The sequence below is a fragment of the Stenotrophomonas sp. YAU14A_MKIMI4_1 genome (genome assembly GCF_003086855.1).
Taxonomy (GTDB): Bacteria; Pseudomonadota; Gammaproteobacteria; order Xanthomonadales; family Xanthomonadaceae; genus Stenotrophomonas.
The window spans coordinates 3,868,680-3,980,610 of record NZ_CP025998.1 but is presented as its reverse complement, the minus strand read 5'-3'; the positions used below and the strand labels follow the sequence as shown (position 1 = coordinate 3,980,610).

104 protein-coding genes, 1 tRNA gene and 2 riboswitches (2 of these 107 only partly in view) are annotated in these 111,931 nt (G+C 66.6%); of the genes, 68 read left to right on the top strand and 37 right to left on the bottom strand.

What is annotated here, in order from left to right; all coding sequences use genetic code 11:
* On the top strand, positions 1-475 hold the 3' portion of the coding sequence (locus C1931_RS17970) for a DNA alkylation repair protein (protein WP_108757302.1). 269 nt of this gene lie to the left of the window's left edge; the window shows 475 of its 744 coding nt (coding positions 270-744); its start codon lies off the left edge, out of view; the stop codon is at positions 473-475.
* A gap of 104 nt (positions 476-579) precedes the next feature.
* On the opposite strand, the gene C1931_RS17965 is transcribed toward C1931_RS17970, so the two are convergent.
* The gene (locus C1931_RS17965; protein WP_108756303.1) at positions 580-1,542 is read right to left on the bottom strand and encodes a transposase; all 963 of its coding nucleotides are present in this window, start codon (positions 1,540-1,542) and stop codon (positions 580-582) included.
* Positions 1,543-1,902: 360 nt separating this feature from the next.
* Between C1931_RS17965 and C1931_RS17960 the strand changes: the two genes are divergently transcribed.
* The 4 genes from C1931_RS17960 to C1931_RS17940 all read left to right on the top strand — a co-directional run bounded on the left by C1931_RS17960 (position 1,903) and on the right by C1931_RS17940 (position 4,955).
* Positions 1,903-2,163, top strand: a complete 261-nt coding sequence (locus tag C1931_RS17960) for a hypothetical protein (RefSeq protein ID WP_108754304.1) — start codon at positions 1,903-1,905, stop codon at positions 2,161-2,163.
* A gap of 259 nt (positions 2,164-2,422) precedes the next feature.
* Positions 2,423-3,496, top strand: a complete 1,074-nt coding sequence (locus C1931_RS17955) for a 3-deoxy-7-phosphoheptulonate synthase (protein WP_108757301.1) — start codon at positions 2,423-2,425, stop codon at positions 3,494-3,496.
* A gap of 486 nt (positions 3,497-3,982) precedes the next feature.
* Positions 3,983-4,390 carry a hypothetical protein gene (locus C1931_RS20360; RefSeq protein WP_159095517.1) on the top strand — a complete coding sequence of 136 codons (408 nt, stop codon included), beginning with the start codon at positions 3,983-3,985 and terminating at the stop codon, positions 4,388-4,390.
* Positions 4,391-4,418: 28 nt separating this feature from the next.
* Positions 4,419-4,955 (top strand): type II TA system antitoxin MqsA family protein, encoded by a 537-nt coding sequence (locus C1931_RS17940; RefSeq protein WP_159095516.1) that lies wholly within the window; start codon positions 4,419-4,421, stop codon positions 4,953-4,955.
* A 58-nt stretch (positions 4,956-5,013) separates the two neighbouring features.
* Here C1931_RS17940 and C1931_RS17935 read toward each other — a convergent pair whose 3' ends face one another.
* The 4 genes from C1931_RS17935 to C1931_RS17920 form a co-directional block, all read right to left on the bottom strand.
* Positions 5,014-8,073, bottom strand: a complete 3,060-nt coding sequence (locus C1931_RS17935; RefSeq protein WP_108757297.1) for an efflux RND transporter permease subunit — start codon at positions 8,071-8,073, stop codon at positions 5,014-5,016.
* Positions 8,070-11,216 carry a multidrug efflux RND transporter permease subunit gene (locus C1931_RS17930; RefSeq protein ID WP_108757296.1) on the bottom strand — a complete coding sequence of 1,049 codons (3,147 nt, stop codon included), beginning with the start codon at positions 11,214-11,216 and terminating at the stop codon, positions 8,070-8,072. Before C1931_RS17930 ends, C1931_RS17935 begins: the two co-directional genes overlap by 4 nt.
* Positions 11,213-12,400, bottom strand: a complete 1,188-nt coding sequence (locus tag C1931_RS17925; RefSeq protein ID WP_108757295.1) for an MdtA/MuxA family multidrug efflux RND transporter periplasmic adaptor subunit — start codon at positions 12,398-12,400, stop codon at positions 11,213-11,215. The genes C1931_RS17930 and C1931_RS17925 overlap by 4 nt, the downstream gene beginning before the upstream one ends.
* 333 nt (positions 12,401-12,733) lie before the next feature.
* Entirely contained in the window at positions 12,734-13,351 is a 618-nt protein-coding gene (locus tag C1931_RS17920; protein WP_108757294.1) for a trimeric intracellular cation channel family protein, read from the bottom strand.
* Between the two features lie 84 nt (positions 13,352-13,435).
* Positions 13,436-13,539: riboswitch (glycine riboswitch) on the bottom strand.
* A gap of 13 nt (positions 13,540-13,552) precedes the next feature.
* A riboswitch (glycine riboswitch) is annotated at positions 13,553-13,642 on the bottom strand.
* Positions 13,643-13,683: 41 nt separating this feature from the next.
* Between C1931_RS17920 and C1931_RS17915 the strand changes: the two genes are divergently transcribed.
* From C1931_RS17915 to C1931_RS17905, 3 genes are all read left to right on the top strand, one after another.
* Positions 13,684-13,950, top strand: a complete 267-nt coding sequence (locus C1931_RS17915) for a GIY-YIG nuclease family protein (protein ID WP_108757804.1) — start codon at positions 13,684-13,686, stop codon at positions 13,948-13,950.
* A 73-nt stretch (positions 13,951-14,023) separates the two neighbouring features.
* A complete protein-coding gene (locus C1931_RS17910; protein ID WP_108757293.1) occupies positions 14,024-14,434 on the top strand; it encodes a hypothetical protein in 411 nt (136 codons plus the stop codon).
* A gap of 71 nt (positions 14,435-14,505) precedes the next feature.
* Positions 14,506-14,937, top strand: coding sequence for a nuclear transport factor 2 family protein (locus C1931_RS17905; RefSeq protein ID WP_108757292.1), 432 nt, complete (start codon positions 14,506-14,508; stop codon positions 14,935-14,937).
* 101 nt (positions 14,938-15,038) lie between these two features.
* Here the strand turns inward: C1931_RS17905 and C1931_RS17900 are convergent, their stop codons facing one another.
* On the bottom strand, positions 15,039-16,316 hold the full coding sequence (locus C1931_RS17900) for an NAD(P)/FAD-dependent oxidoreductase (RefSeq protein WP_108754296.1): 1,278 nt from the start codon (positions 16,314-16,316) through the stop codon (positions 15,039-15,041).
* A 112-nt stretch (positions 16,317-16,428) separates the two neighbouring features.
* Here C1931_RS17900 and C1931_RS17895 point away from each other — a divergent pair, with 112 nt between their 5' ends.
* Together C1931_RS17895 and C1931_RS17890 are read left to right on the top strand one after the other, a co-directional pair.
* A complete protein-coding gene (locus C1931_RS17895) occupies positions 16,429-17,208 on the top strand; it encodes an NYN domain-containing protein (RefSeq protein WP_108757291.1) in 780 nt (259 codons plus the stop codon).
* Between the two features lie 80 nt (positions 17,209-17,288).
* Complete coding sequence (locus C1931_RS17890) at positions 17,289-17,909, top strand: glutathione S-transferase (RefSeq protein ID WP_108757290.1); 621 nt, start codon at positions 17,289-17,291, stop codon at positions 17,907-17,909.
* A gap of 109 nt (positions 17,910-18,018) precedes the next feature.
* On the opposite strand, the gene C1931_RS17885 is transcribed toward C1931_RS17890, so the two are convergent.
* Positions 18,019-20,196, bottom strand: coding sequence for a primosomal protein N' (locus C1931_RS17885; protein WP_108757289.1), 2,178 nt, complete (start codon positions 20,194-20,196; stop codon positions 18,019-18,021).
* Between the two features lie 413 nt (positions 20,197-20,609).
* Here C1931_RS17885 and C1931_RS17880 point away from each other — a divergent pair, with 413 nt between their 5' ends.
* From C1931_RS17880 to sppA, 4 genes are all read left to right on the top strand, one after another.
* Positions 20,610-21,611 carry a hypothetical protein gene (locus C1931_RS17880; protein WP_108757288.1) on the top strand — a complete coding sequence of 334 codons (1,002 nt, stop codon included), beginning with the start codon at positions 20,610-20,612 and terminating at the stop codon, positions 21,609-21,611.
* Complete coding sequence (locus C1931_RS17875; RefSeq protein WP_108757287.1) at positions 21,604-22,167, top strand: DUF3106 domain-containing protein; 564 nt, start codon at positions 21,604-21,606, stop codon at positions 22,165-22,167. Before C1931_RS17880 ends, C1931_RS17875 begins: the two co-directional genes overlap by 8 nt.
* A 252-nt stretch (positions 22,168-22,419) precedes the next feature.
* Complete coding sequence (locus tag C1931_RS17870; protein ID WP_108757286.1) at positions 22,420-23,784, top strand: MATE family efflux transporter; 1,365 nt, start codon at positions 22,420-22,422, stop codon at positions 23,782-23,784.
* 115 nt (positions 23,785-23,899) lie between these two features.
* Complete coding sequence (gene sppA, locus C1931_RS17865; protein ID WP_108757285.1) at positions 23,900-25,822, top strand: signal peptide peptidase SppA; 1,923 nt, start codon at positions 23,900-23,902, stop codon at positions 25,820-25,822.
* A 115-nt stretch (positions 25,823-25,937) separates the two neighbouring features.
* Here sppA and C1931_RS17860 read toward each other — a convergent pair whose 3' ends face one another.
* Complete coding sequence (locus C1931_RS17860; RefSeq protein WP_108750309.1) at positions 25,938-26,144, bottom strand: hypothetical protein; 207 nt, start codon at positions 26,142-26,144, stop codon at positions 25,938-25,940.
* A gap of 109 nt (positions 26,145-26,253) precedes the next feature.
* Here C1931_RS17860 and C1931_RS17855 point away from each other — a divergent pair, with 109 nt between their 5' ends.
* Positions 26,254-27,030, top strand: coding sequence for an SDR family oxidoreductase (locus C1931_RS17855; RefSeq protein ID WP_108757284.1), 777 nt, complete (start codon positions 26,254-26,256; stop codon positions 27,028-27,030).
* A gap of 79 nt (positions 27,031-27,109) precedes the next feature.
* On the opposite strand, the gene C1931_RS17850 is transcribed toward C1931_RS17855, so the two are convergent.
* The 9 genes from C1931_RS17850 to C1931_RS17810 all read right to left on the bottom strand — a co-directional run bounded on the left by C1931_RS17850 (position 27,110) and on the right by C1931_RS17810 (position 36,785).
* Positions 27,110-27,847 (bottom strand): hypothetical protein, encoded by a 738-nt coding sequence (locus C1931_RS17850; protein ID WP_108757283.1) that lies wholly within the window; start codon positions 27,845-27,847, stop codon positions 27,110-27,112.
* 151 nt (positions 27,848-27,998) lie between these two features.
* Positions 27,999-28,694, bottom strand: coding sequence for a hypothetical protein (locus C1931_RS17845; RefSeq protein ID WP_108757282.1), 696 nt, complete (start codon positions 28,692-28,694; stop codon positions 27,999-28,001).
* A 43-nt stretch (positions 28,695-28,737) separates the two neighbouring features.
* Positions 28,738-29,328, bottom strand: a complete 591-nt coding sequence (locus tag C1931_RS17840) for a Sua5/YciO/YrdC/YwlC family protein (protein ID WP_108754287.1) — start codon at positions 29,326-29,328, stop codon at positions 28,738-28,740.
* 150 nt (positions 29,329-29,478) lie between these two features.
* On the bottom strand, positions 29,479-31,941 hold the full coding sequence (locus C1931_RS17835; RefSeq protein ID WP_108757281.1) for a DNA topoisomerase I: 2,463 nt from the start codon (positions 31,939-31,941) through the stop codon (positions 29,479-29,481).
* A 215-nt stretch (positions 31,942-32,156) separates the two neighbouring features.
* Positions 32,157-33,086 carry an RDD family protein gene (locus tag C1931_RS17830; RefSeq protein ID WP_108757280.1) on the bottom strand — a complete coding sequence of 310 codons (930 nt, stop codon included), beginning with the start codon at positions 33,084-33,086 and terminating at the stop codon, positions 32,157-32,159.
* Between the two features lie 47 nt (positions 33,087-33,133).
* Positions 33,134-33,889 (bottom strand): GYF domain-containing protein, encoded by a 756-nt coding sequence (locus C1931_RS17825; RefSeq protein ID WP_108757279.1) that lies wholly within the window; start codon positions 33,887-33,889, stop codon positions 33,134-33,136.
* A gap of 40 nt (positions 33,890-33,929) precedes the next feature.
* Positions 33,930-34,403 (bottom strand): DUF494 family protein, encoded by a 474-nt coding sequence (locus C1931_RS17820; protein WP_108750316.1) that lies wholly within the window; start codon positions 34,401-34,403, stop codon positions 33,930-33,932.
* Positions 34,404-34,446: 43 nt separating this feature from the next.
* A complete protein-coding gene (gene dprA / locus C1931_RS17815) occupies positions 34,447-35,568 on the bottom strand; it encodes a DNA-processing protein DprA (RefSeq protein WP_234412843.1) in 1,122 nt (373 codons plus the stop codon).
* Between the two features lie 89 nt (positions 35,569-35,657).
* Positions 35,658-36,785: a LysM peptidoglycan-binding domain-containing protein gene (locus tag C1931_RS17810; RefSeq protein WP_108757277.1), complete on the bottom strand. Its 1,128-nt coding sequence runs from the start codon at positions 36,783-36,785 to the stop codon at positions 35,658-35,660.
* Between the two features lie 129 nt (positions 36,786-36,914).
* Here C1931_RS17810 and def point away from each other — a divergent pair, with 129 nt between their 5' ends.
* The 5 genes from def to C1931_RS17785 all read left to right on the top strand — a co-directional run bounded on the left by def (position 36,915) and on the right by C1931_RS17785 (position 42,950).
* Positions 36,915-37,427 carry a peptide deformylase gene (gene def, locus C1931_RS17805; RefSeq protein ID WP_108754282.1) on the top strand — a complete coding sequence of 171 codons (513 nt, stop codon included), beginning with the start codon at positions 36,915-36,917 and terminating at the stop codon, positions 37,425-37,427.
* 121 nt (positions 37,428-37,548) lie between these two features.
* Complete coding sequence (fmt, locus tag C1931_RS17800) at positions 37,549-38,472, top strand: methionyl-tRNA formyltransferase (RefSeq protein WP_108757276.1); 924 nt, start codon at positions 37,549-37,551, stop codon at positions 38,470-38,472.
* Between the two features lie 3 nt (positions 38,473-38,475).
* Positions 38,476-39,807, top strand: coding sequence for a 16S rRNA (cytosine(967)-C(5))-methyltransferase RsmB (rsmB, locus tag C1931_RS17795; RefSeq protein WP_108757275.1), 1,332 nt, complete (start codon positions 38,476-38,478; stop codon positions 39,805-39,807).
* Between the two features lie 22 nt (positions 39,808-39,829).
* Complete coding sequence (locus C1931_RS17790; RefSeq protein ID WP_108757274.1) at positions 39,830-41,542, top strand: glycosyltransferase family 39 protein; 1,713 nt, start codon at positions 39,830-39,832, stop codon at positions 41,540-41,542.
* A gap of 232 nt (positions 41,543-41,774) precedes the next feature.
* Entirely contained in the window at positions 41,775-42,950 is a 1,176-nt protein-coding gene (locus C1931_RS17785; RefSeq protein WP_108757803.1) for an O-antigen ligase family protein, read from the top strand.
* Positions 42,951-42,971: 21 nt separating this feature from the next.
* Here C1931_RS17785 and C1931_RS17780 read toward each other — a convergent pair whose 3' ends face one another.
* The gene (locus C1931_RS17780) at positions 42,972-43,778 is read right to left on the bottom strand and encodes a glycosyltransferase family 2 protein (protein ID WP_108757273.1); all 807 of its coding nucleotides are present in this window, start codon (positions 43,776-43,778) and stop codon (positions 42,972-42,974) included.
* On the opposite strand from C1931_RS17780, the gene C1931_RS17775 reads away from it, so the two are divergent.
* On the top strand, positions 43,777-44,835 hold the full coding sequence (locus C1931_RS17775) for a CDP-glycerol glycerophosphotransferase family protein (RefSeq protein WP_108757272.1): 1,059 nt from the start codon (positions 43,777-43,779) through the stop codon (positions 44,833-44,835). The two genes, C1931_RS17780 and C1931_RS17775, sit on opposite strands and share 2 nt — an antisense overlap.
* 258 nt (positions 44,836-45,093) lie before the next feature.
* Here C1931_RS17775 and C1931_RS17770 read toward each other — a convergent pair whose 3' ends face one another.
* The 4 genes from C1931_RS17770 to C1931_RS17755 all read right to left on the bottom strand — a co-directional run bounded on the left by C1931_RS17770 (position 45,094) and on the right by C1931_RS17755 (position 49,331).
* Entirely contained in the window at positions 45,094-46,635 is a 1,542-nt protein-coding gene (locus C1931_RS17770) for a PH domain-containing protein (protein WP_108757271.1), read from the bottom strand.
* A complete protein-coding gene (locus C1931_RS17765) occupies positions 46,632-47,138 on the bottom strand; it encodes a PH domain-containing protein (protein WP_108754275.1) in 507 nt (168 codons plus the stop codon). Before C1931_RS17765 ends, C1931_RS17770 begins: the two co-directional genes overlap by 4 nt.
* Before the next feature lie 76 nt (positions 47,139-47,214).
* Complete coding sequence (gene ribA, locus C1931_RS17760) at positions 47,215-48,348, bottom strand: GTP cyclohydrolase II RibA (protein ID WP_108757270.1); 1,134 nt, start codon at positions 48,346-48,348, stop codon at positions 47,215-47,217.
* Positions 48,349-48,410: 62 nt separating this feature from the next.
* Positions 48,411-49,331 carry a lauroyl acyltransferase gene (locus C1931_RS17755; protein WP_108757269.1) on the bottom strand — a complete coding sequence of 307 codons (921 nt, stop codon included), beginning with the start codon at positions 49,329-49,331 and terminating at the stop codon, positions 48,411-48,413.
* Between the two features lie 62 nt (positions 49,332-49,393).
* Here C1931_RS17755 and dtd point away from each other — a divergent pair, with 62 nt between their 5' ends.
* The 7 genes from dtd to C1931_RS20355 all read left to right on the top strand — a co-directional run bounded on the left by dtd (position 49,394) and on the right by C1931_RS20355 (position 56,557).
* Positions 49,394-49,834, top strand: a complete 441-nt coding sequence (gene dtd / locus C1931_RS17750) for a D-aminoacyl-tRNA deacylase (RefSeq protein ID WP_108757268.1) — start codon at positions 49,394-49,396, stop codon at positions 49,832-49,834.
* Positions 49,835-49,924: 90 nt separating this feature from the next.
* Positions 49,925-51,781, top strand: a complete 1,857-nt coding sequence (gene rpoD, locus C1931_RS17745) for an RNA polymerase sigma factor RpoD (RefSeq protein WP_108757267.1) — start codon at positions 49,925-49,927, stop codon at positions 51,779-51,781.
* A gap of 247 nt (positions 51,782-52,028) precedes the next feature.
* Positions 52,029-53,429, top strand: coding sequence for a type II toxin-antitoxin system HipA family toxin YjjJ (gene yjjJ, locus C1931_RS17740; RefSeq protein ID WP_108757266.1), 1,401 nt, complete (start codon positions 52,029-52,031; stop codon positions 53,427-53,429).
* 216 nt (positions 53,430-53,645) lie between these two features.
* Positions 53,646-53,957, top strand: a complete 312-nt coding sequence (locus tag C1931_RS17735) for a hypothetical protein (protein ID WP_108757265.1) — start codon at positions 53,646-53,648, stop codon at positions 53,955-53,957.
* 44 nt (positions 53,958-54,001) lie between these two features.
* A tRNA-Ile gene (locus C1931_RS17730) sits at positions 54,002-54,077 on the top strand.
* A gap of 588 nt (positions 54,078-54,665) precedes the next feature.
* Positions 54,666-55,526, top strand: a complete 861-nt coding sequence (locus C1931_RS17725; RefSeq protein ID WP_159095515.1) for a hypothetical protein — start codon at positions 54,666-54,668, stop codon at positions 55,524-55,526.
* A 566-nt stretch (positions 55,527-56,092) separates the two neighbouring features.
* On the top strand, positions 56,093-56,557 hold the full coding sequence (locus tag C1931_RS20355; protein WP_199913891.1) for a hypothetical protein: 465 nt from the start codon (positions 56,093-56,095) through the stop codon (positions 56,555-56,557).
* A gap of 1,812 nt (positions 56,558-58,369) precedes the next feature.
* Here C1931_RS20355 and C1931_RS17715 read toward each other — a convergent pair.
* Positions 58,370-59,518, bottom strand: a complete 1,149-nt coding sequence (locus tag C1931_RS17715) for a ThiF family adenylyltransferase (RefSeq protein WP_199913890.1) — start codon at positions 59,516-59,518, stop codon at positions 58,370-58,372.
* A 10-nt stretch (positions 59,519-59,528) separates the two neighbouring features.
* Complete coding sequence (locus C1931_RS17710; protein ID WP_108757261.1) at positions 59,529-60,227, bottom strand: multiubiquitin domain-containing protein; 699 nt, start codon at positions 60,225-60,227, stop codon at positions 59,529-59,531.
* A 128-nt stretch (positions 60,228-60,355) separates the two neighbouring features.
* On the opposite strand from C1931_RS17710, the gene C1931_RS17705 reads away from it, so the two are divergent.
* The 8 genes from C1931_RS17705 (at position 60,356) to C1931_RS17670 (ending at position 66,485) form a co-directional block, all read left to right on the top strand.
* A complete protein-coding gene (locus tag C1931_RS17705; RefSeq protein WP_199913889.1) occupies positions 60,356-60,571 on the top strand; it encodes a ribbon-helix-helix protein, CopG family in 216 nt (71 codons plus the stop codon).
* The gene (locus C1931_RS17700) at positions 60,568-61,206 is read left to right on the top strand and encodes a GNAT family N-acetyltransferase (RefSeq protein ID WP_159095513.1); all 639 of its coding nucleotides are present in this window, start codon (positions 60,568-60,570) and stop codon (positions 61,204-61,206) included. Before C1931_RS17705 ends, C1931_RS17700 begins: the two co-directional genes overlap by 4 nt.
* On the top strand, positions 61,203-61,682 hold the full coding sequence (locus C1931_RS17695; protein ID WP_108757259.1) for a helix-turn-helix transcriptional regulator: 480 nt from the start codon (positions 61,203-61,205) through the stop codon (positions 61,680-61,682). The genes C1931_RS17700 and C1931_RS17695 overlap by 4 nt, the downstream gene beginning before the upstream one ends.
* 93 nt (positions 61,683-61,775) lie before the next feature.
* A complete protein-coding gene (locus C1931_RS17690) occupies positions 61,776-62,711 on the top strand; it encodes a DUF955 domain-containing protein (protein ID WP_108757258.1) in 936 nt (311 codons plus the stop codon).
* 1,033 nt (positions 62,712-63,744) lie between these two features.
* Positions 63,745-64,362 (top strand): hypothetical protein, encoded by a 618-nt coding sequence (locus tag C1931_RS17685; RefSeq protein ID WP_159095512.1) that lies wholly within the window; start codon positions 63,745-63,747, stop codon positions 64,360-64,362.
* 93 nt (positions 64,363-64,455) lie between these two features.
* Positions 64,456-64,905 (top strand): GNAT family N-acetyltransferase, encoded by a 450-nt coding sequence (locus C1931_RS17680; protein WP_108757256.1) that lies wholly within the window; start codon positions 64,456-64,458, stop codon positions 64,903-64,905.
* Between the two features lie 72 nt (positions 64,906-64,977).
* A complete protein-coding gene (locus C1931_RS17675) occupies positions 64,978-65,397 on the top strand; it encodes an H-NS histone family protein (RefSeq protein WP_108757255.1) in 420 nt (139 codons plus the stop codon).
* 101 nt (positions 65,398-65,498) lie between these two features.
* Entirely contained in the window at positions 65,499-66,485 is a 987-nt protein-coding gene (locus C1931_RS17670) for a glycoside hydrolase family 43 protein (protein WP_108757254.1), read from the top strand.
* A gap of 21 nt (positions 66,486-66,506) precedes the next feature.
* Here the strand turns inward: C1931_RS17670 and C1931_RS17665 are convergent, their stop codons facing one another.
* Positions 66,507-67,148: a glutathione S-transferase family protein gene (locus C1931_RS17665; RefSeq protein WP_108757253.1), complete on the bottom strand. Its 642-nt coding sequence runs from the start codon at positions 67,146-67,148 to the stop codon at positions 66,507-66,509.
* Positions 67,149-67,400: 252 nt separating this feature from the next.
* On the opposite strand from C1931_RS17665, the gene C1931_RS17660 reads away from it, so the two are divergent.
* The gene (locus tag C1931_RS17660) at positions 67,401-68,321 is read left to right on the top strand and encodes an MBL fold metallo-hydrolase (RefSeq protein WP_108757252.1); all 921 of its coding nucleotides are present in this window, start codon (positions 67,401-67,403) and stop codon (positions 68,319-68,321) included.
* A 122-nt stretch (positions 68,322-68,443) separates the two neighbouring features.
* Positions 68,444-69,397, top strand: a complete 954-nt coding sequence (locus C1931_RS17655; RefSeq protein WP_108757251.1) for an alpha/beta hydrolase — start codon at positions 68,444-68,446, stop codon at positions 69,395-69,397.
* Positions 69,398-69,444: 47 nt separating this feature from the next.
* Here the strand turns inward: C1931_RS17655 and C1931_RS17650 are convergent, their stop codons facing one another.
* From C1931_RS17650 to C1931_RS17640, 3 genes are all read right to left on the bottom strand, one after another.
* The gene (locus C1931_RS17650; protein WP_108757250.1) at positions 69,445-70,326 is read right to left on the bottom strand and encodes an RNA polymerase sigma-70 factor; all 882 of its coding nucleotides are present in this window, start codon (positions 70,324-70,326) and stop codon (positions 69,445-69,447) included.
* 75 nt (positions 70,327-70,401) lie between these two features.
* Positions 70,402-70,824 (bottom strand): cupin domain-containing protein, encoded by a 423-nt coding sequence (locus C1931_RS17645; RefSeq protein WP_108757249.1) that lies wholly within the window; start codon positions 70,822-70,824, stop codon positions 70,402-70,404.
* Positions 70,825-70,877: 53 nt separating this feature from the next.
* On the bottom strand, positions 70,878-71,357 hold the full coding sequence (locus C1931_RS17640; RefSeq protein ID WP_108757248.1) for a carboxymuconolactone decarboxylase family protein: 480 nt from the start codon (positions 71,355-71,357) through the stop codon (positions 70,878-70,880).
* 145 nt (positions 71,358-71,502) lie between these two features.
* Here C1931_RS17640 and C1931_RS17635 point away from each other — a divergent pair, with 145 nt between their 5' ends.
* The 5 genes from C1931_RS17635 (at position 71,503) to C1931_RS17615 (ending at position 74,630) form a co-directional block, all read left to right on the top strand.
* Positions 71,503-71,751, top strand: a complete 249-nt coding sequence (locus C1931_RS17635; protein ID WP_108757247.1) for a sigma-70 region 4 domain-containing protein — start codon at positions 71,503-71,505, stop codon at positions 71,749-71,751.
* The gene (locus C1931_RS17630) at positions 71,748-72,782 is read left to right on the top strand and encodes a LysR family transcriptional regulator (protein WP_108757246.1); all 1,035 of its coding nucleotides are present in this window, start codon (positions 71,748-71,750) and stop codon (positions 72,780-72,782) included. The genes C1931_RS17635 and C1931_RS17630 overlap by 4 nt, the downstream gene beginning before the upstream one ends.
* Before the next feature lie 119 nt (positions 72,783-72,901).
* Complete coding sequence (locus tag C1931_RS17625; protein WP_108754256.1) at positions 72,902-73,669, top strand: SDR family oxidoreductase; 768 nt, start codon at positions 72,902-72,904, stop codon at positions 73,667-73,669.
* 37 nt (positions 73,670-73,706) lie between these two features.
* Positions 73,707-74,204: an Ohr family peroxiredoxin gene (locus tag C1931_RS17620; protein ID WP_108754255.1), complete on the top strand. Its 498-nt coding sequence runs from the start codon at positions 73,707-73,709 to the stop codon at positions 74,202-74,204.
* Positions 74,205-74,261: 57 nt separating this feature from the next.
* On the top strand, positions 74,262-74,630 hold the full coding sequence (locus C1931_RS17615; RefSeq protein WP_108757245.1) for a hypothetical protein: 369 nt from the start codon (positions 74,262-74,264) through the stop codon (positions 74,628-74,630).
* Here C1931_RS17615 and C1931_RS17610 read toward each other — a convergent pair.
* Positions 74,615-75,004 (bottom strand): hypothetical protein, encoded by a 390-nt coding sequence (locus C1931_RS17610; protein WP_159095511.1) that lies wholly within the window; start codon positions 75,002-75,004, stop codon positions 74,615-74,617. The genes C1931_RS17615 and C1931_RS17610 overlap by 16 nt on opposite strands.
* Positions 75,005-75,377: 373 nt before the next feature.
* Here C1931_RS17610 and C1931_RS17605 point away from each other — a divergent pair, with 373 nt between their 5' ends.
* The 3 genes from C1931_RS17605 (at position 75,378) to C1931_RS20630 (ending at position 79,652) form a co-directional block, all read left to right on the top strand.
* Positions 75,378-75,830 carry a PA2169 family four-helix-bundle protein gene (locus C1931_RS17605; RefSeq protein ID WP_108757243.1) on the top strand — a complete coding sequence of 151 codons (453 nt, stop codon included), beginning with the start codon at positions 75,378-75,380 and terminating at the stop codon, positions 75,828-75,830.
* Positions 75,831-76,004: 174 nt separating this feature from the next.
* On the top strand, positions 76,005-76,883 hold the full coding sequence (locus C1931_RS17600) for an NAD(P)-dependent oxidoreductase (RefSeq protein WP_108757801.1): 879 nt from the start codon (positions 76,005-76,007) through the stop codon (positions 76,881-76,883).
* 234 nt (positions 76,884-77,117) lie between these two features.
* Positions 77,118-79,652 (top strand): methyl-accepting chemotaxis protein, encoded by a 2,535-nt coding sequence (locus C1931_RS20630; RefSeq protein ID WP_108757242.1) that lies wholly within the window; start codon positions 77,118-77,120, stop codon positions 79,650-79,652.
* Positions 79,653-79,732: 80 nt separating this feature from the next.
* Here C1931_RS20630 and C1931_RS17590 read toward each other — a convergent pair whose 3' ends face one another.
* On the bottom strand, positions 79,733-80,119 hold the full coding sequence (locus C1931_RS17590; RefSeq protein WP_108750349.1) for a DUF2628 domain-containing protein: 387 nt from the start codon (positions 80,117-80,119) through the stop codon (positions 79,733-79,735).
* Between the two features lie 216 nt (positions 80,120-80,335).
* Between C1931_RS17590 and C1931_RS20450 the strand changes: the two genes are divergently transcribed.
* The 6 genes from C1931_RS20450 to hemC all read left to right on the top strand — a co-directional run bounded on the left by C1931_RS20450 (position 80,336) and on the right by hemC (position 87,161).
* Positions 80,336-80,506, top strand: a complete 171-nt coding sequence (locus C1931_RS20450; protein WP_199912374.1) for a hypothetical protein — start codon at positions 80,336-80,338, stop codon at positions 80,504-80,506.
* 366 nt (positions 80,507-80,872) lie between these two features.
* Positions 80,873-82,798: a glucans biosynthesis glucosyltransferase MdoH gene (gene mdoH, locus C1931_RS17580; RefSeq protein WP_108757241.1), complete on the top strand. Its 1,926-nt coding sequence runs from the start codon at positions 80,873-80,875 to the stop codon at positions 82,796-82,798.
* Between the two features lie 50 nt (positions 82,799-82,848).
* Positions 82,849-83,508 (top strand): alpha/beta hydrolase, encoded by a 660-nt coding sequence (locus C1931_RS17575; protein WP_108750351.1) that lies wholly within the window; start codon positions 82,849-82,851, stop codon positions 83,506-83,508.
* A 3-nt stretch (positions 83,509-83,511) separates the two neighbouring features.
* A complete protein-coding gene (locus C1931_RS17570; RefSeq protein WP_199911975.1) occupies positions 83,512-84,555 on the top strand; it encodes a sensor histidine kinase in 1,044 nt (347 codons plus the stop codon).
* Between the two features lie 10 nt (positions 84,556-84,565).
* Positions 84,566-85,294 (top strand): LytTR family DNA-binding domain-containing protein, encoded by a 729-nt coding sequence (locus tag C1931_RS17565; protein WP_108750352.1) that lies wholly within the window; start codon positions 84,566-84,568, stop codon positions 85,292-85,294.
* 955 nt (positions 85,295-86,249) lie between these two features.
* Positions 86,250-87,161 (top strand): hydroxymethylbilane synthase, encoded by a 912-nt coding sequence (gene hemC / locus C1931_RS17560; protein WP_108757240.1) that lies wholly within the window; start codon positions 86,250-86,252, stop codon positions 87,159-87,161.
* Between the two features lie 85 nt (positions 87,162-87,246).
* On the opposite strand, the gene C1931_RS17555 is transcribed toward hemC, so the two are convergent.
* Entirely contained in the window at positions 87,247-88,023 is a 777-nt protein-coding gene (locus C1931_RS17555; RefSeq protein WP_108757239.1) for a DUF481 domain-containing protein, read from the bottom strand.
* A gap of 107 nt (positions 88,024-88,130) precedes the next feature.
* Positions 88,131-88,730, bottom strand: coding sequence for a hypothetical protein (locus C1931_RS17550; protein ID WP_108757238.1), 600 nt, complete (start codon positions 88,728-88,730; stop codon positions 88,131-88,133).
* An 82-nt stretch (positions 88,731-88,812) separates the two neighbouring features.
* On the opposite strand from C1931_RS17550, the gene C1931_RS17545 reads away from it, so the two are divergent.
* Positions 88,813-89,784 carry a YafY family protein gene (locus C1931_RS17545; protein ID WP_108750356.1) on the top strand — a complete coding sequence of 324 codons (972 nt, stop codon included), beginning with the start codon at positions 88,813-88,815 and terminating at the stop codon, positions 89,782-89,784.
* 28 nt (positions 89,785-89,812) lie between these two features.
* Positions 89,813-90,607, top strand: coding sequence for a MetQ/NlpA family ABC transporter substrate-binding protein (locus tag C1931_RS17540; protein WP_108750357.1), 795 nt, complete (start codon positions 89,813-89,815; stop codon positions 90,605-90,607).
* Between the two features lie 69 nt (positions 90,608-90,676).
* Here the strand turns inward: C1931_RS17540 and glpK are convergent, their stop codons facing one another.
* From glpK to C1931_RS17525, 3 genes are all read right to left on the bottom strand, one after another.
* Positions 90,677-92,176: a glycerol kinase GlpK gene (gene glpK / locus C1931_RS17535; protein WP_108754246.1), complete on the bottom strand. Its 1,500-nt coding sequence runs from the start codon at positions 92,174-92,176 to the stop codon at positions 90,677-90,679.
* Between the two features lie 444 nt (positions 92,177-92,620).
* A complete protein-coding gene (gene glpD, locus C1931_RS17530; protein WP_108757237.1) occupies positions 92,621-94,102 on the bottom strand; it encodes a glycerol-3-phosphate dehydrogenase in 1,482 nt (493 codons plus the stop codon).
* Between the two features lie 337 nt (positions 94,103-94,439).
* Complete coding sequence (locus tag C1931_RS17525) at positions 94,440-95,075, bottom strand: OmpW family outer membrane protein (protein WP_108754244.1); 636 nt, start codon at positions 95,073-95,075, stop codon at positions 94,440-94,442.
* Positions 95,076-95,229: 154 nt separating this feature from the next.
* Here C1931_RS17525 and C1931_RS17520 point away from each other — a divergent pair, with 154 nt between their 5' ends.
* The 3 genes from C1931_RS17520 to lpdA all read left to right on the top strand — a co-directional run bounded on the left by C1931_RS17520 (position 95,230) and on the right by lpdA (position 99,564).
* Positions 95,230-95,778, top strand: coding sequence for a DNA-deoxyinosine glycosylase (locus tag C1931_RS17520; protein WP_199913888.1), 549 nt, complete (start codon positions 95,230-95,232; stop codon positions 95,776-95,778).
* Positions 95,779-95,945: 167 nt separating this feature from the next.
* Complete coding sequence (gene aceF / locus C1931_RS17515; RefSeq protein ID WP_108757235.1) at positions 95,946-97,649, top strand: dihydrolipoyllysine-residue acetyltransferase; 1,704 nt, start codon at positions 95,946-95,948, stop codon at positions 97,647-97,649.
* A gap of 106 nt (positions 97,650-97,755) precedes the next feature.
* Positions 97,756-99,564 carry a dihydrolipoyl dehydrogenase gene (gene lpdA, locus C1931_RS17510; RefSeq protein ID WP_108757234.1) on the top strand — a complete coding sequence of 603 codons (1,809 nt, stop codon included), beginning with the start codon at positions 97,756-97,758 and terminating at the stop codon, positions 99,562-99,564.
* 346 nt (positions 99,565-99,910) lie between these two features.
* Here the strand turns inward: lpdA and C1931_RS17505 are convergent, their stop codons facing one another.
* Positions 99,911-100,729, bottom strand: a complete 819-nt coding sequence (locus tag C1931_RS17505) for a hypothetical protein (protein ID WP_108757799.1) — start codon at positions 100,727-100,729, stop codon at positions 99,911-99,913.
* Positions 100,730-101,226: 497 nt separating this feature from the next.
* On the opposite strand from C1931_RS17505, the gene C1931_RS17500 reads away from it, so the two are divergent.
* The 10 genes from C1931_RS17500 (at position 101,227) to C1931_RS17455 (ending at position 110,610) form a co-directional block, all read left to right on the top strand.
* Positions 101,227-101,559 carry a hypothetical protein gene (locus tag C1931_RS17500; protein WP_057496518.1) on the top strand — a complete coding sequence of 111 codons (333 nt, stop codon included), beginning with the start codon at positions 101,227-101,229 and terminating at the stop codon, positions 101,557-101,559.
* A gap of 31 nt (positions 101,560-101,590) precedes the next feature.
* Positions 101,591-102,391: a F0F1 ATP synthase subunit A gene (gene atpB / locus C1931_RS17495; RefSeq protein WP_108750365.1), complete on the top strand. Its 801-nt coding sequence runs from the start codon at positions 101,591-101,593 to the stop codon at positions 102,389-102,391.
* A 73-nt stretch (positions 102,392-102,464) separates the two neighbouring features.
* Positions 102,465-102,770, top strand: a complete 306-nt coding sequence (atpE, locus tag C1931_RS17490; protein WP_005411133.1) for a F0F1 ATP synthase subunit C — start codon at positions 102,465-102,467, stop codon at positions 102,768-102,770.
* Between the two features lie 107 nt (positions 102,771-102,877).
* Positions 102,878-103,348, top strand: a complete 471-nt coding sequence (locus C1931_RS17485; protein WP_108750366.1) for a F0F1 ATP synthase subunit B — start codon at positions 102,878-102,880, stop codon at positions 103,346-103,348.
* A gap of 2 nt (positions 103,349-103,350) precedes the next feature.
* The gene (locus C1931_RS17480; protein WP_108750367.1) at positions 103,351-103,878 is read left to right on the top strand and encodes a F0F1 ATP synthase subunit delta; all 528 of its coding nucleotides are present in this window, start codon (positions 103,351-103,353) and stop codon (positions 103,876-103,878) included.
* Positions 103,879-103,922: 44 nt separating this feature from the next.
* Positions 103,923-105,470, top strand: coding sequence for a F0F1 ATP synthase subunit alpha (gene atpA / locus C1931_RS17475; RefSeq protein ID WP_108750368.1), 1,548 nt, complete (start codon positions 103,923-103,925; stop codon positions 105,468-105,470).
* Positions 105,471-105,565: 95 nt separating this feature from the next.
* Positions 105,566-106,429, top strand: a complete 864-nt coding sequence (atpG, locus tag C1931_RS17470; protein WP_010481324.1) for a F0F1 ATP synthase subunit gamma — start codon at positions 105,566-105,568, stop codon at positions 106,427-106,429.
* 37 nt (positions 106,430-106,466) lie between these two features.
* Complete coding sequence (atpD, locus tag C1931_RS17465) at positions 106,467-107,873, top strand: F0F1 ATP synthase subunit beta (protein ID WP_032129045.1); 1,407 nt, start codon at positions 106,467-106,469, stop codon at positions 107,871-107,873.
* A 2-nt stretch (positions 107,874-107,875) separates the two neighbouring features.
* On the top strand, positions 107,876-108,298 hold the full coding sequence (locus C1931_RS17460) for a F0F1 ATP synthase subunit epsilon (RefSeq protein WP_005419509.1): 423 nt from the start codon (positions 107,876-107,878) through the stop codon (positions 108,296-108,298).
* A gap of 212 nt (positions 108,299-108,510) precedes the next feature.
* Positions 108,511-110,610 (top strand): hypothetical protein, encoded by a 2,100-nt coding sequence (locus C1931_RS17455; protein ID WP_234412842.1) that lies wholly within the window; start codon positions 108,511-108,513, stop codon positions 110,608-110,610.
* A gap of 73 nt (positions 110,611-110,683) precedes the next feature.
* Here the strand turns inward: C1931_RS17455 and C1931_RS17450 are convergent, their stop codons facing one another.
* Positions 110,684-111,070, bottom strand: coding sequence for a GtrA family protein (locus C1931_RS17450; RefSeq protein ID WP_108757232.1), 387 nt, complete (start codon positions 111,068-111,070; stop codon positions 110,684-110,686).
* A gap of 80 nt (positions 111,071-111,150) precedes the next feature.
* Between C1931_RS17450 and glmU the strand changes: the two genes are divergently transcribed.
* A protein-coding gene (gene glmU, locus C1931_RS17445) for a bifunctional UDP-N-acetylglucosamine diphosphorylase/glucosamine-1-phosphate N-acetyltransferase GlmU (RefSeq protein ID WP_108757231.1) crosses the window boundary here: on the top strand, positions 111,151-111,931 show its 5' portion. It continues 587 nt past the right edge of the window; the window shows 781 of its 1,368 coding nt (coding positions 1-781); the start codon lies at positions 111,151-111,153; its stop codon lies beyond the right edge, outside the window.

Sequence of the window (111,931 nt, the reverse complement as noted above, 5' to 3'; positions counted from 1 at the left end):
GGCCTGCTACCTGATTGGCAGTGATCACACGCTCACCTTGCCCGACAAGCTGCAGGCCATGCGCCCGCTGGCCGATGACCCGCATTTTGGCGTGCGCGAATGGGCATGGCTGGCGGTGCGTGCGGATCTGGTCGCGGCCCCGTTGCAGGCGCTGCAGCTGTTGTTGCCGTGGACCCGGGAAGCCTCGCCCTACCTGCGCCGCTATGCCTGCGAAGCACTGCGCCCACGCGGGGTGTGGGCCACGCATATCGCGGTCTTCAAACAGGAACCAGAGCACGCGCTGCCGTTGCTGGAAGCACTGGCCAACGATCCCGAACGCTACGTGCAGGACTCAGTAGGCAACTGGCTGAACGACGCCGGCAAGACCCAGCCGCACTGGCTGCGCGAACTGTGCGACCGCTGGCAGCGCGAGCACGACAGTGCCGCCAACGCCTACATCCGCACCCGCGCCCAACGCTCCCTCACGAAGTCGTAGCGTCGAGCTTGCTCGACTGCTGTTGCTCCCGCTCTTCGTAGAGTCGAGCTTGCTCGACTGCTCTTGCTCCTGCCGTTCGTAGAGTCGAGATCCTATGTTCGTGGTCAAGTCTGCTGGAAGCAGGCTTCACCCACTTTCAGCATGCTCGGGTCGAAATCCCGGCCGCTCTTGAAGACGCCCCACGCGATTCTGGCCAGCTTTCTGGCCAGGATGTTGAAGCTGGCGGTGCTGCTGTGTCCGCGGTCGCGGATGGCTACGTAGAGGGGTTTTCCCCCCTTGGATCGGGTCAGGCCCATGGCCGCCATGTAGAGGATCTGACGCAGGCCGGCATTGCCTCGTTTGGACAACCGGCGACGGCCTATCCGGGCACCGGATTCGTTGGGGCGTGGATCCAGGCCGGTGCAGGCCACCCAGGCGTCTGAGTTGGCCAACGGCCAGCGGGTGAGGTGATGGGTAACAAAGGCTGCCACCGTCGGCCCCACGCCCGGAATGGTCATGATCCGCCGATACAGATCGCGCTGTTCGCCGCTGCGACAGAGGTGTTGGATCTCTCGATCCAGCATCGCAATGGCCCCTTTCAGACCACTGAATATCGGCCCGAAGATGGCCGACTCAGCCGCGTCGGTCCCCAGAGAAAGATGGAGTGTTGCCTTGTTCCGGACCAGGCTGTCACGCTGCTGCAGAAGCACATGCAGCCGTTCCTGCTCCGGCGAGCGGGCGATGTGCTCGTGCAGATTGTCGGCCTCCCTGGCGATGTACCGTGCGATGACCTGCGCGTCCCCGGAATCAGTCTTGCCCCGGCAGGCCACGCCCTTGGCGTAGTGCTTGATGTCACGCGGGTTGAGCAGGAAGACAGCGTGGCCGGCCTTCTGGGCTGCCCGAACCACAAGCTCGTGATGGCGATTGGTCGCTTCAACGCCGATACGCGACTTGGCAGGCACGCTAGACAGCCACTTGCCGATGGCCGAGGCTGAATTGGCGATTCGGGCGCTGCCCTTGGTGCCGTGGCGCGCCACCACCAAAGTCTTTGAATCGGCGTCGATGCCGATGGCCGAATGATCTGACATCTGTGCAACTCCCAGCTATTGTTAAGGGGCTGGGGTGGTACCGCACCACGTTGGCTTGCCTACATCGGCGGTCCTCAAAAGGCCGCTAGATCCTTTATCGACGTTAAGGTGCGGGATGGGGATCGCTCGACTCGTCTGTCGGCTCGACTCCGCAGATGCTTGCTTGACGGTCCCTCCACCCTGGCTCCTACATACCTCGTAGGAGCCGGCGGGAACATACAAGCTTGCTCGACTGCTGTACGTCTCAGTCGAGCAAGCTCGACTCTACCAGCCCCGCCCGGACCATCGCGGCACATGCGCATGTCATCGATTCCGGGTAAACATGGGTATTGCCCATGTCCACCCGCAGGGAAGTCGATCATGCAGAGCAAGCTCCAGGTCACGCTGTACGGAACCCTTGGCGACAGCCCGGCGTTGCAGTTGCCGGGCGTGGAGGGTCCGTCGGTGGCCATCCTGGAATCGACCCTGCGGCGTCTGGTGTCCGATCTCTACACGGCACGCTCGCTGCTCAATCCGGAACAACTGGATGAAGCCCGGTTGGAGCTGGACCGCGTGGTGGAGCGCTGGGTGGATATCCACGAAGGCCTGCTGCTGGACCTGGAAGTACACGGCAAGCGGTAGTGCCAGCGCGGCTGAACCGCAGCCCCAGTTGCGAATGAAACAGTTGGCACCCGCCAAAACCCTGTGTTATCAATACATCCCATGAACGCAGCCCACGCCAACTTTTATTGGTATTACTTTCCGAAGCCCCCGGCGGAGGAAGGACTGCGCTCACCCTGAAGAAACCTTCAGACGCATTCCCGAAAGCCGCCAGCGAACCTGGCGGCTTTTTTCTTGTCGCCACGCTGCGGACCCCCACCTTCCGTAGAGACCCCCCGCCATGCCCCCGCACACCGACGACCTGCGTATCCGCACCATCGAACCGCTCACACCGCCTGCCCAGCTGCTGGCGATGCTGCCCTGCGACGATGAAGCGTCCGACACCGTCAGCGCCTCGCGCGCGGCCCTGCACCAGATCCTGCACGGCCGTGACGACCGCCTGGCCGTTGTGGTCGGCCCGTGCTCGATCCACGATCCGCACGCGGCCATCGAGTACGCCCAGCGCCTGAAGCCCCTGCGCGATGCGCTGGCCGGCGAACTGGAAATCGTCATGCGCGTGTACTTCGAGAAGCCGCGCACCACGGTGGGCTGGAAGGGCCTGATCAACGACCCGGACCTGGATGGCAGCTTCAAGATCGACAAGGGCCTGCGCATCGCCCGCGGCCTGCTGCGCGACATCAACAAGCTGGGCCTGCCGGCCGGCGTCGAGTTCCTCGATGTGATCTCGCCGCAGTACATCGCCGATCTGGTCGCCTGGGGCGCCATCGGCGCACGCACCACCGAAAGCCAGGTGCACCGCGAACTGGCCTCGGGTCTGTCCTGCCCGGTGGGCTTCAAGAACGGCACCGACGGCAATGTGAAAATTGCGGCCGATGCGGTGGGCGCGGCGTCGAACCCGCATCACTTCCTGTCGGTCACCAAGCAGGGCGGCACGGCCATCGTGTCCACCACCGGCAACCCGGATTGCCATGTGATCCTGCGTGGCGGCAAGCAGCCGAACTACGATGCGGCCAGCGTGGGCGAGGCCTGCCAGGCGCTGGCCAAGGCCAAGCTGCCGACCCGTCTGATGATCGATGCCAGCCACGCCAACAGCCTGAAGAATCCGGACAACCAGCCGAAGGTGATCGAAGACATCGCCACCCAGCTGGAAGACGGCGAGCAGCGCATTGTCGGGGTGATGGTGGAAAGCCACCTGGTCGGCGGCCGCCAGGAACTGGTGGAAGGCCAGCCGCTGGTCTACGGCCAGAGCATCACCGATGGCTGCATTGATTGGGACACCACCGTGCAGGTGCTGGAGCGCTTGGCCACTGCCGTGCGCGCCCGCCGTGAAGTGAAGGTGTCCGAAGCCGCTTGAATGCGGCACGTGTGTGGATGGCGGCCAGCGCCTGCGGGGGTGCGGCCGCGATCAGGGTCGGTCGGAGTTGGAGACCGACCCGTCCGCACCGGCGATGCGCCTGGCGCTGCGTAAGTGCGACAGCGCCAGGTACATCGCCGGGGTGGTGATATCGCTCTTCTGTAGAGTCGAGCAAGCTCGACTCTACCCAGCCGGCCGGGCCCCAGTAGATCCACGCCATGCGTGGATGAAATCCCGGCCACGCTCGTGACGGCAGCAACCTCTCCTGTGCTTGGCCCAGCGCGACCCGCAATCACGGCACCCCAGGCTCCGTCTGTGTTCTGTCAGGTATGGCACGAACAGCCTTTCGTCTGTTCCTGCCACGCCTCAGGGTTGTGCGCAGAAGAAGTCGCCACATCGTGGCGACAGGGGCGATGGACCCGCCATGGGCTTGACGAAACTTATCATGGTGATAAATTGAGGCCGGTGTTTTGGCGGGTCGATCCCGTGCAATTGCCGCAGCCTCAGGATTCCGGCCGGGGTCGGCGGGCAATCGGCGTGCATGGGCTGCCCCTGATCGACCTGGATGCCTTGCAGAACTGCGTGCGCACCGGTGGTTTGCAGCCTGATGACGTCTGGATCGCCACCCACAAGGCGCAAAGGGATCTGGACAACCTGCGCTGGACGCTGGCTGACCTCCTGGATTGCCTGATGTGCGTGCAGGCGCATGACCACAAGGGATCGGAGTGGTGCAGGGATCAAATGGGTACCTGGCATCCATGTGACGCCTACGCCGTCCGCTACGACGATGTGCGCAAGTGCCGGCTCAACCACTCCGACATCAACTACTACCTCAAGTTTTCCGTTGGCCAGAATGGAAGTCTGCGAGTCATCTTCCTCAGTTGCCATCTCTAGATCGCTGTACGTTCCATCGGATCATGCCATGAACACATCCACGTCCCGGCTGTGCCCTGCGTGTCAGCAGGAAATGTTGAGGGCATCCACACGCGAACGGCATTTCAATCCGCGCGGCAATGCCGTGGTGGTGGAATTGCTGGTGATGGAATGTCCATCCTGCGGCGCAACGGCAACCAGCGAAGCACAGCAGGTCGAGAATCTCAGACGGCTTGAGGCACGACGCGAGCACTACCGGGGCTTGTTGCTGGGCGAGGACGTACTTGCATTCCGGCGCCGCTATGGTTTGACCCAACGTGCAGCCGCTTCGCTGTTCGGAAAAGGTGCAATCGCGTTTTCCCGCTACGAGAACGAGACCACCTATCCTGACGACGCCACGACGATGCTGCTCTGGCTTGCCATCGAGAAACCTGAGGTCGTGCGCTGGCTGGCCGAGCGCACGGGCACGGTGGTGCCGCTGCTGGACCCACCGTGCGAAACCGCAGGCAAGCCCGCGCGGCGTGTGGTGCGAAGCCGTCGTGGTGCGCCAGGGGCGCAAGGTGCTTCGATCCACGCAGGGCGTTGATCCACCGACGATGCCGCAGTAGATCCACGCCATGCGTGGATGATTCACCCGACCGCCTTCACCGCCCGCTGCGAATCCTCGCCAACGCCAGGTACATCGCCGGTGTCGTGTACAGCGTCAGCCACTGGCTGACCAGCAACCCGCCCACAATCGCGATGCCCAGCGGCTGCCGCAGTTCCCAGCCCTCGCCATTGGCCAGCATCAGCGGCAGCGTCCCCAGCAGTGCCGCCAGCGAGGTCATCAGGATCGGTCGCAGGCGCAGCCGTGCCGCCTCCATCACCGCATCCTGCGCGCTCAGCCCGCGCCGCTCGCCTGCAAGCGCGAAGTCCACCAGCAGGATCGTGTTCTTCATCACCACGCCGACCAGCAGGAACAACCCGAGCAAGGCGATCAGGTTCAGTTCGTTGCCGAACAGCCACAGCGCCATCAGCGCACCGATACCTGCCGATGGCAGCGTGGACAGGATCACCAGCGGTTGCAGGAAACTCTCGTACAGCACGCCCAGCACCAGGTAGACCGCCAGCGTGGCACCCAGCACCAGCCACAACTGGCGCGAACGCAGGCTATCCAGGCCGCCCGCTTCGCCGGACAGCTTGGCCTGCACCGAACGCGGCAGCATCAACTGCGCCATGGCCGTGTTGATGGCCTGCGTGGCCTGTTCCAGGCCAACCCCCGGTGCCAGCGCGAATTCGATCCAGATCGAGGCGAACTGTTCGCTGTGGTAGATGCGGTCCGGCGCCATGCCATAACGCCAGCTGGCAATGCTGGACAACGGAATGCGCTGGCCGTTGCCGTCGATCACCTGCAGGCGCGCCAGCGTGCCCGGGTCCTGGGTGTGCTTCGGGTCCAGTTCCATCACCACCCGGTACTGGTTCAGGCTGTCATACAGGGTGGCGACCTGGCGCTGGCTGAAAGAGTTGTTGAGCATGTTGGCCACGGTGCGCAGGTCCACGCCGTGGCGTGCGGCCGCTTCGCGGTCGATATCCAGCACCACCTGGCGCATGCCGGCTTCGCCCTGCGCTTCCACGTCCACCAGCTCGGGCAGGGCGCGCAGTGCTGCGGCTACCTTCGGTGCCCACTCGCGCAGCGGCGCCATGTCGGCCGACAGCAGCTGGAATTCGTACTGGCCGCTGCTGCCACCGCCTTCCAGGCGGATGTCCTGGTCTACCCACAGGTACAGGTTGCCGCCGGGAAGCTGCGGCAGGCGCGCACGCAGGCGGTCGATCACTTCCTGGCTGGACACCTTGCGCTCGGCCAGCGGCTTCATCTTGATCATGATGAAGGCGTTGTTGACCCCGTTGCTGCCACCGATGTAGCCGATGATGTCCTCGATGGCCGGGTCGGACAGCAGCAGCGTGCGGTAGGCATCGATCTTCGGCTGCATGGCCTGGAACGAGAGGCCGTCATCGCCGCGCGCGAAGCCACGCAGCTGTGCGGTGTCCTGCTTGGGCACCACGCCCTTGGGCACCTGCTGGAACAGCCACGCGTTGAGCGCGATGACCGCCACGAAGGCCAGCAAGGGCCAGCGCAGCTGCCGCAGGCTGGCCTGCAGGGTGCGCAGGTAGGCCGTGCGCACGCGTTCAAACAGCGCATTGCTGCCACGCTGCCAGCGCGAGGTGTGCTGCGCATCGTCCACGAACAGGCGCGCGCACAGCATCGGCACCAGGCTCAGGGCCACCACCACCGACACGCCCATTGCCGCCACCAGGGTGAGCGAGAATTCGCGGAACAGCCGTTCCACGAAGTCATCCAGGAACAGGATGGAGACGAATACCACGGCCAGCGCCAGGTTCATCGACAGCAGGGTGGCACCCACTTCCGAGGCGCCGCGCACGGCGGCCTGCCAGCGGTCGGCGCCCAGCTCGCGGTGGCGGGCGATGTTTTCCAGCACCACGATGGCATCGTCCACCACCAGCACCGCGGCCACGATCAGCGCCATCAACGAAAGCGTGTTGAGCGAGAATCCCATCAGCGCGATCAGCGCCAGCGTGCCGAACAGCACCACCGGAATGGCCACGCTGGGCACCAGCGCGGCACGCCAGTGGCCCAGGAAGGCCAGCACCACCAGCACCACCAGCACGATGGCCAGCACCAGGGTCAGCTCGGCTTCGTGCAGGGTGGCACGGATCACCGGCGAGCGGTCCATCACCAGGCGCATGTCCACGTGGCTGGGCAGCAGTGCATGCAGCTGCGGCAGCTGCGCCTGGATGGCATCGACGGTGGCGATGATGTTGGCGCCGGGCTGGCGACTGACGATCAGCAGCACGGCCGGGCGTTCATTGTGGAAACCGCTGGCGTAGCGGTCTTCCACCCCATCGGCAACCACCGCCACATCGCCCAGCCGCAGCGTGCGGTCATCGCTGACCTTCAGCGCCAGTTGCTGGTACTGCGCGGCCTGGCGCAGCTGCAGCGGCGCTTCCAGCTGCCACTGCTGGCGGTCATCGCCCACCGCGCCCAGCGGGCGCACGGCATTGGCACGGGCGATGGCCTGGGCCACGTCCTCCAGCGCCAGGCCGGCATGGTTCAGTGCGTTCGGGTCCAGCGATACGCGCACCGCGGGCAACGCGCTGCCGCCCACCTGCACTTCGCCCACGCCCGGTACCTGGGACAGTTTCTGCGCCAGCACGGTGGAGGCCAGGTCGTAGAGCTGGCCCGGCGGCAGCGTGTCCGAGGTCAGCGCCAGCGCCAGGATCGGCGCCTGCGAGGGATTCACCTTGCGGTACTGCGGCATGCCCGGCATGCCACTGGGCAACTGCCCGCGCGCCAGATTGATCGCCGCCTGCACCTCGCGCGCGGCTTCGTCGATATCGCGGCCGAGTACGAACTTCAGCTCCACCGAGGTCTGCCCCTGGGTGCTGGCCGAATCGATGCGCGAGATGCCGGGCAGGCTGCCCAGCGCACGTTCCAGTGGCGTGGCCACGGTGGCGGCCATCGATTCGGGCGAGGCGCCGGGCAGGCTGGCGCTCACTTCAATGGCCGGGTAATCCACCTGCGGCAGCGGCGCCACCGGCAGCAGGCGTAGTGCCAGCAGGCCGGCCAGTACCAGTGCCACGGCCAGCAGGATCGTGGCCACCGGTCGTTGCACGCAGGCCTGGGCCAGGCGCGCGATGGGGCTCATGCGCGCGCCTCGGCAGCGCCGGCGGCGGCCGCCGAGCGACCGCGCTGCAGGCGGTCGAAGGCCAGGTAGATCACCGGCGTAGTGAACAGGGTCAGCACCTGGCTGACCAGCAGGCCGCCCACCATCACCCACCCCAGCGGCTGCCGCAGTTCCGCGCCCGAACCGGTGGCCAGCATCAGCGGTACCGCACCGAACAAGGCGGCCAGCGTGGTCATCAGGATCGGGCGGAAGCGCAGCAGCGCGGCCTGGTGGATTGCCTCGCGCGGGGTCATGCCGCGCGTGCGCTGCGCGTCCAGTGCGAAGTCGATCATCATGATCGCGTTCTTCTTCACCAGGCCGATCAGCAGCACGATGCCGATGATGGCGATCAGGTCCAGGCTGCGCCCGCTCACCCACAGCGCGGCCAACGCTCCGACCGTGGCCGAGGGCAGGGTGGACAGGATGGTGATCGGGTGCACGAAGCTCTCGTAGAGCACGCCCAGCACGATGTACATCACCACCACCGCAGCCAGGATCAGCCACAGCGTGGACGACAGTGAACTGCTGAACGCCGCGGCCGCACCCTGCAGGCGCAGTTCGATGCTGGCCGGCAGCGCGATGGCCGCACGCGCTGCCTGCACCGCGGCAACGCCTTCGCCCAGCGAGGCGCCCGGCGCCAGGTTGAACGACAGCGTGGCCGCCGGGAACTGGCCGACGTGGTTGCGCAGCAGGGCGGCGGGCCCCAGTTCCACCCGCGCCACCGCGCCCAGCGGTACGGTCTGGCCGGCGCTGTTGCGCACGCGCAGGCCGCTGATCGCCTCGGGGCCGGGCTGTCGTGCCGGATCGGCTTCCAGCACCACGCGGTACTGGCTGGCCTGGGTGAAGATGGTGGAGATCTGCCGCTGCCCGTAGGCGTCGTACAGCGCATCGGCCACCGCTTCCACGCTCACGCCCAGGCGTGCGGCGGCATCGCGGTCGATGTTCACCCGTGCCTGCCGGCCCTGCATCTGCAGGTCGCTGGCCACATCGCGCAGCGCCGGCTGTTGGCGCAGGGCCTGCAGCAGTCGCGGCGTCCAGGTTTCCAGCGTCTGCTGTTCCGGCGTGGTCAGGGTGAACTGGTACTGGGTGCGGCTGATGCGGTCTTCGATGCCCAGCTCCTGCACCGGTTGCAGGTACAGGGTGATGCCGGGAATCTTCGCCACACGCTGCTGCAGGCGCGCCATCACCACGTCGGCGGCATCGCGGTCGCCGTGCGGCTTCAGTTCGATCAGCAGGCGGCCGGTGTTGAGCGTGGCATTGTTGCCGTCCACGCCGATGTACGAAGACAGGCTGGCCACCGCCGGGTCGGCCTCGATGGCCTCGGCCAGCGCCAGTTGCCGCTCGCGCATGGCCTGGAACGAGATCGCCTGCGGCGCTTCGCTGATGCCCTGCACCAGACCGGCGTCCTGCACCGGGAAGAAGCCCTTGGGCACGGCGAAGTACAGCGCCACGGTCAGCGCCAGCGTGGCCACGGTGGCCAGCAGCATCAGCGGCTGGCGCTGCAGCACCCAGTGCAGTTGGCGGTCGTAGATGGCGATGATGCGGTCGAACACATCGCGCTTCGGCGGGGATGGGGTCGGAGCCCCACGGGGATCCGACCCCTCGGCCACCGGGGTCAGATCCCCGTGGGGCTCTGACCCCTTCGCATGCGGCTTCAGGAACCGCGCGCACAGCATCGGCGTCAGCGTCAGCGACACCAGCAGCGAAATGCCGATGGCCACCGCCAGCGTCACCGCGAACTCATGAAACAGCGCGCCCACCAGGTCGGCCATGAACAGCAGTGGGATCAGTACTGCGATCAGCGACACGGTCAGTGACACCAGGGTGAAGCCGATCTCGGCGGCGCCCTTCAGCGCGGCTTCCTGCGGGCTTTCGCCTTCTTCCAGGTGGCGGGCGATGTTTTCCAGCATCACGATGGCATCGTCCACCACGAAGCCGGTGGCGATGGTCAGCGCCATCAGGGTCAGGTTGTTGAGCGAGTAGCCGGCCAGCAGCATCACCGCGAAGGTGCCGACCAGCGACAGTGGCACCGCTACGCTGGGAATGAGCGTGGCCGGGCCGTTGCGCAGGAACACCCAGGTGACCAGCACCACCAGGCCGATGGCCAGCACCAGTTCCTTCTGCACGCCGCGTACCGAGGCGCGGATCGATTCGGTGCGGTCGCTCAGCACCTTCATCTGCACACCGGCGGGCAAGGTGGCCTGCAACTGCGGCAGCATCGCGCGAACCTGTTCCACCACGGCGATCACATTGGCGCCGGGCTGGCGCTGCAGGTTCACCAGCACGGCGGGTTCGGTACCACTCCACGCGGCCAGCTGCCGGTTCTCGGCGCCGTCGGTGATGGTGGCCACGTCGCCCAGGCGCAGCGGTGCGCCTTCGCGCCAGGCCAGTACCAGCGCACGGTACTCGTCCGCGCTGCGCATCTGGTCGTTGGCATCGAGCATCACCGCACGGATCGGGCCGTCGAAGCTGCCCTTGGGCAGGTTCACATTGGCGGCCGCAATGGCCGTGCGGATGTGGTCCATGCCCAGCCCATTGGCCGCCAGCGCGGCAGCATTGACCTGGATGCGCACCGCAGGCCGCTGACCGCCGGCCAAGCTGACCAGGCCCACGCCGGGCAGCTGGGCCAGGCGCTGGGCGATGCGGGTGTCGACCAGGTCATGCACCTGCGGCAGCGACAGGCCCTGCGAGGTCACCGCCAGGGTGATGATGGGCGTGTCAGCCGGGTTCACCTTGCGGTACACCGGCGGCACCGGCAGGTCGTCCGGCAGGAAGCTGCCGGCGGCGTTGATGGCCGCCTGCACGTCCTGCTCGGCCACCCCCAGCGACACCTCCAGGCCGAACTGCAGGGTGATGACCGAAGCACCACCGGAGCTGGTCGACGACAGCTGCTTCAGCCCGGGAATCTGCCCGAGCTGGCGTTCCAGCGGCGCGGTGATGGTGCGCGTGGTCAGCTCCGGGCTGGCGCCCGGATACAGCGTGGTGATCTGGATGATCGGGTAGTCCACCTGCGGCAACGCGGCCACCGGCAGCAGCCGATAGGCCAGCACGCCGGACAGCAGCAGGGCCACCATCAGCAGCGCGGTGGCGACCGGGCGCAGGATGAAGGGGCGCGACAGGTTCATGCGCCGGCCTTGGCCGCCTTCGCCTGCGCGGCGGGTTCGGCCACGATCTCCACGGCGGTGCCATCTTCCAGGCCATCGATGCCTTCGATCACCACCTGGTCGCCGGCCTGCAGCCCCGAGCGCACGGCTACGCGGCCATCATCGGCCGGGCCCAGCACCACGGTGCGGCGTTGCGCCTTGTTGTCCTTGTCGACGATGTGCACGTAGTTGCCCTGGCTGCCGAACTGCACAGCGGCATCGGGAATCAGCAGGGCAGGGTGCTCGCCCAGTTGCAGCCGCACATTGACGAACTGGTTCGGGAACAGCCCCTGGTCTGCGTTGTCGAACTGCGCGCGCAGCTTCAACGTGCCGGTGGCGGTGTCGATGCGGTTGTCCACGCTGGACAGCGCGCCGTGCGCCAGCTGCGTGCGTTCTTCGCGGTCCCAGGCTTCCACGGCCAGCGCCGGCTGTGCCTGTACCGCATCCAGCAGCGTCGGCAGTTCCGGTTCGGGCACGGTGAACAGCACGCTGATCGGCGCGGTCTGGGCCAGGGTGACCAGGCCTTCGGCATCGCTGGCCTGCACCAGGTTGCCCACGTCCAGACGGCGCAGGCCCACGCGGCCGCTTACCGGCGCGATGATGCGGGTGTACTGCAGCTGCAGGCGCGCTTCGTCCACGGCGGCCTGGTCGCTGATGCGACGGCCCTGCAGCTGGCGCACCTTGCTCTGCTGGTCGCTCAGTTCCTGTGCTGACACGAAGTGCTGGCGCTGCAGTTCGCGGTAGCGCTGCAACTGGCGTTCGGCGTTTTCCAGCTCCGCCAGGTTCTGCTGCTGGGTGCCCTGTGCCTGCGCCAGCTTCACTTCGTACGGGCGCGGGTCGATCTGCGCCAGCAGATCGCCGGCCTTCACCTGCTGGCCTTCCTGGAAGTGCAGGCGCATCAGCTCGCCGTCCACGCGGCTGCGCACCACCACGCTGTGCAGCGGAGTGACCGTGCCCACTGCTTTCAGGCGCAGTACCAGCGGCTCGGCGCTGGCCCGGGCCACGCGCACCGGTACCGTCTTGCCGGGGCTGCTGGCGGCTGCGCTTGCATCGGCCCGCGGCCAGGCCCACCAGGCCAGCGCGGCGGCGGCCACGAGCACGGCGGCGATCAGCCACGCGCGACGGAAACGGGGCGGGGTGCTACGGGGCGACTCGACAGCGGACATGGGGCATCCTGCGCCCTGCGCACGCGCAGGGACATGTACGCCCGCTCGCGCATCGTGCGCCGCGGGCAGCGGGGGAGGGGAGTTGTCTGGCGGGGCCGCAGCGCGGCGTGGCTGGATGCCGTCGCGCGTGCGACGGGGCGCCCATGGTAGCCAATCAGCCTGCCGATTGCCGCATGACCAAGGTCATGGCGCTGCGGCGTGGGGCGTGCGGGGCTGCTTGGCGGGGCCTGGATTCGTAGAGTCGAGCTTGCTCGACTGCTTTTGCCGGGAGCAGTCGAGCAAGCTCGACTCTACGAAGCACGGCAGTCGAGCAAGCTCGACTCTACGCACTGCTCAATGCACTTCGTCGTGGTACACGAATTTGGGCATTTCCCAGCGGTAATGGATCGCCAGCAGGCGCAGCGCGAAGCCACCGCCCAGGCAGCACAGGATCGCTGTGGCATCGGCCACGCCCCAATGCAGCAACAGCAGATACACCGCACCGGTCAGCAGCGAGATGATCGCGTACAGCTCTTTCTGGAAGATCAGCGGCACTTCGTTGCAGAGGATGTCGCGCAGCACGCCACCGAAGGCGCCGGTCAGCATGCCGGCAATCAGCACGATCGGCATCGCGTGGCCGGCCTCGCGCGCGATCGAGCAACCAATCAGGGTGAAAGCGATCAGGCCCAGGCCATCGAGCACCAGGAAGGTGCGGCGGAAGTGGTGCATCCAGCGCGCCACCCAGGTGGCGATCAGCGCCGCACAGACGGTGAAGGCCAGGTACTCCGGATGCTTCACCCAGCCCAGCGGGTAATGGCCCAGCAGGATGTCGCGCAGCGAACCACCGCCGAGGGCGGTCACACAGGCAATCATGACCACGCCGAACAGATCCATGCGGCGGCGGCCCGCAGACAGGGCGCCGGTCATGGCTTCGGCGGAAATGGCGATCAGGTAGATGACGGACAGCAGCATGGGTCAGGCTCCGGGCGCGGTGGGGCCGGCCATGCGCGTATACCGCCACTGCCTGCGCAATGACGGAATGACGATGACCGGTGCCGCTCCCGCTGTCCTTTTGCCTGAGAGTTCAGCGGGATGAACCGCGTGCCCCTTCGGCGGATCGCGGCGGGCGTGCCCGGCGACCTCTCTCCAGCTCGGCGTGTCGAATGCATGGTTGGTGGGATTCCAGCCCACCGGCCTGAGCGATCATGGGAGCCTGCGCCTTCGGCGGGCGCCAGCGCGGCGCCTCTCTCCTGCATTCGGGCGCCAGTATATCCGCTGCAGTGCAGCACGGCATAATCGGCGGCATGGCCCCGTCCCCCCGCCCGTGGTTCCTGTACCTGCTTGAATGCCGCGACGGCAGTTACTACGCCGGCATCAGCACCGACGTGGCCGCCCGTTTCGCCGCCCACCAGGCCGGCAAGGGCGCGCGCTATACCCGGGCGCGTCCGCCGCTGCAGATCCTGGCCGTGCGCGAGTACCCCGACCGCGCGGCCGCCTCGCGCGCCGAATGGCAGCTCAAGCAGCAACCGCGCGAACGCAAGCTGGCCTGGCTGCAGGCCGCGATCCCGTAGATCCACGCCATGCGTGGATGGGTACCCCGTGGCATGCCATCATCGCCACACCCATCGACACAGGGACGGTCCGATGAAACACCGCTGGTTGCTGATGTCCCTCTGCACCGCTCTGCCGGCAGGCGCCCAGACCCCGCCGTCGCTGCAGCACGGACAGATCGGCACCGCCGCCGAACTGACCGCGCAGCGCGGCCCGACCACACCTGAAGTCATTGGCATGCGCCGCGATCAGGTGCCCCCCGATCTGGTCGATCTGATCCCGCTGGCCGAGAAGTGGGGCATCGCCGATGACGAGCTGCGCGACGAGATGCAGCAACGGGCAACGGCAGCCGAGAAGAAAGCGCTGGGCGACGCGCTGAAGGGCCGTCATGCGCGCATTACCGCATGGCTCGATACGTTCCCGCAGGGACAGCCGATGCCGGACGCAGCGGCGGCCTTCATGTACCTGCAACTGGGTTCCGATGAAATGGGTCTGATGCCGTAGATCCACGCCATGCGTGGATGGGATCCCCCAGCCATGCCACCATCGCCACACGCCCAGCGCTGGAGACACCCATGTCCACCGTTGCCCTGTTGTTCGCTGTCGCTGCAGCCACCAGCCCCACCGCCGACCCCTCCACCCTGGCGGCCATCGAAGCGACCTGCCATGACTACGTCGATGGCCAACTGGAGGGCGACCCGCAGCGTGTCGCCCGCGCGCTGCATCCGGACCTGGCCAAGCGCGCCGTGCTGGGTGATACGCCCGACGAACGCCTGGGCCTGCGCCGCATGTCGAAGGAAGAACTGGTTGCACTGACCCGGCAGGGCGCACTGAAGACCCCAAAGGATCAATGGGACCGTCGCTGCACGGTGCTGGATGTGACCGGCAACGCCGCCTCGGTGCGGTTGGAAACGCCGTGGTTCGTGGACTACTTCCACATGGGCCGTTTCGACCAGCGCTGGGTTATCGTCAACGCGCTGTGGTACCCCAAGCCGAAGGCAGAGTAGATCCACGCCATGCGTGGATGTTCCCAAGGCGGCCCGCACGGTCATTCATCCACGCATGGCGTGGATCTAGTGCAAGGGATCCGACCCCGTTTTCCCGCCCGTTATTTCGGGCGCCGGTCGTCCTGGTCATCACCGAAGATGATGCGCGCGCTGCGCTGGTAGCTCCAGTACGCCACGGCCCAGTTCAACAGCACCACGATGCGGTTGCGGAAGCCGATCAGGAAGAACACGTGCGCGGCCAGCCAGAACCACCAGGCCAGGATGCCTGACAGCTGCAGCTTGCCCAGGTGCACGATCGCGGCCATGCGGCCGATGGTGGCCAGGTTGCCGTAGTCGGCGTACTTGAATGCCCCGGGTTCGGTCTTGCCGTGCAGGCGCGCGCGGATGGTTTCGGCCACGTGCTTGCCCATCTGCTTGGCGGCCGGTGCCACGCCAGGCACGGGGCGGCCATCGGCCTGGCTGACCGCAGCCAGATCGCCGGCCACGAACAGTTCGGGGTGGCCGGGCAGGGTCAGGTCCGGTTGCACCTGCACCCGGCCGGCGCGATCCAGCGGCACGTCCAGGGTCTTTGCCAGCGGTGAGGCGGCCACGCCGGCCGCCCACACCACCGTGCGCGCGGGCACGAACTGGTCGCCCAGCTTGAACCCCTGGCTGTCGATATCACTGACCGGGGTGCCGGTCAGCACTTCCACGCCCAGCTTTTCCAGCTGCCGGCGTGCCTTCAGCGAAAGCACTTCCGGGAACGAGGACAGCACGCGCGGGCCGGCTTCCACCAGTCGCACCTTGGCGCTGGCCGGATCGATATGGCGGAACTCGTTGCGCAGGGTGTGGCGGGCGATCTCGGCCAGCGTACCGGCCAGTTCCACACCGGTGGGGCCACCACCCACCACGGCGAAGCTCAGCCAGGCGGCTTTTTTCTCCGGGTCTGGCTCGGCTTCGGCACGCTCGAACGCCAGCAGCAGCTTGCGGCGCAGGGCGATTGCATCGTCCAGGGTTTTCAGGCCTGGCGCATCGGCGGCCCACTGGTCGTTGCCGAAGTAGGCATGGGTGGCGCCGGTGGCCAGCAGCAGGCTGTCATAGCCCAGCGTGCTGCCGTCGGCCAGGGTGATCTGGCGGGCCTGTTTTTCAATGCCCACCACTTCGCCCAGGCGCACTTCCACGTTGCGCTGGTGGCCCAGGATATGCCGCAGCGGCGCGGCGATATCGGGTGCGGACAGGCCCGCAGTGGCGACCTGGTACAGCAGGGGTTGGAACAGGTGGTGGTTGCGGCGGTCGACCAGGGTGATCCTGATCCGTTCGCGTGCCAGGGCACGGGTGGCCCAGAGGCCCGCGAAACCGCCGCCGATGATGACCAGGTGGGGGACTGGTTCGCGGCTCATCGACGTACTCCGGAGGGGGATGGATGTCGTCCGGCATCATCGCACGTCACATGCCCGCCCAACGGGATCGGCGATACTCGGTTCAGGCCGCAGCCCCTTCGCCGAGGAACCCATGTCCGAACCGGAAAAGCGCATTGCCCTGCTGATCGACGCCGACAACGCGCCGGCATCGAAGATTGATGAAGTGCTGGCCGAAGTGGCCCGCCATGGCGTGGCCAACGTGCGCCGCGCCTACGGCAACTGGAAGAGCCCGCGCTTGAAGGGCTGGGAGGCGGTGCTGCACGAGTACGCCATCCGCCCCATCCAGCAGTTCGCCTACAGCAAGGGCAAGAATGCATCGGACATGGCCATGGTGATCGATGCCATGGACCTGCTGTACGCGCGCAACCTGGACGGCTTCGCCATCGTGTCCAGTGATGCCGACTTCACGCCCATGGTCATGCGCCTGCTGACCGACGGGGTGAAGGTCTATGGCTTTGGCGAAAAGAAGACGCCCGAGCCGTTCGTCAACGCCTGTTCCAAGTTCACCTATCTGGAAGCCCTGGGCCAGGCCCATGCCAGCGTGCCCGATGCCGACGCACCCGAAGTGGAACGGGCCGCCAGCGAACAGGCCGCCAGCGATGAAGCACGCCCGCGCAAGAGCGGCGCGGAAATGCGCAGTGATACCCGCCTGGTGAAAATGCTGCGCCGCGCGGTGTCGTCGGCCGAAGGCGAAGACGGCTGGTCGCACCTGGGGCCGGTCGGCAGCCAGATCGGCAACCAGGCTTCGTTCGACCCACGCAACTATGGCTATGGAAAGCTCAGCGATCTGCTGGCGGCGATCGGTCTGTTCGAGCTGAAGAAGGACGGAAAATCGTCCTATGTGCGCGCGTTGCCGAAGAAGAACCGGTAGCGCAGCACGGTGCGTTTGATCGGCGTATCGTAGCGGCTCCGCGCCAGCGTGGCGCACCGCTGCAGGCAAGGAACAAACGCATGTTGAAGATCTGGGGCCGCCGCAATTCCAGCAACGTCCGCAAGGTGCTGTGGTGTGCCGAGGAAATCGGGCTGCCGTATGAATCCATCGAAGTGGGCGGCAGCCACGGCGGTACGCAGTCGGCCGAATACCTGGCGATGAACCCCAACAGCCTGGTGCCGGTGATCGAAGACCACGGCCTGCCGCTGTGGGAATCGAACACCATCGTGCGCTACCTGAGCGCGCGCTACGCGCTGGGCACGCTGTATGCCGAAGATGCGATGGAACGTGCCCAGGCCGAGAAGTGGATGGACTGGAGCACCTCGCGCATGGCGCCGCTGTACTCCGAACTGATCTGGGGCATCATGCGCACCGCCCCGGCCGACCGCGACGAAGCGCGCATCAACGCGGCCATCGTGCGTGCCGGCGAATACCTGGCCATGGCCGATGCCACCCTGGCCAAGCAGCCGTGGCTGTCCGGCGACCGCTTCGCGATGGGCGACATCCCGTTGGGATCGCTGGTCTACGCCTGGTACGAACTGCCGATCCAGCGCCCGGACCTGCCGCACGTGGCGCAGTGGTACGCGCGACTGCGCGAGCGCCCGGCGTACCAGCGCGGCGTGATGTCGCCGCTGACCTGAGCGCGCGTTGCCCGGGGTCGGATCCCACCTGACGGGTGGGATCCGACCCCACACCGGCGGCCACCACGGTAGCGCCGGGCCATGCCCGGCGGAGGCCACCCCGCAACCTTCAATACAGATCCGTCGGGTCCACATCCAGCGACCAGCGCACCTTGCGTGCTTCCGGCAGCGCGTACAGCTGCGGCACCAGCTGCGCCAGCACCCCATGCAGGGGCGGCCGCTGCGGCGCCGACAGCAGCAGCTGCGTGCGCTGGTAACCGGCACGGCGCGGCATCGGCGCCGGCATCGGCCCGTAGGCTTCCACCACGTTCTGTTCGCCCAGCAGGTGCCGCGCGGCCAGCAGGAAGGCGTTGGCATGCTCGACCTGCTGCGCTTCGGCACGCATCAGTGCCAGGTGCGCGAAGGGCGGGAAGCCGGCGGCCTGGCGCTGGTTCAGTTCAGCCTGCGCGAAGGGGTGGTAGCCACCGTTCACCAGGGTTTCCAGCAGCGGGTGCCCCGGGTGATGGGTCTGCAGCCAGACCTCGCCGGGATCGCGCGCGCGGCCGGCGCGCCCGGCCACCTGGATCAACTGCTGGGCCAGCTTCTCGCTGGCGCGGAAATCGGCGGAGAACAGCCCTTCGTCGATACCCACCACCACCACCAGGGTCAGCTTGGGCAGGTCGTGGCCCTTGGCCAGGATCTGCGTGCCGACCAGGATGCCGGGCTGGTCCCCCAGTTTCGCCAGCTGCTGTTCCAGCGCATCGCGGCGTGAGGTGGTGCCGCGATCAATGCGCACCACGGGGTAGTCGGCGAAGGCGCTGACCAGATGTTCTTCCAGTCGCTCGGTACCGATGCCCTGCGGCTGCAGGGCCAGGCTGGCACAGGCCGGGCAGGCCAGCGGCGCCGGCTGACGCGCACCGCAGTGATGGCACTGCAGGCGGCGCCCGCCGCCATGCACGGTCATCGGCGCATCGCAGCGTTGGCACGGTGCGGTCCAGCCGCAGTCGTGGCACAGCAGCACCGGCGCGTAGCCGCGGCGGTTCTTGAACACCAGCACCTGCTGGCCGCGCTGCAGGTGTTCGCCGATGCCGGCCAGCACTTCGTCGCTCAAGCCATCGCGCAGCGGCCGCTTGCGCACATCCAGGATGCGCACCCGCGGTGGCCGTGCATCGCCGGCACGCTGCTTCAGGCGCAGGTGCGCGTAGCGGCCGGCGTAGGTGTTGTGCAGGGTTTCCAGCGACGGTGTGGCGCTGCCCAGCAGCACGGGAATGCCCAGGGCCTTGGCCCGCACCAGGGCGAAATCGCGGGCGTGGTAGCGGATGCCGTCCTGCTGCTTGTAGCTGCCGTCGTGCTCCTCGTCCACGATCAACAGACCGGCCTGCGGCAGCGGCGTGAACACAGCCGAACGGGTGCCGACGATCACCCGTGCTTCGCCGCGCGATGCTGCTGCCCACACGCGTGCGCGCTCGTTGTCGTTCAGCCCCGAATGCAGCGCATGCACGGGAATGCCCAGGCGGCCACGGAAGCGCGCCAGGGTCTGCGGGGTCAGGCCGATTTCCGGCACCAGCACCAGCGCCTGGCGGCCCTGCGCCAGGCAATGGATGATGGCCTGCAGGTAGACCTCGGTTTTGCCGCTGCCGGTCACCCCATCCAGCAGGAACGGCTGGAAGCCATCGGCTGCGGTGATCGCGGCCACGGCATCGGCCTGGTCGGGGTTCAATGTCGGTCCGGGCAACGGGTGCGCGTGGCGCGGGGCCACCGCCAACGCCACCCGCTCGGCCAGGCCGCGCTTGGCCAGGCTGCGGGCTGCCGTGCGCCAATCGGGCATGCGGGCGCCCAGCACGTCTTCGTCCACCACGGCCTCGGCCAGGTGTTCGGCCAGTTGCCGCGGCCGGCTGCCGGCGCGGAGTTTGTCGCGCTGGGTGCGGCCACCGTCGGTCAGCTGCCAGCCCCAGTGATGGGTGTCGGGCAGCGGCTCACCGTGCCGCAGCGGGCCGGGCAGGGCGGTGCTGACCACTTCACCCAACGGCGCGTGGGTGTAGCGGGCCAGCCATTGCAGGCTGTGCCACAGCTCGCCCTGCAGCAGGGGTTGCGGGTCCACCCAGGCCAGGGCCTGGCGCAGCCCCTGCGTGTCCTCTGCCTGGCCCAGGCCGGCCACCATGCCCACCAGTTCACGGTTGCCGAAGGGCACCTTCAACCGGCAGCCCAGCGCATCGGCCGGCGCCTGGCCGTCGGGGGCCAGGTAGTCGAACAGGCGGGGCAGGGGAACGGGCAGCGCGACCTGCAGGGTCGGAATCAGTGCGGGCATGGGCGCAGTTTAACGGCCCATGCGCGCCCGCATGGCAGGTTGCTGTCCGGCCGCAACGCGTCGTGGCATTCATAAATGTCACCTAAATACAGGCGGCTATTAGAGATTCAGTCTTATCCACATCTTCTGTGGATAAGTTTGTGCGTTACCCGTCGGCGAACACCCGCGAAGCCGATGGCGACGGCCTCACGGTTGCGTTGGTCAAAAAATAGCCACATAAAAAAGTTCTTGAATATCAACAACATCGATGTGAAACATTGCTGAAACACGCTGAATTCACGGCTCCATGCCGGTCGCCCCAAGTCAGGTCTTGATGCTGTGCACAACCTGCAGCACGAAGTGCCCATGGGCGCAAGCCCTGCCGGCGGCCAAGGGCCTGCCGCTATCATGCCGGCAGACCTTTGGAGTGACCGATGACGGCTGTGCCCGCCCCTGTTTCCTCGACCGCGGCCGGCGCGCTGTCGGCGTTCCTGCGTGGCGTCGAGCGCCGCGCGCTGGTGGTTGCCGAGCTGCAGTGCGGCGACCCCGCCCGTGCCGAGCAGACCCTGGTGGCGGTCATGCGTGCTTTCGCCGCGGTGGCCAGCGACCTGCCCATGGCGCAGTGGCCCACCCGCTTCTGGACCCTGCTGGGCCAGCGCCAGGCCCTGCGTGAGCCGTCCGCCGGGCAGTGGCCGCCGTCGCTGGCCGCGCTGGGCGACATGGACCCCGTGCCGCGCCTGGCCCTGCTGCTGCGGGTGGGCGGCAGTCTGGACGAAGCCATTGCCACGCGGGTGCTGGACACCGACGAGAATGGCTACCAGCAGCTGCTGGCCGCGGCCTGCCCGCGCGATGTCAACGGCCAGCCCGATGCCGCCGCCTGGCGCGGCCTGGCCGAGCAGGTGCAGCTGCGCATCCGCGACCTGCCGGCCAAGCGCCTGCAGCAGTTGCAGCAGCCGGCCGCACCGGGCAGCAGCACGCAGAGCCCGACCCCCGGTTGGCGCGCGCCCGAACGCGACGACCGCACGCCGACGGCCGGCAAGCGCCGCCGCCCGAATGCGCGCCCGCGCTGGCGCGGCCCGCTGATCCTGCTGGTCACCGTGGCCGTGCTGTTGGCGGCCGCGCTGGGCTGGAGGCACTGGCAGGGCCTGCGCACGGCCAGCGATGCCCCGCTGCCGGAAGGCGTGGTGGGCGAAGCGGGCCCGGTAACGGTGGAATCGCTGCCGCCGACCGACGTGCAGGCATCGGCCGCGGTCGACGGCCACGCCGCCGAAGATGCCGCGATGCTGGCCGACCGTGACTACCCGCTGGTGGCCGACGCCGATCTGTATGCCTGGAGTGCCGCCGGTGGTCCGCTGCCGGTGGATGAATCCGAACCCAAACCGACCCACCCCGAGCCGGTGGGTGCCGCGCTGGAAACCTCTGCTGCCGATGAATAAGTTCCTGCTGGCCGGCCTGCTGCTGGCCCTGCCGCTGTGCGCGGCCGCCGCGCCGAATGCCCTGGACCTGCCGCCGCCCACCGCGGTGCCGGCCAGTGCGGTTGATGCCGCGTCGCCGGCCGGCTTCGCCCATCTGGATGTGGCCGCCCAGCGCCAACGGCGGGCCGATTACGCGGCCTGGCGCGCGCTGCCGGAAGGCGAGCGTGAGCGCATCCGCGTGGCCGCTTCGCGCTTTGCCGCCCTGCCGGCCGCCCAGCAACAGCAGCTGCGCGAACAGTTCCAGGCGCAGGACCAGGCCTTCCGCGAGGGCTGGCGGCTGGGCCCGCAGCTCGGCCAGCAGTTCCCCAAGCTGCACGGCCTGTTCGGCTTCGTGCCGCCGGAACAGCGCGAGGCCGCGTTGGCGGTGCTGCGCCAGCTCAGCCCTGCACAATTGTCGCAATTGACATTGGTGGCGCAGCGCACGCCGCCGCAGGAACGCGATGCGGTGCGCAGCGCATTCCTGGCCCTGCCGGCGGCCGAGCGTGACGGTTGGCTGAAGCGCCAGGCCGGGCAGTAGCGCCGGGGGGAGTCGCCTCGGAATCGGCGGGGATCTGATGGGGAATGGGCCGGGGTTTTCGCGCGGCCCGAATGAAGAGCAGTCGACCAACGGTCGACTCTACCCCGTCGCCCGTACCCATTCGCCCCCGCCACGTCGCCCGTACCCCGCCGACGTTCGCGCCCATGCCGGGCTGTTTGGCCGTAAGATGGCGGCCCGCAACCCGGTGCCTGTGCCCTTCGCGCGCAACCGTAGTTGGCGTTCTGTACTTCCATGTCTACCGCAACCTCCACGCCGCGCTTCAGCAAGGAAGTCGGCGCGACCGGTCTGCTTGCCCTGCCGTTGGTGCTGGGCCATGTCTCCACCGGCCTGATCTCCTTCGTCGACAACGTCATTGCCGGCCACCACGCCACCGCCACGCTGGCGGCGGTCACCATCGGCACCGCGCTGCTGTGGCTGCCCATGCTGATTCCGATCGGCACCCTGATCTCGCTCACCGCCTCGGTGTCGCAGCTGCACGGCGCCGGCCGCGAGCGCGAGATCGGCCCGCTGTTCCGCCAGGCCCTGTGGCTGGCGCTGGGCCTGGGGCTGATCATGTTCGCCTTCCTGACGCTGGTGCCGCCGCTGCTGCCGGCCTTCGGCATCGCCCCGGACATCGTGCCGGGGGCCACCGCCTTCCTGCACGCGGTGCGCTGGGGCGGGCCGGCGCTCACCCTGTACTTCTGCATGCGCTATCTCAGCGAGGGCATGCACTGGACCCTGCCGACCATGCTGCTCGGCTTCGGTGGCCTGCTGGTGCTCGCACCGATGGGCTACGTGCTGGCCAACGGCAAGCTGGGCTTCCCGGAAATGGGCGCCGAAGGGCTGGGCATCGCCTCGGCGGTGATGATGTGGCTGCAGGCCATCGCCTTTGCCACCTACCTGTGGTTCACCAAGCGCTTCGCCCACCTGCAGCTGTTCTCGCACTTCGAAGGCCCGCGCCCGGCGGCGATCTGGGACCTGCTGCGCACCGGCCTGCCGATCGGCATCACCGTGCTGATGGAAGGCGGTCTGTTCATCGTCACCGCCCTGCTGATCGGTCGCCTGGGCGCCAATGAGGCGGCCGCGCACCAGATCGCGATCAACGTGGCGCAGCTGTGCTTCATGATCCCGATGGGCGTGGCTGAAGCGACCACCGTGCGCGTCGGCCATGCGGTGGGCCGTGGCGATGGCTTCGGTGTGCGCCGCGCGGCCTGGGCCGGCTACGCCATCATCATGGGCACCCAGACCCTGTCGGCGGCGGTGCTGCTGTTCGGCCACGATGCCATCGTCGGCGTCTATACCAACGATCTGGCGGTGGCCGGGCTGGCATCCACCCTGCTGCTGTACGCGGCTACGTTCCAGTTCCCCGATGGCATCCAGGTGCTGTCGGCCGGTGCGCTGCGCGGCCTGAAGGACACCCGCGTGCCGATGTTCATCGCCATGTTCGCGTACTGGGGCCTGGGCATGCCGCTCGGCGCCGGGCTCGGCCTGGGCCTGGGCATGGGCCCGCAGGGCATGTGGATCGGCCTGATCGTCGGCCTGACCGCCGCGGCCATCCTGATGGGCTGGCGGCTGCGCCGCAGCAGCCTGCGCATTGGCCAGTCGGCCCTGGAATGATCCCCGCGCCCGTCACCGCAGACCGTGACGGGCGATCCCCTGACTTGTGTCCGATGCCGCCTCACACGGCACCGGCTATGCTGTTACCACGGCAAGAAGCCATCCGGAGCGCTCCATGAACCAAACCGTGCCCCCGCTGCCCCCGGCACGTCGCAACCCCGTCGCCAGTTTCTTCATCGGGCTGTGGGACGTGATGAATTTCACCCGCCGGCTGATCCTGAACCTGGTGTTCTTCGGCCTGTTGCTGTTGTTCGTGGTGATGTTCATCGTCGCCGCCGGCATGGGCGCCGGTGCCAGCAAATCGCTGCAGGACCGCACCACCCTGGTGATCGCGCCGGAAGGCCGGCTGGTCGAGCAGTTCAGCGCCGATCCGGTCAGCCGCGCGCTGGCCAAGGCCGTGGGCGACAACAGCGCCGAGGAAGTGCAGCTGCGCGATCTGATCCGGGCCATTGAAGCGGCCAAGGACGACAAGAAGATCGAACGCGTGGTGCTGGAACTGGACAAGCTGCAGCCGTCCGGCTTCGCCTCGCTGCGTGAAGTGGCCGCCGCGCTGCAGGACCTGCGTGCGTCGGGCAAGCAGGTAGTGGCCTTCAGCCAGAGCATGGGGCAGTCGCAGTACCTGCTGGCCGCGCAGGCCGACGAGGTCTACCTGGACCCGATGGGCTCGGTCGTGCTGGAAGGCCTGGGCCGCTACCGCCAGTATTTCCGCACCGGCCTGCAGGACAAGCTGGGCGTGGACGTGCACCTGTTCAAGGTGGGCGAATACAAGTCGGCCGCCGAACCCTACGTGCTGGACGCCGCATCGCCGGCGTCCAAGGAAGCCGATCTGTTCTGGATGAACGATGTCTGGCAGCGCTACCTGGGCGACATCGCCAAGGCACGCCGCCTGGACCCGGCGCAGCTGGCGGCCGGCATCGATACCCTGCCGGAAGGCGTGGCCGCCGCCGGTGGCGACCTGGCCAAGTTCGCCCTGCAGCAGAAGCTGGTGACCGCGCTGAAGACCCGCGAAGAATTCGAGGATCTGATGATCGACCGCGGCGTGGCCGATGAAGATGCCGAGGGTGGCTTCCGCAGCATCGACTTCGGCGGTTACCTGACCCAGCTCGATGCACGCCGCAATCCGGTGGACAGCCGTCCGCAGGTGGCCGTGGTGGTGGCCTCGGGCGAAATCAGCGGCGGCGACCTGCCGGCCGGCCGCATCGGTGGCGAATCGACCTCGGCGCTGCTGCGCGCCGCGCGCGACGACGAACACGTGAAGGCCGTGGTGCTGCGCGTGGATTCGCCCGGCGGTGAAGTGTTCGCCTCCGAGCAGATCCGCCGCGAAGTGGTGGCCCTGCAGGCCGCCGGCAAGCCGGTGGTGGTGTCGATGGGCGACCTGGCGGCGTCCGGTGGTTACTGGATCAGCATGAATGCCGACCGCATCTATGCCGACCCGTCCACCATCACCGGGTCGATCGGCATCTTCGGCATGATCCCGAACTTCAGCCGCGCGCTGGACAAGATCGGCGTGCACACCGATGGCGTGGGCACCACCCGCTTCGCCGGCGCGTTCGATGTCACCCGCGAAATGGACCCGGCCGTGGGCCAGGTGATCCAGTCGGTCATCAACAAGGGCTATGCCGATTTCACCGGCCGTGTGGCCGAAGCGCGCAAGAAGCCGGTGGAAGCCATCGATGAAGTGGCCCGTGGCCGCGTGTGGAGCGGCGCCCAGGCCAAGGAACGCGGTCTGGTCGATGCGTTCGGTGGCTTGAAGGATGCGGTGGCCGATGCCGCCGGCCGCGCCAAGCTTGGCAACGCCGACAAGTATCGCGTGCGCTACATCGAAAAGGCCGCCACGCCGTTCGCGCAGTTCGTCAGCGGTTTCGCTGGCAGCCGCGCCGGCGCTTGGATGCTGTCCGATTCGGGCATGGCGCGCATGATGCTGGCACGCACGATGCCGGAAGTGGACACCCAGCTGCGCTTCGTCGAAAACGCCGCCCGCGAAAAGGGCAACGGCGCCCCGGTGAAGGCACTGGCCTACTGCTTCTGCGGATTCTAAGCAGACCGGGGTCAGATCCCTTTGCGCAGCAAAGGGCTCTGACCCCATCCATTACCCGCAGCAAAGGGCTCTGACCCCATCCATTACCCGCAGCAAAGGGCTCTGACCCCACCCATTACCGCGTCGCGTCAGCCTCGGCCTGGCGCTCGCGTTCGGCGCCTTCGTCCACGGTCTGCTGCACGCCCTTGGCGCGGTCCAGCGGCTGGTTGATGGCCTTGGCCAGCGCCTGCGGCTCCGGCGGTTTTTCGGGGTTGGGTGGGGCAGGGCGCTGGCAACCGGCCAGCAGCGCAGCCGACAGGCACAGTGGAATCAGCAGACGCATCGCGGCTCTCCAGGGTAGGCGTTGGCGCAGTGTCGCACCGTCGGCAGGCGCGTGCTGTGACGCGTATCCTTTGCGCATCGAAATACAGCGGCTGCGGCCCGGAGGACACATGACCCAGCAACGATGGCGCCTGGACGGGCAGACCGCGCTCATCACCGGCGCCAGCGCCGGTATCGGCCTGGCCATCGCCCATGAACTGGCCGGTTTCGGCGCCGACCTGATGATCGTGGGCCGCGACATCGACATGCTGGAAACCGCCCGCGACGAACTGCTGGATGTGCACCCGCAGATGCAGGTGCATGCGCTGGCGGCCGATGTGTCCGACGACGAAGACCGCCGGCAGATCCTGGACTGGGTGGAAGACCACAGCGACGGCCTGCACATCCTGGTGAACAACGCCGGCGGCAACATCACCAAGGCGGCCACCGAGTATTCCGAAGACGAGTGGCGCGGCATCTTCGAAACCAACCTGTTTTCCGCCTTCGAGCTCTCGCGCTATGCGCACCCGCTGCTGGCGCGGCATGCGGCATCGTCCATCGTCAACGTCGGCAGTGTTTCCGGCCTGACCCACGTGCGCAGCGGTGTTGTGTATGGCATGACCAAGGCGGCCATGCACCAGATGACCCGCAACCTGGCGGTGGAGTGGGCCGAAGACGGTATCCGGGTGAACGCGGTGGCGCCGTGGTACATCCGCACGCGCCGCACGTCCGGGCCGCTGTCCGACCCCGATTACTACGAAGAAGTGATCGCGCGCACGCCCATGGGCCGCATTGGCGAACCGGAAGAAGTGGCCGCCGCAGTGGGCTTCCTGTGCCTGCCGGCATCGAGCTATGTCACCGGCGAATGCATCGCCGTGGATGGCGGCTTCCTGCGCTACGGGTTCTGATGGATTCGCCGGGGTCGGATCCCTTTCCAACGGAAAGGGCTCTGACCCCCGGTAGCGCCGGGCCATGCCCGGCGGATGTTCAGTCAGGTACGGCGCAATCACTCGCGGCCAGCACGGCCTGCAGCCGCTCGCGTTCGCCCCGTGCGGCATCGCGGTTGTCCGGCGTGGCGAAGCGTTCGCGACCGCGTGCGTTGCGGAAGCGCTGCTGCCAACTGCCGCAGCGCTGCGCTTCACTGACTTCGCTGCAGCGGTCGGTCACCACTTCACAGCTGGCCGCATTGGCCGGGGTGACCCCGCCCAGCCCCTGCACCTGCAGCAGTTCGCAACGGCCCGGTGCGGCCTCGTATTCGTGCAGGTAACCGCCGCCCTGGGCATCGGTGCACTGGAAGATGGGCGGCAGCGGCGGCTTCGGCGGCGCATTGCCGTCGGCTTGCGCCTGCGCGTGTGTCTGGCGCAGCTGCGCGCTGTCCAGGATCAGGTTGTCATCGGGGCGCTCGACCATGCGCGCTTCGCTGATGATGCGTTCTTCGCCGGCCTGCGCCTGTGCCGGTTCCGCCGTGGGTGTGGCCGTTGGGGCAGGTTCGCCCGCGGGCGGTGCGCTGGGCAGCGCTGCCGAAGGTGGTGGCTCGGCTGGCGGTGTGGGCGCCGCCGGCGTGGCGCCGGGAAGACGCACGATTTCCTGCCGCAGACCCTCCGCGCAGGGCACGCGCTGCACGGTCGGAACGTCGCTGCTGCCGGTGCAGCGATAAATCACCTGTGCCTCGGCCGCGGCTGCGGTGGGCAGCAGGCACAGGGCCAGCCAGAACAGTTTCTTCATGCGAGCAGCGTACAGCGACTGCCCACCAAGGTGGGCAGCTACCAGAGCAGGGGCCACGGCAGTGGCCAACCCTGGTTGGCCGCAGGGCAACGGGGCGAGGCCGTGGTAGGGGCCAACCTTGGTTGGCCGTAGGGCGCCTGCGCGGGGCGTTTCAGCCGCCGCAGTCGCGGCCCAGGCGCGCGTCAATGCCGCGCTGTTCGGTGGTGATCGCCGTGCGTTCGCTCTGCAGCGCGCTGTTGTAGCGGCGGTCCAGCTCCCAGCGCCGATCGCGCAGGCGTGAACAGACTTCCTGCGCTGGCAACGGCGTGCAGGTATCGCGCACCAGCACGTTGCCGGCCGGCAGGCTGAAGCCGACCGGTGGCGGGCGCCGGTCGGGCACAGTGCCGCCAATCGGTGGACCGATGCTGTTGCCCGCGGCCGGGCGCGGGCCGGGGTGCGGGCTGTAGCCGGGGCCGGGCCGGCCGCGCGGATACCAGACGTTGCCCCACACCGTCACCCAGCGCGGGTTGCCCTCGTTGCTGTCGCTGGTATAGCGGCTGCCATCCTCGGCCACGCATTCGTACATCGGCTGCGGCGGCTGCACGTACACATGGCGCACTTCGCGCTCACGCAGCGCGGGGGGATCGGCGCGCTCCAGCGGCGCGGCGTCGGTGCTGACAACGCGCGCGGGCGGGTCCTTGGGGCGCTGCATGTCGCGCACTTCCTGGCGGCCGCTGCTGCACGGCTTGTCCTGCAGGGCGACAGCACCGTTGCTGCCCACGCAGCGATAGATGCGCACGTCATCGGCTGCCGGCGCGCTCAGCGGCAGCAGCAGGGCCAGGCAAAGGATGGATCGCAGCAGGTGCATGTGCGCAGCGTGCGCCAAGCCGGGCGCCGCTGCAATCATCGGCTCAGGACCGCAGCACGTTGCCACTGAGTGCGTCCCGGATCGGGGTGGGCTGGGCCAGCCCGCCGGTCTCGCCGTCCAGCACGCCGTCCAGCAGGCGCAGCAGGCGCGGGTCCAGCTCCTGGCGGGTACGCGCGGGCGGTTCGCCGGCCAGGTTGGCGCTAGTGGACACCAGCGGGCCACCCCAGGCCTGGCACAGCGCGGCCACCAGCGGGTGCGCGCTGATGCGCACGGCAATGCCACTGTGTTCACCGGTGATCCACGGCTGGGCACGCGCCCCCGCCGGCAGGATCCACGTATTGGCGCCGGGCCAGCTGGCCAGCACTGCGCGCTGCCGTGCGTCGGGTAGGGCGTCCAGCCGCACCCAGCCCTGCAGCTGGGCCAGGTCGGCGGCGACCAGGATCATGCCTTTCTCGATCGGGCGCTGCTTCAGGCGCAGCACCATATGCACCGCCGCCTCGTGCGCGGGGTCGCAGCCCAGACCCCAGACCGCTTCGGTGGGGTAGGCAATCACGCCGCCGGCACGCAGGGTGGCGACGGCGGAGTCCAGAGTGAGTTCTTTCATGGCGGCAACCGGGCCGGCGTGGGGGTTCATTATCCCCCCGCTGCGTGCAGATGGGGTGGAACCTGCCACCCCAGGTAGGTGCGGACCGCTGGTCCGCACATCCAGGCACATCATCCACGGACAGTGGGTGCGGACCGTTGGTCCGCACATCCAGCCACATCATCCACGCATGGCGTGGATCTACTTTGCCGCTTTCTTGGTGGCCTTCTTGGCCGCTTTCTTGGCCGGGGCCTTCTTCGCCGGGGCCTTCTTGGCAGCGGCCTTCTTCGGTGCGGCTTCCTTCTTCACCGCCGCCTTCTTGGCCGGGGCTTTCTTCGCCGCGGCCTTCTTGGCGCCGAAGCCCTTGCGCACCGGCTTGCCGGTTTCTTCCATCAGCTGCTGCACTTCGGCCAGGGTCAGCGATGCCGGCTCGCGATCCTTGGGGATCTTGCCGTTCATCTTGCCGTCGCTGATGTACGGGCCGAAGCGGCCGTTCAGCACCTGGATGTCGCTGCCCTCGAACTCCTTGATGATCCGGTTGCGTGCGATTTCTTCCTTTTCTTCCACCAGGAACACGGCGCGGGCCAGGTCGATGGTGTACGGGTCATCTTCCTTCTTCAGCGAGGCATAGGTGCTGCCACGCTTGGCGAACGGCCCGAAGCGGCCGATGCCGACGCTGACCGGTTCGCCCTTGTCCTCACCCAGCGCGCGCGGCATCAGGAACAGCTCCAGCGCGTCTTCCAGGGAAATGGTGTGCATCGACTGGCCGGGGCGCAGCGAGGCGAACTTGGGCTTCTCCTCGGCGTCCTCGGCGGTGCTGCCGATGGCTGCATACGGCCCGAAACGGCCCAGGCGCACGCTCACCGGCTTGCCGGTCTTGGGGTCGGTGCCGAGCTCGCGCGCGCCACTGGCCTCGGCGCGGTCGACCGATTCCTTCTTGTCTTCCACCAGTTCCTTGAACGGCTCCCAGAAGCGGGCCATCAGCGGAATCCACTCTTCCTCGCCGCGCGAGACGGCGTCGAGCTCGTCCTCAAGCTTGGCGGTGAAGTCGTAGTCCACGTACTGGGTGAAGTGGCTGGACAGGAACTTGGACACGGCACGGCCGACATCGGACGGGCGGAAGCTGCGGCCTTCCATTTCCACGTACTTGCGGAACAGCAGGGTCTGGATGATCGAGGCGTAGGTCGAGGGACGGCCGATGCCGTACTCTTCCAGTGCCTTCACCAGCGCCGCTTCGGTGTAGCGCGGCGGCGGCTGGGTGAAATGCTGTTCGGCCAGGATGCGTTCCAGCGGGATGCGGTCGCCGGGCTTCATCGCCGGCAGCTTGCGACCTTCGTCCTCGTCCTCGGCGCTCTTGTTGTCCTTGCCTTCCTCGTAGACGGCCAGGAAGCCGGGCACCACCACGGTGGTGCCGCTGGCGCGGAACACGTGCTCGCTGCCGGCGGACAGGTCCACGCTGACGGTGTTGAGCGTGGCCGGAATCATCTGGCAGGCCACCGCACGCTTCCAGATCAGCTCGTACAGCTTGCGCTCGTCGTCGGTCAGGAAGCGCGACACCTGGGCCGGCGTGCGCAGGGCCGAGGTCGGGCGCACCGCTTCGTGCGCTTCCTGGGCGTTCTTCGACTTGGTCTGGTAGGTGTTGGGCTGGTCGGGCAGCGAGGCGATGCCGTAATCACGGGCGATCACGTCGCGGATCTCGGCCAGCGCATCCTGCGACAGGTTCACCGAGTCGGTACGCATGTAGGAAATCAGGCCGACGGTGCCTTCGTCGCCGATGGCCACGCCTTCATACAGCTTCTGCGCCACCTGCATGGTCTTGCGGGTGGTGAAGCCGAGCTTGCGCGAGGCTTCCTGCTGCAGGGTGGAGGTGGTGAACGGCGGGGCCGGGCGGCGCTTGCGCTCCTTGCTGGCCACGTCGGTCACGTGCAGCGCACCCTGGGCGGCCTGCTGGATGCGCAGGCGCGCGGCCTCGGCGGTGTCGCCGTCGGTCACGGTGAACTGTTCAAACTTCTGCCCGTCCAGCTTGATCAGCTTGGCGTTGAAGTGCTGCGACGGGTGCGCGCACTCGGCGCCGATGGACCAGTATTCGCGGGCGATGAACGCTTCGATCTCTTCCTCGCGCTCGACGATCATGCGCAGCGCCGGGCTCTGCACGCGGCCGGCGGACAGGCCACGCTGCACCTTGCGCCACAGCACCGGCGACAGGTTGAAACCGACCAGGTAATCCAGCGCGCGGCGCGCCTGCTGCGCATCCACCAGGTCACTGGCGATGGCGCGCGGCTGGTTGATCGCTTCCTTGATGGCGCGCGGGGTGATCTCGGTGAACACCACCCGCTGCATCGGCTTGTCCTTGACCAGCCCGCGTTCCTTCAGGATCTCGGCAATATGCCAGCTGATCGCCTCACCTTCGCGATCCGGGTCGGTCGCCAGCAGGATGTCATCGGCGCCCTTGGCGGCCTTGGCGATGGCATCGACGTGCTTTTCGTTCTTGTCGATCACGTCGTAGTGCATGGCGAACCCGTTGTCCGGGTCGACCGCGCCTTCCTTCGGAATCAGGTCGCGCACATGCCCATACGAGGCCAGGACGGTGTAATCCTTGCCGAGGTATTTGTTGATCGTCTTGGCCTTGGCCGGCGATTCGACGATGAGCAGGTGCTTGGGCATGTCGGGATAGGTCTGTGGGCGGACCGGGGGAAGGGGCCGCTAGGGTGGAGCAAACGGCCGCATTAGTGAAGCGGCCACGGGAAATTCCATAAACTGAACGCCCGGTAGTGTGCCGGGCGTTCAGGTTTCCTTATTAGAGGAATCATGTCCGGGCGGCCGGTGTCAAGCAGCACGGCGTGATGACCGTCGCCTGCAGGCCGCCCGGGCAGGGCCGGTCAGCCGGCCATCTTGGCGATCATGCCGATGGCGAAGATCATCACCGCAAAGCCGGCCAGCATCAGCAGGCCGCCGATCACCAGCACCACCACGGTCACCGTGCCCAGCTCGTGGCGCTGCAGGTGCGGCTGGTCGCTGAAGGCCCAGCGGTCCACCACCACGGTGTCGCAGATCAGGTCGTGCAGGGCCTGCTTGCGGTCGGTGAAGGCGGCCATCAGGTAGCCGATCATCAGGGTCAGGCTGCTGAGGATGGTGGCGAAGTAGCGGCCGATACTGCGGCCCAGGGTCAGGCGTTCGCCGTTGCCGCGTACCACCTTGATGCCGATGGCCATCTTGCCCAGGGTGGCGCCGCCGCGCGAAGCGTGGAACCAGCCATAGTAGGCCAGGGAAATGACCAGGCCGGCCAGGCCGCTGACAAGCTGCGCGGTCACTTCGGCCGCCGTGCCGCCGCTGCCGGCCGCGCCCATGCCGGCGCCGATGCCCACGCCCAGGATGGCGCCGACGATCCAGCTGGGGATCAGCAGCACGAAGTAGTCGATCAGGTAGGCAGCAAAGCGCTTCCAGAAGCCGGCATAGACGATTTCGCCGCCTTGTACCGGCTGGCTGTAGTCGCCACCGCCTGCGCCGGGGGCGGCGTAGGGCGAATTGCTGAGTACGCCGGTGCCGGGCAGCGGCGCGGTGCCGTTGTCGATGGCCGCGTAGTCGCTACGCAGGTCGAAACCGCCACTGGCGGTGGCCGTACTGGCGTCTGCCAGGGTCTGCAGGCCCAGCTCGTCCACCACCTGGCGCAGGGCGGCCCATTGGCCCATGCCCTCGCGCCAGACCAGGGTGTCCAGGGTCAGCTGGCCGCGCTGGAAGCGCTGGCGGATCTCGGCTACCGGCAGCGGCCCCTGCCGCTGCTGTCCTTCTGCGTAGTACCACTCGGTCATTGCATGTCCCCTGTTGGGTCGTCCTTGGTTGTGGAGGCCTGTGCCGTTCAGCCGCGGCAGGCGACGGGCAGGTACTTGTCGTCGCTTTCGCCGCTGCATTCCCAACGGCCGCTGTCGCGGTCGTATTCCTGCCACAGCAGATCGCCATCGATGGTCTTGCCCGGCACCGACAGCGTGGCTTCAATGCCGCAGTGGCCATTGTTGAAACGGCCGATATGCACGGCCGACAGGCCCTGCGCGGCGAAATCGCCCGCGCCGGGGAAGCCGGCATCATTGGCGCCGGGGCAGCGGCCCTCGTCGTCGGCGAAGTGCTGTACCTGGTCCTTCAGCGGCTGCAGTGCGGTGATCGCACCGGCCACCTTGGCCTTGATCGTGTAGTCGTTGTAGGCCGGCAGTGCGATCGCGGCCAGGATGGCGCAGATCGGCACCAGGATCAGCAGCAGGCCGCCGCCGATGATGGCGGTGATGGCGCAGCCGGAAAGGCCCTTCTTCGGCGGCGGTGCGGCCATGGCCGGAGCGGCCGCGTAGGGCGTGGCCGGTGGCAGGGTAGGCGGCAGTGGGACTTCGGGCGGTGCTGGCGGTGCCGGCGGCGGCGGCGGTTCGACCGATGCCGGTGCATCCATCGCCGGCACGATCAGGCCCAGCTCATCGACCACGCTGCGCAGCGGCTGCCATTGCGGCAAGCCGTCGCGCCACACCAGGGTGTCCAGGTTGATCTGGTTGCTGCGGAACAGCGCGATCAACTGTTCCGCAGGCAACGGGCCTTGCTGGCGATTGCCTTCTGCATGGAACCACTCACTCACGGGGGACGCTCCTGAATGCGCACGGCCCCCAAGTGTACGGTCAGTGCAGCGGTTCTGGCTCGTCCACGAACATCTGCGTTTCCATCCAGGCGTAGGCCGCCTCGGCGCCGGGCTGGTTGAACAGCACCATCAGCACCACCCATTTCAGGTCATCCAGGTCCAGTTCGTCCTGGTCCAGGGCCATGGCACGGTCCAGCACCAGCTCGCGCTGGTCGGCATCGAGGATGCCGTGTTGTTCCAGATAAAGCAGGAAACCGCGACATTCCACGTCCAGTTTGTCCAGCTCGGGGCCGTGGTAGATGCGCACGGGGCCATCGACCCGGGCCTGCGCCACGCTGGGCCGCTGGGCGGCCAACGCGTCGAGCCAGTCGAACGCCTTGTTGATCTCGGTAGGGCTGAAACCGGCCTGTATCAGGCCATTCTGCAGCGAGTCGCGATCACGGATCAGGTCAGCATCTTCGCTGAAATAGTGTTCAAACAGGTACAGCAGTACGTCCAGGATGCTCTCTTTCATTGCCCCTCGGCCTGCGTCGGGCGACGCTGTGGAGGTGAAGAAACTAGGGAGTTCGACAGTAGCGGCCGTGTACGCACACCACGATTCCCGCCAGTTCCATGGCCAGCAGCATGGAGGACACCTCCGGCGCCGTCAATCCACAGCGCGTGATCAATGAATCCATACTGATTGGGTCGTGGTCCAGCGCGCGCCACAAGGTCTGGTAGTTGCGGTCACCGGCCCAGTGCGCCGGCAAGGCTGTCGAGACTGCCTGTTCAGTGGGGGCCGCCAGCCGGCTTTGCAAGTGCGGCAGTTGCTGGCGCAGGGCCGGGGCCAGCAGCTCCAGCACCTCCTCGGGGCGCTCGACCAGGGCGGCGCCGTCGCGGATCAGCCGGTGGCAGCCGGCCGCGCGCGGGTTCAGCACCGAACCGGGCACCGCGCAGACCTCGCGCCCGGCCTCGGCTGCCAGCCGCGCGGTGATCAGCGCGCCCGAGCGCTGCGCCGCCTCGACCACCACCGTGGCCAGGGCCAGCCCGGCCACCAGCCGGTTGCGCGCCGGGAACTGCCCGGGCCGGGCAGGCATGCCGGGTGGGTATTCGCTCAGGACCACGCCTTCGACGGCAATGCGGGCCTGCAGCCGGGCGTTGCCGGGTGGATAGGCCAGGTCCGGCCCGGTGGCGATCACCGCCACGGTGCAGCCGCGGGCATCCAGCGCCGCGGTGTGGGCGGCTGCGTCGATGCCCGCCGCCAGGCCGCTGCTGACGGCCAGCCCGGCCTCGGCGAAACAGCGCGCGAACCGCGCCGCCAGTGCGCGCCCGCCGGGCGTGGGCGAGCGGCTGCCGACCACCGCCACCGAGGGCCGCCAGGCCAGGCTGGGGTCACCGGCCACGAACAGCGCCAGTGGCGGGTTCGGCAGGTCCTGCAGCAACGGCGGCAGGGCCGGGTCGGTGCAGGCCAGCAGTTGGTGGTCGGGTGCCTGCAGCCAGTGCTGGGCGGTGGCCAGCGAACGCGCATCCGGGCCCTGCAGCGCGGCGCACTGGGCGGGCGTGCAGCCATGGGCGCGCCAGCCGGCAACGCCCAGCGCCAGCGCGGCACGGGCGGTTCCGGCGCTGCGCAGCAACGCGCGGCGCGGCGCCAGCGGCCCTTCGGCCAGCACCAGGGTCAACAACGCGAGGGTTTCATCCATCGGCCGACTATCGGCCAGATACAGCAACGGCGCCCTAGGGCGCCGTCGCATGTGCGTGTCAGAGGATGCCGGGCGTGCCCGGTATGCCCTTACTTCGCGTCCGGGTGCAGCGCGCTGTAGCCCACCTTCACCGGCTTCACGCCCTGCATCACCAGCGCATAGCTGACGTTGTCGAAGGTGCGGAACACCATGGCATGGGCGGCGTACTCGTCCGGCAGGGTGACCCGGCCAGCGCCGGTGCTGCGCGAATCGTCCATGCGCGAGGAGGTCGGGTACTTCATACGGTGGGCCACATGGCTGCCCTGGCGCCACAGCGAGAACACCGTGCCGTTGTCCACGCCCTGTGCCTTGCCGGCGGAAATGGCGATGACATCACGCGGGCCGCCGGCATCGAACATGTCGGTGACCGCCAGCACGCGCACGTCCACGCCTTCCACGCTGGCCGCCGGCACATGCGGGAAGAACTGCAGGTCGTACGGCTGCGCTTCCACCGGTACCAGGCGGTCGCCGGCACGCACTTCGCGGCCGTTGGCGTTGCTGTCCAGCACCAGGGTGGAGGCTTCGGTCTTTTCGCCGGCCACCTGGGTGATGGTGCCCAGGCCAACCTGCGCCAGTTCATAGCCGAGCACGCCGCGGCGGTGGTTGGGCGCGTTGAAGGCCTTCCACAGGTTGCCGCTGCCCGGGGTCACGTCGCCGTTGGCGGTCAGGTCCTCGGTGGGCTTGGGCTGGGCGTAGCGCACGGTCGGGCGGACCACGGCCCAGCGCTGGCCCGGCTGGGCGTCGGCCAGGCGGACATAGGCGGTCTGGCCGCCGGTGGCACGCAGGCGGTTGTCTTCCAGGCCGACCACGTAGGGCAGGCCCTCAATGCTGTCCACCACGCTGAGCTGCTTCAGGAACGGCTCGACCTGGGCCAGCGGTACGCCGGTCACGGGCGCTTCCTGGCGCGGGCCGGGCTTGGCCGTCACGCGGTCCAGGTAGGCCAGGCTGAGCACGTCACCCGGATAGATCAGGTGCGGGTTGGCGATCTGCGGATTGGCTTGCCAGATCTCGGGCCAGAGCCAGGGCTTCTGCAGGAATTTGCCTGCAATGTCCCACAGCGTGTCCCCTTTGCGGACCACATAGGTGTCCGGGTGCCCGCCATTCACTTCAACGGCGGTAGCATAGGCAGCCACGGTCAGCATCGCCGCGGCGACGACCGTACGAAAACGAAGCAACATAGGTGCGAAGCCCTGATTCCCCAACAGGTTGGCGCACTATAGTCCAGAAACCGGGGCGCAAGGCAAGCGTTGCAGATAGAATCTGCGACGTATGCCGGCGTTGCCCCGGCCCCCAACCCGGAAACTGCCATGGCACTGCTCCCCATTCTTGAGTTCCCCGACCCGCGCCTGCGCACCAAGGCGGCCCTGATCGAGGCCACCGAGGTCACCACGCCGGCCTTCCAGGAACTGATCGACAACATGTTCCAGACCATGTACGAAGCCCCCGGCATCGGCCTGGCCGCCAGCCAGGTGGACGTGCACAAGCGCTTCATGGTCATCGACGTGAGCGAAGAGAAGAACGAACCGCGGGTGTTCATCAACCCGGAAATCGTCGCCAAGGACGGGGGCCAGGTGTACCAGGAAGGCTGCCTGTCGGTGCCGGGCATCTTCGCCGACGTCACCCGTGCCGACAGCATCACCGTGAAGTTCCTGGACCGCCAGGGCCAGCCGCAGGAGCTGACCACCGACGGCCTGCTGGCGGTCTGCGTGCAGCACGAGATGGACCACCTGGACGGCAAACTGTTCATCGACTATCTGTCGCCGCTGAAGCGCGAGATGGTGCGCAAGAAGCTGGCCAAGCAGCGCAAGCACGTGGCGTGATCGCCACGCCGGGCCGGCCGCTGCGCCGGCCCGCGCCTGCGCACTGCGCGCGGGCCGCACGGCGCCGGATATGGGCGCCGTTCTTTTTTCTGCATGAAATCATCCTGCAAGTGGGGTCGCCATGAGGATTGTCTTTGCCGGTACGCCGGAATTCGCAGTGTCGTCGCTGCGCGCCGCTGCCCGCCACCATGAAGTCGTGGCGGTCTACACCCAGCCGGACCGCCCGGCCGGCCGCGGCCGTGGCCTGGCACCGTCGCCGGTGAAGCTGGAGGCGGTGGCCCGTGGCATTCCGGTGTACCAGCCGGAAACCCTGAAGGATGAGGCGGCCCAGCAGCAGCTGCGCGATCTGCAGCCGGACCTGATGGTGGTGGTGGCCTATGGCCTGATCCTGCCCAAGGCGGTGCTGACCATTCCGACGCACGGCTGCTGGAACGTGCATGCCTCGCTGCTGCCGCGCTGGCGCGGCGCCGCGCCGATCCAACGCGCGATCCAGGCCGGCGATGCCAGCACCGGCGTGTGCCTGATGCAGATGGAAGCTGGCCTGGATACCGGCCCGGTGCTGCTGCACCAGGAACTGCCGATCGCCGCCACCGATACCGGCGGCCAGCTGCACGACAAGCTGGCCGAGCTGGGCGCACAGGTGCTGTCCGACGGTCTGGGCCTGCTGCGTGCCGGCATCAAGCCGGTGGCGCGGCCGCAGCCGGAACAGGGCGTGACCTACGCGCACAAGCTGGACAAGGCCGAGGCCAAGCTGGACTGGGCGCAGCCGGCCGACGTGCTGGCGCGTACCGTGCGGGCCTTCAACCCGTGGCCGATTGCCGAGGCCACGCTGGCCGGCGAGCGCGTGCGCATCCACGGCGCGGTGGCGCTGGACCTGGCCCATGGCCAGGCCCCCGGCACCGTGCTGGCGGCGGGCCGTGAAGGCATCGACATCGCCTGCGGCCAGGGCGCGCTGCGCCTGCGCGTACTGCAGCGCGAGGGCGGCAAGGCGATCACCGCCGCCGATTACCTCAACGCGCGCCGCGATCTGCGCGCAGGGGTGTAACGGGTGGGCAAGCAGAACGATTTTTCGGTGGCCAAGGCCGCCCCGGGCGCGGCCACCCGCATGCTGGCAGCGCGCGTGCTGGCGCAGGTGTTCACCCGCGGCCGTTCGCTGAAGGCCGAGCTGGCCTGGGCACTGCCCAAGCTGGCCGACACCCGCGACCGCGCCCTGCTGGAAGCCCTGTGCTTTGCCGTGCTGCGCCGTCGCAGCACCTACGATGCCGCGCTGCAGGGCTGGATGCAGAAGCCGCTGTCGGCACGCGATGCCGATCTGCGCACGCTGCTGATGGTGGGCTTTGCCCAGCTGGACGTGCTGGAACTGCCGGCCCATGCCGCACTGTCGGCCACGGTGGACGCCGCGCGCGCACTGGGCCGCGAGCGCCAGGCCGGGCTGGTCAACGCCATCCTGCGCCGTGCCCAGCGCGAGGGCTTCCCGCAGCAGCCGGCCCGCGATGCGTTCCCGGACTGGCTGGCACAGGCCATCGAGCGCGACTGGCCGAAACAGGCCGGCGCCATCTTCGACGCCAGCCTGCAGCCGGCGCCGCTGTGGCTGCGCGCCAACCGCCAGCAGGGCGGGCGTGACAAGGCACTGGCCGCGCTGGCCGAGGCCGGCATTGCCGCCGAACCCAGCGCCCTGTGCAGCGATGCCCTGCGCCTGGCCGCGCCGGTGCCGGTGAACCAGCTGCCGGGGTTTGCCGACGGCGCGCTGTCGGTGCAGGACCTGTCGGCGCAATGCGCCGCCGACGCACTGGCGCCGCCGCCGGGGGCACGGGTGCTCGACGCCTGCGCGGCGCCTGGCGGAAAGTCCGCCCACCTGCTGGAACGCGACCCCAGCCTGCGCCTGCTGGCGCTGGACATCGATGCCCGGCGCCTGGCGCGCGCGCGCGACACCTACGCCCGCACCGGGGTAGGCGAGGGCGCGCAGACCCAGGTGGCCGACGCCAGCGATACCGCCGCCTGGTGGGATGGCACGCTGTTCGACGCCATCCTGCTGGATGCCCCGTGCTCGGCCACCGGTGTGATCCGCCGCCAGCCGGACGTGATGTTCCACCGCCGGGCCGAGGACATCGAGGCGCTGGTGGGGGTGCAGGCGCGCCTGCTGGAAGCCTGCTGGTCGATGCTGCGCCCTGGCGGCGTGCTGCTGTACGCCACCTGCTCGATCCTGCGGGCCGAGAACGTGGACCAGGTGCGGGCCTTCCTGAAGTGGCATCCGGACGCGCAGGCCGCGCCGCTGGGTGACGCTTTCGGGCTGGATTGTGAGGGCATTGCCCGCCAGCGACTGCCCGGCAGCGATGATGCTGACGGATTTTTCTACGCGCGTCTGCTAAAAACAGCCTGACCTTTTCAATCGCCGAGTTCCCATGCTGAAAACCCGCGCATCACGCGAGACGTGGCTGTTCGTAGTGATGGCCCTGCTGGTGCTGGGCGCCGGCCTGGGCCTGCGCGACCCGTGGCCTTCGGACGAACCGCGCTTTGCCCTGGTGGCCAAGCAGATGGTGGAAAGCGGCGACTGGCTGTTCCCGCACCGCGGCCTGGAGCTGTATTCGGACAAGCCGCCCATGCTGATGTGGTGGCAGGCCACCCTGTACAGCGTGATCGGCAACTGGCGGGTGGCGTTCCTGCTGCCCTCGCTGATCGCCGCGCTGGGCACGCTGTGGTGCGTGGTCGACCTGGGCCGCCGGCTGTGGACGCGGCGCGTGGGCCTGTACGCCGGCTGGGCGCTGCTGTTCGCGCTGCAGTTCACCTTCCAATCGAAGAAGGCGCAGATCGACCCGCTGGTGGTGCTGTTCATCACCCTGGCCAATTACGGCCTGCTGCGCCACCTGCTGCTGGGCCCAGCGTGGCGCTGGTGGTGGCTGGGCTGGTTCTTCGCCGGCATCGGGGTGATCACCAAGGGCGTGGGGGTGATCGCCCTGCTGATGATCGTGCCGGCGGCCATCGCCTCGGCGCTGCACTGGCCGCGGGTGCGCCTGCATGTGCGCGACGTGCGGTTCTGGCTGGCGCCGCTGGCATTCGCGCTGGCGGTGGCGTTGTGGCTGCTGCCGATGGTGCTGACCGCGCTGGCGACCAAGTCGGGCGAGTACCAGGCGTACATGAACGACATCCTGTTCCGGCAGACGGCCAAGCGCTACGCGCAGTCCTGGGACCATCACCAGCCCTGGTGGTACTTCCTGGGCACCATGCCGTCGATGTGGATCCCGGCGTTCCTGCTGGTGCCGTGGGCGATTCCGGCATGGCGCCGACGCCTGCAGCGGCGCGATGCGCGGTACCTGCTGCTGCTGGGCTGGTGGGCGTTGATCGTGCTGTTCTTCTCCATTCCCAACGGCAAGCGCGATGTCTACATCCTGCCGTCGCTGCCGATGTTCTGCCTGGCCCTGGCGCCGCTGCTGCCCGGCCTGCTGCGCCGGCGCGACGTGCAGTGGCTGCTGGGCGCTTTCACCCTGCTGCTGGCCGTGGCCACGCTGGGCGGCGGCCTGGCCGCGCTGATGGGCGAGCCCAGCTTCGAAGTGCGGCTGCAACAGGCGCGCGGCATGGCGCCGGGGGTGATGAACCAATTGGCCTGGGCCGCTCTGGCCATGGGTGGCTGGGCCGTGGCCAGCCTGCTGCTGTTCGGGCGCCGCCGCTGGCACATGGCGCTGGTCTCCACGCTCACCGTGATCTGGGTGCTGTACAGCCTGGTGGGCTACCCGCTGTTGAACGATTCCAGTTCGGCGCGGGGGCTGATGCAGGCCGCCGGCCAGCGCATCGGCCCGAAGGCCGAGCTGGGCCTGGTGGCGTGGAAGGAACAGAACCTGCTGATGGCCGACCGCCCGGCGGCGACGTTCGGCTTCAAGGTGCACTGGGATGAACAGCTGGTGGCCGGCGTGCGCTGGCAGCAGCTGGCGCCGGAACGACGCTGGCTGCTGGTGCTGGAAGATGCCCTGCTGCCCTGCATCGACCGCAACCAGGCCGAATTGGCCGGTATCGCCAACCGCCGGCGTTGGTGGTTGGTGCCGGCCACGGCAGTGCAGGGGCGCTGTGTGTCCAATGCCGCCGAGCGCGAACGTGAACGGCAGATGCAGGATGATGAGTAGGCGTTCGCAGTCTGGTGTGTCCAGACTGCCCAGCAGGCTGCAAACACAGTAAAAGATACGGGCGGGGGTGGCCTGGCCACGCCTCTTGAACTTCCGCAGGAACGCAGTGATCGCTCTGAACGTGGCAGCTTCACCAGACAACCAAGACGCGCGGGCCAGCACCCTGCTGGCAGCTCCCGCCGGGGGCCGCCACGGCGTGGCCCATTGGCTGGCCCAGGTTGGCCTGTTCTGCATGCCGGCGCTGGTGCTCACCCTGCCCAGCAACCTGCTGGGCTATGGCGTGCTGTTGCTGGTCAGCACCCTGCTGGCCCCGGAACTGCTGTGGCGGGCCCGGCGCATCGAACCGACCACCCTGAAAGTGCTGACCGTGCTGATGCTGGCGGTGGTGGCGCTGGGCGTGTTCTCGATCCTGCTGTTCCAGCAGGGCCTGCGCGATGTCGACAACCGCTCGCGCTTCCTGGTCATTCCCTGGCTGGTGCTCTGGGTATGCGCACTGCGGCCGGACATGCGCTGGCTGTGGCGTGGCGCCCTGGCCGGGTTGCTGGGCACCTTCGTGCTGGCTCTGGTGCAGGTGCTGCAGGGGGCGCCCCGCGCTGAACTTTCAACCAATGCCATCGTGCTGGCCGACATCGTGGCCATGCTGATGGTGCTGCTGGTGTTCTGCCGTCCCTCACGGCGCTGGTCGCTGGTGATCGTGGGCATGGCGGCCGGCTGCGGCACCATCGTGCTGACCGGCAGCCGCGGGGTGTTCGCCGCGCTGCTGGCGCTGCTGGTGGTGCTGGCGCTCAGTCTGCGCTGGCGCACGGGCACGGCGCGGTTGTCGGTGCTGGGGGTGATGCTGGCGCTGGGCGCCACGCTGATGCTGTCGGTACCCGAACTGCGCCATCAGCTGCGCCTGACCGAACTGCACAGTGACGTGCAGCGGCTGGAGAAGGGTGACGCCGATTCGTCGGCCGGTGCCCGGGTGGAGCGCCTGCAGGTGGCCTGGGAAACCTTCAAGGACCACCCGTTCACCGGGGTGGGCATCGGCCAGTTCGATACGGCCATGCAGCGCCTGCCGGTCTGCCGCACCGATCCGGGCGAACTGCGCTGCCACCTGGGCCATGCGCATAACGACCTGGCCGAATGGACCGCGACCCAGGGGCTGCCGGGGCTGTTGCTGCTGCTGGCGGTGTACGGCGTGCCCCTGTGGGTGTTCGTGCGCCTGCACCGGCGCAGTGGTCGCGCCACGTTCCGCGGGCCGGCGGCCGCTGGCATCATGATCGTGGTGGCCTATGTGCTGTGCGGCCTGACCCAGTCGATGTTCGCCCACCAGATGACGGCCAGCTTCTACGTGACCATCGTCGGCCTGCTGGCCGGCCTTTCCATGGTGGAAGGCGCGCGGCACCGGGCGGCCATCGGACGGTAGCGCCGGGCCACACCCGGCGGATCAATCGGTCGGCGGGTCGGCCACGGCCTGGCCGTTGCCCAGCATCCACAGCATGATGGTCTTCTGCCGCACATAGTTGGCGCGCACGTAGGCGTACACCAGGCCATGCCAGCCATCGCGGAAGCCGCCGCGGAACACGAAGCCCCGCCAGAACCGCCAGGCCGGCGCCAGCACCAGCTTGCCCAGGGTAGCCCGCTTGCCGCGCGCGAACTCGTGCTCGGCCATCATCCGCGCGTACTTTTCGGTCTTGGCCAGCTGCTGCTGCAGGGACCGGTACGGGTAGTGGATCAGGTCGCCACGCAGGGTGCCGACGCTGCCGTCCACGCTGGCCGCTTCGTGGATCTCGCGCTTGCCGCGCCAGCCGCCGTGGCGGCGGTCGAACAGGCGCAGCACCCGGTCCGGGTAGGCATTGCCATGGCGCAGGAACTTGCCGAAATACTCGGAAAGCCGCGCGAAGCGGTAGCCGGCGTGGCCACTGAAGCCGCCGTCGCGTGCCGTTTCGATGGCCGTGCGCAGTTCCGGGCTGATGCGCTCGTCGGCGTCCAGGCACAGCACCCAGTCGTGCTGCGCCTGCGCCACGCAGAAGGCCTTCTGGCTGCGGAAGCCGTCGAACCGCCGCTGCAGCACGCGGGCGTCGGCGGCCTCGGCGATGGCCACGGTGGCATCGGTCGAATACGAGTCCACCACCACGATCTCATCGCAGAAGGCCAGCGAGGAAAGGCAGTCGCCGATGCGGCCGGCCTCGTTGAACGCGATAATGCACGCCGAGATGCGAGGCCGTTCGATGGGAGCGGTCGTGGAGGACATGATGGCCGGGTACCTGTTGTTTGCGACGGAGCGCTATGCGCTGCCTATTCTCGCCCCGTTGGCGCAGGCGTTGCACGCCTCGGGCCAGCAGGTCAGTGCCTGGTTCGAGGGGGGCGCCGCTGGCAGCCAGCTTCCCGGGGTGCCCACGGTGGGCCTGAAGCAGGCCCTGGCGTTGCGCCCGCGCGCGGTGTTCAGCGCGGCCAACTGGGTGCCGACCTTCCTGTCCGGGGCCAAGGTACAGCTGTTCCATGGCTTCAACGTGGAAAAGCGCGACAGTGCGCGCGGCCACTTCCGGGTGCGCGGCATGTTCGATCTGTACTGCACCCAGGGCCCGGCCACCACCGCACCGTTCCGGCAGATTGCCGAACAGCAGGGGCATTTCGCGGTGGCCGAGACCGGCTGGCCGAAGCTGGACCCGTTGTTCCGCGACGATGGCGGTGAAAGCGCGGCGCTGCGTGCGCCGGCGGACGGACGCCCGGTGGTGCTGTTTGGTTCCACCTTCACCGAGCGCCTGAGCGCGGCCCCGCACCTGCATGCGCAGATTGCCGCCGACATCGCCGCCGGTGATCGCTACTGGCTGCTGACCCTGCACCCCAAGTGCCCACCGGAGCTGTTCGAGCAGTACCGCGCGCTGGCCGGCGCCAATGCGCGCTTCATCGAGCCCGAGCAGGTGATGGCCGCGCAGCGTGCCGCCGACGTGCTGGTGTCGGACACCTCGTCGATCGTTTCGGAGTTCATCGTGCAGCACAAGCCGGTGGTGACCTTCCGCAACCGGGTGCCGAAGCCGCACATGATCGACTTCGATGCGCCCGAACTGCTGCCGGCCATGCTGCAGCGCGCGCTGCATCCCGATGCGGCGCTGACGGCGGAAATCGTGCGCTATGCCGATGCCATCCACCCTTATCGCGATGGCCGTTCCAGCGAGCGGGTGATCACCGCCACCGAGGATTTCCTGGCCGGCGAAATGGGCGCGCTGCGGCGCAAGCCGTTCGGCACCTGGCTGCGCGATCTGCAGATCCGCAAGGACCTGGGCTACTGGGGCCCGGCGCAGCGCTGACGGGGGGTGGGCGATCGGGTAGCGTCGATCGTTGGGTTGCCACGCGCCCGTCAGTAGATCCACGCCATGCGTGGATGGTGTGTGTCTGGGGTCAGAGCCCTTTCCTGCGGAAAGGGATCCGACCCCGCCTGGTCGACTGCTCTTCCATCAGCCGAGGAAAACCCCGCGCTGCGCGCGATAGTCGACCAACGGTCGACTCTACCGTCGCGTTTCCAGTAGATCCACGCCATGCGTGGATGGCGCTTCCGGGGGCGGCCGTCACCAGCGCAGCTTGCGCCGGGCCAGGGCGTGGGCCAGTTGTTCCATCAGTTGCTGCGCTTGCGCCTGCGGCAGGTAGTTCAGGGTCAGCGCCACATCGCCGTGTGCGCCGGCCGTATCCAGTTGCAGGCTGGCGGTGCCCAGCAGCTTGTCCAACGGCGTGCGGCGCAGGCGCAGCGCCTGCACCTTGTCCAGTTCGGCCCAGCGCCACCAGCGCTTCCACCAGCCGCCGCGCACGGCCACGAAGTGGTCGTCCAGGTACCAGCCCATGCGCGCCATCTGCCGGTGCGCGGCCAACAGGGCGATCGGCAGCCACGCCAGCACGGCCAGCCCGAACGTGCCCCAGCGCCAGTACGCCGCGGCCGCCAGCAGCGGCACCAGCAACAGGCTGCCCAGCGCCAGCCGCCACCAGCCGCGCTGGCGCACCGGCTGCCACTGTGGCGGTGGCCACTGCAGCTGCGGCAACAGATGCTGCACCAGGCCGTCGCAGGTTGCCGCCGGCGCCAGCGGCGCCAGTTCGCGCAGGGCGCGGTCGTCGTCGCGCGAGGGCCCGCCGGCGGCACTGTCGATGCGCAGTTGGCGCAGCCCGAACCAACGGTGCAGGGTGCTTTCGCGCAGGGTCCAGGCCTGGATGCGGCGCCGCGCCACACTGCTGCGGGTGCGGCTGAGCAGGCCGGTGGCCACGGTCAGGCGGCGCTCGCGCTCGCTCAGGGTGAAGCCGTGGTAACGCAGCAGGGTCAGCGCGACCGACAGCACGCGCAGCGCCAGCCAGCCCAGCAGCAGCACGCTGGCCGCCAGCAGCAGCGCACCGGTGGTGCCCGGGTGCAGGTGGCTGACGAAGCCGAACGCCTGGCGGCCACCGCGCTGGATCGCATCGTCCATCACCGGCCGTGGCACGGTCTGGAACAGCAGGCCGAAGGCGGCCACCGCCAGCGCCCAGCCGCGGTTGGACAACAGCCCCATGCGCAGCACGTCCCAGCTGGACAGGCGCAGCAGCACGTGGTCCTGCGCATCGTCCGGCGCGACCGCCTGCGGTTGATCGTCGGCCACGGCCTGTGGCGCCTGGCCGCGCTGGCGCACCAGTTGTTCCAGCGCCAGCGCCTGGTCCAGCCGCAGCACGCGCATTTCCGCTTCCGGGCGTACGCCGCCGGCCGATTCCAGGCGCAGTTCGGCCACCCCGAACAGACGGTGCAGTGGGTTCTGCCGCACTTCCACGTTGTGGATGCGGGCGAAGGGAATTTCGCGCCGGTTGCGCGCGAGCAGGCCGCTGCGCACGGTGATCGCATCGGCGCCGATCTGGTAGCGGTAGCTGAGGTACTGCAGCACCGACACCAGTACCAGCGCGACGATGGCGCCCAGTGGAATCAGCTGCGCCCACATCGGGTCGCGGTCGCCGCGCTGGCCGAACACCAGCAGCGCCACCAACGGCAGGAAGTAATGGCGCAGCTGCATCAGCAGCACGAACAGCCACGACCAGGGGTGCAGGCGCTGGTCCTGGCCGCCGGTGGGCAGCGCGGCAGGCAGGGGCGGTGGCTGGCTCACAGGGCGTCGGCGTCCTGGTCCAGCTGGTGGGCCAGGGTGTCGCGCAGGCGTTCGGCATCGGCCTGGTCCAGGCCGTTTACGGTGACCGCGCTCATGCGGGTGCCGGCGGTGTGCACGATCAGCGTGGCCAACCCGGCGCGGCGCTCCAGCGGGCCACGGCGCAGGTCCAGGTGCTGCACGCGCGACACCGGCACCCGCGTTTCCAGCTGCCACATCAGGTCGCGGCGCAGGCCCAGGCCCTGTGCGTCCAGGCGCCAGCGTGTGCGCCGGGTGCGGCGGTGGCCGATCCATGCGCCGAACAGCACGCCGGCCAGCAGGGCGGCACCGGCACTCCACAGGCCACCGGGGGCATCGAAGAACCAGCAGGCCGCGGCCAGCGGGGCGCCGGGAATGAACACACCGCCGAACGCGCCTTCCAATGCGGCCAGTACTGCCGCACGTGCGGGCAGCGGCTGCCAGTGGTCCAGGGGCGGCGCAGGGTCGGCAATCGGCAGGTCGGTCACGCAGGCATCCGTCGGGCAGCAGGGCGGGCGGTGGCGGCCGCAGCCGCACCGCGCTGACGGTAGCAAATCGGCCGCGTTACTGGGCGGCCTGGATCAACGCATCCACATCCAGCAGGTGGCCGGCGCGGTCGGCCTTGGTGCGCAGGTACTGCTCGTTCTCGGCGGTGATCTCGCCGGTGACCGGAATGCAGTCCAGCACTTCAATGCCGGCATTGCGCAGGCGCTGCGCCTTGGTCGGGTTGTTGCTGAGCAGGGCCACGCGGGTGATGCCCAGGCCGTGCAGCATGGCCACCGCGCTGCCGTAGCGGCGCTCGTCGGCACCGAAGCCCAGCTGCGCGTCGGCATCGATGGTGTCCAGGCCGTCGTGCTGGTAGCCGTAGGCGCGCATCTTGGCGGCAATGCCGGTGCCGCGGCCTTCCTGGTCCAGGTACAGCAGCACGCCGCCGCCCAGTTCCTTCAGCTTGCGCAGGCCGCGCCGCAGCTGGTCGCCACAGTCGCACTTGAGCGAACCGAACAGGTCGCCGGTCAGGCACGAGGAATGCACGCGCACCGGCACTACGGCCGACAGGTCGGGTTCGCCGACGATGATCGCCACCTGGTCGCGCTGGGCCACGCCGCCGCGGAACACGGCGAAGGTGGTCATGCCCACATCGCGCAGCGGTACCGGCGAACGCGCCACCAGTTCGTAATCGTGGGCCGCATGGGCGGCGCCTTCGGCCAGATCGCACAGGGCCACTTCCGCTGCGCCGTCGAAGGTGCGGTCGTCGTCGGCCAGGCGCACCCCCACCATGGCCGGCAGCAGCAGGCCCAGGCGGGCCAGTTCCACGGCGCCGGCGTCGAAAGCATCGCCTGCGCTCCAGCCATCGGGCATCGGGCCGGGTTCGCGCAGGTAGCCCAGCGACGGCAGCGCATCGAAGGCGATGCCGGCCAGTGGCAGGCGCGCGCCGTGCGCGGCCTCCACGCCCAGCACGCGGGCGCGGGTGGCGGTCAGGAACAGGTAATGGCGTTGCTGGGCGGCGTTGGCGAAGGCGGCAAAGCTGCTGGCGGTGGCGCTGTCCAGCGCGATCACCGCCAGGCGCTGGCCCTGGCCGTCGTGCAGCAGGACCGGGCGACCGGCACGCAGTTCGGCCACCGCGCGTTCGCAGCGGATCGCGGCAGGGTCGCCGAACAGAGAAGAAGCAGGCATGGAAGGACCGGGGGAGGCGGACATCGCAGTCTCTATGGGGGCGCCGGCGTCGTATTCAACATAGCGCGATCGCCGGCGTCCGGCCGTCAGTGCGGGTGCTTTTCGGTGGCGTAGGGGTCGTCTTCGCCGCTGCCCGGCGGCCGCAGCGTATAGCGCTTGTAGGTCCACTGGTACTGCGAAGGGTCGCGCCGGGCAATGCGTTCAATGCCCGCATTGAGGGCGGCCACGGCCACCTGCGGGTCCGGGTCGGCCACGGCCGGGTCGGTTGGTTCGATGTGCAGGGCGAATTCCATGTCCGGACCAATGCGTTCGCACCAGCCGTACAGCACGGTCGCGCCGGTGCGCTCGGCCAGCCGGTTGACCAGGGTCATGGTCAGCGCCTGCACGCCGAAGAACGGCACGAACACGCCGTCGCCGGCCTTGGGCTGCTGGTCGGGCAGGATGCCGGTGGCACCGCCGTCCTTCAGTACCTTGAACAGCTGGCGCACCGCCGGGCCTTCGGCACGCACCTGCTGCACGTTCTGGCCGCCGCGCACCAGCTGCAGGAAGGCATCGCCGGCCTCGTCTTCCGGTGGCTTGTAGACGATGGCGATCTGCCCGCGCGAGGCCAGCCACTGGTTCAACAGCTCCCAGTTGCCGAAGTGCGGGGCGGCCACGATCACGCCCTTGCCGCTGGCCAGGGCGGCGTCGTACAGGACCTGGCCATGGCGCTCCTTCAGGTGCAGCCGCAGGTTGTCGGCCGGGCGCTGGCTCCACAGGCGCAGGGTTTCGATGGCCTGCAGCGCGGTCGAGCGCAGCACCTGGCGGTGCAGGGCGGTGCGCGTGGTCGCGTCCAGTTCCGGGTAGGCCAGTTCCAGGTTGCGGCGGGTCACCCGGCTTTCGCGGGCGTCCAGGCGGATCCACGCCCAGGCCAGGGCGTGCGCGAACCCCCGCAGCAGCGGCCAGGGCAGGCGGGCGAACAGGGAGGTGGCGCGGTAGACCAGCCGGGCTTTGCGTTGCGGATTCATCGCCCCCAGTTTAGCCAAGGGCGCTGCTATCGTGGCCGGCCGTGTTCAAAGGAAGCCCCCGCATGCTCGTCCTGATCCAGCGCGTCAGCCAGGCCGCCGTCCACGTAGAGGGCGAAGCGGTGGGGCAGATCGGCCCGGGCCTGCTGGCCCTGGTGGGCATGGAACCGGGCGACACCGAGGCGCAGCTGCAGCGCATGGCCGAACGCCTGCTTGGCTACCGTGTATTCGCAGATGAGGCCGGGCGCATGAACCGCTCGCTGCGCGACACCGGCGGCGGCCTGCTGCTGGTCAGCCAGTTCACCCTGGCTGCGGACACCCGTTCGGGCATGCGGCCCAGCTTCACCAGTGCCGCTCCGCCGGACGAGGCTGAACGCGGGTTCAATCGATTTGTCGATATCTGCCGTGAAAATCATGCCCCGGGGGTGGAAACGGGCCGATTTGGTGCCCATATGGTCGTCAGCCTGGTCAATGACGGTCCCGTGACCTTCCTCCTCAGGCCCTAGGCCGCCGGGACCACCGCCCGGCAGGCCGGGCCCCGGGCTGGTATAATGCTACGTTCCCTATTTCTCCCTAGCCGGTGGCGCGAGCACTACATGGCCAACGAACGTCCTGCCCAATCCGAAATCAAGCAACTGATCAGCAAGGGCCTGGAACAGGGCTACCTGACCTACGCCGAAGTCAATGACCATCTGCCGGACGACATGGTCGATCCGGAACAGATCGAAGACATCATCGGCATGATCAACGGCATGGGCATTGATGTCCATGAAGTTGCGCCGGATGTGGAAACCCTGCTTCTGAACGACGGCAACACGGGCAACCGTGAGGTCGACGACACCGCGGCCGAAGAAGCCGCCGCAGCGCTGAGCGCGCTGGACACCGAAGGTGGCCGCACCACCGACCCGGTGCGCATGTACATGCGCGAAATGGGCACCGTCGAGCTGCTGACCCGCGAAGGCGAAATCGCCATCGCCAAGCGCATCGAGGAAGGCCTTTCGCAGGTGCAGGCCGCGCTGGGCCAGTTCCCGGTGTCGGTCGAATCGCTGTTGAACGATTACGAAGCCCACAAGGAAGGCAAGAAGCGCCTGGCCGAAGTGATCGTCGGCTTCAACGACCTGGCCGACGAAGAGCCGGCGCCGCCGGCTGCCGCCGCCGCCGATGACAGCGACGACGCTGACGCCGATGGCGACGAGGACGAGGACGATGATGTCGACGGCGGCGATGAAGAAGCCGCACCGACCGGTCCGGACCCGGAAGAAGTCGCTGCGCGCATGCAGGCGCTGAGCGATGCCTTCAATGCCTTCAAGAAGGCTGCCGGCAAGAACGACAAGAAGAACCTGCCGCGCCTGCGCGAAGAAATGTCGGCCGTGTTCGTCACCCTGAAGCTGCCGCTGCCGCTGACCGACGTGCTGACCAAGCAGCTGCGCGACACCATGGCCAGCATCAAGGGCCACGAGCGCCGCGTGCTGAACCTGGCTACCGTCACGGCCCGCATGCCGCGCAAGGACTTCATCCGTTCCTGGGAAGGCAACCAGACCAACCTGGAATGGGTGGAAGACGCACTGAAGCGCAAGCAGAAGTGGTCTTCGGCCCTGCGTGAAGTGAAGGACCAGATCATTGCCGAACAGCAGGCGACGATCGACATCGAGAAGCTGACCCAGCTGGACCTGGAAGAGCTGAAGGAAATCAGCCGTGCCATGGCCTACGGCGAAGCCAAGGCGCGCAAGGCCAAGAAGGAAATGGTCGAGGCCAACCTGCGCCTGGTCATCTCCATTGCCAAGAAGTACACCAACCGTGGCCTGCAGTTCCTCGACCTGATCCAGGAAGGCAACATCGGCCTGATGAAGGCCGTGGACAAGTTCGAGTACCGCCGCGGTTACAAGTTCTCGACCTACGCCACCTGGTGGATCCGCCAGGCGATCACCCGCTCGATTGCCGACCAGGCACGCACCATCCGTATTCCGGTGCACATGATCGAGACGATCAACAAGTTGAACCGCATTTCCCGCCAGATGCTCCAGCAGTACGGCCGCGAGGCTACGCCGGAAGAGCTGGCCAAGGAAATGGACATGCCGGAAGACAAGATCCGCAAGGTGATGAAGATCGCCAAGGAGCCGATCTCGATGGAAACCCCGATCGGCGACGACGAGGATTCCCATCTGGGCGACTTCATCGAGGACACCAACGTGGAGTCCCCGATCGAGAACACCACCAACATCAACTTGTCTGAAACCGTGCGCGACGTGCTGGCCGGCCTCACCCCGAGGGAAGCCAAGGTGCTGCGCATGCGCTTCGGCATCGACATGAACACCGATCACACGCTGGAAGAAGTCGGCAAGCAGTTCGACGTGACCCGCGAGCGCATTCGCCAGATCGAAGCGAAGGCCCTGCGCAAGCTGCGCCACCCGAGCCGTTCGGAACAGCTGCGCAGCTTCCTGGATATCGACTGATTTCCGGGTTGCGCTGATGTGTTGAAAAAACCCCGCTTCGGCGGGGTTTTTTTTGGGGGTAGCGCCGGGCCATGCCCGGCGGATTTGTATCGATATTCGTACTGTTTACGTAACACTATTCGAGCATCTGCCTGCCGTGGCTTTCGAGTAATTCATTTTAAAACAAAGAATTGTGAATAATTGGATGCTTGCGGCGCCTGATCATTTGCGCTAAATACGTAACACTATTCCGTCAGCAAACCCTGCCATGGCCCGCCCGCCACTGCTTCAGCCCCAGGACCTGATCGCCCAGCTTCCCCCGGGCCAGCCAATGTCGGCGGCGGTCCTGGCCGAACGGCTGGGCGTGAACCGCATGACCTTGAGCCGTCTGGTAGCCGCCAGTGGCGACCAGGTGGTGCGCCTGGGCCAGACCCGCGCCACCGCTTACGCGCTGCGGCAACCCTCGCGCGTGGGCAGCGAATGGCCGCTGTACCGGCTGCGCGAAGACGCCACGCTGGAAGAGCTGGGTCGGCTGGTCGCGCTCAGTGGCGACACCTTCCATGTGGACGCCAGCCGCGCGCGATCAAACCTGCTGCGTGCGCCCGAGGGCGACTTGGCCGGATTCTTCCCCGGTCTGCCCTGGTACCTGGACGACCTGCGTCCGCAGGGCTTCCTGGGCCGCAGCTTCGCCCATGGGCGCGGCCGCGCGCTTGGCCTGCCGACTGACCTCAACCGATGGCAGCGCGATGACGTGCTGACGGCGCTGGTGCAGGGCGGGGGCACCGAAATCGGCGATCTGCTGCTGGGCGGGGACGCAGTGCAGGCGGCTCTGGCTGCACTGGACGCACCCCCGGACCGCGTGGACGCGACCGACCGCGCGCGCCAGTACCCCGAGCGCGCGCGTGCTGCGTTGGCCGGCGAAGACGTGGGCTCATCACCGGGCGGCGAGCAGCCCAAGTTCACCGCCACCGTGGAAAGCGCAGGCGGGCGACGCGCGGTACTGGTGAAGTTCGCCCAACCCGAGGGAGGCGACGCTGCACAGCGCTGGGCCGACCTGCTGGTCTGCGAACACCTGGCCCTGCAGACCCTGCGCGGCGCCGGCATGAATGCCGCCCACAGCGAGCTGCTGCAGACACCCACGCATACGTTCCTGGAAGTGGAGAGGTTCGACCGCACCGCCGATCTGCTGGGGCGGCGTGGCTTCGTCTCGCTGCTGGCGCTGTCGGCCGCCTTCACCGGCGAAGCCACGCTGGACTGGCCCTCTGCCGGTGCGCAACTGCAGGCGATGGGCTGGTTGTCGGCGCGCACCGTGCAGGCCATGGCGCGGCTGCATGCGTTTGGTCGCCTGATCGGCAACACCGACATGCACCAGGGCAACGTGGGTTTCCACTTCGTGGACCGCGGCGCGCTGCCCTTGGCGCCGGCGTACGACATGCTTCCGATGTCGCTGGCACCGTCGCGGCTGGGCGTGCTGAGGCAGGATGCGCCGCTGGACGCCGTGGCACCGCGTGGCAGCGGCGAGCTGGAACACCTGCGCTGGGCGGTGCCGCTGGCGGCGGAGTTCTGGGAGCGCGCGGCGGGGGAGGCGCGCGTGGGCTCGGCCGGGCTGCGTGCCTTGGCGGCGGTGAATGCCGAGCGCGTGCGGGCGATGGGCGCGCGGTTTGGGTGAACCTGCCCGGTAGCGCCGGGCCATGCCCGGCGGATTGTTTCGGTGTCGCTTCTGCCGTTTGAATTCTTCCTCTGGCTGCCGCACGCTGGTTTGGCAGGTGCTCAGCACACCTCGTAGGCGGATCGGACACCCCGGTACCGATGCAGACGCGCAACACGCCGCACCATTCCTGGGGCGGGCTGTTGCTTCGATTGATCCTGCATCTGGAGTACAGCCATGAATGATGTTGAGCCCGTTGAGGCGGATCGAGACTTTCCCGATTTCCTGCCGCTGCTGGACTGGAATGACGTGATGCGGGACGAGATTGAGGATCGCTGGGGCTTTGCCCGGCGAGCGACGTTCGCGCTGCTGACGCAGTCTGGCGCGGGTTTGGTTGAAGGATTTGCTGGCGAGAACCGGCCGGGGTTGGAGGGGGCTAGGCGCGCCGTGGCCCTGTTCTGTGAGCATCTGCGGCAGATGCAGGTGTACGCAGAGGCTGCTGAAGATCGGTTGCGGCAGGTGGCGAGCGTGCTTGCCGTTGATGGCTGAGTAGCGAGGGACGGGCAGGCTCCACTACACTGTGGCGCTGCGCAGGGCCTATAGCTCAACGGTTAGAGCAGGGGACTCATAATCCCTTGGTTCCAGGTTCGAATCCTGGTGGGCCCACCAGTTGATCATCTTTCGTCGCCCTATGTTCTTGCAGGCATAAGTTGGCCGTTTTGGACAACTTATGATGGTAAAACGACCATAAGACGCCCCTTCCGCGGGATGATCGCGGAGTTCGGACTCACTGATCCGGGATGAGGTCGTCATAAGACTCAAGCCAACTGCTGGTCGGACATGGCCGAGACAGCCCGAGAAGCCGGTGATCGGCCCAACGCAGCAAGATCAAGATGGGGCGTTTAAGGCCCCGCCGTCCCTATGGGATCGCGGATGTCGTCATTGACGCCAACTCGGCGCGGACACGAGCCAATACGGCATCGCGCAACTCCCCAACGCGCCGTCCATCAACGGCCGCTGCATAAAGATCGTCATCCCGGCATGAAATAGGCAGGCCTTCCAGGCGGAGCGAAGCTGTGGCTTCAATCAGTGCCTGCTGGCGCTGAACTTTGCTGATTATGGGTACCTCCTGCCTGAGGTCCAATTATACCGCAGACCATCTGATAGCCTTGCGCTGTGGTCGTTGTAGGGTGGTTCCGACAGCGCCCTGGGCGGGGGGGCGTGATAGTAGCTGAACGGCCGACGTACGGAGACGAGATGAGCAAAGCTGAGGCGTTCGCTCAACGATTGAGCGAAAAAGAGGAACCCGGGCGGCAGGATTATGAGGAGGCTCTGGGATGTTTAGATGAGGCCGTGTGCGAGGCGGTAGCCGTCGGACAGGCCCAAGCCGGGAGGATGGCGGGACCCTGCATGGGATACGCGACCTATGTCTTTGCCCGCATGTGTGCCCACGGTACGTCTGCTGTACGTGCCGCGCCGCTGTCCCGGTGGGTTGAAAGTGACCATGCTCAATGGGGATTTCATGCAATTGCATGCCATGCTCGTGCGATCTTGGAAGGAAACCTCTTCTTCCATTACCTCATATCTCCGACCAATGAAGACCTTGAAGAAGGCCGTGCGCGGATCACGCTGCTACAACTCAACGACTGCTGCAGTCGCGTCAAGATGTTCGCGGACGATCCGGAGCAACTACGAGGGTTTGAGCGGCAGAGGGAGGAACTAATCGCGCGCTTGAAAACCATTCCCTTCTTTCAAAATCTGGCCCAACAAGTTCGGTCACAGTGTCTGTCTGGTAAGAAGGCTTGGTTCCTGGATCGGGCCCAGCTGGTGGAAATGGTTGGAATGAAGAAGGCGCAGTTCGACGTAATCTGGGATCTGTGGTCACAGCACTCCCACATCCACCCTATGTCGTTCTACCGAATGGAGGCCAACGGTCGTGGCTCAGGCTTAGACAATGCCGCGGATCGCAGCTACTTGATTGCCGCGATGCTCATCTGCGCTGAAATACTGAAGGTGGCCACCGACAGGATGGTGGAAGCCTTTCCCGATGTAGCAAACGCGCGCCAAGGCTTAGAATCCAAGTTCAGCCCTGGTCCTAAGAGCAATAGGCCGAAGTAGGCCAGTGCGGAGCGCGAGGCCTTCAGCCATGAAACGGCCGAGACAGTGTGCGCGGGTGAACTGAACGTGGGAGATGTCACTGGGGCTGAAGGAACTATGGCCGCGTTCGCGCATTTGATGTTCTTGCTCTGGCTGATGAGTTGAACTAGAAGCTGATCTTTGAAGCCAACTAAGAGGCGATAGGAACAACTGCAGATATGGCCAGCAGACGGAGCAAAACAGAGCGAACTAGGCATGGCTACTGCAAACTGACCGGAAAGCCCGGGCGTTTCGTCAAGTCGCACATCATTCCACAGGCGTTGACGAAGATCAGCGAACAAGGTGGCCCATTCTTTCAGTATGGGGAGGGCACGAGGCCTACTCAGCGCTGCAGTAGCTGGTATGACCAAGGTCTTGTCATACGCGAGGGAGAGGACATCCTGTCCGAAATTGACACCCGGGCGATTGAGGCATTGAGGGAGCATCGCCTTGTATGGAGTAGTTGGGGCGAGGCAACGACGCTTGGCAGCTTACATGACGTGATCCAGGATCCCTTTGGGTTCAGGCAGGTCCACATGGATACGAAGATGTTGCGTATCTTCTTCTTGAGTCTGCTCTGGCGGGCTGCGGAGAGCCAGCTCAGCGAGTTCAAGGAGATTGCGCTTCCCGCTGCGGATGCTGAGGTGATCCGTAAAGCCCTGGTAGACGGACTGGAGCCACCAATGAGCTTCTATCCAATACAGCTGACTCAGTTATCTACTTTGGGGCCGGTGCACAATCATGCTCCAAGACGGGATGTCAAATACCTGCCTTGTACTGATGATGTTGAGCGTCCGATAGACATGTATCGGTTCTACTTCGATGGGCTAATCGCTCATATCATGCTTCCCACACTTGATAGCGTCGAGATTGGGGATCTAGGCGCACTTGTTCTAGGGGGAGAATCTTCTGTAGTTTCTTCCACCGTAACGTTTGAGAAATCAGCACAACGGAGAGATATAGCCGCCATCCTCAGAGAGTATGATCTTCACGAGGACTTCTTACGACGGTGAGCCTTCTCGCTTCTGCACTGCTGAGGGGCCTAGCGATTAGGCTCGATCCTTCTTGCCGGGTGCGTATCTTCATTGAGCGGTGTTGAGTGCAGCATCACGAGACAGATTAGACGGCCTAATTGAAGCGAGGGGCTACGTCATCGCTTCTCCGTTGATAGTACTTTTCGCACGACATGCAACGGCGCGCCTGATAGTTCGGCAGCCATGCGGGTGAGAGACCTGATAGACCGGTGCTCTGTGCTTGGGAGCAGGGACCTAATTGCCATTGCTGCCGCCAATGTTTGCCGCTCCTTCTCGGCATTCTTCCACTCACGATGCAGGGCACTGAGCTGTCTGGTAAGCCATGGAAAACTGTTTCTGGCAGGTGTGACGCTGTAGTCCCGGCTGCGGCAGAACTGATCCGTAGAAGGGTAGGGCGGGCCTGCGGTGATGGCAGCTTCCAGTTCCTTTCGAAACCACACGCTACGATTTGCTCGCAAGTGGTCAATCGGCCTGCGTATCCTCCGCGGTGAAGCTCTGCCAATTTCCAATCCGTATTGGGCTGCTGCCGAGGCTGGCGAGGCTATAAGCTGCACGATGTCCACACCAAAGTGAGTAGCTACCGCAATCAGTGATGTCAGTCGCGGGAGAATCGGGCACCGCCTCGTGTGAAGAATATCTCCAAGTTGCTCTCCCCAGTCCTTGGCAGGGCTGCTGACGTTGCTGAGGAACACATGCAGCGACCCCGAGGCTGCTCCACGGACCTCTCCCAGTAGCCGTTTCCCGTATCCAGGGCCGCACACTGCAAATGTGCGGCCTTTTCTATTGAAGGCCCGTGCTTTCGCTAGCTCATCGGGCCTCCCCCTCGCTGTTCAGGGATTGGTGAGCCAGGCGCACACCTCCTCGCGACGAGCGAACCAGCCTCTGCGCCCAGGAATCTGGAACATCTTGATGGTGAGCCGTCCGGTTCGGCGCGCTTTTGCGAGGGCCTTTCTGGTGGGAAAGCCCAATAGTCTGGCTGTGTCCGCCGCAGAGAAGATGGGACTGTCGGGGACGGTTACGCCGAGTAACGGTGCCGCCCAAGAAGACCCGGTGGGGGGGCGGTTGGGGGAGGGATCTGAGAGCTTGGCATGCTTAGTCGCGCTCTGTCCGGTCTGATTGAACCTGTATAGATCTATTGCTGTGTTGATGCAAGTTATTGATATGTAAGATATAAATATATATAACTCGAGTCCGAGAATAGCGGCAGCATCAATCGCTTGGAGTGGCTTTGCTTAGCACGGCCGCCATACACGAGCAGATCGCGCAAGCGATCTAGACTGGGCAGTGCTGCAGTTGTAGGTAAGCTCGAAGCGGCCTGGGCGGTCCGCCGCCCGTCATGGCCGGCTTAGCCATCGAACTGTCGGGCAAGCCAGTGCAGCAGACGCGTGAGCCAACCGGGCCTAGCGACTGAATGTGGCGCCGGGCCGCCCAGCTGCCCTTGGGGCTCGTTCTGCGCATTGAAGTAGGCTTGGCGCAGTCGAGCGTTGACCTCGCGCCCCTCACGGATCGCCACCTCGCTCATCCCGGCTGCCCACTCCACGCGACCGCAGGTGATCCAATAGTGCGACCGGCAGGGGAAGCTCCAGTTGCCGATCGAAGGCCGAAGCGAAGCGCCGCTTGTGGTTCGTTTTAGCCGCCATTGGACTGGCGAGAGAGGCGTGATCACCTCCCTCCCGCAGCCGCAGGCGCAGGCGTGTGCAGCACAGTTAAAGCGGTTGGAGACGTAGAGGACCCCCGGCGTCAACGGCTGGGGAAAGCTCTCTACCTCGCTCAATTGATAGCGTCGGGTCTTCACTCGCCCACCCGCGTGCAGGCCATGGTGCCCGTCGCCGTCGTGTATGTGGTGAGCGGGGCATCTCCACTACCGATGTAGAACCCACGGCGTTTCTTCCACGCTTCGACTGCAAAGAAGGCGTTGAGCGCGTTTAGATCGCCAACCTGCACGTTGGTGGCATACAAGTTGTCGTCCTGGTGCGACGCCGTGGGCATTGTCCTGAGCGCCTCCGGCCCGGTTCGCGGGTCGAGCACAGATAGCCGGACGATTGCGAACAACCCGGACTCCGGCGTTAGCTGTACGCCCATTCCGGTGTCGAACATAACTGTGCCGGTCGAGCTGATCGTGTCCGCGATCAGTCTCCGCGTCTCGCCCCGGTCGACGCAGACGAAGACGGCGTCGTAGGCGACCAGCTCGGCTACGTTTTGTGGTTCGATCATGACTGCGTGGGGGCGTACACCTCCGTGCAACTGGCTGTAAACGCTCGCGAGATAGTCGACCTTTGTCACCCCATCTTGCAGGACGTGAAATGGCACGGCGCCGGGATACCGGAAGGCGTTGTGCTGCTGCAGTTGGTCGCCGTCGTAAAGATGGATTTCAGCCACAGGTGTCTTTGCGATCAGATCTAGAACATAAGCGCCAGTTCCGCCCAGCCCCACGATAGCGATCCGTTGCCCGGCTAGCCGTCCAGTCGCCACGGCGATGCCTGCACGGGTCGAGGCCGTGTCGGTATACACGAACGGACCGTCACCTTCCTGAGCTAGGACGGGCTTGAACACCTGCGCTTTCAAGGAGGGGTGGATGGCCTGCGCGTGGCCAACCAGCATGTTTGTGTAGGCCATGACCTTGTCGTAATAATCAGCGTACTGACCCGACCGAGGCTTTGCCGAGAAGAAGTGGTCGACCTTAATGCGCGGCGTGAGCTGCTGCTCGGTACTCTGGTTAATGATCTTGTCGAGCCGCGCCCCCTTTGAGTCGCACGGCGTGTCTCCTATGAAGTAGGCGGTGTGGTCGGATGGCGTCACTGCGATGTCCGCAGTAAGGTCGAGGCGAAACACCAGCGTCCCACGACGGGTTTCGCGGCTTGCAGTCACATATGGGATGTCATGGACGAGGAGGTAGCCGTCGGCCACCTCCAGCGTCATGCCCTCATTGCGCAGGCGCATTAGATTGGGACTACGACTTATCAGTGAGGAGCACATAAAACTCCATCCCTCCCTTCGCCTCGACGGACTGTCCGATTACCAGGTTGCCCGCGGGGTTTGCACGGGGTCCGTGGCTGTAAGTCACGGTGTACTCGGCCTTTTCATCCGCCGGGTTCGCGTCGGGGTGCGCGAGGCGGACCACCGACCAGAAATCCAACACGCGCTGATGCACCTGATGGGGCCGCGTGTTGACAAAGACCTCAATCGCGATTCGTTGCGTGGCAAAGCGTTCGACCTCGGCGCCGCCCAGGTCGAATGGTTCGTTGTCGCGAACAAGACGGTCTTCACCCCCGACGACGATGTGGAACACATCGTGGTCGGCCGGCTCGACGCGGGCTAACTGCTTCAGCTGAAGGCCGGTGACCGCCTGTAGGCCCCAGTCTCGGGCCTGCTCGTCCACGTACATGCGGAAGGACCGATCGCTACGGAAGGTGATGAAGCGCTCCCGACCCTGAGGGCGCAGGTCGACGGTCTCTTCGGGGCGAATTTCCTCGAGGGCGCCATGCGGCAGGAGTTGGAAGATGAGGTGATCAGCGGTCGGGTAGCGCCCGGCTGCATTCAGCAGTTGGGCGCCGGTGGGGACGGGATCGTCGATGGTTGCGGGTTCGAAGTCGAACCCTTCGTCTGCGATATGCAGCCGGAAGCTGCCGCGAGAATCTGAAGTGGTCATCCTGCAAATGCTCCTCTGGCGGGCACTGCGCCCGCTGTGTGGAAAGAATAGCTAAGAAATAGCCATTTGCAATAGTTGACATAGCTAACAGATCCTGCTAAAGTCTACGTCCGAGGCGGAGAAAGTTTATGGCGCAGCCCAAGAAAACTATGACACTCAATCTCACTGATGCTGAGATGGAAGCATTGGAGTCGTTGTGTGATAGGAAAGACATGAGTAAAACGGCCGTGCTCAAGCAGGCTCTTCGTCTTTATCAGGCCGTCGAGATGCGCCTGGCTGGGGGCGAGAAGCTCTTCTTCGAGGACGAAGACAAGCGGACTAAAGCCGAGGTAGTGATGCTATGACCCGCTATCCAGGTCGCCGCTATTTGGTGGACATGGGGACGGGGCAGCTGGTGGAGGCCGAAATCTTCGACGCCATCAGCCCCGCCGACATTGCCGATTGGCGGACGACCTGGAAACCTGAGATGGATGGCCTCGTCCAAAAGCTTCAAGCGCAGAACGTGCCGCGCCACCTGTGGCCCCAGAGCCATCATTGGGACTGGGTCAGCAAAGTACCTCCTCCCATGGCGATCTTTGAAAAGGGCTACGCTCTGCGATGCGAGGGGCGGCTACAAGGACTGATGCGCGTGAACTCGGTGTCTCAGCGGTGTCGCCTGCCTGAGCAGCAGGGTTCAGACTGCATTTACGTCGACTTCATCGAGACCGCGCCCTGGAATCAGGCGTGGTATTCGGTGACGCCGAAGTACAGTCTGGTGGGGTCGGTGCTGATGGCGGCCGCGATTCAGGAGAGCGTGGACCAAGGGCTCAAGGGACGACTGGGTCTGCACTCGCTGCCGCAATCCGACTCGTGGTATGCCCAACGTCTCGGCCTGGAGGACTTGGGTCTGGATGCCGACCGCTACGAAGGCCGGCTCAAGTATTTCGAGGCGACGCCTGAAATCGCGGCGAGCATTTTAAACGGAGTCAAATTCCCATGAACGAGAGCTTGAAGGACTGGAGTCTGCGAATGGCGCGGCTGGAGCTCGGTCAGGAGATTCGTGCTGGAAGCTTCGGTTTGAAAGATGTTCCGGCATCAGTTCAAACTGGTGCCCTGTCCGAGACGGGTACTGAGTCGAAGGTCGTCTTTGCAAGATTCGTCGAGCTCATGCGGCGCAAGCGCGGGCTTACAGTCGAGCAGCTGGCGGAGGCGTGTGGCATCGAGGTGGCGGACGTCATTAACATTGAAGACGAGGACTTGACAGGTATAGGTCCTCGTACGGTTTACCAGCTAGCTAACTGGTTCGAAGTCTCCGTGTCGAAGCTAATGCAGCTGGCGGGGCTGAAGAATGTGGAAGACGCGACTTTAGCCCAGCAGGGTCTTCGATTCGCTGCTCGTTCGAATTCGATGGCATCGTTGACCAAGGAAGAGCGCGAAGCACTAGATGAGTTCGTATCAGGTCTGGGCGAGCAGTAGCGGACGTCTGGATTCGGAATGTTGCATCGTACGTAGGTCGATTAGAAGTGCGGCGCACACGCTGCGTTGAAATTCGACCTCTAAGGAGCTGGCATGGCAAAGAATGTCGTGGTGTCGCCAAAGACCGCCGCGGATATCGAGCAGCGCGTTGACCGTGTGATCCGCGGCCTCGGCAATCCTGAGCCTCCGTTGGACCTGGACGACGTCCGGGAGTTGCTTCGCTTGGATCGCCGGTTCTACACCGCCGATGACACCAGCTCAGTCGGTGAGGTCGTCAGCAAAATTCGCGTGGCTTCCAAGCAGGTCCTTAGTCGCCCCGGGCTGCTCTGGGATGCCATCAAGAAGCTCGAGCTTAAGGCGCTCTATATCCCAGACCGAAAGCGGATCCTTCTGGACGCGACACTACCGAAACTCAAGCATCGCTGGAACGAAGCACACGAGATCGGTCACAGCCTCTTGCCTTGGCATGAAAGCGTGATGCACGGAGACGATGTGCATACACTTTCGCGCGCCTGCCATGACATGGTCGAGAGCGAGGCCAATTACACCGCGGGCAGGCTCTTGTTCTTGCAAGACCGATTCGTGGAGGAAGCGAGGTCGACGGCTCCAAGTCTCCGTGCCGTTCGAGACCTGGGAAAGGCGTTCGGAAATACCTCCGCCACCACGTTGTATCGCTATGTGGAGTCGTGTGGCGCCGATGCTGTCATGCTCGCGATGATCACATGCCATCCCCATGCTTCGATGCGGCCAGATGGCTTCGATCCGCTAGATCCATGCAAGTACGTCATCCAGTCGCGGGCATTCGATGCGCGCTTTGGCAACGTCAGCGAGATGGAACTGTTCGCATGCATCGAAGGGTACTGCGCGCCTCGTCGCGGCGGCCCCCTCGGCAGCGACGACGTGGTACTGCGTGATCGGAATGGTGCGCCGCACGTGTTCTCATTTGAGACGTTCTTTAACCAATACGAAGCTCACACCTTGGCCATACTTCGAGGACCAAGGAACCCACTAGTCTTTGTTGGCAGATGAGAGCGAGCTATTGACTGACATCTGTTGCGGCGGGAACTATTTTTGCGGAAAGGGATGCCAGCGGTGCCAATTCGGGAACCCTTCAAGCCAATAATGCCCACCTGAAGCGGTGGAGTTCTTCGCTTCACATCCGAGCGCCGTGTTACAAGTGCTCACGACAAGGCCAGTTCCTGCTTAATGACACAAAGTAGACGATTGCCCGTCTGCTGACGTGGGCCGATATGGTTCTGGTTGGTCTTCTGACCAAGCCAATCAAGCGCTTTTCGTAGTCCCATGGTGCCGCAGAGGCCCCGCCTTACCGGACAGTCTTCTGCGCTTGTGCTGCCACTTGGCGGAGACTGAGTTGCATTTGGTGCAAATGATGGTCTATGCCGGCGAGGAGCCTTGGCGCGGCCTCTGAAGCAACTGGGCCCGCAGCAACCGGTAGTGATCTAGTAGGAGTAGGTCGGTACGGCTCGCGCTATCGAAGAATGCCCCCGGCGCAGATAGGGGCGGGCATCCTCTGAGGTTACGGAGTGCCCTTTCACCACCTCAATCAGCCAAAAAATCAACATCAAATTCACTTGGTCTCGCGGCGTCGCCGGGCTCGATCTCGGCCGAGTGCGTGATTGACGGATGGTGCAAAATCGGCGCTCTATCTGGACAAGTTATGGCCCAAGTTGGCGGACAATTTATGATTTCAGGAACACCCTACAATGGCCGGAACATTCTAAAGAACAAGCTTTTCGGCCCTTCCTTCTTTGCTTGCGTCCTGGATGGTCCGGCAGAATCCAGACATCTGTGGCCGCATCTTTGGCTGTAACCTCCCCATCTCTGCTGGACCGGCGGCTCGCCCGATAGACGGACTTGCGAGACTGAGCAGGGCGTGTGTGTAGAGTGATTCTGCGGAGCCATCAGTTGAGCCTTGCCAGGCCCTCAACCAAATCGATTGGAATTCTGAGCATCGGACGCCGAGATGAGAATCCTATACGCCTGCTAAGGTTCTGCAGTAAAGCGCCGATACGTGTGGGTAAGTTCTTCGGCCCTTACAGGAATGAAATTTCCAAAAATTTCCGATCAAGCTGTTGCGGCCGATGTGGAAATGGCGCTTCGCTTGGCGCTACTCGTGGGCGTTTCGGCTGCCGCCCTCGGCCTGCTCTACGAGAGGACCAGCGGCATAGGCAGAAGCGTTTTCTGTAACGCAATCAGCGGGCTCTCATCACCCCATCTGATGATTCTTGGGTTTTTTGCTTACTTGGGTTTGTCCTTGGTCGCGCTGGTGGCGTCGTCAATCCCAAGTCTGGCAGCGGCGGCGGGCAAGGTATCGCGCGAATTCGCGCTCTTGGAAATTCAATGGTGCTCCGCCACGGCCGGATTGCTATGCGGCATCGTGGGGTTCACTTCTCGAACGGTTCCTTGGTGGGGATTGATGATGACTGCCATTGCGGTAAGTGGTGCCATGCTGCTTGCGGCTTTCACATGGTATTGGGCAGAAATTATCAGGGACGCCGTCGAAGATTTTCAGCTACCCCGGGTTGTGCGCATTCGTCGGGCCGTCCTTGCCCTGATTCTTCTCTACTTGTTTTGGGGCCCCTTCGTGGGAATGCAGGATTGGTCGCCGCTCCGCGAGGGGGTTCCGGACTGCTCTCCCTCAAAGGACGTGGGCCAGTAGATCTGTCCCACCATTGCCTCCCCCGCGAGCCGGCTTTCAACACCGCGCTCACACCCCCAGCGCCACGCTCAGGCCTCTGCAAGGAGGCTCCCCATGGCACCCACCATCCGCATCGCGTCCTCTTCCGACCTCCCGCAGGTCGCTGCGCTCTTCAGCGATTACCGGCAGTTCTACGAACAGCCTGCCGACCTTGAACTGGCCACGACCTTCATGCGCGATCGGTTACAGGCCGGCGATTCACTGGTGCTGGTAATCGAATCCGAAGAACACGGAATCGTCGGGTTTACCCAGTTGTACCCACTGTTCGATTCAGTAAGCGCGCAGCGCAGTTTCATTCTGTACGACCTGTATATCTCGCAATCGGCACGTCGCCAGGGCCTCGCCCGTGCGCTGATGATCGCGGCAACCGACGAGGCACGTCGGCGTGGCGCGGGGCGCCTGGAACTGCAAACCGGCCGCAGCAACCTGCCTGCGCAGCGGCTGTACGAAGGCCTGGGATGGGAGCGCGACGACGCCTTCTTCGTCTACGCCATTCACCCATAGGCCGCGCCGGGCGTCGGGTGTCCTGTAAACCCAGCTTGACACCCCGCCCGCCAACATGGACCTTTCCCCCCCATGACTATTGATATCGAATCGCTCAGCCTGCGCGAGCTGGGCGCCCTGGTGGCCGCCGCTGAACAGCGCAAGGCGCTGATCACCTCCCGTCGCCCGGCCGCCGCCGTGCGCCGTCTGCTCAAGGCCGCCGCCGCCGAAGCCGGTTACACCATCGAAGAGCTGTTCGGTGAGGATGCGGAGACCGCGCCCGCGCCGGCCCGCAAAACCACCCGCCGCAAGTCTGGCAAGGTGGCGCCCAAGTACCGCGATCCCGAATACAAGCGCCTGACCTGGACCGGCCGCGGGCGCATGCCGCGCTGGCTGGCCGCCAAGGTGTCCAAGGGCCACAAGGTCACCGATTTCCTGATTCCCGGCCTGGCCAAGCCGACCGCGGGCAAGACCAGCACCATCGGCAAGCGCACCGTCATCAAGAAGGCCTGAGGCCTGCATCCCACTCCCGCATGCGGAGTGGGACCGCCTTCGCATTCCTTATCTGGATCGATCTAATATGCTCCCATCTATCCAGCACGGGAGCGCACGGCATGGCGTTGGGGAAGTGGATGATGGCCGCCTGTACGGCGGTGGCACTGGCGTCGGGCGCGCAGGCCGCGCCGCCGGCCACCTCGGGTAATCCGATCCTGCAGGGCTGGTACGCCGACCCGGAGGCGGCCGTGTTCGGCAGCCGCTACTGGATCTTCCCGACCACCTCGGCCGTGTACGAAGCGCAGACCACCTTCGATGCGTTCTCGTCGCCCGATCTGCTGCACTGGACCAAGCATGCCGACGTTCTGAACGCCAAGGCGGTGCCGTGGGCCAAGCGCGCCATGTGGGCGCCGTCGGTGGTGGAAAACAACGGCAAGTACTACTTCTTCTTCGCTGCCAACGACATCAAGAACGATAGCGAGCTGGGTGGCATCGGCGTGGCCGTGGCCGACCGCCCGCAAGGGCCCTACAAGGATCTGCTGGGCAAGCCGCTGGTGGGCGCGTTCCATAATGGCGCCCAGCCCATCGACCAGTTCGTGTTCAAGGATGACGATGGCGCCTGGTACATGATCTACGGCGGCTGGAAGCACGCCAATATTGTGCGCCTGAAGGACGATTTCACCGGCGTGCTGCCGCTGGCCGATGGCACGCTGTTCAAGGAAATCACCCCGGCCCCGGAATACGTGGAAGGCCCGCTGATGTTCAAGCGCGGCGGCCGCTACTACTTCATGTGGTCCGAAGGCGGCTGGGGCAGCCCGGATTATTCGGTGGCCTATGCCATTGCCGATGCGCCCACCGGGCCGTTCAAGCGCGTCGGCAAGATCCTGCAGCAGGATGAAGCCATCGCCACCAGCGCCGGCCACAACTCGGTGATCCAGGTGCCGGGCACCGACCGCTGGTACATCGTCTACCACCGTCGCCCCCACGGTGACAGCGCCCGCGACCACCGGGTGACCGCCATCGAACGCATGGAGTTCGATGCGCAGGGCCACATCCTGCCGGTGAAGATCACCCATGAGGGCGTGGCGGCCGATCCACTGCGCTGAGGCCGGCCGAGCGGCGCGCCATCAGGCGTTCTGGAACACTGCCAGCTGCGCGGCGAACGCGCGCTGGTAGGCCGGCCGTGCCGTTGCGCGCGCCACGTAGGCGCCCAGCAGCGGGAATTCATCGACGATGCCGCTGCTCTTCAGGCGTAGCAGCACCGACACCATCAGCAGATCGGCGGCGCTGAACCCAGCTTCCAGCCAAGGGCCATCGCCCAGCCGTGCAGACAGTTCGCCCAGCCGCCGCCGCACGCGCTCATCCAGCATCACCAGCCGCTGTGTATACCAGGGTTGTTCGCGTTCCAGCACCCAGGCCAGCGAGCGCTCGACAATCGGCGGCTCCACCGTGTTCAACGCGGCGAACATCCACATGATCGCGCGCATGCGTGCGTTGCCATCGGGCGGCAGCAGGCCGGCATGCTGCTCGGCCAGGTGCAGGATGATCGCGCCGGATTCGAACAGCACCAGGTCGTCTTCTTCGTAAGTGGGAATCTGCCCGAACGGATGAAGCGCGCGGTGCGCCGGTTCCTTCATTTCAGCGAAGCTCAGCAGTCGCACGTCGTAGGCCAGGCCCAGTTCTTCCAGTGCCCAGCGCACGCGCATGTCGCGTGCCAGGCCCTGGCCACGGTCGGGGGAGGTGGCAAAGGCGGTGATGGTCGGTTGCATGCTGCTGCTCCTGCAGGGAAATGGCCTGCGTTACCTGTTCCGACGAACGACGGGGCCGGCAATCGACAGGCCAACCCCATCGGCTGGATGTGATTCGGCAGCAACTGCTTCCGCGCAGGCAACATGGCGTCCCCGCCGACGGGTCTACTGGCGCATCCATGGGTTTTCTACGCTGGTTTCGCACGGCTACCTGCCGTGTTGCGCGCCAGCTCGCTGCTGTTGCCCGCCCGCCAACTCTGTGGAGATCGCCTCATGTTCAGTCTGGAAAATACTGCCGCCCCCATCGCCCCTGCACTCGATGAACTGGTGCCCTCGCGCTACGCCCTGAACGTGGGCGATGTTGAAGTGCTGGTGATCAGCGATGGCGTCCTGCCGCTGCCCACGCAGATGCTGGGCCACAACGTGCCTGCAGCGGACCGCGACGAATGGTTCGACGAGATGTACCTGCCGCACGATGCCTTCGATTGGGCGTTGAACGTGATGGTGGTGCACAGTGGTGATCGCACCATCCTGATCGACGCCGGCCTGGGCATGGACCCGGACCTGCAGTTGCCGCGAGCCGGCCAGTTGATCCGCCGCCTGGGTGCGGCGGGTATCGATCTGGGCGGGATTACCGATGTGGTGATCACCCACATGCACATGGACCACATCGGCGGCCTGCTGGTGGACGGAGTGAAAGAACAGCTTCGCCCGGACCTGAAGATCCACATTGCGGCGGCCGAAGTGGAATTCTGGAAGTCGCCGGACTTTGCCCGCACCAACATGCCGCAGGGCTTCCCCGATGCACTGCGGGCCACGGCCAAGCAGTTCTGGGCCGAGTACAGCGGCCTGGTGCACACCTTCCAGGACGAGCAGCAGATCGCGCCGGGTGTGGTGGCGCGCCGTACCGGTGGGCACACGCCGGGGCATTGCGTGGTGCGCGTGGCATCGGCTGGCCAGGCGCTGACCTTCGCCGGCGATGCGGTGTTTGCAGTGGGCTTCGATCAGCCGAACTGGCACAACGGCTTCGAGCACGATCCGGAAGAATCGGCGCGCGTGCGCATTGCCCTGTTGGACCAGCTGGCCGGCAGTGGCGAAATGCTGGTAGCCACCCACCTGCCGTTCCCGTCGGTGGGCCGGGTTTCACGCGATGGCCAGGCCTACCGCTGGGTGCCGGTGTTCTGGGATTTCTGAGCGGCCACCGCAGCACATCGATCCAATACGGTCGATCAAGTTTTACGGACCATTCGTCACCGATGCGCCCGGATCCGGGCGCACAGTAGCGCCTGTCCAACCACCCAAGACGAGGTTCCCCCATGAAATTTGCTACCCGTACCCTGGCCGCCGCCGTGCTGGCCCTGTCCGTGCAGGCCGGCGTGTCCGCCCAGGCGGCCGAGCCTGTCAAGCCGGCCGCGGTCACCAGCATTGCCCGCACCGCCAGCTACATCACCACCGCCGACGGCGTGCAGCTGTACTACAAGGATTGGGGCCCCAAGGACGGCCCGGTCGTCACCTTCAGCCACGGCTGGCCGCTGAACTCGGACAGCTGGGAATCGCAGATGATCTTCCTGGCCAACCACGGTTACCGCGTGATCGCGCACGACCGTCGTGGCCACGGCCGTTCCAGCCAGCCCTGGGATGGCAACGACATGGATCATTACGCCGATGACCTGGCCACGGTGATCAACACCCTGGACCTGCACGACGTGACCCTGGTGGGCTTCTCCACTGGCGGCGGCGAAGTGGCGCGCTACATCGGCCGCCATGGCACCGGCCGGGTGAAGAAGGCCGTGCTGATCAGCTCGGTGCCGCCGTTCATGCTGAAGACCGCCGACAACCCCAACGGTCTGCCGATCGAAGTGTTCGACGGTATCCGCAAGGCGCAGATGGAAAACCGCGCGCAGCTGTACAAGGACATTCCGTCGGGCCCGTTCTACGGCTTCAACCGCCCGGGCGCGAAGGTTTCCCAGGGCCTGATCGACGCCTGGTGGGCGCAGGGCATGCAGGGTGGCCACAAGAACACCTACGATTCGATCGCTGCGTTCTCGGCCACCGACTTCCGCGCCGACCTGAAGAAGTTCGATGTGCCGACCCTGGTCATCCACGGTGATGACGACCAGATCGTGCCGATCGACATCTCCGGTCGCCAGTCGGCCAAGCTGATCAAGGGCGCCAAGCTGATCGTGTACCCGGGTGCGCCGCACGGTCTGACCGACACTCACAAGGACAAGGTCAACCAGGACCTGCTGGCCTTCCTGCAGCAGAAGTAAGTGCGAAGACGAAGGCCCCGGCAATGCCGGGGCCTTCTGCGTTGCGGCTACTGGATGGCCAGCTGGCGGTCCAGATGCTGCAGTTTGTGCGGATTGCGCTGCACCAGGATCTGGATGATCTGCTCGCCATCGGTATCGAAGGCCATGGCCGATTCCAGCACGCCGTCGAAGTAGCGCAGCAGGCCCAGCCGGCCATTGATCATGGTCGGCACCATGCGCAGCTGGTCCTTGCGGCGCAGGTGCGGTGCGTACAGCAGCTGGGCGATCCGCGCGCCACCCACCATCGGCTTGGGGAAACTGGTGACGATGCCGCCGCCGTCGCCGATCAGCTCGGCCGACTCGGCCATCAGTGCCTTCATGCTGGCGAAATCACCGCTGGAAACTGCATCGGCAAAGCGTTGCATCAGCTTCTGGTGGACATGCTGCGGCACGTTGTAGCGGGGTCGCGCCTGGCGCAGCTGCAGCCGTGCACGGTGCACGATCTGCCGGCACGCCGCTTCGGTCTTGTCCAGGGTGCGGGCGACCACGGCGTAGTCCTGCTCGAACACATCGTGCAGCAGGAACGCGGCGCGCGCGTCCGGTGCCAGCCGCTCAAGCACGTTCAGGAAGGCCACCGACAGATCGCTGGCGGTTTCCAGCACGTGTTCCGGGGTGGTCGATTCGTCGGTCAGCAGCGGCTCGGGCAGCCACATGCCCACATAGTGTTCGCGACGGTGCCGGGCCAGGCGCAGGCCATCGATGGCGCGGCGGGTGGTGGTGGCCACCAGCCAGGCCTCGGCATTGTCGATCTGCGCTCTGTCGGCGCCATGCCAGCGCAGCCAGACATCCTGCACCACGTCCTCGGCTTCATGCGCCGAGCCGAGCATGCGGTAGGCCACGCCGAACAGGCGCGGGCGAAGCTGGGTGAAAAGGGCGGTCGAGTCGTCCATGCCAGCGCAGACGGGACAGTTCCCCGGATTGTGACACCCGGGGAGCTGTGGAGGGGGCTGGTTGGACGGGCGCGCTCAGTGCGGCGGCAGTACCGCCGGGGTGCCGATGTCCTTCAGCAGGAAGACCACGAACCTGGCTGGCTCGGTCTTGCTGGCGTTGCGGCCCACGGTGTGCAGGTCCTGCGGACCTTCATGGAAGGCCTCGCCGGGGCCGAGGGTGACTTCGCGGCCGCCGGCAACGCCCATCACGATGCGTCCCTGCAGCACGTAGACGAAGCCGTGGGCATCGTGCCGGTGCACCGGGTCGGCGCCGCCGGGCGGGTATTCCACGGTCAGGATCAGCGCCTCCTTGCCGGGGTAGTCGGGCAGGGGCTGGGTCATGACCTCGCGCACGACAGGTTCCGGTGCGGCCTTCTGGGCGGTGGGCGTGGCGGGGGCCGCCTGTGCCGTGGTCATCGACAGCAGGCCGCACAGTGCCAGGGCAATAGGGGTTCGCATGGGATGTCTCCTGGGAAGGAAGTGGCGCCGTGCCGGAGCGCGGCGCAGCCGGATCAGGCCAGTCCGGCCCGGGACAGGCCGAAGGCCTGGTCGAGGACACCCGGCACGGTGCCGAATGCCACGTTGGCGCGGTTCCAGGCGTTGATCGCCATCACCGCGTAAGTCAGGTCCACCAGCTCCTGTTCGGACAGCTGCGCGCGAACCTGGTCGTACAGCGCATCGGCCACGCCTTGGGCAGGTAGATGGGTCAGGGCATCGGTCCATGCCAGGCAGGCGCGCTCGCGCGGGCTGAACAGGTTCGATTCGCGCCATGCCGCAACATGGTGCAGCCGCAGCGGACGCTCGCCACGGATCGTGGCTTCCTTCACATGCATGTCCAGGCAGAACCCGCAGCCATTGAGCTGCGAGGCGCGGATGTTGACCAGGTCGATGATGGCCGGTTCGATGCTGGCGTGATGGGCGGCATGCGAGAACGTGCCGAGCTTCTTGAACAGTTCGGGGGACAGTGCGGCATAGTCCAGACGATGGGTCATGGCAGGGGGCCTGTAGGCAGGGGAACGTGCTGCGCAGGCTACGAACGCGGCGGCGGTGGCGGTAGGCCGCGCCGGGGATGCATCGCGTTGCACGAAAAACACCAATGGCCTGTCACAGCGGCAGGCGCCCGCACGTCTGCCGGGCATGGACACCCCGAACGCCCATGCCTTGCGCCCTGCCAGCGAACGTATCTGGCAGTCCTTCCTTGCCGCGCTGGCGCAGCTGCCTGCCGACGCCCGCGCCGTGCTGTTGCTGCATGACGTGCTGGGTGCCGACGTGGACGACATCGTGCCGCTGCTGGGCCTGAGCGCCGCAGCGTGCCACCAGCGCCTGCTGCAGGCGCGTGCCCACCTGCACCAGCACCCCAACGCTGTGGAGCCCTCGACCCCATGAATGCATCGTCCCCTGCGACCGCCGCTACGGCCGCGCGCGATCCGCTCAATGCCTCGTTTTCCACCAGCTACGCGGGCGTGCTCGCGTTCATCGCCGTGGCCAGCGAGGGCAGCTTCGCCCGCGCCGGTGACCGCCTGGGCATCGGCAGGTCGGCGGTCAGCCGCAGCGTGCAGAAGCTGGAAACCCAGCTGGGCGTGCGCCTGTTCCTGCGCACCACGCGATCCACCTCGCTCACCCGCGAGGGGGAACTGTTCCTTGAAGGCTGCAGCCCTGGCGTGGAGTGCATCCTGCAGGCGCTGGATGAAATGCAGGACCTGCGCGAAGGACCGCCGCGCGGTCATCTGCGCATCAGCGCCACGCACGGTTTTGGCCGCCGCGTGATCGCGCCGTTGCTTGCGGCCTTCCGCAGGGAACATCCGCAGGTGACCGTGGAGCTGCTGCTGGACGAACAGGCGCCGGATCTGGCCGGCGATCGCATCGACATCGCCTTCCGCGAAGGCGTGCTGGAAGACAGCCAGGTCATCGCCAAGCAGCTGGTGCCGATGCAACTGGTGGCCTGCGTGTCGCCGGCGTATGTGCAGGCCCATGGTGCGCCGCAGAGTGTGGACGCGCTGGCCACCCATGCCTGCATTGGTCGCCGGCTGCCCGCCGGGCGCATGCAACGCTGGGAGTTCCGGGTGGACGGCCAGGAGCTGCACCCGCAGCCCACCGCGGCGCTGGTGTTCAACGATGCCGAACTCGTGCTGCAGGCCGTGGTCGATGGCCTGGGCATCGCGCAACTGCCCAGCTACCAGGTGCGCGATGCGCTGCGCGCCGGCAGTGTGGTGACCTGCCTGGACCGCTATGCGCCGCACGACCGCGGCCACTACCTGTGCTACCTCAGCCGGCGGCAACTGCCCAAGCGTATCCGCGCGTTCATCGATTTCAGCACCCAGCGGGTGCGCGCGCTGGACCTGGACGCCATTTCGCACTGGGAAGCACGCCAGCAGGCCGCCGTGGCCGCGACCGCCGATGGGCCGGCATGGGCCTGAGCGATTGGTGCATGGCAGGCAACAACGTGGGGCCGCCGCCGGATCTACTGCCGGCCCAGCGGTGTTCCTAGCATGGCAGCGAACCGGCTATTCCCCTTCCGCATTCCTGGAGACAGCACATGAAGATTCTCGTCATCGGCGGCACCGGCCGCATCGGCAGCAAGGTGGTGGACCGCTTGCGGGCCGCCGGGCATGAGGCCGTGGTTGCAGCACCGTCCACGGGCATCGATGTGTTGACCGGACAGGGCCTGGACGCGGCCATGGCCGGCACCGAGGTGGTGCTGGATCTGGCCAACTCGCCTTCGTTCGAAGATGCCGCCGTGCTGTCGTTCTTCGTTACGGCCGGGCACACGATCCTGGCTGCGGCCGCGCGCGCGGGCGTACGCCACCATGTGGCGCTGTCGGTGGTGGGCACCGATCAGCTGGCCGCCAGCGGCTACTTCCGCGGCAAGATCGCGCAGGAGCAGTTGATCCGTGATTCGGGCCTGCCGTTCACCATCATTCATTCCACCCAGTTTTTCGAATTCCTGCCGGGCATCGTGCAGTCGGCCGGGCAGGGCCCGACCCTGCGCCTGCCCAGTGCCGATGTGCAGCCGATTGCCGCCGACGATGTGGCCGACGCGGTGGCGCGCATCGCACTGCAGCCGCCGGTGAACGGCGTGGTGGACATTGCCGGGCCGCAGCGCGAATCGATGGCGGCGCTGGCACAGCGCTTCCTGCAGGCCAACGGGGATACGCGCGAGGTGGTGGCCGACCCGGACGCGCCTTATTTTGGCGCGGTACTGCAGCAGGGCACGCTGGTGCCGCAGGGCGAGGCGTGGACGGGCCGCATCGACTTCGCCCAGTGGCTGCAGCAGTCCACGCCGGCAGCGGGGCCGCGGGCATGACCCTGCCGTCAGTGCTGCTGGACGTCCAGGTCTGCCGATGAATGGCCTGAAGCCGCCGCCGTCCAGTGTGCTCGATCGCTATCACGGCGATGAGGTGCGCCCCCTCTACACCGGCCGCGTGCGGGTTCAGGGCGGCCAGGCCGGGCACGGTCGCGCCTCGGGCGTGGTGCGTTCCGATGATGGTGCGCTGGCCGTCGATCTGCGCCTGCCCCCTGAACTGGGCGGTCCCGGCGGTGGCACCAATCCCGAACAGCTGCTGGCGGCCGGTTACGCCGGCTGCTTCCACGGCGCCATGGTGCTGGTTGCCGCGCGGGCCGGCCTGGTGCTGGACCAGCCCAGCGTCGAGGTGGGGGTGACCTTTGCCCGTGACCCGGTGGATGGCCTGTATCTGCTGTCCGCCGAGATCGTGGTGTGCCTGCCGGGCATGGACGCCACGCTGGCGGCGGAACTGGTGCGCAATACCGAACGCGTGTGTCCGTACGCCAAGATGTTCCATCGCGGCATCAGTCACGTGGTGCGGGTCAGCGTGGGATGAACGCTGCGCCCTGCCATGGTTGCCTGGTGATCAGGCTCGCGGCTGCGATAATGGGCCATGCACACTGCGTCCCTTACCGTCACCCTGGAAGCTGCGTTCCTGGGACTGCGCGCGCTGCCATGGTTTGCGCTGGCGCACAACAGCCTGAACCCGCGCCTGATCCTGCACGCGGACCGTGTGGAATACCGCGTGCTGCGCCGCCATGAGCGGCCCTACAGCGCGATTGCCGAAGTGGACTACCGGAACTGGCGCAGTACGCAGAACATCGTGCTGGCGTTTGAAGGAAGCGCATTCACCTTCATTGCCAATACCGGGGTGCTGGGCCGCACGCGGGGGGCCATTGCGCGATTGCAGGCGCAGGGATGTTTGTTGTCACCGCGTGCGCAGGCGCTGCTGGGAAGCGGCACTCATCAGCCCGTGCGCTGAGCAGACCACCTGGCGCCGAATGAGTTCCGCTGCGCAGACGGCGCTACGGTCTCGGCCTTTGTTTGATCGGGCTTGCCTGGCCGCGGCGCGGTTCCCACACAGGACAGCAGCGTCTGGGTCTGCGGTGAAAACACGGACACGCTGTCCCGCGAAACGGTTCCGCCCATGCGGGCACAATAGCGATCCAGTGCATCCAGCGTCGAAGGTGACTGCTGGGTCGCATCCAGCTCCAGCATTCCACTGGCCAGCTCGGTATGGATCAGCTCAACCGATTCCCCCGTCCCCAGCCGGTAAACACGGCGCAACTGCAGTGGCGTTGCCTTGGCAGACGATGCGCGGGGATTGGATTCCTCGATCAGGGTGAAGTCATCCATCCGCACAGGCACTGACCTGCCCTCTGCAGCCCGTGCTGGGCCGGTCGCGCCAAGCAAAGGGAAAAACAAGCAGATCGCAACCATCAGGTTTCTCATCGTGGAACCCCATTCCGTAGTCGCAGCACGAGACTGTGCGCAGGCTGAATCTAGGCGTGGGGCAATGCCCATTGAAAGAGGCAAAAGCGTCAGCAATTGCTGCAATCACGTGAAGCAGCTGCAACGCCGCGTGAAGCAGTCAGCGCCGGTTCTACAGCGTGATTCCCGCATCAATCGCTGCTCACCTGCACCGCACACGCGTTCGATCACTGTGGCTGCGCACGGCAACGGTCATGCACCGCTGCCCCTTCCCGCAGATCCGAAAAGGAGCCACGCCATGAGCACCCAGTCCACCATCGAAAGCCGTCTGAACGACCTGATCGAAATCGCTCGCGACGGCAAATCCTTCTATGAAGAAGCGGCCACCAAGGTGAAGGATGCCGAGCTGTCGGCACTGTTCACCCGCATCGCCGGCGTCAAGGCGCGCATCGTGACCTCGCTGAGCGGCGCGGTGGCGGCCACCGGCGGCAAGCCGGCCGAGCACGGCACCCTGGTCGGTTCCATGCAGCAGTTCTACGGCAAGGTGCGCGCCGCCTTCGGTGATACCAACTACGGCTACGTAGCCGAGCTGGAAGAGTCGGAAGACCGCCTGCTGGCCGCGTTCAAGGACGTGCTGAAGGAAAACGACCTGCCGCCGGCCGTGCGCCAGGAAGTGACCCAGTGGCTGCCGGACGTGCAGGAATGCCACGCCGTGATGCGCACCCGCAAGCACGCAATGAAGGCCGCTTGATCGCCTGAACGTTTCTGGCTGACCCCCACCAGCCAACCCGGGCCCCGCCACATGGCGGGGCCTTTCTGTGCGTGCGCGCACAACTGCAATGCGCTGCACTCGCCGTGGTCGCACGGCCTGCCTAGAATCGCTTCATCCCGGTACGTTCCGGGCGCTGTCGAGTGAATGGATTCCATGAAGATTCTGCTGACCGGAAGTTCCGGCCGCATCGGCCGCGCGATCTTCGGCGCGCTGGCGGCGCAGCACGAGGTGATCGGGCTGGACCGCAGCCCGTTCGCCACCACGCGCATCGTGGCCGACGTGACTGACCGCACGGCATTGCAGCGCGCCCTGGATGGCGTGGATGCGGTGATCCATACCGCTGCCCTGCACGCGCCGCATGTGGGGCTGGTGGACGAAGCGGTGTTCCAGACGGTGAACGTGGACGCGACCGCGCAGCTGCTGCAGCTGGCGCGGCAGGCGGGTGTGCGGCGGTTCGTATTGACCAGCACGACGGCGCTGTACGGCCACGCGGTGGTGCCTGGCGGCTGCCGCTGGATCGACGAAGACACCCAGCCGCAGCCGCGCACCATCTACCACCGCAGCAAGCTGCAGGCCGAGGGACTGGTCGAGCAGGCCGCATCGGACAGCTTCAGCGTGCGGGTACTGCGCATGGGCCGTTGTTTCCCGGAGCCGCCCGAACGCATGGCGCTGTTCCGCCTGCACCGGGGCATCGACGCACGCGATGTGGCCAGCGCGCATGCCGCACTGCTGCTGGACGAAGGTGGCGTGTTCCAGCGCTACATCGCCTGCGGTGCCAGCCCGTTCCAGCGCGAGGATTGCCTGCAGCTGGCCGTTGATACTCGCCAGGTGCTGGCGCGCCGCGCGCCGCAGCTGCTGGCTGAGTTCGACCGCCGTGGCTGGTCGGTACCGCCGTCGATCGACCGGGTGTACGACAGCCGCCGGCTGCAGCAGCAGCTGGGCTGGCAGCCGCGCCACGGGCCGGAAGAAGTGCTGCAGCAGTACGCCGCCGGCAGCATTGAAGTGTTGCCGCGCGCGATGGCCCGGCCGTAACCCGTAGCGTCGAGCTTGCTCGACGGCCATGAAGCCCCACGCGCGCCGGGTACCTGGCCAGCCCGCGAGGCTGAGTGCGTTCAGCTTCGGCGCCCGGTTCGGCTCAACCTGTGCGGCGCGCGGCCGTTAACCCGGTGCGCGCCTTCTTCTGGAAGGTGGCCCGCGCGAGGGATCGCGCATCTGCGCGGTGCCCCCACCGGTGCCGGTTGTCCTGAATCACCTGCGGATCCTTCCATGTCGCCTTCCCGTTCTACGGCTGCCCGTCGCCCCGGCAGCATTGCCCACAAGCTGATGCTGGGCACCGCGCTGATCGCACTGCTGTGCTTCGGCCTGACCGCCTTCCTGATCTACCGCCAGGCCAGCAGCAGCCTGATCAACGCCTCGCGCCAGACCATGGCCAGCGAAGCCAATGCCGAGGCACGCAAGGTCGCCGCCGACCTGGGTACGGCCTTTGCCAGCAACGACGCCATGGCCGAGGCCGTCCTGGCCCAGCGCGCACGTGGCGATGTGCCCGACCGCGCCAGCCTGGCCGCCATCATCGGCGAGCAGCTGCACGCGCACCCGGAATGGCTGGGCAAGAGCACCATGTGGGAAGCCGATGCCTTCGACGGCAAGGACGCCGAATTCGTGAACACCGAGGCGCACGACGCCACCGGTCGCTACATGAGCTACTGGGCCTGGCAGGACGGCAAGCCGACCCAGTCCACCATGACCGACTACACCGAGAATGCGAGCGGGTCCAGTGATTGGTACGTGGGCCCCAGCCGCGACAAGCTGCCCAAGGTCAGCGAACCCTACGCCTACGACATCGGCGGCCAGCAGGTGCTGATGAGCACGCTGAGTACGCCGATCGTGGAAAACGGTACGTTCCTGGGTGTGTTCACCGTCGATTTCTCGCTGGCCGCCCTCCAGAAGCACCTGGCCACGCTGGCACCGATGGGCGCCGGCCGGGTCGAGCTGCTGTCGCCCAAGGGCGTGGTGCTGGCCGCGGCCAACCCGGCCGAGATCGGCAAGCCGCGCAGCGATGCCGGCACCCGCGCCATGCTGCAGCAGATTGCCGCCGACAAGACCGTGGAAGCCTTCGAGCCGGACGATGCCGGCAATGTGCGCCTGTACGTGCCGCTGAAGATCGGCAACGCACCGCAGCGATTTGCCCTGGGCGTGGTGGTGCCGCATGCAGTGATCGTGGCCGAAGCGCGCCAGCTGCTGTGGCTGACCCTGCTGGTGGGCGTGGTTGCCGCGCTGACCCTGAGTGCCGGCGTGTACGTGCTGCTGCGCCGCCTGGCGATCCGTCCGCTGGCCGAAGCCGTGCGCATCGCTGGCGATGTGGCCGCCGGCAAGCTGGATTCGGCCATGCCCGCGCGCAGCAACGATGAAGTGGGCCGGTTGCTGGAGGCGATGCAGGCCATGCGTGGCCAGCTGCAGGCGGTCATGGCCGCCCAGGCCGAGATGGCGCAGCGCCACGATGCCGGGCAGATCAGCTACCGCATGGATGCGTCGGCATTCCCGGGCGAGTACGGCCGCATGGTGGCCGACAGCAACCAGCTGGTGGCGTCCAGCAATGCGGTCACCCAGCGCCTGGTGGAGGTGATGCAGCGCTACGCCGTGGGCGACCTGAGCGTGGACATGGAAGCGCTGCCGGGCGAAAAGGCGGTGTTCACCGCGGCCATGGCCACCACAAAGGACAACCTGGGCGCGATCAACGATCAGATCCAGCAGCTGGCCGCCGCTGCCGCCGCCGGTGATTTCGCCGTGCGTGGCGACGCCCAGCGCTTCGAGCATGATTTCCGCCGCATGGTGGAAACCCTGAACACCATGATGCAGGTGAGCGACCACAACCTGGCCGCGCTGTCCACGCTGCTGCGCGCGATCGCCGCTGGCGACCTCAGCACGCGCATGCAGGGTGATTTCCACGGTGTGTTCGCGGTAATGCGCGACGATGCCAACAGCACCGTGCAGCAGCTGACCCAGATCGTCGGCCAGATCCAGCAGTCGGCCGCCAGCATCCGCCTGGCCGCCGGCGAGATTGCATCGGGCAACAACGATCTGTCGCGCCGTACCGAAACGCAGGCGGCCAACCTGGAAGAAACCGCCGCGTCGATGGAAGAGCTGACCTCCACCGTGCGCCAGAACGCCGAACACGCCCAGCAGGCCAACAGCCTGGCGGCGTCGGCGGCTGGTGTGGCCAGCGAAGGCGGGCAGGTGGTCGGCCAGGTGGTGCAGACCATGGAACAGATCGAAAGCTCGTCGCAGCGCATTGCCGAAATCATTTCGGTCATCGATGGCATCGCCTTCCAGACCAACATCCTGGCGCTGAACGCCGCGGTGGAAGCGGCGCGTGCCGGTGAGCAGGGCCGCGGTTTCGCCGTGGTGGCCAGCGAAGTGCGCGCGCTGGCACAGCGCTCGGCGGGCGCGGCCAAGGAGATCAAGGAGCTGATCGATGCCTCGGTGGCCCATGTCGGTGCCGGTGCGCAGCTGGTGCACGGCGCCGGTCGCACCATGCAGGACATCGTGGGCCAGGTGGGCCGGGTGAACGAGATCATGGCCGAGATCTCGGCCGCCTCGCGCGAGCAGTCCGCCGGCATCGAGCAGGTGAACCAGACCGTGGTGCAGATGGACGAAACCACCCAGCAGAACGCCGCGCTGGTGGAAGAAGCCACGGCCGCCGCGCGGGCCATGGAAGAGCAGGCCGAACAGCTGGCGGTGGCGGTGTCGCGCTTCCGCCTGCAGGCCGATGCCACGGCGGCGAAGGTGCTGCGCGCCGCCTGAAGGCTGGAAACGAAGACGCCCGGCGGGGGCCGGGCGTCGTTTGCATCCTTGCCGCGCGTCCGTGCGCAGGTCTGATTCGCTCAGAACATTCCTTCAAACGGGTTCCAGCTGGTGCTGCCCTTCACCTGTTCCAGGTAGTAGGCGTAGTTGGTGCTGGAGGCCACCAGGAAGTTGGTGGCGATGAACAGGGCGCGGGCGACGATTTCCGGCAGTACGAAGGCCAGCGCCATCAGCACGATGTTGATGCCGATCACCACGATCGCCTTGCGCCACATGCCCAGGATGAACAGGTAGATGGCGCCGAAGAAGAAGGCGAAGAAGTTCAGGTTGATCTTCAGCCGGTCGCCGAAGGACAGGGCCTTCCAGGCCTGCTTGAAGCCGGGCTCCTTGGGGGCACCGTGCTGCTGGTAGAAGGCAAAGCGGAACTGCCACTTCGGACTGAAGCGGGAGAGGTCTACGGCATTCATTGAGTAGGGACATCCCTGTAAGAAAGCGTTTTCATGATAAATGGCGGCGCATTCAGGTGGTACGGGGTCGCGTCAAAAATGTGACGCCTTGCTCAGGAATTCGCCGCGTCGGGCGGTCGCACCGTCACCCACCCGCCTTGTTTTTAGGATAGGGTGCGCAGTTCCGCTGGCGCCCCGGCTTCATCCAGGCGTTGGCGGAATGTCCATGGAGGTTGCATGACCACAGCTGCTACACCGGAAAACGCACCGGGACCGGTGCTTCTGCCGACACCTGAAGTGGTGCAGGCACAACAACTGCTCGCCCGCCAGCAACTGGCGGTGGCGATGGAGCGCGCGCGCGCGGCGGCCAGTGGTGCCGCCCACACACCGGCACTGGCCGACGAGTGATACCTGCCGGGGCCGGGATCGCGTTGGCTGAGCAGCGCGACCGGCCCACCCCAGCGCCTGTTCATGAGAGTGGTTCTCATTTATCACGATCCAGCCCGGCGCTCGCCTGCTGATCGCTGAATGGGGACATTTCCCGGCGCAAACCTTCGCACTGGGCTTACATTTGCCCGCCTAGACTGGGCCGCATTTTTTCGATTCCGCCCCGTTGGAGATCGTGTGGGTTCCGGTAGTGACAGACATCGACTGCGCGGCGTGAAGCCCCCGCAGAGTGGACAAGTGCGGGCGCCGGGAAGGCGCGCCGGGAACCTTGGTGCATGCAGCCTGGCCGGGATGGCAGGGCGCGGCGCCTGGGCGGAATAGGCCTGCATGGAAGTTCAAACCCACATTCCGAGCACGGGCAACCCGGAGCTGGATGCCGGCTGGGCCCTGCTGCCTGCCGAATCGCCGCTGGTCATGCCCGAGCAGAGCCTGGGTGAGGGCGCGCTGAAGGTGCGCCGCCATCGCACTTCGCCGCGCCTGATCGGCCTGCGCCGCCTGTACATCCTGGGCGGCACCGCCGTGATGACCGCCGCCGCCACCCGCATGATGTGGCGGGTGCTGTCGGGCAATGGCATCAGCGTGCTGGAAGCCTGCCTGCTGGTGCTGTTCGTCGGCCTGTTCGCCTGGATCGCGCTGTCCTTCGCCAGTGCCGTGGCCGGCTTCCTGACCGCGGTGTTCGACCGCGGCTACCGCCTGGGCATCGACCCGGACAAGCCGCTGCCGGTGGTGCACAGCCGTACCGCGCTGCTGATGCCCACCTACAACGAAGATCCGCGCCGCCTGCTGGCCGGCCTGCGTGCCATCTATGAATCGGTGGCGGCCACCGGCCAGTTGCAGCGCTTCGATTTCTTCGTGCTCAGTGACACCCGCCGCGAGGACATCGCCCGCGCCGAAGAGCAGGTGTTCAACGAACTGCGCGAGCTCGTGCCTGACGGCCAGGTGCGTTTGTTCTACCGCCGCCGCAGCGACAACAGCGGCCGCAAGGCCGGCAACATCGCCGATTGGGTGCGCCGCTTCGGCGGTGCCTACCCGCAGATGCTGATCCTGGACGCCGACAGCCTGATGACCGGCGACAGCATCGTGCGCCTGGTGGCCGGCATGGAACACAACGCCGACGTCGGCCTGATCCAGACCCTGCCGTCGGTGATCGGCGGTCGTACGTTGTTCGCCCGCATGCAGCAGTTCGGCGGGCGCGTGTACGGCCCGGTCATCGCCCGCGGCGTGGCCTGGTGGCACGGTGCCGAGAGCAATTACTGGGGCCACAACGCAATCATCCGCACCCGCGCCTTCGCCGACCACGCCGGGCTGCCGGCGCTGCCGGGGCGCAAGCCCTTCGGCGGCCACGTGCTCAGCCACGATTTCGTGGAAGCCGCGCTGATGCGCCGCGGTGGCTGGGCCGCGCACATGGTGCCGTACCTGGGCGGCAGCTATGAGGAAGGCCCGCCCACCCTGACCGATCTGCTGGTGCGCGACCGCCGCTGGTGCCAGGGCAACCTGCAGCACGGCAAGGTGGTGGGCAGCCGTGGCCTGCACTGGATCAGCCGGGTACACATGCTGATCGGCATCGGCCATTACTTCACCGCGCCGATGTGGGGCATGCTGATGCTGATCGGCATCGCCATCCCGCTGTTCCAGGAAGGCATCGATTTCAATGCGGTGCTGCATCTGTCGCCCAGCGTCTACTGGCGTGCGCAGGATGAAGTGCAGGTGGTGCGGCTGTTCGGCGCCACCATGGCCGTGCTGCTGATGCCCAAGGTGCTGGGCTACCTGGCCATGCTGCTGGACCCGGTGGACCGCCGTGGTTGCGGTGGAGCGATCCGTGCGTTCGTGTCGATGCTGGTGGAAACCGTGCTGGCGGCGCTGATGGCGCCGGTGGTGATGTACGTGCAGTCGCGCGGCGTGGCCGAAGTGCTGTCCGGGCGCGATTCGGGCTGGGATGCGCAGCAGCGCGACGACGGCGGCATTTCCTGGTGGGCGCTGGTGCGCGGCTACGGTGGGCTGGGCCTGTTCGGCGCGTTCATGGGCCTGCTGGCATGGGCCGTGTCGCCGTCACTGGCGGCCTGGATGGCGCCGGTGGTGATCGGCATGGTGCTGGCCATTCCGGTGGTGGCGCTGACCTCCTCGCGTGCACCCGGTGCCTTCCTGCACCGCCTGGGCCTGCTGGATATTCCCGAAGAGAACCTGCCGCCGCCGGTGCTGGTGCGCGCTGCGCAGCTGCGTCGCGAGGCCGCCGAGCAGCCGCCGCTGTACTGATCCCCGCGCGGCACCGGCATAATGCGGCTCGAACGTACAGGAGCCGCAACATGCTGCAAACGGTGGAACAGGAAACCGGCGCTTCGCCGCAGTGGTCGGTCATCTGGCTGCACGGCCTGGGCGCCGACGGCCATGACTTCGCACCCATCGTGCCGGAACTGGTACGCCCGCACTGGCCGGCGCTGCGCTTCGTGTTCCCGCACGCGCCGGTGCGGCCGATCACCATCAACAATGGTGTGCCGATGCGCGGCTGGTACGACATCGTCGGCATGGACTTCCGTTCGCGCGCCGACATGGCCGGCGTGCGTGAATCGATGGCGCAGCTGGACGCGCTGATCGCCCGCGAGATCGAGCGCGGCATCGCCGCCGACCACATCTTTCTGGCGGGCTTCTCGCAGGGTGGGGCGGTGATCCTGAGCGCCGCGCTGGCGCGCACCGCACCGCTGGCTGGCCTGATCGCGCTGTCCACCTACCTGCCCGACGCGCAGAGCGCCACCCGTGTGGAAGGCGCCGTGGACGTGCCGGTGTTCATGGCCCACGGCACCGGCGATCCGGTCATTCCGCTGCCGGTGGCCGAGCACAGCGCGCAGGTGCTGCGCGACCTGGGGCTGCAGCCGCAGTGGCACAGCTATCCGATGGCCCACCAGGTCTGCGCCGAGGAAATCGACGCGCTGGGCGATTGGCTGCAGCAACGGCTGGGCGTGGCCTGAGCCATGGCCGCTGCCAGCGCCGCCCCATGGATGCCGGAACTGTGCCGCCTGCCGCGGCTGGCCGCCATGCTGGGCCTGGCCGAGCTGGTCGTGGTGGTGCTGGCGCTGGCGCCCGATGGCAGCCGGCACTGGACGCTGGGCGAGCTGGCTTCGGCCAGCGGCTTCGCGCTGTGGCTGGCGCTGGCTGTCAGCATCAGCCTGTGCGCGCTGCGGCGGCCGTTGTCACGCCTGCCCGAATCGCTGGGTGCCGTCGCCGCCGTGGCCCTGGCGGCGCTGATCGCCGTGGCCTGTGCGGCCATCATCCATGCGTTGTATGCGGTCCTGGGTGACAACTTCACCCGCGGCATCAGCTTCCTGCGCTTCACCCTGGGCAGTGCCGCCACCACCGCGCTGATCACCGCGCTGGCGCTGCGCTATTTCTATGTGAGTGATCGCTGGGCCGCGCAGCTGCAGGCCAATGCACGCGCACAGGCCGATGCGCTGCAGGCGCGCATCCGCCCGCACTTCCTGTTCAACAGCATGAACCTGATCGCCAGCCTGCTGCACCGTGACCCGGCCGTGGCCGAGCGCGCGGTGCTGGATCTGTCCGATCTGTTCCGTGCGGCGCTGGGCGCGGGCGAGGGCGATGCCACCCTGCGCGAAGAATGTGAACTGGCCGAGCGCTACCTGTCCATTGAGTCGCTGCGGTTGGGCGATCGCCTGCAGGTGCGCTGGCAACGCGACGAACCGCTGCCGTGGGAGCTGCCGATGCCGCGCCTGGTGCTGCAGCCGCTGGTGGAAAACGCAGTGCTGCACGGCATTTCACGGTTGCCGGAAGGTGGCACGATTGAACTGCACCTGGCCCGGCAGGGCGATGAACTGCAGATCACCGTGCGCAATCCCGCACCTGACCCGCAGGCGCCGGGGCTGGCGCTGGCACGTGGCGCCGGCCATGCCCAGCACAGCATCGGCCATCGCCTGGCCTGGCGCTTCGGCCGCGGCGCGCGGATGACGGCGGGCTGGAGCGAAGGCTACTATGCCTGCCAGGTGACAGTGCCGATCCAATGAAGGAGCGACCGTGAGGGTGGTCATCGCCGATGACGAACCGCTGGCCCGTGAACGCCTGCGCAGCCTGCTGGCCGCGCAGGAGGGCATCGAGGTGGTGGCCGAAGCCGGCAACGGTGAGCAGGCGCTGCACGCCTGTGCGGAACTGCAGCCGGACCTGGTGCTGCTGGACATCGCCATGCCGGGGCTGGATGGCCTGGAAGCAGCCCGCCACCTGGCCAGTTTCGAACCGCGCCCGGCGGTGGTGTTCTGCACGGCCTACGATGCACACGCGCTGTCGGCGTTCGAAGCGGCGGCCATCGACTACCTGATGAAGCCGGTACGCGCCGAGCGGCTGGCCGCGGCGATCGCCCGCGCACGGACGTTCCTGGCCGGTCGTGATGGCCAGCCGCAGCACAACGGTGGCCAGGCCCGCAGCATGCTGTGCGCGCGCCTGCGCGGCAGCCTGCGCCTGATTCCGCTGGACGATATCCACTACCTGCAGGCCGAAGAGAAATACGTGGTGGTGCACCACGCACGCGGCGAAGACCTGATCGAGGAATCGCTGAAGTCGCTGGAGGAGGAGTTCGCCAGCCGCTTCGTACGCATTCATCGCAACTGCCTGGTGGCGCGCCACGAGCTGGTGGAACTGCGGCGTGGCACGGGCGGGCAGGTGCAGGCGGTGCTTCGGCATGGCAAGCAGCCGCTGGAAGTCAGCCGCCGCTGCGTGGCCACGCTGAAGCAGGAAGTACGGCATCTGTAGGGGTGCCGCGCGGCCTGCGGCCGCGACCGCTTACGAGCAAAATCTGAAGCAACAGCAACAGCAACAGCAACAGCGGGTCATGGCTCGTTGTTTCTACGTGCTGGGTCGGGCCGGGGTCGGGGCGCGGGACACGCCGTTAACCCATCCATGGGGGCTCGTAGGCGCCATCCATGGCGCCTGCGGTCCCGCGCCCCCACCCCGGCCCAACCCTCTCGTTTTCCCGGCGTCGGACGGCAAGAGCCGAGTTGTTATCGGGTGGGGAAAGAGGGGTCAGATCCCTTTTCCGCAGGAAAAGGGATCTGACCCCGGAAGCTGCTGAGCCACGCTCGACTCGGAGCGAAGCGACCCGCTTTTGCTCTTTTCTTTTGATCTTCCGTGGCGGCGGCGCACGGAAACTGTCAGGGGCCGGGGCGGTGGGGTCAGGCGGGGTGTCCGCGGCATGGATGCCGCGGCCAAGCCCCCATGGATGGGTTAACGGCGTCCCCGCCTGACCCCACCGCCCCGGCCAAGCGCGATAGATCCAGCCCACCGCACCCGCCACGAGGGGCTCCGCCGTTGGCCGTATCCGCGCCGGAGGCGCGATGCGCCACACCGCTGGAACTTCCCGGCGTCGGACGGCAAGAGCCGAGTTGTTATCGGGCGGGGAAAGAGGGGTCAGATCCCTTTTCCTGCGGAAAAGGGATCTGACCCCGGAAGTCACCGGCTGTTGCTGTTGCTCTGCTTTTTCTTTTGATCTTCCGTGGCGGCGGCGCACGGAAACTGTCAGGGGACGGGTGGGTGGGTTGCGCAGGGGCGCAGGCGCCATGGATGGCGCCTACGAGCTTACAAGGACGTACTTGCAGCGTCCCCTGCGCAGCCCACCCACCCGGCCCAGTGCAACGATCCATCCGGCCGCACCCGCCACGAGGGGCTCCGCCGTTGGCCGTATCCGCGCCGGAGGCGCGATAATGCACCGATGGAAACCGTCCGCATCGCCACCCGCAAGAGCCCGCTCGCCCTCTGGCAGAGCGAACACGTCGCCGACCGCCTGCGCCAGGCCCACCCGGGCCTGCACGTGGAGCTGGTACCGATGAGCACCCGCGGCGATGAGGTGCTGGACCGCTCGCTGGCCGCCATCGGCGGCAAGGGCCTGTTCCTGAAGGAACTGGAGCTGGCCATGCTGCGCGGTGAGGCCGATTGCGCGGTGCATTCGCTGAAGGATGTGCCGATGGAACTGGATGCGCCCTTCGCGCTGCCGGCCATGCTGACCCGGCACGACCCGGCCGATGGCTTCGTTTCCAATCTCTATGCCTCGCTGGACGCGCTGCCGATTGGTGCCCGCGTGGGCACGTCGTCGCTGCGCCGCCAGGCTCAGTTGCGCGCACTGCGCCCCGACCTGCAGCTGCTGGATCTGCGCGGCAACGTGAACACACGCCTGGCCAAGCTGGACAACGGCGGCTACGACGCCATCGTGCTGGCGGTGGCCGGTCTGGAGCGCCTGGGACTGGGCAATCGCATCGTGGCGCGCCTGCAGCCGCCACAGTGGCTGCCGGCGCCGGCGCAGGGCGCGGTGGCGGTGGAGTGCGATGGCGGCAATGCGCGCCTGATGGCCCTGTTTGCCGGCCTGGACGATGCGGGCACGCGTGCCTGCGTGGAAGCCGAGCGGGCGATGAACCGTGCGCTGCATGGCAGCTGCCATGTGCCGGTGGCGGCCATCGCCCAATGGCAGGGCGATGCTCTGCACCTGCAGGGCCTGGTCGGCAGCGCCAGCGATGGCCGCGCGGTGCGGGCCGAGGCGGTCGGGCCGGGCAGCGATCCGGACACGCTGGGCCAGCAGGTAGCGAAGATGCTGCTCGATGCCGGCGCCGGCGAACTGCTGAACGTCTGACCGAACCCGGATTCCGTAGAGTCGAGCTTGCTCGACTGCTGTTGGCCATGCAGTCGAGCATGGCTCGACTCTACAAAACCGTTTCTTATTTGAACTTGTAGACCACGTTCATCGTGGTCAACGTATCGGTCTTGCGCTTGTCGTCGGCTACGTCGCTGTTGTAACGCGCCTGCCAGCCGGCCTTCAGTGCCAGGTGTTCGTTCATGCTCACCGACACGCCGAAGTCGTTCTGGCCGAAGGTGTTGTACGAGCCCGATTCCACCAGCAGGTTGTTGATCAGGTCGGTGTTGTCGGTCAGCGAATACTTCAGCTCGAACTGGCCCTGGCCGATCAGGCCGGTACGGGTGCGGTCGTCTTCGGTGCTGTGGGTGCGGCTGACACCCGGGCCGATCAGCGCGTCGAAGTAGAAGCGGTCGGTGTTCCACAGGCGGGTACCGTAGCCCAGGCCGAACGAGCTGCGGCGGTCATAGGTGGCGAAGTCATCGCGCTCGAAACGCACCTTGGCCGACAGCTGGCGGTGCTCGCCCAGCTGCAACGCGCTGCCGGCGCTGCCGGTGTAACGGTTGGCCGTGGTGTTGGTGCGGCGGGTGGTGGTGCCGTCATCGTTGGTTTCGGTCACCTTGGAACTGGAGCGCAGGCCGAACAGATCCATGGTGTGCACCCAGTCATCGTCGGTGTAGCGCAGGCGCAGGCTGCCGTTGAAGCTTTCGGTGCTGCTGTTGCCGCGTGCCGACGCGAAGCCCAGCTCGCCGCCGCTGCCACTCCATGGCGAGGTCATCGCCGCCAGCTCGGATGCGTCCTGCGCGTAGGCTAGCGGCGCGCACAGCAGCAGGGGGACCAGCAGGGACAAACGCAGGGACATCAAGGCTTCTCCGAAGCGGTTAACAACCGGTGATGATACTGGATGGTCGATGACAGGCCGACCCATCGCGGCCCATGCTTCAGCAGACGTTGCCGCCGCTCCCCCATTCAGGGCAGATCGACGCGCAGGGCAGGGTCGTTGAAGCGCGAATAGCGCAGCCGCAGCTGGTAGGGGCCGTCCTGGGCGGTGCCGCTGCGCATGATCTGCCGCGGCAGGCCCTGGTCGTCGACCCAGTAGTCCAGGTGTTCGCCGGGGCCGCTGCGCAGCCGGTAGTGGCGCGTGGCCACGCCGTCCAGCGATTGGCTGCCCAGGTCTTCCACCTGCAGGGCTGCCGGGTCGGCGTCGGCCGGCAGCGGGCTGCGCCATTGTTCCAGCGCGCCCGCCGGCAGCGGCACCTGGCGGATCGCGCCTTCGGCCTGCAGGAACAGCGTGTCGCCGATGATGATCTGCGCCCCGGCCGGGGTTTCCACCCGGAAGCGGTCCGGTGCCACGAAGTCCATCGCGCTGCGCACCGGGCGCGGGCCGCCGCGCACGTCCAGCTCGGCGTGGAAGCTGCGCAGGCCGGCAAAGCGCTGGCTGGCCGCCAGCACCGCCTGGGCCGCATCGGCAGCGGGAACCGGGGTGGCCGCCGTGGCTGGCGCGGGCGCGCGATCGCAGCTGGCCAGCAGCAGGCAGACCAGCAGGGGCAGGGCGGGCAACCGGCGCATCGGGCATGTCCATGGGGCAGGGGGCGCCCACGATAGCCCAAAGCCCCCACACAACGCCCGCGACTCGGACATAATCGGGGGTATGGACCGATACGAACGCATCACCGCCCTGCATCGTCTGCTCAAGTCCGCTCGCTACCCGGTGACGGTGGCGACGCTGCAGGACAAGCTTGCCTGTTCCCGCGCCACCGTCTACCGCGACCTGGCCTTCCTGCGCGATGCGCTGATGGCGCCGATCGAGGGCGATGGCGAGGCCGGCTTCCGCTACCAGGCCGATGAAAGCGATCGTTTCGAGCTGCCGGGCCTTTGGCTCAGCTCGGAAGAACTGCATGCCCTGCTGGCCTCGCAGCACCTGCTGGCGCGCACCGGCGGCGGCGTGCTGTCGTCGGTGCTGGCGCCGCTGCAGCAGCGTATCGAGGGCCTGCTGGCGGCCCAGGCCGGCGTCTCCAGCTGGCCGGTGGACCGGGTGCGGGTCATTCCGCACCGCGGCCGCAAGTTCGACGAAGCCAGCTTCCGCACCGTGGCTTCGGCGGTGCTGGAACGCAAGCAGCTGGCATTTGAATACCGCGCCCGCTCCACCGACGAGCCGACCCGGCGCACGGTGTCACCGCAGCGCCTGACCCACTACCGCGACAACTGGTACCTGGATGCCTGGGACCATGACCGCGAAGCCCTGCGCAGTTTCGCCGTCGATCGCGTGTACAAGGCGCGGGTGGTGGACGAAGGCGCCAGGGACGTGGCCGACACCGAACTGGACGAGCAGCTGGGCGCCAGCTACGGCATCTTCTCCGGCGCGCCCAAGGGCTGGGCGACCATCCTGTTCAGCGCCAAGGCGGCGCGCTGGGTGGCCGACGAGCACTGGCATTCCAAGCAGCAGGGGCGTTTCCTGCCCGATGGCCGCTATGAACTGAAAGTGCCCTACAGTGTCTCGCGCGAGCTGCTGATGGACGTGCTGCACTATGGCTCCGACGCCGAGATCGTCGAACCGGTGATGCTGCGCGAGCAGGCCAAGGCGCTGCTTGACCTGGCCCTGAGCAACTACGAAAAATCCTGACCCTCCCCCCGAGAGACCCCCTGCACCCATGAAGAAGACCCTGTTGCTGCCCCTGTTCGCCGCTGCGCTGGCCCTGACCGCCTGCGGCAAGTCCGGTGAGCCCTCGCAGAAACTGGTGGTGGCCGCCACGGCGGTGCCGCACGCGGAGATCCTGGAGGTGGTCAAGCCGATCCTGAAGCAGGAAGGCGTGGAACTTGACGTGCGCGTGTTCAATGACTACGTGCAGCCCAACGACCAGCTGGTGCAGAAGCAGGTGGACGCCAATTACTTCCAGACCGAACCGTACCTGGATGCCTACAACCGCGATCGCAAGACCGACCTGACCAAGGTGATCGGCGTGCACATCGAGCCTTTCGGTGCGTACTCGCGCAAGGTGAAGTCGCTGGCCGAGCTGCGCGAAGGTGCCGACGTGGTCATCCCCAACGATCCCAGCAACAACAGCCGCGCGCTGATCCTGCTGCACAAGGCCGGGGTGATCGAGCTGAAGGACCCGACCAACGCGCTTTCCACCCAGCGCGACATCGTGTCCAACCCGAAGAAGTTGAAGTTCCGCGAGCTGGATTCGGCCATGCTGCCGCGCGTGCTGGACCAGGTGGACCTGGCCCTGATCAACACCAACTACGCGCTGGATGCCGGCCTGAACCCGACCCAGGATGCACTGGCGATCGAGAGCAAGGATTCGCCGTACGTGAATTTCCTGGTGGCGCGCCCGGACAACAAGGACGATGCGCGCGTGCAGAAGCTGGCCAAGGCGCTGACCAGCCCGCAGGTGAAGACCTTCATCGAAACCAAGTACAAGGGCGCGGTGCTGCCGGCGTTCTGATGTTGGGGTAGCGCCGGGCCATGCCCGGCGTATCCGGGATTCGCCGGGCATGGCCCGGCGCTACCCATCTCAATCGACGTGGAAGGCCAGCGTTGCGGCCACCGCCTGCTGCCAGCCGGCGTACAGTTTTTCCCGGCGGGCCGCTTCCATCTGCGGCTCGAAGCGCCGGTCCAGGCCCCATTGCGCGGCAATCTGCTCGCGGCTTTCCCAGAAGCCCACCGCCAGCCCGGCCAGATAGGCCGCGCCCAGCGCGGTGGTTTCGGTCAACCGCGGCCGCAGCAGCGGCACGCCCAGGATGTCGGCCTGGAACCCGGCCAGGAAATCATTGGCGATCGCGCCGCCATCGGCGCGCAGCTCGCTCAGCGCGATGCCGGCGTCGGACTGCATGGCATCCAGCACGTCGCGGGTCTGGTAGGCCATGGCCTCCAGCGCGGCACGCGCGAAATGTGCCTTGCTGGTGCCACGCGACAGGCCGAACATTGCCCCGCGCACGTCGCTGCGCCAGTAAGGTGCGCCCAGGCCCACGAAGGCCGGCACCAGGTACACGCCGCCGCTGTCGGGCACCTGCGCGGCCAGCGCCTGGCTCTGGCTGGCATGGTCGATCATGCGCAGGCCGTCGCGCAGCCACTGCACCACCGAACCGGCCACGAAGATCGAGCCCTCCAGGGCGTATTCCACCTTGCCGTGCAGGCCCCAGGCGATGGTGGTCAGCAGGCCGTTGCGTGAACGCACGGCCTGGTCACCGGTGTGCATCAACATGAAGCAGCCGGTGCCATAGGTGTTCTTCACCCGCCCGGGGCTGAAGCAGGCCTGGCCGAACAGCGCGGCCTGCTGGTCGCCGGCGATGCCGGCAATGGGAATGGGGTGGTCGAAGAAGAACTGGGGCCGCGTATGCGCGTACACCGCACTGGAATCGCGGACCTGCGGCAGCATGGCGCGCGGGATGTCCAGCAGTGCCAGCAGGTCGTCGTCCCAGTCCAGCGTGTGGATGTTGAACAGCAGCGTACGTGCGGCGTTGCTGTAGTCGGTCACGTGGGCCTGGCCGCCGCTCAGGTTCCACACCAGCCAGCTGTCGATGGTGCCGAACAGCAGTTCGCCGCGCTCGGCGCGCTGCTGCGCACCGGGCACATGGTCCAGGATCCAGCGCACCTTGGTGGCCGAAAAATAGGCATCGATCAGCAGCCCGGTACGCTCGCGCACCAGCGCCTCGTGGCCGTCCGCACGCAGGCGCTCGCAGATGGCCTGGCTTTGCCGCGACTGCCAGACAATGGCGTTGTGGATCGGCTGGCCGGTGGCGCGGTCCCAGACCACGGTGGTCTCGCGCTGGTTGGTGATGCCCAGCGCGGCGATCTGGCGCGGATCGATCTGTTCGCGGCTGAGCAGTTCGGTCAGCGTGGCATAGACGCTGGTGAGGATCTCGCGTGGGTCATGTTCGACCCAGCCGGGCTGCGGAAAGATCTGCGCGAACTCGCGCTGCGCGCTGCCGACGATATCGCCGGCGTGATCGAACAGGATGGCGCGTGAACTGGTGGTGCCCTGGTCGATGGCCAGCACGTAGCGGGGCGTCATGGAGCGTCTCCGGTGGCGATGGGGAAATCCTACGGCATCGCGATGGAAGGGGCGGTGTGCGGGTGGGATGACGCGGTGTGTGGGGTTGCCGGAGAACCGTACGGGCGGCATGGCGTGGGATTGTCGCGGAGCCGTATGGACGGCGTGGCGTGGGATTGCCGGGGAACCGTATGGACGGCGTGCTGTGGGATTGTCGGGGAGCCGTAGAGTCGAGCTTGCTCGACTGCTTTTCGCGGCAGTCGAGCAAGCTCGACTCTACGATGCGGGGCAGTCGAGCAAGCTCGACTCTACGAAGCGGGGCAGTCGAGCAAGCTCGACTCTACGAAGCGGGGCAGTCGAGCAAGCTCGACTCTACGAAGCGGGACGTCGAGCAAGCTCGACTCTACGAAGCGGGACGTCGAGCAAGCTCGACTCTACGAAGCGGGAAGTCGAGCAAGCTCGACGCTACCGGTCCTGCATCCAGGTCTGCAGGCGTGCTGCCTGTGCTGCATCCAGGCGCAGGCCGAGCTTGCTCCGGCGCCACAGCACATCTTCTGCACTGCGTGCCCATTCGTGTTCGCGCAGGAACGCCACTTCGCGTGCATGCAGGCCGGCACCGAAGTCTTCGCCCAGCGCAGGCAGGTCACGCGCGTCCTCCAGTAGTTCGGCGCTGCGGCTGCCGTAGGCATGGGCCCAACGGTGCGCCAGACCGGCAGGCAACCATGGCGCGCGCTGCTGCAGCTGCGCGGTCGCATCTGCCGCGTCACCCCAGTCGCTGCCGGGCAGAGCAGGGCCGTGCGCGGTCCAGGCCGGACCCATCTGCGGCAGCGCGCCGCGTAGCAGCTCCAGCGCCTGTTCGGCCAGCACGCGGTAGGTGGTCAGCTTGCCGCCCAGCACGTGCAGCGCGGGCGCCCCGTCGTCCTGCAGCTGCAGCCGGTAATCGCGGCTCAGGCGTGCTGCGCGCGGGTCCGGATCAGCCAGCAGGGGGCGCACGCCGGCGAACTGCCAGACCACCTGCGATGGCGTGACCGGATCGCGCAGATAGCGGCTGGCTGCGGCGCACAGGTAGTCGATCTCTTCAGGCAGCACCGTGCAGCGTGCCGGGTCGCCGCGATAGTCGGTATCGGTGGTGCCGACCAGCAGATGGTCGCTGGCAAAGGGCAGCAGGAACACCACGCGGCCATCGGGCTGCTGCAGCAGGCAGGCGCTGTGGCTGGGCCAGGGCCGGCGCAGCACGATGTGGCTGCCCTGCACCAGGCGCAGGGCAGGGGCGCCACTGTTCGCGTGCATCTGCTGCAGCAGGCTGCCCGCCCACGGGCCGGCGGCGTTCAGCACCGCGCGGGCGTGAACGGCGAAGGGAGGTTCGGCGGCGGTCTGCAGCTGCGCCTGCCAGTGCGTGCCATGCCGCTGCACCTGCAGGCAGCGGGTGCCGGTCAGGATGCGTGCGCCGCGGCCAGCGGCATCGAGCGCGTTGAGCAGCACCAGGCGCGCATCATCCACCTGTGCGTCGGCGTAGCTGAAACCGTGGTGCAGATGCGGTAGCAGCAGGGCGCCGATCGGGTCGGCCTGCAGGTCCACTGCGGTGGCGGCGGGAAAGGACGGGCTGCGTTGGCCCAGGTGGTCGTACAGCCACAGGCCCAGCCGCAGCATCCAGCGCGGCCGCAGGTGCGGTTCCCACGGCAGCACGAAGCGCAGTGGCTGCACCAGGAAGGGCGCCTGCCGGCGGACGATCTCGCGTTCGCTCAAGGCTTTGCGCACCAGCGCGAATTCGCCCTGTTCCAGGTAGCGCAGGCCACCGTGGATCAACTTGCTGCTGGCGCTGGAGGTGTGCGCGGCCAGATCGTGCTGTTCGCACAGCAGCACGCGCAGGCCACGGCCGCTGGCATCACGGGCGATGCCGGCACCGTTGATGCCGCCGCCGATCACCAGCAGGTCTACCTCGTGCATGGGCGTTCCCGTGTGGCCAGGTAGAGTCGAGCTTGCTCGACTGCCTCCCGCGTAGAGTCGAGCTTGCTCGACTGCTTCCCGCGTAGAGTCGAGCTTGCTCGACTGCTTCCCGCGTAGAGTCGAGCTTGCTCGACTGCTGGAGAAACAGTCGAGCAAGCTCGACTCTACAGAAAACGGCAGTCGAGCAAGCTCGACTCTACAGAAAACGGCAGTCGAGCAAGCTCGACTCTACAGAAAACGGCAGTCGAGCAAGCTCGACTCTACAGAATGCGGGCGACGGAAACGACGACGGGCCCCGCAGGGCCCGTCGCGTTATTGCAGTGAAGCGGGTACGTGCTTAGAAGCGGGCACCGATACCGAAGCCCACGGTCCACGGGTCGATCTTGGCTTCACCCACCTTCACGCCATCGATCTTCACGTCCGGGCGCGAGCGCATGTAGCGCGCGTCGGCACGGGCGAACCAAGTGGAATTGATGTTCATGTCCACGCCGACGGTACCGATCACGCCCTTGGCATCCTTCAGGCGGATGTCCGAGGTGCTGCCATCGGACAGCGATTCATTGCTGAAGGCCGACTGGAAGTAGCCCACGCCCACGAACGGACGGAACACGTTGTCGGCCTGGCCGAAGTGGTACTGGCCGCTCAGTGCGACCGGCTGCTGCTCGACGCTGCCCAGGCGGGCATTGCCCGGACCCTTCACGCGGTGGTCGAACTTGTCGGCGGCGCCCCACAGTTCAACGGCCCAGTTGTCGTTGACGTAGTAGCTGAAGCTGACGGTCGGCGCCGGGCCACCATCGACCTTCTTCACGCCTTCGATCGGATCGTTCTTCGGCTGCAGCAGCGTCACCCCGCCAACCACGGCAAAATGCTTGCCCGAGGCGGTGTCGGTGCTGCTGCTGTCCTGGGCGAAAGCGGCCGGCGCAAAGGCGGCGGAAGTCAGCAGGGCGAGGCTCAGAATACGGATGGAGCGCATGGGGGAATCTCCTGATGTTTCTTGTTTTTGGGCCCCCGGTTGCGGGGCGAGCACACCGTAGTCGCCCCAACATGAATCGAATCCGACGCGCGTTAAAAAATGGTTTTCCTTGTTCAGCGAACAGCGCGAAAGCGCTGTTTCAAAGGGGTTTTTGATGCGGCGTGATGTTCATGCTGTTGTAGATGATGTGAGTGTCGAACACCTGTGCATCGGCTTTCCTGCGCAGGTGAACGACGACTGTCGCGTGTTGTTGCTGGGTTCGATGCCGGGCGTGGCATCGTTGCAGGAACAGCAGTACTACGCGCACCCGCGCAATCGTTTCTGGCCGCTGCTGAGCGCGCTGTGCGGTTTCGATGCGGGGCTGCCCTACGCGCAGCGCCTGCACGCGCTGGCCGCTGCGCGGGTGGGGCTGTGGGATGTGATCGGCCAGTGCCAGCGGCGCGGCAGCCTGGATGCGGACATCGTGCGTGGCAGCGAAGTGCCCAATGCGCTGCCTGCGTTGATCGCCGGCCTGCCTTCGCTGGTGCTGATCGGCTGCAATGGTGCCGCCGCGGCCCAGGCCTTCCGGCGCTGGGTGCTGCCGCAGCTGGTGGCGCCGCCGCCGGTGCTGGCCTTGCCCTCCACCAGCCCGGCCAATGCCGCCTGGTCCTTGCCCCGCCTGCGCCAGGCCTGGCAGCCGGTGGCCGACGCACTGGCGACATGAAGCGGACATCGACGGGACAATACGCTACCCACTGGAAGCCCGCGCAGGCCCGTGGCAACAGCGTGTCCCGGTGGCGTGCGTACTGAAAACACCTGTAACGGTTGGCGCTGGCCCCCGCTGGCCGCACAATAGACGTTTCCCTACACCAGATTGCCGGAGTTATCCCCATGGCCGAAATCAAGGAAGCACTTGTCCCCGATATCGGTGACTACAGCGATATCCCGGTAATCGAGGTGCTTGTCGCCGTCGGCGATACGGTCAAGAAGGACCAGGGCCTGGTCACGCTGGAAAGCGACAAGGCCACGATGGAAGTCCCGTCCTCGGTCGCCGGTGTGGTCAAGGAAATCAAGGTCAAGGTCGGCGACAACCTGTCCGAGGGCAAGGTCGTGGCGCTGATCGAAGTGGCCGAAGGCGAAGCCGCCAAGCCCGCCGCTGCTGCCCCGGCCCCGGCCAAGGCTGCTGCCCCGGCTGCCGCCACCCAGAGCGCGCCGGCCCCGGCCGCTGCTGCCCCGGCCGCCCCGGCCGCCCCGGCCGCCAGTGGCGGTGCGGTGGAAGCCCTGGTGCCGGACATCGGCGATTACACCGACATCCCGGTCATTGAAGTGCTGGTCGCCGTGGGCGACACGGTGAAGAAGGACCAGGGTTTGGTCACGCTGGAAAGCGACAAGGCCACCATGGAAGTGCCGTCCTCGGTGGCGGGCGTGGTCAAGGAACTGAAGGTCAAGGTCGGCGACACCCTGTCGCAGGGTGCCGTGGTCGCCATCATCGAAGCCGAAGGTGCCGCCGCTCCGGCCGCTGCTGCCCCGGCCCCGGTGGCTGCCGCGCCGGCCGCTGCCCCGGCTCCGGCCCAGGTCAGCGCCCCGGCGCCGGCCCAGGCCGCCACCCCGTCCGCAGGCGCGCCGTCCAGCCCGCCGGTGCAGTTCAACGCCGATGGCGTGCTGCCGGCCAAGGTGCCCTATGCCACCCCGGCCGTGCGCGTGTTCGCCCGCGAACTGGGCGTGGACCTGCTGCAGATCAGCGGCACCGAGAAGGGCGGCCGCATCACCAAGGGTGACGTGCAGAAGTTCGTCAAGGCCGCGCTCAGCGGTGGCGTGCCGGCTGCCGGCGGTGCCGCCGTGCCCGCCGGTGGTGGCCTGAACCTGCTGCCGTGGCCGAAGGTCGACTTCAGCAAGTTCGGCGAAACCGAAGTGCAGCCGCTGTCGCGCATCAAGAAGATCTCCGGCGCGAACCTGGCCCGCAACTGGGCCATGATCCCGCACGTCACCCAGTTCGAACAGGCCGACATCACCGACCTGGAAGGCCTGCGCGTGGCGCTGAACAAGGAAAACGAGAAGGCCGGCATCAAGCTGACCATGCTCGCCTTCCTGATCAAGGCCAGCGCCGCGGCACTGAAGAAGTTCCCGGAATTCAACGCCTCGCTCGATGCCAGCGGTGAAAACCTGACCCTGAAGAAGTACTTCCACATCGGCTTTGCCGCCGATACGCCGAACGGCCTGGTCGTGCCGGTCATCCGCGACGTGGACAAGAAGGGCGTGGTGCAGATCGCGCAGGAAACCGGCGAACTGGCCAAGAAGGCGCGCGACGGCAAGCTGGGCCCGGCCGACATGAGCGGCGGCTGCTTCTCGATCAGCTCGCTGGGCGGCATCGGTGGCACCGCGTTCACCCCGATCGTCAATGCACCGGAAGTGGCCATCCTGGGCGTGTCCAAGTCCTCCATCCAGCCGGTCTGGAATGGCAAGGAATTCGCGCCGAAGCTGATGCTGCCGCTGTCGCTGAGCTACGACCACCGCGTCATCGATGGCGCCCTGGCCGCACGCTTCACCACGTACCTGTCGCAGGTACTGGCCGACATGCGCCGCGTGCTGCTGTAAGGCCGCGCTTCGCCCCCACCGTGCGGCCGCTGCCCCTGGCGCGGCCGCGTGAACAGATGCAGTGACAGCCCGCCGGCCCGCCCGGCCGGGCACGAGGAAAACCACCATGGCCACGATTGAAGTCAAGGTTCCCGACATCGGCGATTACAGCGATGTGCCGGTGATCGAAGTGTTGGTCGCCGTCGGCGACACGGTGAAGAAGGACCAGGGCCTGGTGACCCTGGAATCGGACAAGGCCACCCTGGAAGTGCCGTCGTCGGCCGCCGGTGTGGTCAAGGAAATCAAGGTCAAGCTGGGCGACACGCTGTCCGAAGGCGCCGTGGTCGTGCTGCTGGACGCTGAAGGCGCCGCCGAAGCCCCGGCCAAGGCCGCCGCGCCGGCCCCGGCTGCGGCCGCCCCGGCCAGCAAGCCGCCGGTGACCCCGTCGCACCGCGCTCCGGCCGAGCCGGCGGCGCCGAAGCCGGCGCTGTCCAGCGGCAAGCCGGCCGACATCGAATGCGAAATGGTCGTGCTGGGCTCGGGCCCGGGCGGCTACACCGCCGCCTTCCGCGCCGCCGACGTCGGCCTGGACACGGTGCTGGTGGAGCGTTACGCCAGCCTCGGCGGCGTCTGCCTCAACGTGGGCTGCATTCCGTCCAAGGCGCTGCTGCACGCTGCGGCGGTCATCGACGAAGTGGCCCATGCCGGCGATTTCGGCGTCGAGTTCGGCAAGCCGACCATCACCCTGGACAAGCTGCGCCAGTACAAGGAAAAGGTGGTCAACCAGCTGACCAAGGGCCTGGCCGGCATGGCCAAGCAGCGCAAGGTCCGCAGCGTGCAGGGCGTGGGCAAGTTCGTTTCCGCCAACGAGCTGGAAATCACTGCCGCTGACGGCAGCACCCAGCTGCTGCGCTTCCAGAAGTGCATCATCGCCGCCGGTTCGCAGGCGGTGAAGCTGCCGAACTTCCCGTGGGACGACAAGCGCGTGATGGATTCCACCGACGCGCTGGAGCTGGCCGAAGTGCCGGGCTCGCTGCTGGTCGTCGGCGGCGGCATCATCGGCCTGGAAATGGCCACCGTGTATGGCGCGTTGGGCAGCAAGGTCACCGTGGTCGAGTTCATGGACCAGCTGATGCCGGGCGCCGACAAGGACCTGGTCAAGCCGCTGGCCGACCGCCTGAAGAAGCAGGGCATTGAAGTGCACCTGAAGACCAAGGCGTCCGGCGTCACCGCCGATGCCAAGGGCATCACCGTCACCTTCGAAGCGGCCGAGGAAGGCCAGGCGCCGGCATTGGCGCAGGGCACCTTCGATCGCGTGCTGGTGGCCGTGGGCCGCTCGCCGAACGGCAAGAAGATCGATGCTGAAAAGGCCGGCGTGCAGGTCACCGATCGCGGTTTCATTCCGGTCGATCGGCAGATGCGCACCAACGTGCCGCACATCTTTGCCATCGGCGATATCGTCGGCAACCCGATGCTGGCCCACAAGGCCACGCACGAAGGCAAGCTGGCCGCCGAAGTGGCTGCCGGCCACAAGAAGGAATGGGTCGCCCGCGTGATTCCGTCGGTGGCCTACACCAACCCGGAAATCGCCTGGGTGGGCGTGACCGAAACCGAAGCCAAGGCCAAGGGCCTGAAGGTCGGCGTGGCCAAGTTCCCGTGGGCCGCCAGCGGCCGCGCGATCGGCATCGGCCGTACCGAAGGCTTCACCAAGCTGATCTTCGACGAAGAGACCCACCGCATCATCGGTGGTGCCATCGTTGGCGTGCATGCCGGTGACCTGCTGGCCGAAATCGGCCTGGCCATCGAAATGGGTGCCGAAGCCGAAGACATCGGCCACACCATCCACGCGCACCCGACGCTGAGTGAATCGGTGGCGATGGCCTCGGAAATCTACGACGGCACCATCACCGATCTGTACATGCCGAAGAAGAAGTAACGCGCTCGCGCGCTGTAAACAAAAACCCGGCGAAAGCCGGGTTTTTTGTTGCCTGAATCATGCGTGGGGCTTCGTTTGCCGCTGCGGCGAGGGTCGGGGCCGCGCCGCGGGTGGCAGGCATTCCGGCAAATGTCCCCCGGCCGCCGCCTGGCGGCGCCAGCCTCCTCCTTGAATTTGCCCGAATGCCTGCCACCCGCGACGCGGCTCGGCTTTCGGCGGACAGAAAGCCGCGCCCTCCACAGCCCGCGCCCGACACACCATCAGCCACGCGTTCTGCACGGGAACACAAAAAACGCGGCGCCTGGTTGCCCGGGCGCCGCGTTGGAGTGAGAGAGAGCGGTAACGCTTAGAAGCTGACGCTGATACCGGCCACCGGGCCCTTGAATTCCTGCTTCAGGCCGATGGTGCCGTCGCTGCCCTTCTGGTCCACGTCCAGCTTGAACCAGTCGTAGCCGGCGAACACGCCGAAGTTGTCGGTGAAGCGGTAATCAACGATGGCATTGGCGCGGCTCAGGTCGCCCTTGTAGTCATCGAAGCTGCCCCAGCGGGTGTTCAGGTACTGGCCCTGCAGGGTGATCATCCACTTTTCAGAGGGGGTGAAGCTCAGCCGCGCACCGACCACCGGCGCCACGCCGTCAGCCTTCTCATCCAGGAACTGGCCTTCGTACACGGTGCCCAGATCGGCATAGCCCTTGGTGCTCACCTTGGCGTACTCGGCACCCAGCTGCAGGCCCAGGTCGAACTTTTCGGTGTCCACCACCGAGTAGTCGTACACCAGGCTGGCCACCTGGTACTTCAGTTCGGCCTTGACGAAGCTGTCGGCCGGCACGTTGACGTCACCGAACGTGATGTCCTGGCCCAGCGTCTCGCGGCGGTCCTTGTCGTACTTGAAGTAGTTGAACAGCAGGCGCTGGCGGTCGCTGATGCGGAACATGCCGTCGATGCGCGGTTCCCATTCCTTGCCGCCCAGCTTGAAGTCCTCGGAGAAGCCGATGTCCTGGCCGGCCACGTTGGTCTGGCCACGCAGCGTGTTGTCCGAATCGATGTTCATCGCACCCAGGCGCAGGGCGAAGCGGTCATCGCCTTCCGCAGCATGGGCGGACGAAGCGAAGGAGGCGCCGGCGGCGAGCAGCGAGAGGGCGAGCAGGGTGGGTACGGAGCGCATCAGAAAGTCCTTGCGGTGGTTCATTCGGGATGAAGGCCACTGTGCCGGACGCGCGCGTCCACCCTACGTGAACGTATGGTCCACGTTGCGTGGACGGTTCAGCGCGGTCATGACGTTGCAAAGAAGATGGCCCCGGAGCGCGCTTCGGGGCCATCCTGGGACCTGCAGGGCGGAGCATCGACGAGGAAGTGCAGCAGGCAGGTCGAAAGGTCAGACTGCAGGCGCGCGGGAAAGTTCCCGGCCGTGCGACCAAAGTTCAATACGCTGCGCCGCAGCATGCGGCGGACGCCATTGTCCCCCTGCTGGGCCGTAAAAAACCTGCCGTTCCCGCAACTTGCGGCTTCCGGGATGAACAGGCAGCGGTTGTCTCGCAAATTGTCCCATTGCTATAATTTGGCGGCTCGATGAGGCACCCCCTGTTTTAGCGGCCTCAGCCATTCACTTGTAACCACGTGGGACGTCCTGTGCTGAACTCCGTTGAAGCGGGTCGGCGACTGATGCTGCGCGCCGCGGTCTACCCGCTGGCTGCAGTCGCTGTGCTGGCTCTGGCCTTCCTCCTGGTAGGGCCGAAGTACGCCCTTGGCGCCCTGGCGTCCGGGGTGGCGATCTCGGCCGGTGGCTGGGTCGCGGCACGGATGGCGCTCAGTGGTGGGGCGGTGGCAGCGGGTTCGGCGATGGCGCGGCTGATTGTCGCGATTGTCGCCAAGTGGGTCGTGGTTTTCGGCGTCCTGCTGGTGGGGTTCCTGGTCTTCAAGCTGCCTGCATTGGCGCTGCTGGCCGGTATCGCCGTCGGTTTGATGTTCCAGGTCCTGGCCATGGCCAGGCGTTGACAAAAATTCAATTAACGAAGGTTCCGGACACATGGCGGGCGAGGCTCTAACCCCTACCAGCTACATCCAGCATCACCTGCAGAACCTGACCGCCCCGGTCGGTAACGGCGAAGGGATGTTCTGGCACATCCACGTCGATACGTTCCTCACCGCGGTCCTGATGGGCCTGGTGATCGTGGTCGCGTTCTGGCTGGGCACCCGCAAGGCCACCGCCGGCGTGCCGGGCAAGTGGCAGGCCTTCGTGGAAATCTGCCTGGAGTTCGTCGACCGCCAGGCCAAGGACACCTACCACGGCAAGAGCAAGCTGGTCACGCCGATCGCCATCACCATCTTCTTCTGGATTCTGCTGATGAATCTGCTGAAGATGATCCCGGCCGATTTCATCGCCAAGCCGCTGGAAATGGCCGGTATCCACTACTGGAAGCCCGTGCCGACCGCTGACGTCAACGCCACCCTGGGCATGGCCTTCAGCGTGTTCTTCCTGATGCTGTTCTTCGCCCTGCGTGCGAAGGGCCTGGGCGGTTTCATCAAGGAATTCCTGACGGCGCCGTTCGGCAAGTGGATGATGCCGTTCAACCTGATCCTCAACATCGTCGAGTGGCTGAGCAAGCCGATCTCGCTGGCGATGCGACTGTTCGGCAACATGTTCGGCGGCGAAATCGTGTTCCTGCTGATCTGGGTGCTGGGTGGTGCCGGTTTCTTCGGTGCCATTGCCGGTGGTGCGTTCGGCCTTGGCTGGATGCTGTTCCACCTGCTGGTGATCCCGCTGCAGGCCTTCATCTTCATGATGCTGTCGATCGTGTACCTGAGCCTGTCGGAAGACGCTCACTAAAGTTCCAAGCTTCAACGCGTTTCAACCTTCATCCGTTTCATCACCCTTAGCAACTTAGTTCCTGGAGATAACCATGTACTTCGCCGTCCTGACCAACTTCGCGCAGATTCAGAGCTCCACCGCCCTTGCCGTCGGCATCATGATCGGCCTGGCCGCGCTGGGCGCCGGTCTGGGTCTGGCCATCATGGCTGGTAAGTTCCTGGAGTCGGCCGCCCGCCAGCCGGAACTGATCCCGGTCCTGCAGGTCCGCATGTTCATCACCGCCGGCCTGATCGACGCCGCGTTCATCATCTCGGTCGCCGTCGGCCTGCTGCTGGCCTTCGCCAACCCGCTGTCGGCCGCCTTCGCTGGCGCCGTCACCAAGGCTCTGGCCGGCTGATACAGCGGTTTGAGACGACCGGGTGCTGATGCACCCGGTTTCGGATGAAGGTCCGGGTGCGCCGCTCCGGCGGCGCATCCACCCCGAAACCAGCGATCGAGCTAACCATGAATATCAATTTCACCCTTCTTGCGCAGGCGCTCGCCTTCGCTGGTCTGATCTGGATCATCGCGACCAAGATCTGGCCGCCGCTGATGAACGCGATCGAAGAGCGCCAGCAGAAGATTGCTGAAGGCCTCGCCGCTGCCGACCGCAGCCAGAAAGATCTGGCCCAGGCGCAGGAAAAGGTCAACGAAGCACTGAAGGACGCACGCACCAAGGCCAACGAGATCATCGACCAGGCCCACGCGCGCGCCAACCAGATCGTCGACGCTGCCCGTACCGAAGCGATCACCGAAGCCACCCGTCAGAAGGAACTGGCCCAGGCTGAAATCGACGCCGCCGCCAACCGTGCCCGTGAAGATCTGCGCAAGCAGGTGTCCGCGCTGGCCGTGACCGGTGCCGAAAAGCTGCTCAAGCGCGAAATCGACGCCAACGCCCACAAGGCGCTGCTCGACGAGCTGGCCTCGGAGATCTAAGGATGAGCCAGGCCCTCACGCTTGCCCGCCCGTACGCCCGCGCCGCCTTCGCGACCGCGCGCGACGAAGGCACGTTCGCGCCGTGGTCGGACGCCCTCGCGTTTTCCGCCCACGTCGCCGCCGACCCGCGCGTGGCGGCCCTGCTCGCCAACCCGGAGCTGGGTCGTGACGACGCCGTCGCCCTGCTGGCGCCGGTGAACCACGGCGAAAGCTACTCGCGTTTCCTGGCCATCCTGGCCGAATCGCATCGTCTGCCGCTGCTGCCGGAAATCGCCGGCATGTACGACGCCCTGCGCGCCGAAGCCGAACACGTGGTCAAGGCCACCGTGACCTCGGCCGCCGAACTGTCGGCCGGCGAGCTTGACGCGATCAAGGTCGCGCTGCGCAAGCGCTTCAACCGCGAGGTCGATGTGACCACCGCGGTGGATGCCTCGCTGATCGGCGGCGCCGTGATCGATGCCGGCGACGTGGTCATCGATGGTTCGCTGAAGGGCAAGCTGGCCCGTCTGCAGACCGCGCTCGCTAACTGAATTCATTTAACGTCCGGCCCCGCTGCCGGCACTAGGACTTGACGATGGCAACCACGCTCAACCCCTCCGAAATCAGCGAACTGATCAAGAACCGCATCGAGAAGGTCAAGCTGGCCGCGGAATCGCGCAACGAAGGCACCGTGACCAGCGTGTCCGACGGCATCGTGCGCATCTTCGGTCTGGCCGACGTGATGCAGGGCGAAATGATCGAACTGCCGAACAACACCTTCGCCCTGGCCCTGAACCTGGAGCGCGACTCGGTCGGCGCCGTGGTCCTGGGTGACTACGAGCACCTGCGCGAAGGCGACGTCGCCAAGACCACCGGTCGCATCCTGGAAGTGCCGGTCGGTCCGGAACTGCTGGGCCGCGTGGTGAACGCCCTGGGCGAACCGATCGACGGCAAGGGCCCGCTGGGCACCGACGTCACCGCCCCGGTGGAGCGCGTTGCTCCGGGCGTGATCTGGCGCAAGTCGGTCGACCAGCCGGTGCAGACCGGTTACAAGTCGGTCGACTCGATGATCCCGATCGGCCGTGGCCAGCGCGAGCTGATCATCGGCGACCGCCAGACCGGCAAGACCGCCATGGCCATCGATGCGGTGATCAACCAGAAGGGCACCGGCATCAAGTGCGTATACGTTGCGATCGGCCAGAAGGCTTCGACCATCGCCAACATCGTGCGCAAGCTGGAAGAGAACGGCGCGCTGGCCCACACCATCGTGGTGGCCGCCACCGCTTCCGAATCGGCTGCCATGCAGTACATCAGCGCCTACTCGGGCTGCACCATGGGTGAGTACTTCATGGACCGCGGCGAAGACGCGCTGATCGTGTACGACGATCTGTCCAAGCAGGCCGTGGCCTACCGCCAGATCTCGCTGCTGCTGAAGCGCCCGCCGGGCCGTGAAGCCTACCCGGGTGACGTGTTCTACCTGCACTCGCGCCTGCTGGAACGCGCTGCCCGCGTGTCCGAGGAATACGTCGAGAAGTTCACCGAAGGCAAGGTCACCGGCAAGACCGGTTCGCTGACCGCGCTGCCGATCATCGAAACCCAGGCCGGCGACGTGTCCGCCTTCGTTCCGACCAACGTGATCTCGATCACCGACGGCCAGATCTTCCTGGAAACCGACCTGTTCAACGCCGGCATCCGCCCGGCCGTGAACGCCGGTATCTCGGTGTCGCGCGTCGGTGGCTCGGCCCAGACCAAGATCATCAAGAAGCTGTCGGGCGGCATCCGTATCTCGCTGGCCCAGTACCGTGAACTGGCTGCGTTCGCGCAGTTCGCCTCGGACCTGGACGAAGCGACCCGCAAGCAGCTGGAGCGCGGCCAGCGCGTGACCGAGCTGATGAAGCAGAAGCAGTACGCGCCGATGTCCATCGCCAACCAGGCGCTGTCGATCTACGCCGTCAACGAGGGCTACCTGGACGACGTGCCGGTCAACAAGCTGCTGGCGTTCGAAGAAGGCCTGCACGCCCACTTCGCCAACACCCAGGGCGAACTGGTCAGCAAGGTCAACGCCACCGGCGGCTGGGACAACGACATCGAAGGTGCCTTCAAGAAGGGCATCGCCGAGTTCAAGACCACCGGCAGCTGGTAATCGCGGTCCTGTAGAGCGGAGCCATGCTCCGCTGGACCAGATGACAAACGGTTGAACAACGCGGGGCAGCAGCCCCGCGCCACGGGAAACAAGAGATGGCAAGCGGACGCGAAATCAAAACCAAGATCAAGAGCGTGCAGAACACCCGCAAGGTGACGCGCGCCCTGGAAATGGTCTCGGCCTCCAAGATCCGCAAGGCGCAGGATCGGATGAAGACCTCGCGTCCGTACGCGCAGGCGATGAAGCAGGTGATCGGCCACCTGGCCCAGGCCAGCACCGATTACCAGCATCCGTTCCTGGTCGAGCGTGAGCAGGTCAAGCGGGTCGGGTTCATCGTGATCTCCTCCGATCGCGGCCTGGCTGGCGGCCTGAACAACAACCTGTTCCGCAAGATGCTGGGCGAAGCCAAGGCATGGCAGGACAAGGGTGCAGAAGTGGACCTGGTGACCATCGGCCAGAAGGCATCGACCTTCTTCCGCCGCGTGAAGGTCAACATGGTCGGCAGCGTGACCCACATCGGCGACGTGCCGAAGCTGGAATCGCTGATCGGTGTGATCAAGGTCATGCTCGACGCCTTCACCGAAGGCAAGGTCGACCGCGTGTACCTGGTCTACAACCGCTTCGTGAACACCATGGTGCAGAAGGCCAGCTTCGATCAGCTGCTGCCGCTGCCGCCGGCTGAGAAGCAGGTCGCTCACCACGACTGGGATTACCTGTATGAACCCGATGCCGCGACCGTGCTGGAGCACGTGATGACGCGTTACATCGAGTCGCTGGTGTACCAGGCACTGCTGGAAAACGTCGCCTCCGAGCATGCCGCACGCATGGTCGCGATGAAGGCGGCGAGCGACAACGCCAACAAGCTGATCGGCACCCTGCAGCTCGTCTACAACAAGGCGCGCCAGGCAGCGATCACCCAGGAAATCTCCGAAATCGTCGGCGGCGCGGCAGCAGTCTGACCGCGTTCGTTCAAAGCACACATTAGAGGATGCAGCAATGAGTCAGGGCAAGATCGTTCAGATCATCGGCGCGGTCGTCGACGTCGAATTCCCGCGTGAGTCGGTGCCGAAGGTGTACGACGCACTGAAGGTCGACAACACCGAAATCACCCTCGAAGTCCAGCAGCAGCTGGGCGACGGCGTGGTGCGTACCATCGCCCTCGGTTCCACCGATGGCCTGAAGCGCAACCTGGTGGCCACCAACACCGACCGCGGCATCTCCGTGCCGGTCGGCGCTGGCACCCTGGGCCGCATCATGGACGTGCTGGGCCGTCCGATCGACGAAGCCGGCCCGGTGGCCGCCAGCGACAGCTGGGAAATCCACCGTGCGGCCCCGTCGTACGAAGACCAGAGCCCGGCCACCGAACTTCTGGAAACCGGCATCAAGGTCATCGACCTGATGTGCCCGTTCGCCAAGGGCGGCAAGGTCGGCCTGTTCGGCGGCGCCGGCGTCGGCAAGACCGTCAACATGATGGAACTGATCAACAACATCGCCAAGGCGCACAGCGGTCTGTCCGTGTTCGCCGGCGTGGGTGAGCGTACCCGTGAGGGCAACGACTTCTACCACGAAATGAAGGACTCCAACGTCCTGGACAAGGTGGCGATGGTGTACGGCCAGATGAACGAGCCGCCGGGCAACCGTCTGCGCGTCGCCCTGACCGGCCTGACCATGGCCGAGTACTTCCGCGACGAGAAGGACGAAAACGGCAAGGGTAAGGACGTCCTGCTGTTCGTCGACAACATCTACCGCTACACCCTGGCCGGTACCGAAGTGTCGGCACTGCTGGGTCGTATGCCGTCCGCCGTGGGTTACCAGCCGACCCTGGCCGAGGAAATGGGCGTCCTGCAGGAACGCATCACCTCGACCAAGAACGGTTCGATCACCTCGATCCAGGCCGTCTACGTGCCCGCCGATGACTTGACCGACCCGTCGCCGGCGACCACCTTCGCCCACCTGGACTCGACCGTTACCCTGTCGCGTTCGATCGCCTCGCTGGGTATCTACCCGGCCGTGGATCCGCTGGATTCCACCAGCCGCCAGATGGACCCGCTGGTCATCGGCCACGAGCACTACGACACCGCCCAGCGCGTCCAGCAGACCCTGCAGAAGTACAAGGAACTGAAGGACATCATCGCCATCCTGGGCATGGACGAACTGTCCGAAGAAGACAAGCAGGCCGTGTCGCGCGCCCGCAAGATCGAGCGCTTCTTCAGCCAGCCGTTCCACGTGGCCGAAGTGTTCACAGGTTCGCCGGGCAAGTACGTGCCGCTGAAGGACACCATCCGTGGCTTCAAGGCCATCGTCGATGGCGAGTACGACCACCTGCCGGAGCAGGCGTTCTACATGGTCGGCGGCATCGAAGAAGCGGTCGAGAAGGCCAAGAAGATGGCTGAGAAGGCCTGATCATGAGCACCATTCGTTGCGACATCGTCAGCGCTGAACAGGAAATCTTCCGTGGCGAAGCGACCCTGGTCGTGGCGACCGGTGAGCTGGGCGAGCTGGGCATTGCGCCCAAGCACGCCCCGCTGATCACCCGACTCAAGCCCGGCAAGGTCGTGGTCACCACGCCGAACGGCGAGCAGCTGGATTTCGCCATTTCCGGCGGCATCCTGGAAGTGCAGCCGCAGGTAGTGACCGTGCTGGCCGACACCGCCATCCGCGCCCAGGACATCGACGAAGCCTCGGTCCGCAAGGCCAAGGAAGAAGCCGAGCGCATCCTGGCCAACCGTGGTGAAGCGATGGAAGTGGCCGAAGCCCAGCAGAAGCTCGCCGAAGCCGTGGTCCAGCTGCAGGCCCTGGAACGTCTGCGCAAGAACCTCAAGCACTGACGCCAGGCGCTGGCGCCTGCCATTACGGTCAGGGCACGCGTTGAAGAGATCGCCGGCCCCGTGCCGGCGATTTTTTTTTGCACGAAGGAACGCAGATGCAGCAGCACGGACGCACTCCCATTCTGGCAAGCGCTTCGCGCCGTTTGGCCGCTCGGCCAGAGGCGGCATGGTTGCTGGCCTGGTGCGTGCTGTGCCTGCCCTGGCTGGCGGGGGTGAAGACGATTCCCTTCGACGCCGTCCAGCAGTTCTTCCCGGCCGTCAGCTTTACGGCCGAGCAGTTGCGCCATCTGCAGGCCCCTTGGTGGAACCCTTACCTGTACTCGGGTTACCCCCAGTTGGCCGACCCGCAGATGATGACGTTCCAGCCCAGCATGATCCTGCCGATGATGCCGGCGCCCACGTCGCTGCATCTGTTTACCGTGGTGGTGCTGCTGCACGTGCTGGCCGGCGGGCTGGGTGCGTTGCGCCTGGCGCGGTCGTGGGGGCTGTCGGTGGCACCGCAGCTGCTGTTTGCGCTGGTGCTGGCCGTGGGTGGGGTGGCTGCCTCGCGGCTGCAGCATACGCCGATGATCATCAGCTACAGCGTGCTGCCCTGGCTGTGGCTGGGGCTGGATCAGCTGCGTCGCCGGGGACGCATCGGTGATGTGCTGCTGGCAGGTATTGCAGGTGGACTGTGCGCCCTGCAGCTCACCCAGGTCACTTATTTCATCATCCTGGCCTGTGCCATCTATGCGTGTGCTGCACTGCTGGTTGCCAGGGACTCGCGTGGACGTCTGGCCCTGCACCTGTCGGCCGTCGCCGTCATCGCTGCGCTGATCAGCGCACCGCAATGGTTGTCGACCCTGGCCTGGCTGGGCGAAACCAACCGGGACGGTCTCTCGTTGCAGGCCGCACTGCCGGGCGCGCTGCACCTGCAATCGCTGGCCACGCTGCTGTCCGGCAATGTGTTCGCGCAGGGGCGCGGTGACAACTGGGCGTTCGGTGATGTCACCACCGACTATCTGTACATGGGGGCGGTCCCGCTGGCGCTATGGCTGGCCTGGGGCGGTCGCGTGGTGCAGCAGCACCCGGCGGCGGCACGCATTGCGTTGGCCACCCTGGTGCTGGCCGTGCTCGTGGCACTGGGCGGTGCGACGCCGTTGTTCCCCTGGCTGTTTACGGTGCTGCCGGGCCTTGATCTGTTCCGGCGCCCGTCCGATGCGCTGTTCCTGACCGTTCCGGCCGCTGCCTGGCTGGCAGCTTACGCCCTGCAGGCCGCCGTGCAGCGCGCCCGCTTGCAGCCGCACCTGCCTTCCGTACTGGCATTGGCCGTGCTGCTGGTCTACACCGGCTGGCTGGTGGTCGCCGCGGGGCAGATGCAGTCCTTCGCCTGGATGGCCATCAGTGGCGCCATCGGCGGGGGCGCGCTGTATCTGCTGCGTCGCCACGCCCACCCCCTGCGTTGGGTGTTCGCACTGGTGATGCTCGACATGATCTTGTTCAACGTCAGCACTGCGTTCAATACACGCAGCAGCAGGAATGTTGTGCTGGACGCCACGCGCGACGCGCCGTCGCAACGCGCGTTTGCACTGCTCGTCCGCGAGCGCGGCGAAGGCTTGCCGGAGCGGGCCGTGGTGTTCGGGCTGGGCACGCTGACCAATGGCGCAGCGGCACACGGTCTGCCGCTGGCCAATGGGTATAACCCACTGCTCGACGTGCGCTACCAGGCCATGGCCGGCATGCCGGCTGAGCCGGTCGACGCGTTCCAGCAGAAGCCTGCTACCCCTTGGGCGGCCGATATGGATGCGCCCCTGTTCCATCTGCTGGGCGTGCGTTGGCTGCTGTCCGCGCAGGCGTTCGCGGGTGCGCAGGCGCAGGGCGAGGGGCTGTACGTGGCACGGCGCGCGGATGTGCTCCCCCGCACCCTCAATCCGCATACCGTTCGTCGTCATGCCGACGATCTGCCCCCGGCCGATGATTACGGTCGCACCGACTTCCAGCAGGTGGTGTGGCTGCCGGCTTCGGTGAGCACTGCCTGCCCGGATGCGGATGCCGGAAACGTGCAGGTGCTGAGCCATCGCTACCGTGCAGGGGCGATGACGCTGCAACTGGTTGCGGATGAACCCGGCTGGCTGGTGGTCAATGAACTGCATGCCCCGGGGTGGGTGGCGACGCTGGAATCGGGCCTTGGCCTGCCGATCGTGCGTGGCAACGGGCTGTTCCGTGCCATCTGCGTGCCCCAGGGCCAGCACACGTTGCGACTGCGCTACAGCCCGCTGCAGCTCTGGCGGGAGGGGCTCGGCCAACGATTGGCAGATCGTCGCGGTCACTGAACCCGGTAGGGTCAACGGTCAGTCGACGATGGCGCGCCGCGCGGTGGCGGACCTCGATACGCCAGCCCCGCCGTCAGCGGTAGACCACAAACCGCATCAGCAGGAACGACACGCACGCCAGCCCGCCTTCCACCAGCGGCTTGGCCAGCCATGCGTACTGCAGGCCCAGCGCATGGTCGGCGGCGGCCACCAGCAGGGTGCTGGCGATCGTCACCAGCGCCCACAGCGGGAGGAAGCGTGCGAACCGGCGCCAGCCCAGGCGCTGGCCGCCCTGCGCATCGGCGAAGGTGTAGCGCCCGTTGAGCCAGAACCCCAGCAGCATGCCGCCCACGCGCCCGGCCACGTTGGCCGGCACCACCGGCATGCCCGCCGCCGTGCAGGCGACGAACAGCAGCCAGTCCAGCAGCAGCTGGGCCAGGCCGATCGCGAGGTAGGCGGTGCCTTGGCGGAACAGGCTCATGGGCAATGGAGTCTGCAGGGATGCCCATGTTAACGGCCTGCGTTCTAGAATCGTCGGCAACGACCTACGGATAGCCGCCCATGACCCAACCCCTGCACGTGATCATCCTGGCCGCCGGCGCCGGCAAGCGCATGAAGTCGGTGCTGCCCAAGGTGCTGCAGCCGATCGCCGGGCAGCCGATGCTGGCGCATGTGATCGCCACCGCGCGCGAACTGCAGCCGGCGGCGATCCACGTGGTCTACGGTCATGGTGGCGAAGCAGTCCGCCAGCGCTTCGCCGACCAGCCGGACCTGCTGTGGGCCGAACAGGCGCAGCAGTTGGGGACCGGCCACGCCGTGGCCCAGGCCATGCCCGAAGTGCCCGACGCCGCGCAGGTGCTGGTGCTGTACGGCGATGTCCCACTGATCCGCGCGCAGACCCTGCGTGACCTGCTGGCGCAGCCGGGGCGCCTGGCGGTGCTGGTGGCCGAGATGGACGACCCGACCGGCTATGGCCGCATCCTGCGCGATGCCGAGGGCAAGGTCGGCGCCATCGTCGAACAGAAGGATGCCGATGACGAGCAGCGCCGCATCCGCATCATCAACACCGGCATCATTACCGCCGAATCGACCGCGCTGCGGCGCTGGCTGTCGCAGCTGTCCAACCGTAACGCGCAGGGCGAGTACTACCTGACCGATGTGTTCGCCTTCGCCGCCCATGAGTTCACCCCGGCGGAGATGGCCCTGGTGGCCGACGCCCAGGAAGCCGAAGGCGCGAACGACCCGTGGCAGCTTTCGCAGCTGGAACGCGCGTGGCAGCGCCGCGCGGTGCGCGCCCTGTGCACCCAGGGCGCGCGCGTGCTTGACCCGGCCCGCGTGGATG

What these genes read in the sequence shown, in the direction of transcription:
- C1931_RS17965 (WP_108756303.1), bottom strand. Translation starts at nt 1,542, where the DNA reads ATGTCAGATCATTCGGCCATCGGCATCGACGCCGATTCAAAGACTTTG.
- C1931_RS17960 (WP_108754304.1), top strand. Translation starts at nt 1,903, where the DNA reads ATGCAGAGCAAGCTCCAGGTCACGCTGTACGGAACCCTTGGCGACAGC.
- C1931_RS17955 (WP_108757301.1), top strand. Translation starts at nt 2,423, where the DNA reads ATGCCCCCGCACACCGACGACCTGCGTATCCGCACCATCGAACCGCTC.
- C1931_RS17940 (WP_159095516.1), top strand. Translation starts at nt 4,419, where the DNA reads ATGAACACATCCACGTCCCGGCTGTGCCCTGCGTGTCAGCAGGAAATG.
- C1931_RS17935 (WP_108757297.1), bottom strand. Translation starts at nt 8,073, where the DNA reads ATGAGCCCCATCGCGCGCCTGGCCCAGGCCTGCGTGCAACGACCGGTG.
- C1931_RS17930 (WP_108757296.1), bottom strand. Translation starts at nt 11,216, where the DNA reads ATGAACCTGTCGCGCCCCTTCATCCTGCGCCCGGTCGCCACCGCGCTG.
- C1931_RS17925 (WP_108757295.1), bottom strand. Translation starts at nt 12,400, where the DNA reads ATGTCCGCTGTCGAGTCGCCCCGTAGCACCCCGCCCCGTTTCCGTCGC.
- C1931_RS17920 (WP_108757294.1), bottom strand. Translation starts at nt 13,351, where the DNA reads ATGCTGCTGTCCGTCATCTACCTGATCGCCATTTCCGCCGAAGCCATG.
- C1931_RS17915 (WP_108757804.1), top strand. Translation starts at nt 13,684, where the DNA reads ATGGCCCCGTCCCCCCGCCCGTGGTTCCTGTACCTGCTTGAATGCCGC.
- C1931_RS17910 (WP_108757293.1), top strand. Translation starts at nt 14,024, where the DNA reads ATGAAACACCGCTGGTTGCTGATGTCCCTCTGCACCGCTCTGCCGGCA.
- C1931_RS17905 (WP_108757292.1), top strand. Translation starts at nt 14,506, where the DNA reads ATGTCCACCGTTGCCCTGTTGTTCGCTGTCGCTGCAGCCACCAGCCCC.
- C1931_RS17900 (WP_108754296.1), bottom strand. Translation starts at nt 16,316, where the DNA reads ATGAGCCGCGAACCAGTCCCCCACCTGGTCATCATCGGCGGCGGTTTC.
- C1931_RS17895 (WP_108757291.1), top strand. Translation starts at nt 16,429, where the DNA reads ATGTCCGAACCGGAAAAGCGCATTGCCCTGCTGATCGACGCCGACAAC.
- C1931_RS17890 (WP_108757290.1), top strand. Translation starts at nt 17,289, where the DNA reads ATGTTGAAGATCTGGGGCCGCCGCAATTCCAGCAACGTCCGCAAGGTG.
- C1931_RS17885 (WP_108757289.1), bottom strand. Translation starts at nt 20,196, where the DNA reads ATGCCCGCACTGATTCCGACCCTGCAGGTCGCGCTGCCCGTTCCCCTG.
- C1931_RS17880 (WP_108757288.1), top strand. Translation starts at nt 20,610, where the DNA reads ATGACGGCTGTGCCCGCCCCTGTTTCCTCGACCGCGGCCGGCGCGCTG.
- C1931_RS17875 (WP_108757287.1), top strand. Translation starts at nt 21,604, where the DNA reads ATGAATAAGTTCCTGCTGGCCGGCCTGCTGCTGGCCCTGCCGCTGTGC.
- C1931_RS17870 (WP_108757286.1), top strand. Translation starts at nt 22,420, where the DNA reads ATGTCTACCGCAACCTCCACGCCGCGCTTCAGCAAGGAAGTCGGCGCG.
- sppA (WP_108757285.1), top strand. Translation starts at nt 23,900, where the DNA reads ATGAACCAAACCGTGCCCCCGCTGCCCCCGGCACGTCGCAACCCCGTC.
- C1931_RS17860 (WP_108750309.1), bottom strand. Translation starts at nt 26,144, where the DNA reads ATGCGTCTGCTGATTCCACTGTGCCTGTCGGCTGCGCTGCTGGCCGGT.
- C1931_RS17855 (WP_108757284.1), top strand. Translation starts at nt 26,254, where the DNA reads ATGACCCAGCAACGATGGCGCCTGGACGGGCAGACCGCGCTCATCACC.
- C1931_RS17850 (WP_108757283.1), bottom strand. Translation starts at nt 27,847, where the DNA reads ATGAAGAAACTGTTCTGGCTGGCCCTGTGCCTGCTGCCCACCGCAGCC.
- C1931_RS17845 (WP_108757282.1), bottom strand. Translation starts at nt 28,694, where the DNA reads ATGCACCTGCTGCGATCCATCCTTTGCCTGGCCCTGCTGCTGCCGCTG.
- C1931_RS17840 (WP_108754287.1), bottom strand. Translation starts at nt 29,328, where the DNA reads ATGAACCCCCACGCCGGCCCGGTTGCCGCCATGAAAGAACTCACTCTG.
- C1931_RS17835 (WP_108757281.1), bottom strand. Translation starts at nt 31,941, where the DNA reads ATGCCCAAGCACCTGCTCATCGTCGAATCGCCGGCCAAGGCCAAGACG.
- C1931_RS17830 (WP_108757280.1), bottom strand. Translation starts at nt 33,086, where the DNA reads ATGACCGAGTGGTACTACGCAGAAGGACAGCAGCGGCAGGGGCCGCTG.
- C1931_RS17820 (WP_108750316.1), bottom strand. Translation starts at nt 34,403, where the DNA reads ATGAAAGAGAGCATCCTGGACGTACTGCTGTACCTGTTTGAACACTAT.
- dprA (WP_234412843.1), bottom strand. Translation starts at nt 35,568, where the DNA reads ATGGATGAAACCCTCGCGTTGTTGACCCTGGTGCTGGCCGAAGGGCCG.
- C1931_RS17810 (WP_108757277.1), bottom strand. Translation starts at nt 36,785, where the DNA reads ATGTTGCTTCGTTTTCGTACGGTCGTCGCCGCGGCGATGCTGACCGTG.
- def (WP_108754282.1), top strand. Translation starts at nt 36,915, where the DNA reads ATGGCACTGCTCCCCATTCTTGAGTTCCCCGACCCGCGCCTGCGCACC.
- fmt (WP_108757276.1), top strand. Translation starts at nt 37,549, where the DNA reads ATGAGGATTGTCTTTGCCGGTACGCCGGAATTCGCAGTGTCGTCGCTG.
- C1931_RS17790 (WP_108757274.1), top strand. Translation starts at nt 39,830, where the DNA reads ATGCTGAAAACCCGCGCATCACGCGAGACGTGGCTGTTCGTAGTGATG.
- C1931_RS17785 (WP_108757803.1), top strand. Translation starts at nt 41,775, where the DNA reads ATGCCGGCGCTGGTGCTCACCCTGCCCAGCAACCTGCTGGGCTATGGC.
- C1931_RS17775 (WP_108757272.1), top strand. Translation starts at nt 43,777, where the DNA reads ATGATGGCCGGGTACCTGTTGTTTGCGACGGAGCGCTATGCGCTGCCT.
- C1931_RS17780 (WP_108757273.1), bottom strand. Translation starts at nt 43,778, where the DNA reads ATGTCCTCCACGACCGCTCCCATCGAACGGCCTCGCATCTCGGCGTGC.
- ribA (WP_108757270.1), bottom strand. Translation starts at nt 48,348, where the DNA reads ATGTCCGCCTCCCCCGGTCCTTCCATGCCTGCTTCTTCTCTGTTCGGC.
- C1931_RS17755 (WP_108757269.1), bottom strand. Translation starts at nt 49,331, where the DNA reads ATGAATCCGCAACGCAAAGCCCGGCTGGTCTACCGCGCCACCTCCCTG.
- dtd (WP_108757268.1), top strand. Translation starts at nt 49,394, where the DNA reads ATGCTCGTCCTGATCCAGCGCGTCAGCCAGGCCGCCGTCCACGTAGAG.
- rpoD (WP_108757267.1), top strand. Translation starts at nt 49,925, where the DNA reads ATGGCCAACGAACGTCCTGCCCAATCCGAAATCAAGCAACTGATCAGC.
- yjjJ (WP_108757266.1), top strand. Translation starts at nt 52,029, where the DNA reads ATGGCCCGCCCGCCACTGCTTCAGCCCCAGGACCTGATCGCCCAGCTT.
- C1931_RS17735 (WP_108757265.1), top strand. Translation starts at nt 53,646, where the DNA reads ATGAATGATGTTGAGCCCGTTGAGGCGGATCGAGACTTTCCCGATTTC.
- C1931_RS17725 (WP_159095515.1), top strand. Translation starts at nt 54,666, where the DNA reads ATGAGCAAAGCTGAGGCGTTCGCTCAACGATTGAGCGAAAAAGAGGAA.
- C1931_RS20355 (WP_199913891.1), top strand. Translation starts at nt 56,093, where the DNA reads ATGTTGCGTATCTTCTTCTTGAGTCTGCTCTGGCGGGCTGCGGAGAGC.
- C1931_RS17715 (WP_199913890.1), bottom strand. Translation starts at nt 59,518, where the DNA reads ATGCGCCTGCGCAATGAGGGCATGACGCTGGAGGTGGCCGACGGCTAC.
- C1931_RS17710 (WP_108757261.1), bottom strand. Translation starts at nt 60,227, where the DNA reads ATGACCACTTCAGATTCTCGCGGCAGCTTCCGGCTGCATATCGCAGAC.
- C1931_RS17705 (WP_199913889.1), top strand. Translation starts at nt 60,356, where the DNA reads ATGGCGCAGCCCAAGAAAACTATGACACTCAATCTCACTGATGCTGAG.
- C1931_RS17700 (WP_159095513.1), top strand. Translation starts at nt 60,568, where the DNA reads ATGACCCGCTATCCAGGTCGCCGCTATTTGGTGGACATGGGGACGGGG.
- C1931_RS17695 (WP_108757259.1), top strand. Translation starts at nt 61,203, where the DNA reads ATGAACGAGAGCTTGAAGGACTGGAGTCTGCGAATGGCGCGGCTGGAG.
- C1931_RS17690 (WP_108757258.1), top strand. Translation starts at nt 61,776, where the DNA reads ATGGCAAAGAATGTCGTGGTGTCGCCAAAGACCGCCGCGGATATCGAG.
- C1931_RS17685 (WP_159095512.1), top strand. Translation starts at nt 63,745, where the DNA reads ATGAAATTTCCAAAAATTTCCGATCAAGCTGTTGCGGCCGATGTGGAA.
- C1931_RS17680 (WP_108757256.1), top strand. Translation starts at nt 64,456, where the DNA reads ATGGCACCCACCATCCGCATCGCGTCCTCTTCCGACCTCCCGCAGGTC.
- C1931_RS17675 (WP_108757255.1), top strand. Translation starts at nt 64,978, where the DNA reads ATGACTATTGATATCGAATCGCTCAGCCTGCGCGAGCTGGGCGCCCTG.
- C1931_RS17670 (WP_108757254.1), top strand. Translation starts at nt 65,499, where the DNA reads ATGGCGTTGGGGAAGTGGATGATGGCCGCCTGTACGGCGGTGGCACTG.
- C1931_RS17665 (WP_108757253.1), bottom strand. Translation starts at nt 67,148, where the DNA reads ATGCAACCGACCATCACCGCCTTTGCCACCTCCCCCGACCGTGGCCAG.
- C1931_RS17660 (WP_108757252.1), top strand. Translation starts at nt 67,401, where the DNA reads ATGTTCAGTCTGGAAAATACTGCCGCCCCCATCGCCCCTGCACTCGAT.
- C1931_RS17655 (WP_108757251.1), top strand. Translation starts at nt 68,444, where the DNA reads ATGAAATTTGCTACCCGTACCCTGGCCGCCGCCGTGCTGGCCCTGTCC.
- C1931_RS17650 (WP_108757250.1), bottom strand. Translation starts at nt 70,326, where the DNA reads ATGGACGACTCGACCGCCCTTTTCACCCAGCTTCGCCCGCGCCTGTTC.
- C1931_RS17645 (WP_108757249.1), bottom strand. Translation starts at nt 70,824, where the DNA reads ATGCGAACCCCTATTGCCCTGGCACTGTGCGGCCTGCTGTCGATGACC.
- C1931_RS17640 (WP_108757248.1), bottom strand. Translation starts at nt 71,357, where the DNA reads ATGACCCATCGTCTGGACTATGCCGCACTGTCCCCCGAACTGTTCAAG.
- C1931_RS17635 (WP_108757247.1), top strand. Translation starts at nt 71,503, where the DNA reads ATGGACACCCCGAACGCCCATGCCTTGCGCCCTGCCAGCGAACGTATC.
- C1931_RS17630 (WP_108757246.1), top strand. Translation starts at nt 71,748, where the DNA reads ATGAATGCATCGTCCCCTGCGACCGCCGCTACGGCCGCGCGCGATCCG.
- C1931_RS17625 (WP_108754256.1), top strand. Translation starts at nt 72,902, where the DNA reads ATGAAGATTCTCGTCATCGGCGGCACCGGCCGCATCGGCAGCAAGGTG.
- C1931_RS17620 (WP_108754255.1), top strand. Translation starts at nt 73,707, where the DNA reads ATGAATGGCCTGAAGCCGCCGCCGTCCAGTGTGCTCGATCGCTATCAC.
- C1931_RS17615 (WP_108757245.1), top strand. Translation starts at nt 74,262, where the DNA reads ATGCACACTGCGTCCCTTACCGTCACCCTGGAAGCTGCGTTCCTGGGA.
- C1931_RS17610 (WP_159095511.1), bottom strand. Translation starts at nt 75,004, where the DNA reads ATGGATGACTTCACCCTGATCGAGGAATCCAATCCCCGCGCATCGTCT.
- C1931_RS17605 (WP_108757243.1), top strand. Translation starts at nt 75,378, where the DNA reads ATGAGCACCCAGTCCACCATCGAAAGCCGTCTGAACGACCTGATCGAA.
- C1931_RS17600 (WP_108757801.1), top strand. Translation starts at nt 76,005, where the DNA reads ATGAAGATTCTGCTGACCGGAAGTTCCGGCCGCATCGGCCGCGCGATC.
- C1931_RS20630 (WP_108757242.1), top strand. Translation starts at nt 77,118, where the DNA reads ATGTCGCCTTCCCGTTCTACGGCTGCCCGTCGCCCCGGCAGCATTGCC.
- C1931_RS17590 (WP_108750349.1), bottom strand. Translation starts at nt 80,119, where the DNA reads ATGAATGCCGTAGACCTCTCCCGCTTCAGTCCGAAGTGGCAGTTCCGC.
- C1931_RS20450 (WP_199912374.1), top strand. Translation starts at nt 80,336, where the DNA reads ATGACCACAGCTGCTACACCGGAAAACGCACCGGGACCGGTGCTTCTG.
- mdoH (WP_108757241.1), top strand. Translation starts at nt 80,873, where the DNA reads ATGGAAGTTCAAACCCACATTCCGAGCACGGGCAACCCGGAGCTGGAT.
- C1931_RS17575 (WP_108750351.1), top strand. Translation starts at nt 82,849, where the DNA reads ATGCTGCAAACGGTGGAACAGGAAACCGGCGCTTCGCCGCAGTGGTCG.
- C1931_RS17570 (WP_199911975.1), top strand. Translation starts at nt 83,512, where the DNA reads ATGGCCGCTGCCAGCGCCGCCCCATGGATGCCGGAACTGTGCCGCCTG.
- hemC (WP_108757240.1), top strand. Translation starts at nt 86,250, where the DNA reads ATGGAAACCGTCCGCATCGCCACCCGCAAGAGCCCGCTCGCCCTCTGG.
- C1931_RS17555 (WP_108757239.1), bottom strand. Translation starts at nt 88,023, where the DNA reads ATGTCCCTGCGTTTGTCCCTGCTGGTCCCCCTGCTGCTGTGCGCGCCG.
- C1931_RS17550 (WP_108757238.1), bottom strand. Translation starts at nt 88,730, where the DNA reads ATGCGCCGGTTGCCCGCCCTGCCCCTGCTGGTCTGCCTGCTGCTGGCC.
- C1931_RS17545 (WP_108750356.1), top strand. Translation starts at nt 88,813, where the DNA reads ATGGACCGATACGAACGCATCACCGCCCTGCATCGTCTGCTCAAGTCC.
- C1931_RS17540 (WP_108750357.1), top strand. Translation starts at nt 89,813, where the DNA reads ATGAAGAAGACCCTGTTGCTGCCCCTGTTCGCCGCTGCGCTGGCCCTG.
- glpK (WP_108754246.1), bottom strand. Translation starts at nt 92,176, where the DNA reads ATGACGCCCCGCTACGTGCTGGCCATCGACCAGGGCACCACCAGTTCA.
- glpD (WP_108757237.1), bottom strand. Translation starts at nt 94,102, where the DNA reads ATGCACGAGGTAGACCTGCTGGTGATCGGCGGCGGCATCAACGGTGCC.
- C1931_RS17525 (WP_108754244.1), bottom strand. Translation starts at nt 95,075, where the DNA reads ATGCGCTCCATCCGTATTCTGAGCCTCGCCCTGCTGACTTCCGCCGCC.
- C1931_RS17520 (WP_199913888.1), top strand. Translation starts at nt 95,230, where the DNA reads ATGCGGCGTGATGTTCATGCTGTTGTAGATGATGTGAGTGTCGAACAC.
- aceF (WP_108757235.1), top strand. Translation starts at nt 95,946, where the DNA reads ATGGCCGAAATCAAGGAAGCACTTGTCCCCGATATCGGTGACTACAGC.
- lpdA (WP_108757234.1), top strand. Translation starts at nt 97,756, where the DNA reads ATGGCCACGATTGAAGTCAAGGTTCCCGACATCGGCGATTACAGCGAT.
- C1931_RS17505 (WP_108757799.1), bottom strand. Translation starts at nt 100,729, where the DNA reads ATGCGCTCCGTACCCACCCTGCTCGCCCTCTCGCTGCTCGCCGCCGGC.
- C1931_RS17500 (WP_057496518.1), top strand. Translation starts at nt 101,227, where the DNA reads ATGCTGCGCGCCGCGGTCTACCCGCTGGCTGCAGTCGCTGTGCTGGCT.
- atpB (WP_108750365.1), top strand. Translation starts at nt 101,591, where the DNA reads ATGGCGGGCGAGGCTCTAACCCCTACCAGCTACATCCAGCATCACCTG.
- atpE (WP_005411133.1), top strand. Translation starts at nt 102,465, where the DNA reads ATGTACTTCGCCGTCCTGACCAACTTCGCGCAGATTCAGAGCTCCACC.
- C1931_RS17485 (WP_108750366.1), top strand. Translation starts at nt 102,878, where the DNA reads ATGAATATCAATTTCACCCTTCTTGCGCAGGCGCTCGCCTTCGCTGGT.
- C1931_RS17480 (WP_108750367.1), top strand. Translation starts at nt 103,351, where the DNA reads ATGAGCCAGGCCCTCACGCTTGCCCGCCCGTACGCCCGCGCCGCCTTC.
- atpA (WP_108750368.1), top strand. Translation starts at nt 103,923, where the DNA reads ATGGCAACCACGCTCAACCCCTCCGAAATCAGCGAACTGATCAAGAAC.
- atpG (WP_010481324.1), top strand. Translation starts at nt 105,566, where the DNA reads ATGGCAAGCGGACGCGAAATCAAAACCAAGATCAAGAGCGTGCAGAAC.
- atpD (WP_032129045.1), top strand. Translation starts at nt 106,467, where the DNA reads ATGAGTCAGGGCAAGATCGTTCAGATCATCGGCGCGGTCGTCGACGTC.
- C1931_RS17460 (WP_005419509.1), top strand. Translation starts at nt 107,876, where the DNA reads ATGAGCACCATTCGTTGCGACATCGTCAGCGCTGAACAGGAAATCTTC.
- C1931_RS17450 (WP_108757232.1), bottom strand. Translation starts at nt 111,070, where the DNA reads ATGAGCCTGTTCCGCCAAGGCACCGCCTACCTCGCGATCGGCCTGGCC.